This is a genomic window from Streptomyces sp. NPDC085460 (assembly GCF_044541975.1).
GTDB lineage: Bacteria > Actinomycetota > Actinomycetes > Streptomycetales > Streptomycetaceae > Streptomyces.
In genome coordinates, this window is the sequence record NZ_JBITTO010000010.1 from 1 (window position 1) to 114,657 (window position 114,657).

Below are 114,657 nucleotides of genomic sequence, written 5' to 3' on the forward strand. Positions count from 1 at the left end.
ACAGGGGGTTTCGGGGGGGTGGCTCCCGCGGGCGGGGGCGACCCGGGGGGGGCCCTGGGGACTTTCTGCCCCCCCCCGCGGCGGCGCCCCGGGGCCCCCCGGGGGCCCCCCCCCGCCGGGGCGGGGCCCACCCCCGGGCTCTCTCAGGCGTACGGGTCGGAGGACGTGAACTCCCCCTCGCCCTCCGGGCGTTCCCCGATCAGCCGGTCCGCCTGCCGCACCGCCTCGGCCAGCTCGCCGACCACGGCCGAACCGGACCGCCCCCTGATGCCGTCGGCGTACACGGCGAGTTCGCCCAGACGCGGGGCGCCGGGCAGCGAACCACCGCGCAGCCGCTCCGCGAAGTAGGCCGAGATCGCCGAGAGCTGGAGGCTGTCGTGACCGGAGTCCCACAGCCCGGCACGCAGCCCCGCGGCCTCGACGGTGCCCGAACGCTCCCGAGGGGAGCGGGACCCGGGGTCGAGCCAGCGGACCGTGGCGGTGGCGATCCGGCCGCTCGCGCCGGGCCGCGTCTTCACCACGTACAGGGCGGTGACGGTGTGGCCCGCGCCGACCTCGCCACCGTCGACCCGGTCGTTCCGGAAGTCCTCGTCGGCGACCGCGCGGTTCTCGTAGCCGATCAGCCGGAACCGCTCCACGGTCTCCCGGTCGAAGGCGACCTGCGCCTTGGCGTCCCGGGCGCGCAGTTCGACGTGGGCGGGCAGCTGGTCGACGAAGACCTTGCGGGCCTGCTCGCGGGTGGAGACGTAGGTGGTCTGGCCGTCGCCCTTGTCGGCGAGCCGCTCCATCAGCTCGTCGCCGTAGTCGCTCCCGACGCCGACGCCGAAGAGGGTGATGCCGTGCTCCCTGCGCTGCTCGTCGATGTGGCCGAGGAGGGCGTCGGCGCCCGTCTCGCCGGAGTTGGCGAGGGCGTCGGAGAGCAGCACGACCCGGTTGGTGGCGCCGTCGCGGCGGCCCTCGGACGCCACGTCGTAGCCGGTGCGCAGTCCCGCCTCCAGGTTGGTGGAGGAGCGGACGGCGAGCGCGTCGACGGCCTCGCGGACGCGGTGGCGGGCCTCGCCGAGCCGGGTCATCGGCAGCAGGGTCTCGGCCTCGTCGCTGAAGGCGACCAGGGCGACCGAGTCGTCGTCGCGCAGCTGGTCGGCGGCGAGCCGCAGGGAGTGCTGCACGAGGTCGAGCCGGCCGGGCTCGCGCATCGAACCGGAGACGTCGACGACGAAGGTGAGGGCGGCGGGCGGGCGTTCGCCCGCCGGGTCGGCGCCGCGGGTGGCGAGGCCGACCCGGACGAGCGACCAGCCCTCGGCGCCGGTGGCGGCGCCGTCGACGGTGACGCTGAAGCCGTCGTCGGCGGGGCGCGGGTAGTCGGGGCGGAAGCTGTTGACGAACTCCTCGGGCCGGACGGTGGACGGGTCGGGCAGCTCGCCCTCGGCGAGCGAGCGGCGGGCGTAGCCGTACGAGGCGGTGTCGACGTCGAGGGCGAAGGTGGAGAGGTAGTCGGGGGTACGGGTGGGAGCCCGCAGCTCGCCCTCGGGGCCGTCCGTGGCCTGCCCCTCGGCCGCGGAGGGCGGCGCCGCGGACGGCTGGGGCGCCGCGGTACGGCCGCCGTCGGGGACGTACGGGGCGGCCTTGTGGCCGTCGCTCGCCGACTCCTTCCCGGTGCCGGCGCAGCCGCCGAGGAGGAGCCCGGCGACGAGCGCCGCGGCGAGGACGCCGCTTCTCCTGTGAGCACGGTTCATGGACAACTCCCCGTTTCTGTACGGACCTTGTTCCGGGCACGGGTCACCGCCGGGTGCGACGGGAGCCGCGCCCGGCTCCTGCGAACTGTGACGAACGGGAGGCGTGCGCGGACCCCGCGAAGGTGTTGCGGATGGATCTCGATGTGGCAACGGGAGGCGGAACGGGGTCGGATGGCATGGAGACGCCAGGTTTGTCCACAGGGGTTGTCACCGTAAGCAGTCACATGAGTACATAGAGTGGACATCGATCCGGCGGGGGTGGTCAGCGGTGGCAGAGAGCGCGGGCTCCGTGGTGCTCGCCCGTTCGGCGATGAACCGGGCCGTGACCGAGGGACAGCGGCCGGCGGGGCGCCCGGTCCGGGGGGCGCGGCGCATCAGCGCGGCGCTCGCCGGGCTGGCCGCCTCGACCCGGCACGAGCTGCTGACCTTCGACGATCCGGTGGCCTCGGCGGAGCGCGCCATCCCCGGGCCGTTCCTGGAGCTGGCGGCCGCGTGCATGCGCGCGGCGGCGGAGCGGGCCGGGGAGGTGCGGCGGGTCGTGCCCCGGCACGCGCTGCCCCGGGTCGAGGACGGCCCGCGGATACCCGGGCGGGCGCGGTTCGCCGACGCGATCCCGTTCAAGCTGATCGTGGTGGACCGGACGGTGGCGGCGGTCCCGCTCGATCTGGAGCTGCTGTACAACGGGCTGTTGCTGATCCGGGACCCGGTGGTGGTGCAGGCCCTGGTGCGGACCCACCACGCCTGCTGGACGGCGGCCGAGGAGCTGGGGCACATCCCGCCGCCGCGGTCCCCGAGCGAGCCGCCGGAGCAGCTGCGGCCGGTCCTGGAGGCGCTGCTCTCGGGGCTGACGGACGAGGCGGCGGCGGCCCGGCTGGGGATGTCGGCGCGGACGTACAGCCGGCGGGTGGGCGAGCTGATGGCGGCCCTGGGAACGACGAGCCGCTTCCGCGCGGGCGCGGAAGCGGCTCGGAGGGGGTGGCTGTGACACCCGGGGCGCCGGGTCCCAGGACACGGCGCCCGGGGCACGGCGCTCAGGACACGATGTCCTTGCGGGCGAAGCCACGGAAGGCGAGGGCGAAGAGGACCAGGGCGTAGGTGACGGAGATCGCCGCCCCCTGGGCCATGCCGCCCCACTCCAGCCGGGGCTGAAGGGCGTCGATCCAGGCGAACTGCCAGTGCGCGGGCAGGAAGTCGCGCCAGTCGCCCAGGGCCGTGACCGCGTCCAGGACGTTGCCGACGATGGTCAGTCCGACGGCGCCGCCGACCGCGCCGAGCGGGGCGTCGGTGCGGGTGGAGAGCCAGAAGGCGAGGCCCGCGGTGACCAGTTGGGAGACGAGGACGAAGGAGGTGGCGATGAGCAGCCGGAGAACGGACTCCCCCGCCGGGAGCGAGCCGCCGGTGGGCAGCTGGAGCGGGCCCCAGCCGTAGGCGACCGTGCCGGCGGCCAGGGCGAGCAGCGGCAGCAGGAAGAGCGCCGCGGTGCTGTAGCCGAGCGCGACCGCCAGCTTGGCGGCGAGCAGCCGGGAGCGCGGTACGGGCGCCGCGAGCAGATAGCGGAGCGAGGACCAGCCGGCCTCCGAGGCGACGGTGTCGCCGCAGAAGAGCGCCACGGGGATGACCAGGAGGAAACCGGCCGAGACGAAGAGGCAGGTCGCCGCGAAGTTGGCGCCCGAGGCGGTCGCCGTGTCGATGAGGGTGATCCGGCCGCCGCGGTCGTCGCCGTCGGGGCCGCCGATGGCGAAGGCGACGATCAGGACGAAGGGCAGGGCGGCGAGCACCCCGGCCATCACCAGGGTGCGCCGGCGCTTCCACTGGCGCAGGGCCTCGACGCGCAGCGGAAGGGTGCGCCCGGGGCGGTAGCCGGGGGCGAGGGCTTCGGGCGCGGGGCTCTCGGGGCGGGAGCCGGGGCCGGGGCCGGTGGCCGTCGCGGTCATGCGGATCCTCCGATCAGGGTCAGGAAGGCGTCCTCCAGGCGTCGGTGCGGGCCGACCCCGGTCAGCGGGACGTCCAGACGGACGAGCTCGCCGATCAGCGCGGTCACGTCGGCCGTCGCGTCGGCCGTCACGTCGGCGGGGGTGCCGGCGGGCGTGCCGGTGGCCGCGGTGCCGGTGGTCGCGGTGCTGGTGGTCGCGGTGTCGGCGGGAGCGTCGACGGGGGCGCCGAGGCGGACCAGGAGCCCGTCCTCGGCGCGGACCGCGGAGCCGACACCGGGCAGGGCGGCGATCTTCTCGACGAGCGCGTCGCCGACGGGCGCGCCCAGGGTGACGAGGAGGGTGTCACCGGCGCCGGTGATCTCGGCGACCGGGCCGGCCTGGACGAGCTGTCCCCGGTCCATGACGACGAGGTGGGTGCAGGACTGCTCGACCTCCGCGAGGAGGTGGCTGGAAACGATGACGGTACGGCCGGCGGCGGCGTACCGGATCATCACCTCCCGCATCTCGCGGATCTGCGGCGGGTCGAGGCCGTTGGTGGGTTCGTCGAGGATGAGGAGGTCGGGCAGGCCGAGCATGGCCTGGGCGATGGCGAGCCGCTGCCGCATGCCCTGGGAGTAGGTGCGGACGGCCCGCTGGAGGGCGCCGCCCAGGTTGGCGATGCGCAGTGCCTCGTCGAGGTGCGCGTCCTCGGCCGGGCGGCCGGTGGCCTTCCAGTACAGCTCCAGGTTCTCCCGGCCGGTGAGGTGCGGCAGGAAGCCCGCGCCCTCGACGAAGGAGCCGACCCGGGAGAGCACCGGGGCTCCGGGCCGGATGGCCTGGCCGAAGACCCGGATCTCGCCCTCGTCCGGGGTGATCAGGCCCATCAGCATCCGCAGGGTGGTGGTCTTCCCGGCCCCGTTGGGGCCGAGGAGACCGAGGACCTGGCCCTGCTCGACCCGGAAGGAGAGGTCGCGGACGGAGTACCGCTCGCCGCCCTTGTACTTCTTCGACAGGCCGGTGATCTGGAGCGGTACGGAGGCGAGCGCGGGGTCCGGCGCCGGGCCCGCCGTGCGGCGGCGGGCGGTCAGCAGGAGCGCCGCGGCGACGGCGAGACCGGCGAGCGGCAGGCCCCAGACCCACCAGGGCAGCCCCGCCGCCTGGGTGGTCACGCCGGGCGCCGTGGGCACGGTGAGGGGGCCCTCGACGGCGACGGTGTAGCCGGCGGTGGTGACCGGGGAGGCGTAGCCGAGGTCGGTGGCCGAGACGACCAGACGGAGCCGGTGACCCGCCTCCACCTCGTGGTCGATCGCGGGCAGGGTGAGCGTGACGGACCGGCCCTTGCCGGCGTCCTCGACGCGGACCGGGCTGACGAGCTGGGAGGGCAGCACCTGCTGCCGCCCGTCGGGCCCGACGTCGTACACCTTGGCGAAGAGGACGGCGGAGCCGTCGGCGGCCGTGGAGGTGACCTTGACGCGGACGGTCGGGGTGCCGGTGACGCGGAGCGGCGCGCTCTGCGGGGCCGCGTCGAAACGGGCGTGCTGGCCCGGGAAGTCGAGGGCGAGTCCGACGCCGAGGGAGGAGGACAGGCCGCCGAGGCCGCCTCCGAGACCGGGCACGGCGGACACGGCGGGCGGTGCCCCTCCGGCCGGGTTGGTGAAGCTCTGCGGCGGCCCGCCGAGGGCGAGGGAGCGGGTGTCCGCGCGCAGGCCCGGGTAGCGGTCGGCGGTGGCGGCGCGAAGGGTGGCCCGGCCGTCGGTGGAGTCGACGCCGCCGGTGCGGCTGACCCGGAAGGCGGGGCCGGTGTCGACGGAGGCGTCCCGCTTCAGCCAGCGGTCGAACCAGGCGCCGACCCGGTCCTCGACCCGCTCGGTCTCACGGTCGCCGCCGTCGTGGCCGCCGGCCGCCCAGTCCACGGCGACGGGGGCGCCGTTGGCGGCGAGGGCGCGGGCCATCGCGTCGGACTGGTCGAGGGTGAACAGGGAGTCGGTCTGGCCCTGCACGATGAGGGTGGGGACCTTGATGCGGTCGCCGACGGCGGAGGGGCTGCGGGACTCCAGGAGCGCGCGGGCGGCGGCGTCGGGCCGGCCGGAGACGGCGACACGTTCCTTCAGGGCGCAGATCTCGGGAGCGAAGCGCCCACAGGCGCCGGCCCGGGCGTCGGCGCCCACGGCGTCGGCTCCCCGGGCGGTGTTCCCGGGCGCGCCCTCGGAGGGGCGCCGCCCGGCGTCGGACCCGGGGCCGGACCCGGTGTCGGACCCAGTGTCGGACCCGGTGTCGGGCCCGGTCCCCGAGTCGGCCTCGGGGGTGGTCCCGGGGAGGGAGGCCCCCGGGGTGCCCATGGAGAAGAGGATGCCGGCCCACAGCTTCTTGTAGACGTCGCCGGGGAGGAGGGCGTCGGCGAGGTTCCAGTAGGTGATCTGCGGGGCGATGGCGTCGACCCGGGGGTCGTGACCGGCCGCGAGCAGGGAGATCGCGCCGCCGTAGGAAGCGCCCGTGACGCCGACGCGCGGGTCTCCGGCCTTGTCGAGGAGGACCTCGGGCCGGGCCGCGAGCCAGTCGACGAGCTTCCTCACGTCCCGGACCTCGTGGTCGGGGTCGTTGAGGCCGATCTGTCCGCCGGAGGCGCCGAAGCCGCGGGCGGACCAGGTCAGGACCGCGTAGCCGTCGCGGGCGAGCCGCTCGGCCTGCGGGCGGACGTCGTCCTTGGAGCCGCCGAAGCCGTGCGCGAGCAGGACGGCGGGGCGGCGGCCTGAGCCCTCGCCGGTGAAGTACGAGGTGTCGATCCGCACCCCGTCGAGGTCGAGGGCCCGGTCCTCGCGCTGGACGGGCGGGGGTTCGTCCTGGGCGACGGCGGTCAGGGCGCCGGCGCCCGCGAGGACGGTGAGAGCGGCGGTGACCGCGGCCCACCGGGGAAGTCGGAGTCGCATGGTCCCGAGCCTAGGCGGACCGCCTGTGTCGGCACGGCTGCCCCGGGGCGGAAATCCACGGCCTCCTGGAGTCGTACCCAGTACGGTCCGCGTACAGCGGTCGCGGTACGCGCGCGGCCGGCGGCGGCGGTGAGGGAGACGCGGTGGCGGACGGGTTCGTGATCCGGCGGGCGAAGACGGTGGGCGAACTGCTCGCGGCTTCGCACCTGTACGACGGTCCGGCGCGCGCCGAGTGGGCGGAGCGTTTCCTCGCCTCCCCCGGGCACCTGATGCTGATCGGGTACGCGCCGGACGGGACGCCCGCAGGGTTCGTGACCGGGATCGAGATGCTCCATCCGGACAAGGGCGCCGAGCTGTGCCTGTACGAACTGGGCGTCGACGAGCCGTACCGGCGGCGCGGTCTCGGCCGGGCGCTGACGGAGGCGCTGGTGGCGGTCGCCCGGGAGCGGGGGTGCGCGGGCGCGTGGGTGCCGGTGGACACGGACAACGGCCCGGCGCTCGCCACGTACCGCTCGGCGGGCGCCTCGGACGACGGGGTGTGCGCGGTCCTCGCCTGGTCCTTCGGCGCCGAGGGCGCCTGAGGCGACACCGGCCCGCCCCGTACACCCGCCCCGCGGACGGCCGACGGCCCCCGGGGTGCGGCGGTGCGCACTCCGGGGGCCGTCGTACGACCCTGCGGGTCAGTGGTTGCGCGGGAAGCCCAGGTCCACGCCGGCGGGGGCGTCGGCCGGGTCGGGCCAGCGGGTGGTGACGACCTTGCCGCGGGTGTAGAAGTGCACGCCGTCGTTGCCGTAGATGTGGTGGTCGCCGAAGAGCGAGTCCTTCCAGCCGCCGAAGGAGTGGTAGCCGACCGGCACCGGGATCGGCACGTTGACGCCGACCATGCCGGCCTCGACCTCCAGCTGGAAGCGGCGGGCGGCGCCGCCGTCGCGGGTGAAGATCGCGGTGCCGTTGCCGAACGGCGAGGCGTTGATGAGGGCCAGGCCCTCCTCGTACGTCTCGGCGCGCAGCACGCACAGCACCGGGCCGAAGATCTCGTCCTGGTACGCCTTGGCGGTGGTCGGCACGTGGTCCAGGAGGGAGAGGCCGATCCAGTGGCCGTCCTCGTACCCCTCGACGGTGTAGCCGGTGCCGTCGAGGACGACCTGGCAGCCCTCGGCCTCGGCGCCGTGGACGTAGGAGGCGACCTTGTCGCGGTGGACGGCCGTGATGAGCGGGCCCATCTCGGAGCTCGGGTCGGTGCCGGGGCCGATCTTGATCTTTTCGGCGCGCTCGCGGATCTTCTCGACCAGCTCGTCGCCGATGGCGCCGACGGCCACGACGGCGGAGATGGCCATGCAGCGCTCGCCGGCGGAGCCGTACGCGGCGGAGACGGCGGCGTCGGCGGCGGCGTCGAGGTCGGCGTCCGGGAGGACCAGCATGTGGTTCTTGGCGCCGCCGAGCGCCTGGACGCGCTTGCCGTTGGCGGAGGCGGTGATGTGGATGTGCCGGGCGATCGGGGTCGAGCCGACGAAGGAGATCGCGGAGACGTCCGGGTGCTCCAGGAGGCGGTCGACGGCGACCTTGTCGCCGTGCAGGACGTTGAAGACGCCGTCCGGCAGGCCGGCCTCGGCGAGCAGCTCGGCGATCTTGAGGGAGGCGGACGGGTCCTTCTCGCTCGGCTTGAGGATGAAGGTGTTGCCGGTCGCGATGGCGATCGGGAACATCCACATCGGCACCATGGCCGGGAAGTTGAAGGGCGTGATGCCGGCGACGACGCCGACCGGCTGGCGGATGGAGGCCACGTCCACGCGGTTGGAGACCTGGGTGGAGAGCTCGCCCTTGAGCTGGGTGGTGATGCCGCAGGCCAGGTCGACGATCTCCAGGCCGCGGGCGACCTCGCCGAGGGCGTCGGAGTGGACCTTGCCGTGCTCGGCGACGATCAGCTCGGCGATGGCGTCGCGGTTGGCGTCGAGCAGCGCGCGGAACGCGAAGAGGATCGTGGTGCGCTGGGCCAGCGAGGAGGTGCCCCAGGTGGCGAAGGCGTCCTTCGCGGCGGCGACGGCCGCGTCGACCTCCTCCACCGAGGCGAGGGCGACCCGGGTGGTGACCGCGCCGGTGGCCGGGTCGGTGACCGGGCCCCAGTTGCCCGACGTGCCCTCGACGGTCTTGCCACCGATCCAGTGGTGGACGCTCTTCGTCATGACGAGTTACTCCTTCAGAGCCTTCGGTGCCTTCAGAGACGGCGGCGCCGGGCGGTGACGTGCCGGTCGTACTCCTCGCGGGCCTTGACCGCCGACGGGCGGGTCGAGATCTCGGCCACGGGCACATCCCACCACGCCTGGGCCGGAGGCGGGCCCGACACACTGTCGCCCGTTTCGGTCTCGATGTAGACACATGTGGGATCCGTGGCGGCGCGGGCGTCCGCGAGGGCTTCCCGCAGGTCACGCACGGTTCGGGGGCGCAGCACCCGCAGGCCGAGGGAGGCCGCGTTGGCGCCGAGGTCGACGGGGAGCGGGGGGCCGGTGAATCCCCCCTCGCCGTCCCGGAGGCGGTAGTCGGTGCCGTACCGCTCGGCGCCGACCGCCTCGGACAGGCCGCCGATGGAGGCGTAGCCGTGGTTCTGGAGGATCACCAGTCTGAGGGGCAGCCGTTCCTGCACGGCGGTGACGATCTCGGTGGGATTCATCAGGTACGTCCCGTCGCCGACGAGCGCCCAGACGGGCCGGCCGGGGGCGGCGAGGAGGACGCCGACGGCGGCGGGGATCTCGTAGCCCATGCAGGAGTAGCCGTACTCGACGTGGTACTGGTCGCGGGAGCGGGTCCGCCAGAGCTTGTGGAGGTCGCCGGGGAGCGAGCCGGCGGCGTTGATCAGGATGTCGGTGGCGTCGACCAGGGTGTCGAGCACGCCGAGGACCTGGGCCTGGGTGGGGCGGGCGGTCTCGTCCGGGGCCGCGTAGGCGGCGGTGACGCGGGCCTCCCACGCGGCTTTCGCGGCGGTCCAGGTCAGCGGGCGCGCCGGGTGGTCGCCGAGGGCGTCGGCGAGGGCGGTGAGTCCTTCGCGGGCGTCCGCGACGAGCGGCAGCCGCGCGCCCTGCTTGTGGGCGTCGAAGCCGGTGATGTTGAGGTTGAGGAAGCGGGCGTCCGAGGCGAAGAGGGTGCCGGAGGCGGTGGTGAAGTCGGTGTAGCGGGTGCCGACACCGATGACCAGGTCGGCGGTGCGGGCCAGGTCGTTCGCCGTGGCGGTGCCGGTGTGGCCGAGGCCGCCGACCTCGCAGGGGTGGTCGTACGGGAGCGCGCCCTTGCCGGCCTGCGTGGTGGCGACGGGGAGCCCCGCGCTTTCGGCGAGCTGCCGCAGGGCGTCCTCCGCGGCGCTGTGCCGGACCCCGCCGCCGGCGACGAGGAGGGGGCGGTCGGCTTCCCGCAGCGCCCGCGCGGCGGCGTCGAGTTCGGCCCGGTCGGGGCGGGGGCGGCGGACCGTCCAGGTCCGGTCGGCGAAGAACTCCTCCGGCCAGTCGTACGCCTCCGCCTGTACGTCCTGCGGGAGGGCGAGGGTGACGGCGCCGGTCGCGGCCGGGTCGGCGAGGGTCCGCATGGCCTCCAGGGCGGCCGGGATCAGGGCCTCGGGGCGGCCGATCCGGTCGAAGTACCGGGAGACGGGGCGCAGGCAGTCGTTGACGGAGACGTCGCCGGCGTGGGGCTGCTGGAGCTGCTGGAGGACCGGGTCGGCGGGGCGGGTCGCGAAGGTGTCGCCGGGGAGCAGCAGCACCGGGAGGTGGTTGACGGTGGCGAGGGCGGCGCCGGTGACGAGGTTGGTGGCGCCGGGGCCGATGGAGGTGGTGACGGCGTGGGCGGAGAGCCGGCCGGTCTGGCGGGCGTGGCCGACGGCGGCGTGGACCATGGCCTGTTCGTTGCGGCCCTGGAGGAAGGGCATGCCGTCCTCCTCGATCAGGGCCTGGCCGATCCCGGCGACGTTGCCGTGGCCGAAGATGCCCCAGGTGGCGGCGATCAGCCGGTGCCGTTCGCCGTCGCGTTCGGTGTACTGCGCGGCCAGGAAGCGGACGAGGGCCTGGGCCACGGTGAGGCGCCTCACCGGTATCCCTCCGTGTGGTCGGGGTGGAAGCTGATCCGCCACTCCCGCGCGGGGCCGGGTCCGGCCATGACGTTGAGGTAGTAGAGGTCGTGGTCCGGCTGGGCGATCGAGGGGCCGTGCCAGCCGTCGGGGACGAGGACGGCGTCGCCCTGCCGGACCTCGGCGAGGAGGTCGGCGCCGCCGGGCCGGGAGGGCGAGATCCGCTGGTAGGCGTAGCCGCGCGGGTCCTCGATCTCGTAGTAGTAGATCTCCTCCAGGACGGACTCGGTCCCGGGGTGGTGCTCGTCGTGCTTGTGGGGCGGGTAGGAGGACCAGTGGCCGCCGGGGGTGATCACCTCGACGGCGATCAGCCGGTCGCAGGGGAAGGCGTCGGCCGCGGCGAAGTTCCGTACGCGGCGGGCGCGGTCGCCGCTGCCTCGGTCCTCGACGGGAACCTCCGGCGCGGGGCCGTAGCGGGCGGGGAGTCGTCGCTCGCACTTCGCTCCTGCCAAAGCGAAGCGGCCTCCCGCGCCGGAGGCGATCTGGGCGTGGGCGTCGCGCGGTACGTAGACGAAGTCGGTCACGGAGGCGAACACGCTCGCGCGGCCCCCGAGTTCGAAAAACTCCCCGTCGACGCGCACGGTACAGCCCCCGGCGAGGGGAAGCACGACCCATTCGAGATCCGCGCTGTCGAAGGCGTGTTCCCCGCCGGGCGGCAGGTCGAGGACGCGGAGCGCGGACCGGCTCCATCCGGCCGTGCCGGGGTCGACGTCCAGGGCGTAGGGGCCCCGGGCGGCGCTGCCGGCGGGGAGGTGGAGGCGGCGGGTGGTCACCAGGGGTCGTCCTCGGTCGGGAGGGTGCCCGAGCCGGCGGCGAGGGCGCGGTCGATCTCGGCGGCGGTGGGCATGGCGGGGGCGCAGGCCAGCCGGCCGGCGACGATGGAGCCGGCGGCGCCGGCGCGGCGCAGGGTGTCCGCGAGGGGGAGGCCGGCGAGGAGGCCGTCGACGAGGGCGCCGCCGAAGGCGTCGCCTGCGCCGAGGCCGTTGACGACCTCGACGGGGAGCGGGGGGACCTCGGCGCGACGGCCGTCGGCGGCGAGCGCGAGGACGCCCTCGGGTCCGCGTTTGACGACGGCGAGCGGGACGGTGCCGGCGTCGCCGGGGGCGAGGAGGCCGAGGAGGGCGCGGGCGGCGGCCTCCGGTGCGCGTTCGCCGGTGGCGACCTCGCACTCCTCGGCGTTGCCGACGGCGACGGTGGCGTGCCGCAGGGCCTCGGTGTAGTGGGGGCGGGCGGTGGCCGGGTCGGGCCAGAAGGCGGGCCGCCAGTCGAGGTCGAGGACGGTGTGGGGGCGGCCGGCGCGGGCGCGCAGGGCGGTGAGGGTGGCGGTCCGGCTGGGCTCCTCGCTGAGGCCGGTGCCGGTGGTCCACAGGACGCGGGCGGCGCGGATCGCGTCGAGGTCCAGTTCGCGCGGGTGGATCTCCAGGTCGGGGGCCTTGGGGCGGCGGTAGAAGGTGAGGGGGAAGTCGTCGGGCGGGAAGAGGGCGCAGAAGGTGACGGGGGTGGGGTGGGCGGGGACCTCGGTGACCCAGCGGGCGTCCACCCCGAACTCCTTGAGCTCGCGCCGGAGGTAGGCGCCGAAGGGGTCGGCGCCGGTGCGGCTGATCAGGGCGGTGCGGCGGCCGAGGCGGGCGGCGGCGACGGCCACGTTGGCCGGGGAGCCGCCGAGGAACCGCCGGAAGGTCTCGACCCGGTCGAGTCCGACGCCGCTCTGGAGGGGGTAGAGGTCGACGCCGAGCCGCCCCATGGTGATCAGGTCGTACGGCTCCGACTCCACCCGTGCCACCTCTCGACTCCGGCGTCCGTCTCCAGGTCTAGCCCTCCGCCGGGAGGAGTGTCAACGATATGTCAGGACATTCGGACGGATGCCCCGCACGTCCGGCTGGTGTCTTGACGCTGGTCCGGGGCGCGGTCAAGGTGGCTGGCATGACGAAGCCGCCGCCGCCGTCGCCGTCGCCCGCCCGTATCCGCATCGGTTCCGCCCCGGACTCCTGGGGGGTGTGGTTCCCGGACGATCCGCGGCAGGTGCCGTGGCAGCGGTTCCTCGACGAGGTGGCGGGGGCCGGTTACGAGTGGATCGAGCTGGGTCCGTACGGCTATCTGCCGACCGATCCGGCGCTGCTGGCCGAGGAGACCTCCCGGCGCGGGCTTCGGGTGTCGGCCGGCACGGTCTTCACCGGGCTGCATCACGGGCCCGCGGTGTGGGAGCGGACCTGGGCGCACGTCGCGGAGAACGCGGCCCTGGCGCAGGCCATGGGCGCCGGGCATCTGGTGGTGATCCCGTCCTTCTGGCGGGACGACAGGACCGGTGAGGTGCTGGAGGACCGGGTGCTGACGGCGGAGCAGTGGCGGGATCTGACCGCGCTGACCGAGCGCCTGGGCCGTGAGGTGCGGGAGCGGTACGGGCTGCGGATCGTGGTCCATCCGCACGCCGACACGCACCTGGACGACGAGGAGAGCGTGACCCGGTTCCTGGACGCGACCGATCCGGAGGCGGTGGCGCTCTGTCTGGACACCGGGCACTACGCGTACGCGGGCGGGGACAGCGTGAAGCTGATCGAGACCTACGGGGAGCGCATCGGCTACCTCCATCTGAAGCAGGTGGATCCGGCGGTGCTGGCGGCGGTGCGGGCCGAGGGCCTGCCCTTCGGCCCGGCGGTGGCGCGGGGCGTGATGTGCGAGCCGCCGACGGGTGTGCCGGCCCTGGAGCCGGTGCTCGCCGCGGCGGCGGCGCTGGACGTGGAGCTCTTCGCGATCGTGGAGCAGGACATGTACCCGTGCGAGCCGGACGCCCCCTATCCGATCGCCCTGCGCACCCGCGGCTACCTCCGCTCGTGCGGGGTGTGACGGGGGGCTCCGCGCACGGGGGCGCGCCGCCGTGACCGTTCGTCACTTCCGTCACGAAGGTTCCTCACCCGTCACAAGTGTCGCGGTTTCGCGGGCTCCGCGTCACAGCCGGTCGACAGCCGCCCCCGGGGCGTCGGAGCGGGCCCTCCGGCGGGCACAGGACCGGTGATTTCACCGACACCACCGCCCGCAGCGCCCCCGAACGGCACCCCCCGCCACCGCTGCGCGCACGGGGCGTGAGGGAGGCACAGGCAATGACGGACAGGAACCTCTGGTCGTACAAGGACATCGCCGCGCACATCCGGGTCCAGCCGGACACGGTCCGCTCCTACCGGAAGCACGGGCTGCTGCCGCCGCCCGACCGGGTCGAGGCGGGCAAGCCCTTCTGGTACGCGGACACCGTCCGCGCCTGGGTCGCGAGCCGTCCCGGCAATCGGGCGCGCCGCGACTGATCCGCCCGCCCGGCCCGCGCGGCGCCGTCCTCCGGTGGAGTCCCGGGGGGCGGCGCCGCGGCACGTCCGGCGCCGCCGCGAGCCGGGCGGGGTAGCCGCGAGCCGTGCGGGGTAGCCGCGAGCCGTGCGGGGCCCCGGAGGGCCGGGCGGGGTCGCGGAGGGCCGGCCTAGCCCCGGGTGGCGACGGGCTCGCGTATCTCCTCCGTCTCGCCGGGCGGGGCGGCGGGGGTGGCGGGGGGCGCGGGCGGCTCGGACTCGCTGATGCCGAAGCGGTCGTGGAAGCGGCGGAGCGGTCCGGGGGCCCACCAGGTGAGGCGGCCGGTCAGCTTCATGACCGAGGGGACGAGGAGGCTGCGGACGACCATGGCGTCCATGACGACGGCGAGGGCGACGCCGAGGCCGAGCATCTTGGTGTTGGTGACCCGGGAGGTGCCGATGGCGACCATGACGACGGCGAGGATGACGGCGGCGGCGGTGATGAGTCCGCCGGTGCGGGCGAGGCCGAAGCGGACGGCGCCCTCGTGGTCGCCGGTGGCGTCGTACTCCTCCTTGATCCGGGAGAGCAGGAAGACGCCGTAGTCCATGGAGAGGCCGAAGGCCACGCAGAACATAAGCACCGGCAGGGTGGTCTCGATGTCGCCGGTGGCGGTGAAGCCGAGGAGTCCGGAGAGGTTCCCGTCCTGGAAGACCCAGACGACGGCGCCGAACATGGCGGTGAGGCTGAGGGCGTTGAGGAGGACGGCCTGGACGGGGACGATCACGCTGCCGGTGAGCAGGAAGACGAGGAGCAGGGTGACGAGGACGATGATGCCGGCGGCCCAGGGCAGCCGCTCGGCGATGGCGTCCTTGGAGTCGACGAGGACGGCGGCCTGGCCGGTGACCGAGGTGGTGAAGGGGGCGTCGGCGGCGCGCAGTTCGCCGACCGCGCGCTGCGCCCCGTCGCCGACGGCGGGGCCTTCGGGGACGACGCTGTAGTAGGCCCTGGTGTCGGCGCCGGTGCCGGTGACGACGGGGCCGTCGACCCGGACGACGCCGTCGAGGGCGGCGACGCGCTCGCGGTAGGCGGCGAGTTCGGCGGGGGTGGCGGGGCCCTCGGCGAGGACCGCGATGCTGCCGCCGGGGTCGCCGGGGAAGCCGGCGCGGAGCTCCTCCTGGACGATCCGGGAGGTGGCGGAGGGGGGCAGCTGCCGGTCGTCGGCGGTGCCGAACTTCACGCCGAGGAAGGGCAGTCCGAGCAGGACGAGGCCGGCGGTGGTGAGGACGGCGAAGACGGGCGCCCGGCGCATCACCAGGCCGGCCGTCCGGGACCAGCCGGTGCCCGCGGGCGCGTCCTTCGCGGGGGCGCGGCGGCGCCGGAGCAGGCGGCGCAGGTCGAGGGCGTCGACCCGGTGGCCGAGGAGGACGAGGGCGGCGGGGAGCAGGGTGAGGGCGGCGGTCGCGGCGAGCAGGACGACGGCGATGCCCGCGTAGGCGAAGGAGCGCAGGAAGTACTGCGGGAAGACGAGCATCGCGGCGAGCGAGACGGCGACGGTGAGGGCGGAGAAGAGCACGGTCCGCCCGGCGGTGCGCAGGGTGGTGCGGACGGCGGTGGCGGGGTCGGCGCCGGAGGCCAGCTCCTCGCGGTAGCGGCGGACGACGAAGAGCGCGTAGTCGATGGCGAGGCCGAGGCCGAGCGCGGTGGTGAGGTTCTGCGCGAAGACGGAGACGTCGGTGAACTCGGTGATCCCGCGCAGCACGGCGTTGGTGCCGAGGATGGCGACGATGCCGACGCCGAGCGGCAGGAGGGCGGCGACGGCGCTGCCGAAGACCATGACGAGCAGGACCAGGGTGAGCGGCAGGGCGATCAGCTCGGCCCGCAGCAGGTCCTCCTGGATGATCTGCTGCATCTCGTGGCGGACGGCGAGGCCGCCGCCGAGGGTGACCTCGACGGGTCCGTGGGTGCCGCGGTACTCCGGCGCGATGCGGTCGAGGAGTTCACCGGCCGCCTTCTCCTCGCCGGCGATCCGGGCGGCGACGACGGCCTGGGTGCCGTCCTCGGAGCGGAGGGCGGGCGAGCCGCCGACCCAGTAGGAGCCGACGCCCTCGACGCCGGGCTCGGCGGCGAGCCGCTCGGTGAGCCGGCGGGCCTCCGCGACCACGGCGGGGTCGTCGACGCCGGCCTCACCGGCGTCGACGAGGAGCAGCAGATTGGGCTGGGAGCCGGGGAACTCCCGCTCCAGCGCCTTCGTGGCGTAGCTGGACTCGGCGGCCGGGTCCTCCCAGCCGCCGCTGCCCATCCGGTCGGCGACGCCGCCGCCGGCGAGGACCGCGAGGGCGGTGAGGACGAGGGCGACGAGCAGGGTGAGCCGCGGCCGCGCGGTCACGAACCGCGTCCATCCCCCGCCCCGGACCGGGCCGTCACCCCGCACGGGGGGTGCTTTCTTGACTTCGGACATGACGCGGTGTCCCCTTCACCGTGGCCCTCGCGCTCGCTTCCCGGCAGGTCACGAGGGCCGCCCATTGCCATAGACTGGCAAACACGAGTGACCACTCGCGTATTTCTAGAATGCGAGCGACCTCTCGTGTTTGTCAACGCGTATCGAGGAGGGCTGGGGACAGCCATGCCCGAGGACCCGAAGCCGCGCCGCCGACAGGCCCGCGGCGAACGCCGCATCTCCCAGCTGCTCCAGGCGGCCGCCGCCGTGTTCTGCGCCAACGGCTACACGGCGAGCAGCACCAACGCCATCGCCCGCGAGGCCAAGGTCTCGCCCGGCACGCTCTACCAGTACTTCCCGAACAAAGAGGCGATCGCCGTCGAGCTGGGCGGCCGGCTCATCCACGAGATGCGCGAGCGCCACGGCCGGGTCTTCACCCCGGAGAACATGGCGCTGCCACTGCCGGAGCTGATCGACGCGGTGCTCGACCCGATGATCGAGTTCAACTGCCTCAACCCGGCCTTCCTCGCCCTGATGCACGGCTCCGACGTGCCCGGCCGGATCGCCGAGGAGCACGACGAGCTGCACGCCTCGCTGCTCCGCCAGGTCCGCGAGCTCATCGGCGCGCGGGCCGCCCCCGGCCCGTCCGCCGAGGAGCTGGACCGGATCGCCGACATGGCCTTCGCCGTCTTCAAGGGCGGTCTCGCGCTGATCGTCGCCGCGCCCGAGGGGCCGGTCAGGGACGCCGCCGCCGCCGAGCTGAAGAAGGTCCTGCTCCGCTACCTGGCCCCGCTCTTCACCGGGGAGGAGGCCGCGGTCACCACGCCTCCGACCCGCTGACCTCCTCCGCCGCCCCCTGGTCCCGCCCCGCCCGCGCCCGCATCGCGAGCAGCGGGAGGACCAGGACGGAGACCATCCCCGCGCCCACGAGCGCCGCCGCCTCGCCCGCCGACAGCGCCCCGTCGTCCAGGCCGATGGTGGTGATGGCGACGACGAGCGGCAGCGCGGTGGAGCCGTACAGGACCAGCGCGCCGCGGTCCTTCCGGTCGAGGTCGCGCGGGGCCAGGAACCACATCGGGCCGCCGCGCACCACCAGGAAGAGCACCAGGAAGACCGGCAGGAGCACCAGCGCCCGGCCGCCGGAGAGCAGCGAGTCCAGGTCGAACTCGATGCCCGTGACGACGAAGAAGACCGGCACGAGGAAGCCGAAGCCGACCCCCTCGACCTTGCCGAGGATCTCCGGGCCCGCCTCGGGCGCCGCCCCGGTCAGCACCAGCCGGGTGATGAGCCCGGCGGCGAAGGCGCCGAGCAGGACGTCGAGGCCGAGCGCCGTCGAGGCCCCGAGCATCAGGGCGAGCAGCAGGAAGACGAAGCGGACCGCGAACTGACCGCTGGTGTGCAGGGTCTTGGCGATGACGGTGGCGAACCACGGCGGCCGGGGCCGCAGCGCCCAGTAGACGGCGGCGGCGGTGAGCGCGGCGAAGACCGCGAGCAGCACCGTGGACTCGGCCGCGCTGCGCCCGCTGAGCAGCAGCGCCATGGCGATGATCGGCCCGAACTCGCCGACCGCGCCGAAGGCCATGACGACCGAGCCGAAGCGCCCGCGCAGCCCGCCGGAGTCGCGCAGCACGGGCAGGACCGTCCCGAGGGCCGTGCTGGTGAGGGCCACGCCGATGAAGACGCCCGTGGAATAGCCGCCGCCGAGCAGGATCCCCGCGGTCAGCCCGAGGGCGAGCGCGACGACCCAGGCCCACACCGCGCGCCTGAGGGTGTCGCCGCGGACCTTGCCGAACTCGATCTCGTACCCGGCCAGGAAGATGAGCATGGTGAGGCCGAGCTCCGAGAGGCCGTCGATCAGCGCGTCGGAGTGCGCCCAGCCGAGGACGTCGGGGCCGATGACGATGCCGAGGACGATCTCGAAGACGGCGAGCGGCACGGGGACGCGGCGCCCCACCCCGTACGCCAGCAGGGGCGCGAGGACGGCGATCACCATGATCAGGACGAGCGTGCTCCCCGAATGCGACATATCGGGTATCTACCATAAGCTCCGGTCAGATGCCCCGTCGGCGGAGGGACTTGGAGGCCCGCGGATGTACGAGTACCGGCCCACAGCCCAGACCCCTCCCCCGCCACCGCCACCGGCTCCCCCGGAGCCTCCGGGGCCGCGCCCCGGGCTGTGGAAGCGCTGCCTGTGGGGCGGGCTCGCGCTGTGGGCGCTGACCGTGGTGGTCACGTACGCCACCGCCAACACCACCCTGCTGCCCACCCTGATCCTGCTGGGCAGCTTCCTGGTGCCGGGCGTCTTCGTCCTGTGGGCGTACGAGCGGCACGGCCGCGACCTCGGCCTGCCGGTGATCCTCGGCTGCTTCGTCACCGGCGGCATCCTGGGCGTCCTCGGCGCCTCGGTCATGGAGTACTACCTCCTCCACCCCTCGCTGTGGATGTTCCTCGGCGTCGGGCTGATCGAGGAGGCGGTGAAGCTCGCCGCCCTGATGTTCGTCGTCCGGCACCGCCCGTACCTGCGCGGCCGGCGTGCCGGCCTGGTGCTCGGCGGGACGGTCGGCTTCGGCTTCGCGGCCTTCGAGAGCGCCGGGTACGCCTTCAACGCGGCCGTCACCATGGACGGCATCGACCTGCGGTCGCTCCTGGAGACCGAGATCCTGCGCGGGCTCCTCGCCCCCTTCGGGCACGGCCTGTGGACGGCGATCGCCGGCGCGGTGCTCTTCGCCTTCCGCCGCCCCGACGGGCGGTTCCGGCTCACCGGGGCGGTCGTCGGCACCTACCTGGGCGTGGCGGCGCTGCACGCGCTCTGGGACTCGATGCACGGGATCGCGCTCTGGCTGGTGCTCCGGCTGACCACCACCGACCTCGACCGCTCACTCTTCGCCCAGGGGTACCTCCCGGAGCCCACGTCCCGGCAGGAGCACCTCTTCACCCTCTTCTCGGTGGGGGGTCTGGTACTGGTGACCCTGGTGGGACTGGGGTGGCTGAGATCGCTGACGCGACGCGCACCGGACACGAGTGGAGTCCATACCCCGTAGGGGTATAACATCGGCAGGGTAAGACTCCGAACCGAAGAGGAGAACCCATGGCCGCCGAGACGCAGACCGAACTCACCACCGTGTACCAGGTCAAGGGCATGACCTGCGGCCACTGCGAGGGCGCCGTCTCCGGCGAGATCTCCGCGCTGCCCGGCGTCTCCTCGGTCACGGCCGTCGCCAAGACCGGCGAGGTCACCGTGGTCTCCGGCGCCCCGCTCGACCGCGAGGCCGTCGCCGCCGCCGTCGACGAGGCCGGCTACGAGCTCGTCTGACTCGTCCGACCACACGCCGCACCGCCGTCCGAGCGGGGTCGTACCGTTACGGGTACGGCCCCGCTCCCCTTTTTGGAACCGCCCATGCCCAGCACCACCGTCACCGAGCTGACCATCGGCGGGATGACCTGCGCCTCCTGCGCGGCCCGCGTCGAGAAGAAGCTCAACCGGATGGACGGCGTCACCGCGACCGTCAACTACGCGACCGAGAAGGCACACGTCGAGCACGCCCCCGAGGTCGGCGTCGACGCGCTCATCGCCATCGTGGTGAAGACCGGCTACACCGCCGAGGAGCCCGCCCCGCCGGAGCCCGAGGCGCCGGAGGGGCGGGAGGAGCGGGAGGGCGACCCCGAGCTCGACGCGCTGCGCCGACGGCTGACCGTCTCCGCCGTCCTCGCCGCGCCCGTCGTCCTGCTCGCCATGGTCCCCGCCCTCCAGTTCGACAACTGGCAGTGGCTCTCCCTCACCCTCGCCTCCCCCGTCGTCGTCTGGGGCGGCCTCCCCTTCCACCGCGCCGCCTGGACCAACCTCCGGCACGGCGCCGCCACCATGGACACCCTCGTCTCGGTCGGCACCCTCGCCGCCTACGGCTGGTCCCTGTGGGCGCTCTTCCTCGGCGACGCCGGCATGCCCGGGATGCGCCACGGCTTCGACCTCACCGTCGACCGCGCCGACGCCTCCGGAGCCCTCTACCTGGAGGTCGCCGCCGGCGTCGTCACCTTCATCCTGCTCGGGCGCTACCTGGAGGCCCGCGCCAAGCGGAAGGCGGGCGCCGCCCTGCGGGCCCTGATGGAGCTCGGCGCCAAGGACGTCGCCGTCCTCCGCGAGGGCCACGAGGTACGGGTGCCGGTCGCCGAGCTGCGGACCGGCGAGCTCTTCGTCGTACGCCCCGGGGAGAAGATCGCCACCGACGGCACCGTCGCCGAGGGCGCCTCCGCCGTCGACGCCTCCCTGCTCACCGGCGAGTCCCTGCCCGTCGACGTCACCCCCGGCTCCGCCGTCACCGGCGGCTGCGTCAACGTCTCCGGCCGCCTCGTCGTCCGGGCCGGCCGGGTCGGCGCCGACACCCGGCTGGCCCGGATGGCGAAGCTCGTCGAGGAGGCGCAGAGCGGCAAGGCCGAGGTGCAGCGGCTCGCCGACCGGGTCTCCGCCGTCTTCGTCCCCGTCGTCCTGGTCATCGCCCTGGCCACCCTCGGCTTCTGGCTCGGCACCGGCGCCGGCGCGACCGCCGCCTTCACCGCCGCCGTCGCCGTCCTGATCATCGCCTGCCCCTGCGCCCTCGGGCTCGCCACCCCGACCGCGCTGCTCGTCGGCACCGGGCGCGGCGCCCAGCTCGGCATCCTCATCAAGGGCCCCGAGGTCCTGGAGTCCACCCGCCGCGTCGACACCGTCGTCCTCGACAAGACCGGCACCGTCACCACCGGCCGGATGACCCTCACCGACGTCCGCCTCACCGACGGCACCGACGAGAAGGAGCTGCTGCGGCTCGCCGGGGCCCTGGAGCACGCCTCCGAGCACCCGGTGGCCCGCGCGGTCGCCGCCGGAGCCGCCGAACGCCTCGGCCTCCCCGTCGCCGAACTGCCGGTCCCCGAGACCTTCGAGAACGTCCCCGGGCTCGGCGTCCGCGGCACCGTCGAAGGACGGACCGTCCTCGCCGGCCGGGCCGCGCTGCTCGCCGCCGAGTCCGTCCCTGTCCCGCCCGGGACCGAGCCCGGGGCCGTGCTCGTCGCCTGGGACGGGGCCCTGCGCGGCACCCTCACGGTCGCCGACGCCGTCAAGGAGACCAGCGCCGAGGCCGTCGCCCGGCTCCGCGCCCTCGGGCTGCGGCCGGTCCTGCTCACCGGCGACCACCGGACCGTCGCGGAGGCCGTCGCCGCCGAGACCGGCATCGACGAGGTGATCGCCGAGGTGCTGCCGGAGGAGAAGGCCGGGGTCGTCCGGCGGCTCCAGGAGGAGGGCCGTACGGTCGCCATGGTCGGCGACGGCGTCAACGACGCGGCGGCGCTCGCCACCGCCGACCTCGGGCTCGCCATGGGCACCGGGACGGACGCGGCCATCGAGGCGAGCGACCTCACGCTCGTCCGGGGCGACCTGCGCGTCGCCGCGGACGCGATCCGGCTCTCCCGCCGCACCCTGGCGACGATCAAGGGGAACCTGGCGTGGGCCTTCGGCTACAACGTGGCCGCGCTGCCGCTCGCCGCGGCCGGTCTGCTCAACCCGATGATCGCGGGCCTGGCCATGGCCTTCTCGTCCGTCTTCGTCGTGACGAACAGCCTGCACCTGCGCCGGTTCCGTTGATTTCACCTACACGTGACGCACAAGTCCTTCACAAAGAGACCTAGATCACAGATATTGGGGGGTAACCATCTGGGCTGTTCGCGAGTCTAAGTGGGCGATGCCAGAACGTCTTGGGGGACGTTCGCCGGGAGGTCTTGGGGGACGTCCCGACAGGCAAGCGCGGCCGGGGCACGGCACGGGGAGCTTGAGCGGCCCTCCCGTACGTACCCCGGCAGACCGCGCACCGGACGCCCGGCCCGGATCCCGTGGGGGGAATCCGCACCGGGGATATGGGAAGCGCCCCGCTCGCCGACCCGTGGGGGGATCGGAGAGCGGGGCGCTTCTGTAGGTCCGGGAAGACCCTCAGCCCACCTGTGCGGGGTCGGCTCAGCGCTCCTCGACCGGGACGAAGTCGCGCAGGACCTCGCCGGTGTAGATCTGGCGCGGACGGCCGATGCGGGAGCCGGGCTCCTTGATCATCTCGTGCCACTGGGCGATCCAGCCGGGAAGCCGGCCGAGCGCGAAGAGCACGGTGAACATCTCGGTCGGGAAGCCCATCGCGCGGTAGATGAGACCCGTGTAGAAGTCCACGTTCGGGTAGAGGTTGCGCGAGACGAAGTACTCGTCGGAGAGCGCGTGCTCCTCCAGCTTGAGCGCGATGTCCAGCAGCTCGTCGGACTTGCCGAGCGCCGAGAGGACGTCGTGCGCCGCCGCCTTGATGATCTTGGCGCGCGGGTCGAAGGACTTGTACACCCGGTGGCCGAAGCCCATCAGGCGGACGCCGTCCTCCTTGTTCTTCACCTTGCGGATGAAGGAGTCGACGTCGCCGCCGTTGGCCTGGATGCCCTCCAGCATCTCCAGGACCGACTGGTTGGCGCCGCCGTGCAGCGGACCCCACAGGGCGGAGATGCCGGCCGAGATCGAGGCGAACATGTTCGCCTGCGAGGAGCCGACCAGACGCACCGTCGAGGTCGAACAGTTCTGCTCGTGGTCCGCGTGCAGGATGAGGAGCTTGTCGAGCGCCGAGACGACGACCGGGTCGAGCTCGTACTCCTGGGCCGGGACCGAGAACGTCATCCGCAGGAAGTTCTCGACGTAGCCGAGGTCGTTGCGCGGGTAGACGAACGGGTGGCCGATCGACTTCTTGTACGCGTACGCGGCGATCGTCGGCAGCTTCGCGAGGAGCCGGATCGTCGACAGGTGACGCTGCGTCTCGTCGAACGGGTTGTGGCTGTCCTGGTAGAAGGTGGACAGCGCGGAGACCACCGAGGACAGCATCGCCATCGGGTGGGCGTCCCGCGGGAAGCCGCGGAAGAAGTTCTTGACGTCCTCGTGGACCAGCGTGTGCTGGGTGATCTCGTTCTGGAAGGTGGCGAGCTCCTCGCCCTTCGGCAGCTCACCGTTGATCAGCAGGTAGGCCACCTCCAGGAAGGTGGACTGCTCGGCCAGCTGCTCGATGGGGTAGCCGCGGTACCGCAGGATGCCCTGCTCACCATCGAGGTAGGTGATGGCGGATTTGTAGGCGGCGGTGTTGCCGTATCCGCTGTCCAGGGTGACCAGACCGGTCTGGGCCCGCAGCTTCCCGATGTCGAAGCCCTGGTCACCGACGGTGCTCTCGACCACCGGGTAGGTGTATTCACCGTCCGCGTACCGCAGTACTACAGAGTTGTCGCTCACGTCATCCCTCACCGACGTAGTGCCTCTTCTTCGAGGTGCCCTGACTGTCTCTACCATCCCCCACTTGGCTCAGGAGAGTGCACTCGGGGTCGCCATTGGGCCAATCGGCGGCACTCAGTGCCGCCAACCTGCTCATCCTGCCCCCTTCGCCCCGGTTCCGGTAGTCCTCCGTGATCTTTCACACGGGGGCACCCCCTGTGAGCCGGTAGGCCAGTGCGGTAAAGCGCCGGCCCGCCGACACCGTACGGACGGCCTGGGCGATCGCCCGGCGCGAACCGACCAGCACGACGAGCTTCCGCGCCCGCGTCACGGCCGTGTAGAGCAGGTTCCGCTGGAGCATCATCCACGCACTCATGGTGACCGGGATCACCACGGCCGGATACTCGCTGCCCTGCGAACGGTGGATGGTGACCGCGTACGCGTGGGACAGCTCGTCCAGCTCGTCGAAGGCATACGCCACCTCCTCGTCCTCGTCCGTCCGCACGGTGAGGCACTGCTCCACGGGGTCCAGCGCCGTCACCACCCCGACCGTACCGTTGAAGACCCCGTTCGCCCCCTTCTCGTAGTTGTTCCTGATCTGGGTGACCTTGTCCCCTACCCGGAAGACCCGGCCGCCGAACCGCTTCTCCGGAAGGTCCGGACGGGCCGGGGTGATCGCCTGCTGGAGCAACCCGTTCAGCGCGCCCGCGCCGGCCGGACCGCGGTGCATCGGGGCGAGGACCTGCACGTCCCGGCGCGGGTCGAGGCCGAACCTGGCCGGAATGCGCCGCGCGGCCACCTCGACGGCGACCCGCGCCGCGTCCTCCGTCTCCTCCTCCGCGAAGAGGAAGAAGTCCGGCAGGCCCTGGGTGCGGGGCGGGGTGCCCGCGTTGATCAGATGCGCGTTGGTGACCACGCCCGACTCCTGGGCCTGGCGGAAGATCCGGGTCAGCCGGACCGCCGGAACCGGACTGCCGGGCGCCAGGAGGTCACCCAGGACCTCCCCGGCGCCGACCGAGGGCAGCTGGTCCACATCCCCCACCAGAAGCAGATGTGCGCCCGGGGCGACCGCCTTGACCAGCTTGTTCGCGAGCAGCAGGTCGAGCATCGACGCCTCGTCGACCACGACGAGGTCGGCATCGAGCGGCCGGTCCCGGTCGTACGCCGCGTCCCCGCCCGGCCGCAGCTCCAGGAGCCGGTGGACGGTGGACGCCTCGGCGCCGGTCAGCTCAGCCAGCCGCTTGGCCGCGCGGCCGGTCGGCGCCGCCAGGACCACCTTGGCCTTCTTGGCCCGGGCCAGCTCCACCACGGAGCGGACGGTGAAGGACTTGCCGCAGCCGGGGCCGCCGGTGAGGACCGCCACCTTCTCCGTCAGCGCGAGCCGGACGGCCTGCTCCTGCTCGGGCGCCAGGGTGGCCCCCGTACGGTCCGCGAGCCACGCCAGCGCCTTGTCCCAGGCCACGTCCCGGAAGGCGGGCATGCGGTCGTCCGGGGCACGCAGCAGGCGCCGCAGCTGTCCGGCGAGGGACAGCTCGGCCCGGTGGAAGGGGATCAGATAGACCGCCGTGACCGGCTCGCCCTCCGGTCCCGGGACCGTCTCCCGGACCACTCCCTCGGGGTCCTCCGCCAGCTCGGCGAGGCACTCGATGACGAGCCCGGTGTCCACCTGGAGCAGCTTCACGGAGTCGGCGATCAGCCGCTCCTCGGGGAGGAAGCAGTTCCCCTGGTCGCTCGACTGCGACAGGGCGTACTGGAGGCCGGCCTTCACCCGGTCGGGGCTGTCGTGCGGGATGCCGACCGCCTGCGCGATCCGGTCGGCGGTGAGGAAGCCGATGCCCCACACGTCGGCGGCGAGGCGGTACGGCTCCTCGCGGACGACCGAGAGAGAACCGTCGCCGTACTGCTTGTAGATGCGGACGGCGATCGAGGTCGAGACGCCGACGGTCTGGAGGAAGACCATCACCTCCTTGATCGCCTTCTGCTCCTCCCAGGCCCCCACGATGTTCTTCGTCCGCTTGGGGCCGAGGCCGGGGACCTCGATGAGGCGGCCGGGGTCCTCCTCCAGGACGTCGAGGGTGGCCAGGCCGAAGTGGGTCGTGATGCGGTCGGCGAAGACCGGGCCGATGCCCTTGATCAGCCCGGAGCCGAGATAGCGGCGGATGCCCTGGATCGTGGCGGGCAGCACCGTCGTGTAGTTGTCCACCTGGAACTGCCGGCCGTACTGCGGGTGGGAGCCCCAGCGCCCCTCCATCCGCAGCGACTCCCCCGGCTGGGCGCCGAGCAGCGCGCCGACGACGGTGAGCAGGTCGCCGGCGCCCCGGCCGGTGTCGACCCGGGCGACGGTGTAGCCGCTCTCCTCGCTGGCGTACGTGATCCTCTCCAGCACCCCCTCGACGACGGCGGGACGGTGCGCCTGACCCTCGTTGGACATGGCCCGACCGTAGCGAAGGCCACCGACACGGCGTGCGGACCTGTGGACAACTCCCGTCCCGGGGTGCCGAACGAGGGGATGAACCGTAGCGTTTCGGTCATGAGCGAGAGCAGTCACTCTTTCCAGGACGAGGTCCTGGCCGAGCTCGGCGAGAACCGTCTGGCGGAGATCGCCGCGCTCGCCGGGACCGACACGGCCGGCGCGCGGGCCCTCGTCGACGGTTCGGTCACGGAGCTGTCGGGCGAGCTGCGGCAGGCGGCGGCGGAACCGGCCAGCGCGGACGAGGTCAAGGCCGCCGTCGACGAGGTCACCTCCGAACAACCGCCGCTCCAGGGCGTCGCCTCCTTCGGCGGCCTCGCCGCGGGCGGCCTGCTGGCCGGCGTCCTCGCCAAACTGGCGAAACCCGCCGCCAACGCCGTTGCCAGACGCACCGGCCTCCCCCCTGCCACCGTGAACCGCGCCATCGACCTCCTCGTCCCCGTGGTCCTCGCCGTCCTGACCCGCCGCGCGACGGCCAGGAAGGGCGCCGGGGGCGGCCTCGGCGACCTGCTGGGCGGCGGCAAGAAGTAGCCCGGCCCCGCCGCACACGGGGCCGGGCCGGGAGAGCCCCCGCCGCGCACGCGGGGGCGTGGCCCGTGGGATCCAGGAGCCACGATCCTGGATCCGAAATCCTGGATCCGAAGTGTTGGATCCAACAGGTTGGATCCGGAAGGTTGGATCCACCAGCCCGGATCCCGGAGGTTGGATCCCGGAGGTTGGATCCCGGAGGTTGGATCCGAGAGGTTGGATCCAGGAGGCTGGATCTTGGATCCAAGATCCAGGTGGGCTCAGACCTTCAGGAAGGCGTTCAGGGTCTCCTCCAGGACCTCGACCCCGTCCCTCGCCCACAGCGCGTCGTTGAAGAGCTCGACCTCCACCGGGCCCGTGTAGCCGGCCCGGTCGAGGAGCGACGCCCACCAGGCGAGGTCGATGGCGCCGGTGCCGAGCTGGCCACGGCCGTTGAGGACGCCCTCCGGGAGGGGGGTGGTCCAGTCCGCGAGCTGGAAGGAGTGGACGCGGCCCTGCGCCGCCGCGCGCTCCACCGCCGCGGGGGCCTTCTCGTCCCACCAGAGGTGGTACGTGTCGACGGTGACGCCGACCTGGTCGGCCGGGTGGCGCTCCGCGATGTCCAGGGCCTGGTCCAGGGTGGAGATGGCGCAGCGGTCGGACGCGTACATCGGGTGGAGGGGTTCGATGGCGAGGCGGACCCCGCGCGCGCCCGCGTAGGGGGCGAGCGCGCCGATCGCGTCCGCTATGCGCGCGCGTGCGCCGGGCAGGTCGCGGCTGCCGGCGGGCAGTCCGCCGGAGACCAGGACGAGGGTGTCGGTGCCGAGCGCCGCCGCCTCGTCGATCGCCGCGCGGTTGTCGGCCTCCCAGCCGTCGCTGGTGAAGAATCCGCCGCGGCAGAGGGTGGTGACGGTCAGGCCGGCGTCCCGCACCAGGGCGGCGGCCGCCTCGATCCCGTACTCCTTCACCGGGTCGCGCCACAGGCCGATGCCGGGGATCCCGAGGCGTACGCACTCCTCCACCAGGGCGGGCAGCGGGAGGTGACGCACCGTCATCTGGTTGACGCTGAAGCGGTCGAGGTTCACTGGTGCACTCCGTGGACGGTGAGGAGGGCGCGCATCCGGGCATCGGCGCGGGCCGGGTCCGGGAAGAGGCCGAGGCCGTCGGCGAGTTCGTAGGCGCGGGCCAGGTGTGGCAGGGAGCGGGCCGAGTGCAGCCCGCCGACCATGGTGAAGTGGTCCTGGTGGCCGGCGAGCCAGGCGAGGAGGACGACGCCCGTCTTGTAGTAGCGGGTCGGCGGCTCGAAGAGGTGCCGGGAGAGGGCGACGGTCGGGTCGAGGAGCTTGCGGAAGCCCGCCGTGTCGCCGGTGTCGAGGGTCCTGACCGCTTCGGCGGCCAGCGGGCCGAGCGGGTCGAAGATGCCGAGCAGGGCGTGGCTGAAGCGCCCGCCCGCCGCGGGCTCCTCGCCCGCGATCAGCTCCGGGTAGTGGAAGTCGTCGCCGGTGTAGCAGCGGACGCCCTCGGGGAGGCGGCGGCGGAGCGCGACCTCGCGGCCCGCGTCGAGGAGGGAGATCTTGACGCCGTCGACCTTGTCGGGGTGGGCGGCGATGACCTCCAGGAAGGTCTCGGTGGCCGCGTCGAGGTCGGCGGAGCCCCAGTACCCCTCCAGGGCCGGGTCGAACATCGGGCCCAGCCAGTGCAGGATCACGGGCTCGGCCGCCTGGCGCAGCAGGTGGCCGTAGAGCTCCAGGTAGTCCTCGGGGCCGCGGGCGGCGGCGGCGAGGGCGCGGGAGGCCATCAGGATGGCCTGGGCGCCGGACTCCTCGACGACGGCGAGCTGCTCCTCGTACGCGGCCCGGATCTCCGGCGGGGAGGCGGGGCCGGTGAGCTGGTCGGTGCCGACGCCGCAGGCGATCCGGCCACCGATGGCCCTCGCCTCGGCGGCGCTGCGACGGATCAGTTCGGCGGCGCCGGCCCAGTCGAGGCCCATGCCGCGCTGGGCGGTGTCCATGGCCTCCGCGACGCCGAGGCCGTGGGACCACAGGTGGCGGCGGAAGGCGAGGGTGGCGTCCCAGTCGACGGCGGCGGGGCCGTCGGGGGTGGTGTCGGCGTACGGGTCGGCGACGACGTGGGCGGCGGAGAAGACCGTACGGGAGGTGAGGGGGCCGGTCGCGGCGGGCGCGAGCGGTTCGGCGCGGGGCTCGTACACGCGCGTGCCGCCGCCGGGGATCGGGAGGTGGAGGGTCACAGGGAGACCTCCGGGACGTCGAGGCGGCGGCCCTCGGCGGCGGACCTCAGGCCCAGCTCGGCCAGCTGGACGCCGCGGGCGCCGGCGAGGAGGTCCCAGTGGTAGGGCTCGTCGAGGACGACGTGGCGGAGGAAGAGCTCCCACTGGGCCTTGAAGCCGTTGTCGAACTCGGCGTTGTCGGGGACCTCCTGCCACTGGTCGCGGAAGGAGTAGGTGGCGGGGATGTCGGGGTTCCAGACCGGCTTGGGGGTGAGTCCGCGGTGCTGGACGCGGCAGTTGCGCAGTCCGGCGACGGCGGAGCCCTCGGTGCCGTCGACCTGGAACTCGACGAGTTCGTCGCGGTGGACGCGGACCGCCCAGGAGGAGTTGATCTGGGCGATGGCGCCGCCCTCCAGGTGGAAGGTGCCGTAGGCGGCGTCGTCGGCGGTCGCGTCGTAGGGCTTGCCGTTCTCGTCCCAGCGGCGGGGGACGTGGGTGGCGATCTCGGCGGAGACGGCGGTGACCCGGCCGAAGAGCTCGTGGAGCACGTACTCCCAGTGCGGGAACATGTCGACGACGATGCCGCCGCCGTCCTCGGAGCGGTAGTTCCAGCTGGGGCGCTGGGCGTCCTGCCAGTCGCCCTCGAAGACCCAGTAGCCGAACTCGCCGCGGACGGACAGGATCTCGCCGAAGAAGCCGCCGTCGATGAGCCGCTTGAGCTTCAGCAGGCCGGGGAGGAAGAGCTTGTCCTGGACGACGCCGTGCTTGACGCCCTTCTCCGCGGCGAGCCGGGCGAGGGCGAGGGCGCCCGCGAAGTCGGCGGCGGTGGGCTTTTCGGTGTAGAGGTGCTTGCCGGCCTCGATCGCCTTGGTGAGGGCGTCGGCGCGGGCGGAGGTGACCTGGGCGTCGAAGTAGACGTCGATCGTGTCGTCGGCGAGGACGGCGTCGAGGTCGGTGGACCACTCGGTGAGGCCGTGCTTCTCGGCGAGGGCGCGCAGGGCGTGCTCGCGGCGGCCGACGAGGACCGGTTCGGGCCAGATGACCCGGCCGTCGCCGAGGTCGAGGCCGCCCTGCTCGCGGAGGGCGAGGATCGAGCGGACGAGATGCTGGCGGTAGCCCATGCGGCCGGTGACGCCGTTCATGGCGATGCGGACTGTCCTGCGTGTCATGGAGGGTTCCTCTTCCCGGCGGCCCCGCGCCCTCGGCGGACGGCGACCTCTGCGTGGTGGGACGGCGATGTCTGCGTGGTGCGTGGTGCGTGGTGGAGCGGCGATCTGCGTGGTGCGTGGTGGAACGGCGATCTGTGTGTGGAGCGGCGATCCCCGCGTAGTGCGGCGATCTTTGGGCGAAGCGGTGATCTCCGCGTGAAGCGGCGATCTCTGCGTAGTTCGGCGATCTCCGCGTGAAGCGGCGGTCTCCGTGTAGAGCGGCGATCTCTGTGCACTTCGGCGATCTCCGCGTGAAGCGGCGGTCTCCGTGTAGAGCGGCGATCTCTGCTTAGTTCGGCGATCTCTGCTTAGTTCGGCGATCTCCTCGTAGAGCGGCGATCTCCTCGTGAAGCGGCGATCTCTGCGCCATCTGCGCGCGGTGGGACGACCCTCTCTGCGTGAAGGCATGACAGAAAGCGCTTCCGGCGCGACGATAGAAAGCGCTTTCTGTCGTGGATGACGCTAGCCTGCCGACATCACGCCGGACAAGGCCCTGGAGGTACGCACGCGATGACCGTCACCCTGTCGGACGTGGCCGCCCGCGCGCGGGTCTCCCCCGCGACCGTCTCGCGGGTCCTGAACGGCAACTACCCGGTGGCCGCGTCCACCCGCGAGCGGGTCCTGAAGGCCGTCGAGGAGCTGGACTACGTCCTCAACGGGCCCGCCAGCTCGCTCGCCGCCGCCACCTCCGACCTGGTCGGGGTGCTGGTCAACGACATCGCCGACCCCTTCTTCGGGATCATGGCGAGCGCGGCGCAGAGCGCGATCGGAGAGGGCGGGTCGGGCCGGGCGGGCGGCGAGAAGCTGGCCGTCGTCTGCAACACCGGCGGCTCCCCCGAGCGCGAGCTCACCTACCTCACGCTGCTCCAGCGGCAGCGCGCCGCCGCCGTGATCCTCATGGGCGGCTCCCTGGAGGACCCGGAGCACCTGGCGGCGACCGCCGCCAAGCTGTCCCGGATGGCCGAGGCCGGGACGCGGGTCGTGCTGTGCGGCCGGCCGCCGGTGCCGGGGGACGCGCACACCGCCGCGCTGGTCTTCGACAACCGCGCCGGGGGCCGCCGGCTCACCCGCCATCTGCTCGACCTCGGCCACACGCGGATCGGCTACGTCGCGGGCCCCGCCGACCGCACCACCACCCGGCACCGCCTGGAGGGCCACCGGGAGGCCCTCGCGGAGGCGGGCGTCGCCGAGGGGCCGACCGTCCACGGCCCGTACGACCGGGCCGCGGGACACGCGGCCGTCGCGGAGCTCTTGGCCCGCGACCCGGAGCTCACGGCGGTCGTCGCCGCCAACGACACGGTGGCCCTGGGCGTCTGCGCGGCCCTGCGGGAACGCGGCCTGTCGATCCCCGGCGACGTCTCCGTGGCCGGCTTCGACGACCTCCCCTTCTCGGTCGACGCGGTCCCGGCGCTGACGACCGTCCGCCTCCCGCTCCACGAGTCGGGGATGCGCGCCGGACGCCTCGCGATGGGCACGGAGGAGGCCCCGGCGGACGGCACGGAGACGGTCCCGGGCGAGCTGGTCGTACGGGACTCGACGGCGGCGCCGCGGGGATAGGGGCGGCTACCGTGGTGACGAGCGCCCCACGGAGGATCGCATGACGAGACCGATGGGCCTTTCCGGCGCGTGGGACGTCCTGGCTGACGCCAACCTGCCCGACGGGTTCCCGCGCGCCGAGGGCTGAGCTACCCGGCGGCGGGGGCCAGGCCCGTCGCCGCCAGGACCGCGTCGACCGTCTCGTCGACCGTCCGGTCGGCGTTGTCGATCCAGAGGGCCTGGTCGGAGAGTTCGGCGCGCATGGCCTCGTCCAGGAAGGTCCAGTCGGTGGTGAGCCGCTTGTGGCGGGCGTCGTTGCGCTCCCGGGCGCGGTCCGGGCCCGGGGCGAGGACCACCACGTGGAGCGGGACCGTCGTCAGGTGGCTCCGGTAGAAGTCCAGGTGGGAGCGGCGCACCACCACGTCGTCCAGGACCGGCAGGAAGCCTGCGGCGGCGAAGCTGCCCGCCAGGAGGCAGGCGTTGCGGGCGCGCAGCAGGATCTGGCGGTCGGCCTCCGGGTCGCCGTCCGGGGTCGGCCAGTGGCCGCCGCTGACGATCAGCTCCTGGAGGTGGTCGACCTCGATGTGCGCGGCGCGCGCGAACCGGGCCGCGAGGGCGGCCGACACCGTCGACTTGCCGCTGCCGGGGATGCCGGCGAGGAGCAGCGCGCCGGGCGCGGGGACGGCGGTGTCGACGGTCACGTGCTCGAAGGTCATACGGGCCTTTCCTCGCCGGTCGGACCCCCGGACGATACGGGAACGGGCGCCTGGCGCACCACGGATTTCGGGGCCTTCGCCGTCCGCCTCGGGGTCCATGACGTCAGCGCCACACCGCCGACGAGCAGCGCCGCCGCCACCCAGCGCAGCGGGCTCACCGGCTCGCCGAGGAAGAGCGCGGCGGAGGACATGCCGAAGACGGGGACGAGGAGGGAGAAGGGGGCGACGGAGGAGGCGGGATGGCGGCGGAGCAGCCAGCCCCAGGCGCCGAAGCCGAAGACGGTGGTGATCCAGGCGACGTAGACGATGACGCCGGCGCCGGTCCAGTCGAGGGCGCGGAGCGCGGCGAGGTCCCGCTCGGGGCCCTCCAGGAGGAGCGAGAGGGCGAGCAGCGGGAGGACGGGGACGGTGCTGACCCAGACCATCCAGTTGAGCGGGTCGGGCGGGGCGGCCTTGCGGGTCAGGACGTTGGAGACGCCCCAGCAGACGGCGGCGGCGATGACCAGGACGAAGCCGGTGACCGGCCCCGACGCGCCCTCGTCGACGGCGGCGACGCCGATGCCCGCGAGGGCGATCGCCATGCCGAGGACGGCACGCCGGGAGGGGCGTTCGCCGAGGACGGCGAAGGCGAACAGGGCGGTGAAGACGGCCTGCACCTGGAGCACGAGGGAGGAGAGCCCGGCGGGGGCGCCGAGGTCCATGCCGGTGAAGAGGAGGCCGAACTTGGCGACGCCCAGGGCGAGTCCGACGGCGACGATCCACTTCCAGGCGACCTTGGGGCGGCCGACGAGGAAGACGGCGGGGAGGGCGGCGACGAGGAAGCGGAGGGCGGAGAAGAGCAGCGGCGGGAAGTGGTCGAGGCCGATCTCGATGACGACGAAGTTGACCCCCCAGACCGCGGCGACGAGCGCGGCGAGGGCGATGTGTGCGGGGCGCATGGAGTCGAGCATGACCGCGCGTGACCGTGTAGCACCAGCACAGGTCTCTTCATGGTTGGATGAAGCAGCGCTACATCCAAGGCCCACCGCACCCCTGCGCCCGTCGGAGGTTCCCGTGCTCGATCTCGGCCGGCTGCGCGCCCTGCACGCGGTCTCCGTCCACGGCAGCGTGGGCGCCGCCGCGACCGCCCTCGGCTACACGCCGTCGGCGGTGTCGCAGCAGATCGCGAAGCTGGAGCGGGAGACCCGTACGACCCTGCTCGAACGGAGCGGGCGGGGCGTGCGGCTCACCGACGACGCCCGACAGCTCGCGGCCACCGCCCAGCGCCTGCTCGCGCTCGTGGAGGAGGCGGAGGTGCGCCTGGAGGAGCGGCGCGGGCTGCCGGCGGGGCGGCTCTCGGTCGGCTGCTTCCCGAGCGCGGCGCGCGGGCTCATGCCCCGGGTGCTGGCGGATCTGGCGGTGCGCCATCCGGGGCTGGACGCCCGGCTGACCGAGGTGGACCCGCACCTGTCGGTGGACCTGGTGGCCCGGGGCGTGCTGGACCTGGCGGTCGCCCACGACTGGGACATCGCCCCACTGCCGGCGCCGCCGGGGGTGGAGCAGGCGGTGATCGGCGACGACGGCTGCGACATCCTGGTGCACCGGGACCATCCGCTGGCGGAGCGGCGGTCGGTGCGGCGGGAGGAGCTGGCGGACGAGCGGTGGATCTCGCAGCCGCCGGGGACGGTGTGCCACGACTGGCTGGAGCGGACGCTGCGGGCGACCGGGGTGGAGCCGCTGATCGTCCATCAGGCGGAGGAGAACCACACACAGGTCGCGCTGGTCGCGGCCGGTCTCGGCATCGCGCTCGTGCCCCGACTGGGGCGCGGCGGGCTGCCGCCCGAGGTGGCGCCGCTGCGGCTCGACCCGGCGCCGACACGCCGGCTGCACGCGCTGTGGCGGACGGGCGCGGCGCGCCGCCCGGCGATCCGGGAGACGGTCCGTACGCTCCAGGAGCTGTGGCCGTCGATCGCGTCGGCGGCCTGAACCGGGACGAAACCCGCTTCTCCACCCTCACCTTCTCGGCGATTCGTGCGGGAATCCTTGACCTGGTAGTTACTTTCAGACTATCCGTTCGTCTTGGAAGTTTCCTTCATCCTTCGCTGTCCCCCTGCACGGCCGGAAGGAGCACCAGTGCCCCACCCCGCCCCCGCCCGCCGCACCCCTCTTGCCCCCACCCGCCGCACCCTGCTCGCTGTCACCGCAGCCGCGGCGGCCACCGCCGCCACCGGGGCCGTCACCCCCGCCGCCGCCCGCACCCCCGCCACCGACGCCAGGACCGAACGGCGGCTCCGCCGGATCGTGGACCGGATGTCGCTGGAGGAGAAGGTCGGCCAGGTCTTCGTCTCCCGGGTGTACGGCCATTCGGCCACCGCCCCCGACCCGGCCGACGCCGACGCGAACCTCCGGGAGCTCGGGGTCCGCACCGCCGCCGAACTGATCGAGCGTTACCACGTCGGCGGGGTCATCTACTTCGCCTGGGCCCACAACACCCGCGACCCGCGACAGATCGCGGCGCTCTCCAACGGCATCCAGGCCGCCGCGCTCGCCGGGCCCACCCCCGTCCCCGTACTGATCTCCACCGACCAGGAGCACGGCATCGTCTGCCGGGTCGGCGAGCCCGCCACCCTGCTGCCGGGCGCGATGGCGCTCGGCGCGGGCGGCTCCCCCGCGGACACCCGCGAGGCGGCCCGGATCGCCGGCGCGGAACTCGCCGCGCTCGGCATCCGGCAGAACTACGCCCCCGTCGCCGACGTCAACGTCAACCCGGCCAACCCCGTCATCGGCGTCCGCTCCCTCGGCTCCGAACCGCGCGCGGTCTCCGCCCTGGTCACCGCGCAGATCCGGGGCTACCAGGGCTCCGGCGTCGCCGCCACCGCCAAGCACTTCCCCGGCCACGGCGACACCGCCGTGGACAGCCACTACGGCCTGCCGGTCATCACCCACACCCGCGAGCAGTGGGCCGAGCTCGACGCCCCGCCGTTCCGCGCCGCGATCGCCGCCGGCATCGACGCGATCATGACCGCCCACCTCGTCGTCCCGGCGCTCGACCCGTCCGAGGACCCGGCGACGCTCTCGTACCCGATCCTCACCGGTGTGCTCCGCGAGCAGCTCGGCTACGACGGGGTGGTGGTGACCGACGCCCTCGACATGCAGGGCGTCCGCACCAAGTACGGCGACGACCGGGTGCCGGTGCTCGCCCTCAAGGCCGGGGTGGACCAGCTGCTCAACCCGCCGAAGCTCGACGTGGCCTGGAACGCGGTGCTCGGGGCCGTACGGAGCGGGGAGCTGACCGAGGAGCGCCTCGACGAATCGATCCTGCGGATCCTGCGGCTGAAGGCCCGGCGGGGCCTCTTCACGGACCCGTACACGAGCCGGGCGGAGGTGGACGCGACCGTCGGCACCGCCCGGCACCTCGCCGCGGCCGACCGGATCGCCGAGCGGACCACCACCCTGCTGGTCAACGAGGACGGCTTCCTGCCGCTGCGTCCGGCCTCGCACGGCAAGGTCCTGGTGGTCGGCGCCGACCCGGCCTCCCCGTCCGGTACGACGGGGCCGCCGACCACCACGCTCGCGGGGGCCCTGCGCGAACTGGGCTTCACGGCGACCGCGCTGTCCACCGGGATCACCCCGACGGAGGCCCGGATCGAGGAGGCGGTGGCGGCCGCGGCCGGACAGGACGTGGTCGTGGTGGGCACGTACAACCTCACCGCGACCAGCCCGCAGCGGACGCTGGTGGCCCGGCTGGTGGCGACCGGCGTGCCGGTGGTGACGATCGCGATCCGCAACCCGTACGACGTGGCCCGGATCTCCGGGCAGCGGGCCACCCTGGCCGCCTACGCCTGGACCGACGTGGAACTCCGCGCGGCCGTACGGGTGCTGGCCGGGCGGGCGAAGCCGCGCGGGCGGCTGCCGGTGCCGGTGCGGAGCGCCGGGGACCCGGCGGAGACGCTCTTCCCGGTCGGGTACGGCCTGTCGTACTGACGGGCGGGGGTGCGACTCCGGACGAGGCCGCACCCCACCTCCCGCACTGAGGGGCGGGGCACGGCTCCACGCGGGGCCGCACCCCACCTCTCGTCCTGACGGGCGCGGTGCGGCTCCGCGCGGGGGCCGCACCCCGCCGGCGGGGCTACGGCCGCAGGCCGTGCTCCTTCGTCACGTCCTCGTCCACCGGCTTGTCCAGGCGGGCGTCGAAGCGGGCCAGCGGCTTCGCCGCCTCGACCGCGGGGGCGTCCACGCCGGCCCAGGCCAGGATGCGGGCGGTGGCCTTCTCGCGCTCGGCGTCGACGAGTCCGGCGACGTTGGCGCCGTGGTTGCCGCCGGGCGCGTAGTAGACGTAGCTGTCACGGGCGCCCTTGCCGAGGCGGAACGGTTCCGCGCCCCAGGGGTCGTTCTCGCCGTAGACGAAGAGCATCCGGGTCGCGTTCTTCCGGACCCAGTTGTCGACGTCCCGCATGACCCACGGCTTGAACCGCATGGGGATCTCGCGGGGCACGAAGTTCGAGGCCGGCTGGTAGCCGTAGCGGCTGAGGCCGGCGAGGTGCGGCTGCCTGATGCTGGGCGAGCCGAGCTCGGTGGCCGCCTGGTAGTAGTACGGCGTGTAGTACTCCAGGCCCTGGTCGGTGTAGGCGCCCCAGCCGGCGTAGGCGTCGATCGTCTCGTAGACGGTGTCGTCGCTCGCGGTCTTCGCGTCCGGGACGGTGTCGCAGACGTCCTCGCCGTAGTACTGCCAGAAGCCCCAGACGAAATCGAGGACGGTCGCCTCCCACGCCTTGTCGAGCGAGCCGACCGTGTTGAAGGTGGCGCCCTCGGCCGCGGCCCACGCCTTGTACTTCTCCTGGAGCGGGGCGCGGCGCAGCAGGGCCTCGCGCTGCATGGCGTTCAGGCGGTCGCGGCACTCCTTGGTGCCGACGTTCGCGAAGAACCGGTCGTAGGCCGCGTCCTCCTTGTTTACGACGTCGTTGGGGGCCACGTAGGCGACGACGCCGTCCATGTCACGCGGGTAGAAGCGCTCGTAGTAGGTGGCGGTCATGCCGCCCTTGGAGCCGCCGGTGGAGAGCCAGTTCTCGCCGTAGACCTTCTTCAGGGCGGTGAAGATGCGGTGCTGGTCGGTGGCGGCCTGCCAGATGTCGAGCTTGGACCAGTCGGCGGGCTGCGGGCGGGACGGCGTGAAGAACCGGTACTCCATGGAGATCTGGTTGCCGTCGATGATCCGGGTCGGCTCGGCCCGGCTGGGGGTGGTGCTCAGGCCGTAGCCGCTGGTGCGGAAGACGGTGGGGCGGTCGGTGCCCTTGTGGAGCACGGAGATCCGCTGCTGGAACGTGCCGGCCCAGGGCCGCTTGTGGTCGATCGGCTGCTCGTAGTTCAGGACGAAGTAGCGGTAGCCGGCGTACGGCTTCTCCTCGATCAGGCTCATCCCGGGGATCGCCAGGAGGCGGTCCCCGATGTCCGAGCCCTGCGCGTCCGCGACGGTGCTGACGGACTCCGTGTCCGCGGCGGTGGCGGTGGCCACGCCGGTGGAGCCCACGGTGCCTATGAGCACCGAAAGCGACAGCATCAGTCTCAGCGACTTACGCATGCACCCTCCCATGATTCACAACGGTGCCGTGAACCTAGCGGGGTGAACGTCCGGGCCGCCAGACCTGGTTGAGCCTTACCTCCGCATCAGCACAGGATCCATCCGGTGGCGGTGGAGCGTCCGGAGACGGTCGCGGAGGCGCGGACGCAGCGGTTGAGCGCGTGCACGGTCACCGGGCCGGCCTGCCGGCCCCACCGGCCGGAGACGACCGCGGCCCGGCCGCCGCGCGGCTGGAGGGTGACCTTCATGGGCCGCGGCGCGCCGGGCCGCTTGGCGAGGACGAGCGCGCAGGCGTAGTGGCGGGTGCGGTAGAGGCGCAGCTCGCCGGTGGCGAAGGAGACCGTGCGCGCGGGCCGCCCGTGGCAGACGGAGACCGCGTCGGCGGTGGCCGTGCCGGGTCCGGCGAGCGTGAGCAGCCCGGCGGCGAGCGCGAGGACGAGGGCGTACGTGACGGGGTGCGCGCGCGGGCGTGCCGCGCTGCGCGCGAGGCCCCGCCGGAGCAGGGCGAGAGGTCTGCGCGGGGACGCCTGTGCGTGCGCCGCCCGCCCTCGGTCCGCCGCGCCTCCGGGCATGCCCGCTCCTCCCCCGCCGTCCGCTTTCCCGTACGGGCTTACGACGTGCTGGACGTCCGTACGGTTGCCCCCGGCGCTCGCGGTCACGGCAGGAAGTAGCCCATGACCAGGCAGATGAAGATCATCTCGGCGCCGATCAGCGTCCAGAGGGCGGCCCACCGGGCCCGGGTGGGCGGGGCGCCGTCCGGGACGGTGAGCGCCCGCAGCCAGGCGCCTCCCGCGACGGCCAGGGTCGTGGCGTACAGCCAGCCGGGGATCTCCCGGCAGGTCCCGCGCATCACGCACACCCCGCCCGCCTCGGAGGAGAGCGCGAGCACCAGACCGAGGAGCGTCGCGGGCAGGAACAGCAGCCCCGCCCAGAGCGCGGCACGGCGCAGCGTCCGGGCATCCAGGTACGGGATCGGAGCGGGGGCGGTGTCCGGGCCGGCGGAGGCGGGGGCGGGGGCGGCGGGCGCGGGGGCGGTGTCCGGGCCGGCGGAGGCGGAGGCGGCGTGCCGGCCAGCGGAGGCGAGGGCGTGGGGCCCGGCGGCGGGGGTGTCGGGCGTGGGGGCCGGGGCGGGGGCGTGCGGGCCGCCGGTGTCGTTCATGACGCCGATCCAACCCGTGCCGCCCCGGCCCCGTCATGAGCCCGCGTACTCAGATCGCGGCCGGTTCCTCCTCCGGCTCCGCCTCGCCGATGAAGGTGCGCCACAGCGACGCGTACCGGCCGTCCCGGGCGAGGAGCTCGTCGTGGCTTCCGTCCTCCGCGACCCGGCCGTGGTCCATGACGACCACCCGGTCGGCGCGGGCCGCCGTCGTGAGGCGGTGGGCGACGATCAGCGTCGTGCGGCGGCCGGAGAGGCGCTCGGTGGCGGCGTTCACCTGGGCCTCGGTGGCCAGGTCCAGGGCGGCGGTGGCCTCGTCGAGGAGGAGGACGTCCGGGTCGACCAGCTCGGCCCGGGCGAGGGCGATGAGCTGACGCTGGCCGGCCGAGAGGTTCCGGCCGCGCTCGGCGACCTCGTGGAGGTAGCCGCCGTCGAGGGTGGCGATCATGTCGTGCGCGCCGGCCGCGCGGGCCGCCGCCTCCACCTCGGCGTCGGTGGCGCCGGGCCGACCGTAGGCGATGGCGTCGCGGACCGTCCCGGCGAAGAGGTACGCCTCCTGGGGGACGACGCCGAGCCGGTGCCGGTACGAGGTGAGGTCCAGGTCGCGCAGGTCGGCGCCGTCCGCCGTGACCCGGCCCGAGGTCGGGTCGTAGAACCGGGCGACCAGCTTCACCAGGGTGGACTTGCCCGCGCCGGTCTCGCCGACGAACGCGACCGTCTGCCCGGCGGGGATCCGCAGGTCGATCCCGGTCAGCGCGGTCTCCTCGGCGCCGTAGGCGAAGGAGACGGACTCGAAGGCGATCTCGCCGCGCAGCGACAGCACCTCGCGGGGCTCGTCGGCCGGGGCCGTGGAGGTCGGCTCCTGGAGCAGTTCCCGCATGCGGCCGAGGGAGACGGCGGCCTGCTGGTAGCCGTCGAAGACCTGGGAGAGCTGCTGGACGGGGGCGAAGAAGAGGTCGATGTAGAGGAGGTAGGCGACGAGGGCGCCGGTGGAGAGGGTGCCGGCCTCGATCCGGTTGGCGCCGACGATCATGACGGCCGCGGCGGCGGCCGAGGAGAGCAGGGTGACGAAGGGGAAGTAGATCGAGATCAGCCACTGGCCGCGCACGCGCGCGTCCCGGTAGGCGTCGCCGCGCTCGGCGAACCGGGCGGCGCCCTCCCGCTCCCGGCCGAACGCCTGGACGATCCGCAGGCCGGCGACGGACTCCTGGAGGTCGGCGTTGACGACGCTGATCCGCTCCCGGGCCAGCTCGTACGCCTTCACGCTGGAGCGGCGGAAGTAGTACGTGGCGACGGCGAGGACCGGCAGGGTCGCGAAGACGACCAGGGCCAGCTGGAGGTCGAGGACCAGCAGCGCCACCATGATCCCGAAGAAGGTGACGACCGAGACGAAGGCGGTGACCAGGCCGGTCTGGAGGAACGTGGACATCGCGTCGACGTCCGTCGTCATCCGGGTCATGATCCGGCCGGTGAGCTCGCGCTCGTAGTAGTCCAGGCCGAGCCGCTGAAGCTGGGCGAAGATCTTCAGGCGGAGCGCGTACAGGACCCGCTCGCCGGTCCGGCCGGTCATCCGGGTCTCGGCGGTCTGCGCGACCCACTGGACGAGGACGGTGACCAGGGCGAGCGCGGAGGCGGCCCAGACGGCGCCGATCGCCAGCCGGTTCACGCCCTCGTCGATGCCGTGCCGGATCAGGACCGGCAGGAGCAGCCCGGCGCCCGCGTCGAGGCCGACCAGGCCGAGGCTGATGAGGAGCGGCGCGCCGAAGCCGCGCAGCAGCCGGCGGAGCCCGTAGCCGGTCTCCGGCTCCACGGCCCGGGTCTCGTCCACGTCGGGGGTGTCGGCGGCGGGCGGCAGGGCGGCGACGGCGGCGAGCAGCTCGGGGGTGGCGCCGGCCGCCTCGGCCGCGCGGTCGGCGGTCTCGTCCCGTACCCACAGGGCGGGGGTGATGCCCCGCTCGGCGTCGAACTCGGCGTCCAGCTCGGCCCGCAGCGAGCCGTCCTCCTCGGGGGCCGGGCCCGCCGTGAGGACGTGGCCGGGCGAGACGCCGCCGAGCTCGTCGGGGTCGGTGAGGAGGCGGCGGTAGAGCGCGGAGCGCTCCTCCAGCTCCTCGTGGGTGCCGAGGTCGGCGAGCCGGCCGCCGTCGAGGACGGCGATCCGGTCGGCGAGGCCGAGGGTGGAGCGGCGGTGGGCGATGAGCAGGGTCGTGCGGCCCGCCATGACGGCCTTCAGGGCCTCGTGGATCTCGTGCTCGACCTTGGCGTCCACGGCGGAGGTGGCGTCGTCGAGGACGAGCAGGCGCGGGTCGGTGAGGATCGCGCGGGCGAGCGCGACGCGCTGGCGCTGGCCTCCGGAGAGGGTGAGGCCGTGCTCGCCGACCTTGGTGGCGTAGCCCTCGGGCAGCTCGGCGATGAAGCCGTCGGCGCGGGCGGCGCGGGCGGCGGCCTCGATCTGCTCGTCGGTGGCGTCGGGGACGCCGTACGCGATGTTGGCGCGGACGGTGTCGGAGAAGAGGAAGGAGTCCTCCGGGACGAGACCGATGGCGGCCCGCAGCGACTCCAGGGTCAGCTCGCGGACGTCGTGGCCGCCGACGAGGACGGCGCCGCGGTCCACGTCGTAGAAGCGCGGCAGGAGCAGCGAGACGGTGGACTTGCCGGAGCCGGAGGAGCCGACGAGGGCGACGGTCTCGCCGGCCCGCAGCTCCAGCGAGAAGCCGTCGAGGACGGGCTTGCCGTCGCCGTACCCGAAGGTGACGCCGTCGAACTCGACGGTGGCGGGGGCGTCGGCCGGCAGCGCCTTGGTGCCGTCCTCGATGGCCGGCTCGGTGTCGATCAGCTCGACGACCCGGTCCACGCCCGCGCGTGCCTGCTGGCCGACGGTGAGGACCATGGCGAGCATCCGGACCGGGCCGACCAGGGAGGCCAGGTAGGCGGAGAAGGCGACGAAGGTGCCGAGGGTGATCTGGCCCCGGTAGGCGAGCCAGCCGCCGAGCGCGAGGACGGCGACCTGGCCGAGGGCGGGGACGGCCTGGAGGGCGGGGGTGTAGCGGGAGTTCAGCCGGATGGTCCGCAGCCGGGCCGCGAACAGCTTCCGTCCCGCGTCCCGGATCTTCCCGGTCTCCTGGTCCTCCTGCCCGAAGCCCTTCACGACCCGGACGCCGGTGACGGCCCCGTCGACGACGCCGGCGACGCCGGCGGCCTCCTGCTGGGCGGCCCAGGTGGCCGGGTGGAGCCGGGTGCGGCTCCGCTTGGCGATCCACCACAGGGCGGGGGCGACGGCGAGGGCGACGAGCGTCAGCGGGATCGACAGCCAGGCCATGACGGCCAGCGAGATCAGGAAGAGCAGGATGTTCCCGATCGTCATCGGGAGCATGAAGAGCAGGCCCTGGATGAGCTGGAGGTCGCTGGTGGCGCGCCCGACGACCTGCCCGGTGGACAGCTCGTCCTGCCGCCGCCCGTCGAGCCGCAGGATCGTCCCGTACATGTCGTCGCGGAGGTCCCGCTGCACGTCGAGCGCGAGCCGGCCGCCGTAGTAGCGGCGGATGTAGGTCAGGACGTAGACGAGCACGGCGGCGCCGAGCAGCAGCCCGGTCCACACGCCCAGGGACCGCGTCCCGGTCCCGATGACGTCGTCGATGATCACCTTGGTGATGAGCGGCACCAGGGCGAGCAGTGCCATGCCCGCCAGCGAGGAGCCGAGCGCGAGCACCACGTCCGCCTTGTACCGCCAGGCGTACGACCACAGCCGCCGCGCCCACCCCTGTTCCCGTCGCTGCCCCACCACCGCCACGTGGCGCCTCCCGTCCGTCCTGGTCTACCGGAAGGCCACAACGTGCCCGACGTGCGATTTCATCCCGCCGTGACAAAGACGGGACGGAAGTCCTAGGACCACCGCCTCCTGGGTAGGAAGCGGTGGGACGTGGCCGCGCGACAGGAAGGGGACGCCCGTGGGGCGGATCGAGGACGGGATGCCGTACCGCTGGGGGCAGCTGTACGGGGCGCTGGTCGCGATGCGGTCGCTCGCGGGGACGGGGCGGATCGCACCGGCGCCGCCGAGAGAGGTCGCGGCGACGACGAGCAACCCCTACAACGACTGCAAGGGGCTGCTGCGGGAGGTTGGACTCCACCTGCTCGCCGCGCGGGAGCGGGGCGGGACCTCCGCCGACGCCGCCGTCGTGATCATGGACGACATAGCCCGCCTGACACCGCCGCGCCGCGAGTCCAGGGGCACCCTGGACCAGCGGGAGGCGAAGGAGTTCGTCCAGGGTCACGAGGACCGGTTCGCCGCGTACCGCAAGGCGTGGGAGTCCCTGACCGGCTGAGGCCCGGCCGGCGGCCTGCCCGCTCAGAGGTGGGTCGGCTCGAACATCCTCAGGAGGGCCGGGAGGACGACCACCGAGGGGCCGGGGGTCGCGAGGGCCTTAGCGAGGTCGGCGGTCAGGGTCTCGGGGGCGGTGCGGACGGCGGGGACGCCGAAGGACTCGGCGAGGGCGACGAAGTCGGGGCGGGCCAGCTCCGTGCCGGTGGCCTCGCCGAAGGCGTCCGTCATGTACTCGCGCAGGATGCCGTAGCCGCCGTCGTCGACGATCAGCCAGGTGACGTCGAAGCCGTACTGCTTCGCCGTCGCCAGCTCCGCGATCGAGTACATCGCGCCGCCGTCGCCGGAGACCGCGAGGACCGGGGTCGTCGGGTCGGCGGCGGCCGCGCCGAGGGCGGCCGGGAAGCCGTAGCCGAGGCCGCCGGCGCCCTGCGCGGAGTGCATCGTGTTGGGGTGCCGGGCGTCGAAGGCGGACCACGCCCAGTAGGCGAGGATCGTCATGTCCCAGAAGCTGGGGGCGCGGGACGGCAGGGCCTCGCGGACCGACGCCACGATCTGCCGCTCCAGGGCCAGGTCCTGGGCGGCCAGGCGGTCCGCGACCTTGTCCAGGACCGTACGGACCCGGGCGGGGGCGGTGGCGTCGACACGGTCCTCGGCCGTCTCCAGGAGCGCCTGGAGGGCGAGGCGGGCGTCGGCGTGGATGCCGAGCGCCGGGTGGTTGGACTCCAGCTTGCCCGCGTCCGCCTCGATCTGGATCACCCGGCCGCGCGGGGCGAAGGTGTGGTAGTTCGAGGACAGCTCGCCGAGGCCCGAGCCGACCACGAGGAGGACGTCGGCGTCCTCAAGGAAGTCGGTGGTGTGCCGGTCCTCCAGCCAGGACTGGAGGGAGAGCGGGTGCTCCCACGGGAAGGCGCCCTTGCCGCCGAAGGTGGTGACCACCGGCGCGTCCAGCTTCTCGGCGAGCGCGAGGAGCTTGCCGGAGGCGTCGGAGCGGACGACCCCGCCGCCGGCGATGATCGCCGGGCGCTCGGCCGTCGAGAGCAGGTGCGCGGCGACGGCGGTCAGCTCGGGGCGCGGGACGACGTCCTCGGGGGTGGCGTCCATGGCCGTGACGACCGGGAGGACGGTCTCCGCGAGGAGCACGTCCTGCGGGATCTCGACCCAGACCGGGCCGTGCGGGGCGGTGAGCGCCGACTCCCAGGCCGCGGCGATCGCGGACGGGATCTGGGAGTGCGTACGGACCGTGTGGACGGACTTCACGACGTCGCGGAAGCTGGCCTGCTGGTCGCGGAGCTCGTGGAGGTAGCCGTGCCGGCCGCCGCCGAGCCCGGCGGCGGGGATCTGGCTGCCGATGGCGAGGACCGGCGCCGAGGCCGCGGCGGCTTCCTGGAGCGCGGCGAGCGACATCAGGGCGCCGGGGCCGGTGGAGAGCAGCAGCGGGGCGGCCTCGCCGGTGACCCGGCCGTAGGCGTCGGCGGCGAAGCCGGCGTTGTTCTCGACGCGGAGGCCGACGTACCGGAGGGACGAGCGGCGCAGGGCGTCGAACATGCCCAGGGCGTGCTGGCCGGGGAGGCCGAAGACCGTCGTGGCGCCGAGGCCGGTGAGGGTCTCGATGACGAGGTCACCGCCGTTTCGCCCGGGGGGCGGGTTGAGGGCGGCGGTCGTCTGTGCGGCGGTCGGGCGCAGGACCAGGTCGTGGTCGTGGGTCATGTTCGGGGTCCCTGGGCGTCGTGGTCGGGCGTACGCGAGGGGTGCCCGGCCCGGACCGGGCCGGGCACCCCCGGGCATTATCGGCTCGCCGCGATCTGGCGGCTCATGATCGTGGTCAGCTCGTAGGCCGTGTGGGAGGCGGCGACCGCGGTGATCTCGGCGTGGTCGTAGGCCGGGGCGACCTCGACGACGTCGGCGGAGACCAGGTTGCAGGAGGACAGGCCGCGGAGGATCTCCAGGAGCTCGCGGGAGGTCATGCCGCCCGCCTCGGGGGTGCCGGTGCCGGGGGCGTGGGCCGGGTCGAGGCAGTCGATGTCGATGGAGATGTACAGCGGGCGGTCGCCGATGCGCTGGCGGAGCTGGTCGGCGACCTCGTCGGCGCCGCGGCGGTAGATGTCCGCCGAGGTGACGATGCCGAAGCCCATCTTCTCGTCGTCGGTGAGGTCCTGCTTGCCGTAGAGCGGGCCGCGGGTGCCGACGTGGGAGAGCGCCTCGGTGTCGAGGATGCCCTCCTCGACGGCGCGGCGGAACGGGGTGCCGTGGGTGTACTCGGCGCCGAAGTAGGTGTCCCAGGTGTCCAGGTGGGCGTCGAAGTGGAGCAGGGCGACGGGGCCGTGCTTCTTGGCGACCGAGCGGAGCAGCGGGAGGGCGATGGTGTGGTCGCCGCCGAGGGTCATCATGCGGGCGCCGGTGCCGAGGAGCTCGTCGGCGGCGGCCTCGATGGTCTCGACGGCCTCGTTGATGTTGAACGGGTTGACGGCGATGTCGCCGCCGTCGGCGACCTGCGCGAGGGCGAACGGGGAGGCGTCCTGCGCCGGGTTGTACGGGCGCAGGAGGCGGGACGCCTCGCGGATCGCGTTGCCGCCGAAGCGGGCGCCGGGGCGGTAGGAGACGCCGGAGTCGAAGGGGACGCCGACCACGGCGATGTCGGCGGTGCCGACCTCGTCGAGCCGCGGCAGCCGGGCGAACGTCGCGGGACCGGCGTACCGCGGGACGCGGGACGAGTCGATCGGGCCGCGCGGGGTGTTCTGGTCGCTGCTCATGGTCGGTGTCCTCCTGGTGGGACGGTGGGGTGGGGTGTGCCGGGCGGCCCGGTCATGGCCGCCCGGAAGCGTCAGGCGCCGGTGGTCACCGGCTCGGTGGTGCCGGCGGGGTGTCCGGCGGAGGTGTCGCCGGGGTTCTCGCCGGTCTCCCCGGCGAGGCGGGCCCGCCAGGTGGCGAGGATCGCCGCGTCGGTGGGCCGGGTGGCCAGGGAGACGATCACGTAGGCGGCGAGGGAGGCGAGCAGGCCGTAGTAGATGGGCTGGTTCGCGAGGATCCCGTACGCCGCCATCAGGGCGACGACGGTGAGGCCGCCGGCGGCGATGGCCGCGAGGGCGCCCTGGACGGTGCCGCGCTTCCACAGCAGGCCGCCGAGGATGGGCACGAGGAGGCCGCCGACGAGGAGGTTGTAGGCGACGGTGAGGGCCTGGACGACGTCGTTGAGGGCGATGGCGATGAGGATGACGCCGATGCCCATGATCAGGATGAAGACGCGGTTGCCCTTGACCTCGTCGTGGTCGTCCTGCTGCCCGGACGCCTTGGTGAGGCCGCGCAGCCGGGACCAGATGTCGTTGTTGGCGACGGTGGCGCAGGCGATGAGCGCGCCGGAGGAGGTGGACATGACGGCGGCGAGCGCGGCGGCGAGGACCAGGCCGCGGACGCCCATGGGCAGCTCGTCCTTGACGATGGTGGCGAAGGCGTCGTCGGCGGAGGCCAGGTTCGGGTACATGACCTTGGCGGCGGTGCCGATGACGGCGCCGGCGATGGCGTACACGAGGCAGTAGGTGCCGGCGACGGTGCCGCCCCACTTGGCGGTCTTGTCGGTGCGGGCGGTGAAGACCCGCTGCCAGATGTCCTGCCCGATGAGCATGCCGAAGGTGTAGATCAGCACGTAGGTGAAGATCGTCTCGCCGCCGATGCCGAGGGGCTCGAAGTACGCGGTGGGCAGCTGGGCCTTCATCTCGGCGAAGCCGCCGGCCTTGACGACGGCGATCGGCAGCAGCAGGAGCAGCACGCCGATGGTCTTGACGACGAACTGCACCATGTCGGTGATGGTGATCGACCACATGCCGCCGAGCGTCGAATAGGCGACGACGATGGTGCCGCCGAGGACGATGGCGACCGTGCGGGGCAGGTCGAAGAGGACGTCGAAGATGGTGGCGTAGGCGATCGTCGAGGTCACGGCGAGCATGAGGGTGTACGCCCACATGACGAGGCCGGAGATCATGCCGGCGCGGCCGCCGTAGCGGAGGTCCAGCATCTCGGAGACGGTGTAGACCTTCAGCCGGGCGATGCGGGCGGAGAAGAAGACGCTCAGGGCGAGCAGGCCGAGGCCGATGGTGACGACCATCCAGGCGCCGGAGAGCCCGTACTTGTAGCCGAGGCCGACGCCGCCGATGGTGGACGCGCCGCCGAGGACGATCGCGGCCATGGTGCCGGAGTACATCCAGGGCCCGAGGCGCCGTCCCGCGACCAGGAACTCGCTCTTGGACTTGGCGCGGCGCATGCCCCACCAGCCCATCGCGAGCATGCCGGCCAAGTACAGGACGATCACTGTGTAGTCGACGGCCATGGGGCCCTCCTTCGCGCACCTCGGTGGCGTGTCGTGCGGGGAATGGTGACCGGGAGCTGGTCGCGGGGACATCCGCCCGTACCCGCGGCTCCTGGATCCCTCGACAGTAGGTGGCCGGAAAGCGACGATGAAGTGTACGTTTCCTCCACTGTAGGGGCGGGGGATGTACGAAGGATCCATGGACATGAGCGCGACACGCGAACCCGCCACCACCCCGCCGGTCCCCCGGGTCACCCTGGCCGCGCTGCTCGGGCGCCGGGAGCTGGGGCTGCGGCTGCTCGCCGGTCCCGAGGACGTGGCGCTGCACTGGGTGCACACCTCCGAGATGGCCGACCCGTACCCGTATCTGCTCGGCGGCGAGCTGCTGATGACGGCGGGCGTGCAGCTGACGGATCCGGCGCGGTACGTGGAGCGGGTGGTGGAGGCGGGGGCCGCCGCGCTCGGCTTCGGTGTGACGCCGGTGTACGACACGGTGCCGGCGGAGCTGGTCGAGGCGTGCGTCCGGCACGGGCTGCCGCTGATCGAGGTGCCGCCCCGGACGCCGTTCACGGCGGTGGCGCGGGCGCTGTGGCGGCTGATGGCGGAGGCCCGGCTGCACGAGCTGCGCCGGGTGACGGAGGCCCAGCAGTCGCTCGCCACGGCCGCGGCCCGGCCGGCGCCGGTCCCGGCGGTGCTCGGCGCCCTGGCGTCCCGGCTGGGCGGCCGTGCGGTGCTGTTCGGCGCGGACGGCACGGTGTCGGCGGCGGCGGGACGGGAGCCCGGTCCCGAGGCGGCGCGCGCCCTGGCGGAGCTCGCCGGGGTGGTCGGGCCCCGGCCGGGCGGCCCGGCGTCGGCGAGCGGCGAGGGCGGCGGGCTAAAACTCGCGGCGTACGCGCTCGGCGGCGAGGGCGGGCTCACCCTGGGGGTCGCGACGGAGCGCCGCGACCCCGGCGACCACACGGTCGCCGGGGTGGCGGTGGTGCTGCTGTCGCTGCTCACGGCCCCGCACCGGGCCGGCGACGCGTCGGTGCGGGACGCGGCCCTGACGGGCCTGCTGCTCGGCGCCCCGGCGGCGGAGACGGCCGCCGCGCTCTCCCCCGGCCCGTGGACGGTCGTCCACGCGCGCGGCGGCGACGGCACCCCCTTCGCGGCGGCCGGCCTGGCGGCGGCGCTCGGCACGGACCTGGTGGAGGCGGGCCCGACGGTCCGGCTCCTGCTGCCGCCGGGCGCGGCGGCGACCGTCCAGCCCGGCTGGACGCTCGGGGTGAGCGCCCCCGCCGCCGCCGACGGCCTCCCGGCGGCGGACGCCCAGGCCGCGCGGGCGCTGCGCCGCGCGGAGGCGACCCGGACCCCCCTGGCCCGCCACCGGGCGAACGGCCTCGCCGGTCTGGTGGACCCGGACGAGGCCGCCGCCCACGCGCGCGTGCTGCTCGCCCCCCTCAGCGAGCCGCAGGCGGAGACGCTGCGCGCCTGGCTGTCCCTGCACGGCAGCTGGGACCGTACGGCCGCCGCCCTCGGCGTCCACCGCAACACGGTCCGGCAGCGGATCGCCCGCTGCGCGGTCCTCCTCGGCCGCGACCTGGACGACGCGGACGTGCGGATGGAGCTGTGGTTCGCCCTCAGGTGAGGGCGGGCCGTCAGTACAGCTTGTTGACGGCGGTCTTCGTCGTGGTGCGGAAGGCGGTCAGCGGGGCGTCCTTGAAGTCGCCCATCTGGCCCCAGCGGACGAGGGTGACGGTCTTGCCGTCGCGGCCGACGGAGAAGAGGTGGATGTCGGTGTTGCCGATCTGCGGGTCGGCGGTGTCCAGGCTGTAGACCCAGGCGCCCTCCTCGACGGCGAGCTTGCCGTGGAAGGCGCTGACGGCCTTCAGGCCCGGGTTCTGCTGCTCCAGGCGGGTGCCGCAGCCGGCGATCGACTTGCGGAGGGTGTCGACCAGCTTCACCGCGTCGGCCTCGGTGCGGGCGACGTTGGTGATCTGGACGCCGTTGGTGTCGAGCTCGGTGGAGAACTCGCGGTAGCGGCTGTTCTGCGCCGGGATCTTGTACTCGGCGCAGAGGGCGCCGCCGTTCTCCGGCACGCCCTGGAAGATCGGCGTGGCCGTCCACGGCGTCGACGACTTCGGCATCTGGGAGGCGGCGAGGAAGGCGGGCTGGGCGGCGGCCTGCGCCGGTCCGGCGGCGAGGGCGGCGAGGGCGGCGAGGCCCAGGGCGGCGGTGGCGGCGGCGGCGAGTGCGGCACGCGGCTTGTTCATGGTGGTGGATCCCCCGTCGGTTCGTTCGGTCAGTGCTCCACCAGCCTCGGGCCGGCGGCCGCCGCCCGCAACGGTGACGCGCCCTCCACCCGTCCCGGAACCATTCCACCCCCGCTGACGTGCAGGGATGTGAAGGGTGGAACGCAGGTCGAGGGGGACGCAATGCCGAAGGACGCCGCCGTCGAGGAGTTCGCGCGGCTCGTGCGCACGCTGAAGGCGCGGGACGGGCGGAGTTACGAGGCGCTGGGCCGGCGCCTGAACGTCAGCGGGTCCACCCTCCACCGCTACTGCTCCGGCGCGACCGTCCCGGAGGAGTTCGCCGTCGTCGACCGCCTCGCCGTGCTGTGCGGCGCGGACGAGGAGCAGCGGGGGGAGCTGGAGGCCGCGTGGGCCCGCGCGGACCGCACCCGCCGCCCTCCGGTGCCGGAATGGAGCACGGAGCCGAAGGAAGGCGCACAGCGGCGGCCCGCCGGGCCCGCACCCGCGCCGGCCGCCCCGGAGCCCGTCCCGGAGCCGGAGCCCGTCCCGGAGCCGGAGCCCCGGCCGGCCCCGGAGCCGGACCACGCCGGCGGGCCCGAGCCCGAGCTCGTGCACGCGCGCGTGCCGGGCCTCCCGTCCGGGCGGCGGTGGCGCCGGTGGGGGTGGGTCGCCGTGGTCGGCGGGGCGCTGGCGGTCGTCGGGGCGATGACGCTCGGAGCCGTACTCCTGCCCGGGAAGGCCCGGGAGCGGGCCGCCGCGCCACCGCCGCCGCCCCCGCCGCTGACGTGGACCGTCGCCTCGCACCTCTGGACGAACGGGTGCGATCACACCTACCTCGTGGAGCGGACGCCCCCTCCCCCGCCGGAGGCGGCCGACGCGCGGCGGTGGGCGGAGGCGCAGGGCGCCGTGCACGGCGGGGAGACGCTGGTGCGGGTGTCGGTGCAGGGGAAGGGCGCGGCGGCCGTGGTGCTCCAGGCGCTGCACGTGCGGGTGGTGGAGCGGGGCGCGCCGCTGCCGTGGGCGGGGTACCGGATGGACGAGGGGTGCGGCGGGGCGGTGACCCCGCGCCGGTTCGCGGTGGACCTGGACCGGCCGCGGCCGGTGGCCCGGGCGCTGGACGGGTACGACGCCTCCGGGGCGGAGGGCCGGACGCTGCCGGCGGTCTCCTTCCCGTACGCGGTCAGCCTCACCGAGCCGGAGGAACTGCTGGTCTCGGCGGCGACGGCGGGGTGCGACTGCCGCTGGTACCTGGAGCTGGAGTGGAGCTCGGAGGGGCGCCGGGGCACGGTCCGGATCGGCGACGAGGAGGGCGAACCCTTCCGGACGAGCGGGGCGAAGGGGCGGCCCGTCCACGGGTACGACTCCGAGGGGCGGGCCTGGATCACAGGCGAGGAGTCTGGACAGGGCGGGTGACCGCTGGGTAACTTCGAACCTGACAGACTGAGCAAGCGCTTAGACAACTGGGCTCGCACACCGGAGGAGTCGCACCGTGCGCCGTACCGTATTCAACGAGGACCACGAGGCGTTCCGGGAGACCATCCGGGCCTTCATCGAGGCCGAGGTCGTCCCCGTCTACGACGAGTGGTTCGCGGCCGGCCAGGCGCCGCGCGACTTCTACTACAAGCTCGGCGAGCTGGGCGTCTTTGGCATCAACGTGCCGGAGGAGTTCGGCGGCGCCGGTCTCGACACCCACAAGTTCGAGGCCGTCCTCTACGAGGAGACCTCCCGCGCGGGCGTGCAGTTCGGCGGCTCCGGCGTGCACGTGCTGCTCGCCCTGCCGTACATCAAGATGCTCGCCACCGGCGACCAGAAGAAGCGCTACCTGCCGAAGTTCGTCTCCGGCGAGGAGATGTGGGCCCTCGCGATGACCGAGCCGGGCACCGGCTCCGACGTCGCGGGCATGAAGACCACCGCCAAGCTCTCCGAGGACGGCACCCACTACGTCCTCAACGGCGCCAAGACCTTCATCACCGGCGGCGTCCACGCCGACCGCGTCATCGTCTGCGCCCGCACCTCCGCCCCGTCCGAGGACGACCGCCGCTTCGGCATCTCCCTCTTCGCCGTCGACACCAAGTCCGAGGGCTACTCCATCGGCCGCAAGCTCGACAAGCTCGGCCTGAAGACCTCCGACACCGCCGAGCTCGCCTTCGTCGACGTCAAGGTCCCCGTCGAGGACCTGCTCGGCGAGGAGGGCAAGGGCTTCTCCTACCTCGGCCACAACCTCGCCTCCGAGCGCTGGGGCATCGCCTTCGGCGCCTACGCCCAGGCCAAGGCCGCGGTCCGCTTCGCCAAGCAGTACGTGCAGGAGCGCACCGTCTTCGGCAAGCCGGTCGCCCACTTCCAGAACACCAAGTTCGAGCTGGCCGCCTGCCAGGCCGAGGTGGACGCCGCCGAGGCCGTCGCCGACCGCGCCCTGGAGGCCCTCGACGCGGGCGAGCTGACCCCGGCCGAGGCCGCGAGCGCCAAGCTCTTCTGCACCGAGGTCGCCCACCGCGTCATCGACCGCTGCCTCCAGCTGCACGGCGGCTACGGCTACATGAACGAGTACCCGATCGCCCGCCTGTACGCCGACAACCGCGTCAACCGCATCTACGGCGGCACCAGCGAGATCATGAAGTCGATCATCGCGAAGAGCATGGGCCTGTAAGTGCCCGAGGCTCCTTCCGCACTGGATGACCTGCTCGCCCTGCTCGACCTGGAGCGGATCGAGCAGGACATCTTCCGGGGACAGTCCCGGTCCGCGATCGTCCCCCGCGTCTTCGGCGGCCAGGTGGCCGCCCAGGCGCTCGTGGCGGCGGGCCGGACCGTCCCCCCGGACCGTCTCGCCCACTCCCTGCACGCCTACTTCCTGGTGCCGGGAGACCCGGGCGCGCCGATCGTCTACGAGGTCGACCGGATCCGGGACGGCCGCTCCTTCACCACCCGCCGGGTGGTCGCGATCCAGCACGGGCAGCCGATCTTCCACCTCTCCGCCTCCTTCCAGGCGTACGAGGAGGGGCTCGACCACCAGGACGCGATGCCGGCCGCGCCCGACCCGGAGTCGCTGCCGACCGCCGAGGAGATGCTCCCCCGGCACCTGCCGGCGGACGTGGCCCGGCGGCTCGTCGAGGCCCGCGCCGCCGTCGACCTGCGCTACGCCGAGACCCCGCCCTGGGGCTCCGTCGGCGAGCCGCGCGAACCGCGCTCGCAGGTCTGGTTCCGCACCAACGGCAAGCTCTCCGACGACCCCCTGCTGCACGTCGTGCTCGCCACCTACGTCTCCGACATGACGCTGCTCGACTCGGTGCTGCTCGCCCACGGGCGGGGCGGCTGGGCCGTCGGCGACGTGGTCGGCGCCTCCCTCGACCACGCCATGTGGTTCCACCGGCCCTTCCGGGCCGACGAATGGCTCCTCTACGACCAGGAGTCGCCGTCCTCCTCCGCCGGGCGCGGGCTCGGCCAGGCCCGGATCTGGACCCGGGACGGACGCCTCGCGATCTCCGTCATCCAGGAGGGTGTCGTTCGCGTCCCGCGCCACTGACCGGACATACCGTCCGATGTCATGACGGATGCGGATGTCAGGGCCGGCAACGGTGAGAGCACCTTCACAGTGCTCGTGGCGGCCGGCGCGAACCTCGGGATCGCGGTCGCCAAGGCCGTCGCGGGCGTCATCAGCGGATCGAGCGCCATGCTGTCGGAGGCCGCCCACTCGGTCGCCGACACGGTCACCGAGGTCATGCTGCTCACCGCGCTCAAGCGGAGCGGGAAACCCGCCGACGAGGACCATCCGGTCGGGCACGCGGGCGAGCGGTACGTGTGGGCGATGCTCGCCGCCGTCGCCACCTTCGTCGGCGGCGCCGTCTTCTCCGTCTACGACGGCATCCACACCCTCACCCACGGCGAGGAGCTGGGCGACCCGCTCGTCTCCTACATCGTCCTCGCCGTCTCCTTCGTCCTGGAGGCGTTCTCCCTGCGGACCGGCGTCAAGCAGGTCAAGGCCGAGGCGGAACGGATGCGGGCGCCGTTCGCCCAGTACCTCAGACTGACGCCGGACACCACCGTGAAGGCGGTCGTCCTGGAGGACGCGGCCGCCCTCGCCGGCCTGATGCTCGCCGCGGGCGGCCTCCTCGGCGGCCAGATCACCGGCTCCGGCGTCTGGGACGGCGTCGCCTCGATCCTCATCGGCTGCCTCCTCGTGTACGTGGCCTGGACCCTGGGCCACGCCAACGCCCAGCTCCTCATCGGCCGCCCCCTGCCGCGCCCCATGCGGGCCGAGGTGCGCCAGGAGCTGCTCGGCGTGGAGCACGTGGTGGACGTCCTGGACCTGATCACCCTGATCCAGGGGCCGGGCGAGGTGCTGATCGCCGCGAAGGTCGACTTCCGGGACGTGGTCACGGCGGCCGAGGTCGAGCGGGCCTGCGAGCGGGCGGAGGCCCGGCTGCGGGAGCGCTTCCCCTCGGTGCGCCGGGTCTATCTGGACCCGACGCCGGGCCCGGCCGGGTCAGCCCAGTAGCCCGGCGGCGTTCAGCAGGTACGCGGTCAGCGGCTCGTAGAAACGGGGGTCCACGACGTGGTCGTCGAGCGGAACGGTCACCTTCATCGTGCCCTCGGCCTCGGCGAGGAAGAGCGCCGGGTCGTTGCAGTCCGCGTAGCCGACGGAGTCGATCCCGCGCTGGGCCGCCCGGCCCGCCCAGCCGTGGTCGGCGACGACGAGGTCCGGCGCGGCCTCGCCGAGCAGGGCGAGGCCGTCGAGGATCGCGTTCATCGGCTCGGGCGAGTGGGTGTGCCAGAGGCTGGCGCCCCGCTCGAAGACGGCGACGTCGGCGAACTGCACGACGTACCCCTCGTCGGCGATCAGCCCGCCGGGGATCCGCACGATGTCGCAGCCCTGCGCCCGGAGCGCGGCCGCGACCCGGCTGTGCGCGTCGATCAGCGAGCCCGGGTGCCCGGTCGCGAAGAGCACCCGCTGCCGGCCCGCGGCGGCCTCCTTGAGCCGGACGGCCGCCCGGTCCAGGGCGTCCACGGTCAGCTCGGGGTCGATGGTGTCCTGGCCGGCGCGGTGGGCGGGGTCGTCCACGACGCCGCAGCGCTCGGCCATCACGGCGAGGACGTCCTGCTCGTCCGTCCACCGGTCGCCGAGCTCCAGACCCAGCCAGTAGTGCCGGTCGCCGTTGGCGAGCTTCCGGTAGTGGTCCAGGTTGTTCTCGCGGGGCGTGGCCACGTCCCCCGCGATCCGGCTGCGGAGGAGGTGCTCGACGAGGGCGTCACGGCTGAGTATCGGCATGCGCCTCATTCTGCCGCGCGCCCGCCGCGGCCGGGGCGCTGTCTCGGGAGCTGCCGCCCGCGCGGGGGCGGGTGCCGTCGCCGTCCCCGGCTCGGGAGCTGCCGCCCGCGCCGGGGCGGGTGCCGTCGCCGTCCCCGGTACGGCGTCTCAGGCGGCCGGGGCGTCCAGGGCGCGCAGCGCGCCGTGCGCCAGGTTCCTCAGGAGCCGCTCCAGGGCCTCGCGGGGCAGCGGGGTGCGCAGGTGGGGGGTGGAGTTGAGCAGGCCGAAGACGGCGTGGACCGCCGCCCGGACCTCCGGCTCGCCCGCCGCCGGGTGGAGGGCGCGGACGACGTCCACCCACAGTTCGACGTACTGCCGCTGGAGCTGCCGGACCCGCTTGCGGTCCTCGTCCTTGAGCCGGTCGAGCTCCCGGTCGTGGAGGGTGATCAGCGGCCGGTCGTCGAGGGCGAAGTCGATGTGGCCGTCGATGAGGGAGTCGAGCAGCGTCGCCGGGTCGCCGTCCGAGTCGGCCGCCCGCAGCCGGCCGCCGTCGAGCAGCCGCTCGCTGATCCCGACCAGCAGCTCCGCGAGCATCGCGTCCTTGCCGGGGAAGTGCCGGTAGAGCCCGGGGCCGCTGATGCCGACGGCGGCTCCTATCTCGTCGACGCCCACGCCGTGGAAGCCGCGCTCGGCGAAGAGGCGGGCGGCCTCCTTGAGGATCTGCTCGCGGCGGGTCGGCGCGTCCATCCGGGTCGGGCTCGTGGTCATGGATCCGATTCTAGACAACCCGGTTAGCGGTCGTTAACCTGGTTCCCGTACGTTAACGCTCATTAACCGAACAAGGGAGATCGGTCGATGCAGCAGGCACCTGTGCTGTCGAGTGCGGCGGACCCCGCCTCGCCGGCCTGGCGGGCCAACGAGGCGGCGCACCACGAGCTGGCCGCGACCCTGCGCGCCAAGCTCGCCGAGGCCGCGCTCGGGGGCGGTGAGAAGTCCCGGGCCCGGCACACCGCGCGCGGGAAGCTGCTGCCGCGCGACCGGGTGGACACCCTCCTCGACCCGGGCTCGCCGTTCCTGGAGCTGGCGCCGCTCGCGGCGAACGACATGTACGGCGGCCAGGCCCCGGCCGCCGGCGTCATCGCGGGCATCGGCCGGGTCTCCGGCCGCGAGTGCGTGATCGTCGCCAACGACGCCACGGTCAAGGGCGGCACCTACTACCCGATGACGGTGAAGAAGCACCTGCGGGCCCAGGAGGTGGCGCTCGACAACCGCCTCCCCTGCCTCTACCTCGTCGACTCCGGCGGCGCCTTCCTGCCGATGCAGGACGAGGTCTTCCCGGACCGCGAGCACTTCGGCCGGATCTTCTACAACCAGGCCCGGATGTCCGGCGCCGGGATCCCGCAGATCGCGGCCGTCATGGGCTCCTGCACGGCCGGCGGCGCGTACGTCCCGGCGATGAGCGACGAGGCCGTGATCGTCCGGAACCAGGGCACGATCTTCCTCGGCGGCCCGCCGCTGGTGAAGGCGGCGACCGGCGAGGTCGTCACGGCGGAGGAGCTGGGCGGCGGCGAGGTCCACTCGCGGATCTCCGGCGTCACCGACCACCTCGCGGAGGACGACGCCCACGCGCTCAGGATCGTGCGGAACATCGTCGCCACGCTCCCCGAGCGGGGCCCGCTGCCCTGGTCGGTCGAGCCGGCCGAGGAGCCCAAGGTCGACCCGTACGGGCTGTACGGCGCGGTGCCGGTGGACTCCCGCACCCCGTACGACGTGCGCGAGGTGATCGCCCGGGTGGTGGACGGCTCCCGCTTCCAGGAGTTCAAGTCCGAGTACGGGCAGACGCTGGTCACCGGCTTCGCCCGGATCCACGGCCACCCGGTCGGGATCGTCGCCAACAACGGCATCCTGTTCGCCGAGTCGGCCCAGAAGGGCGCGCACTTCATCGAGCTGTGCGACCAGCGCGGGATCCCGCTGGTCTTCCTCCAGAACATCACCGGCTTCATGGTCGGCAAGGCGTACGAGCACGGCGGCATCGCCAAGCACGGCGCCAAGATGGTCACCGCCGTCGCCACCACCCGCGTGCCGAAGCTGACGGTCGTCGTCGGCGGCTCCTTCGGCGCGGGCAACTACTCGATGTGCGGCCGGGCCTACTCCCCCCGCTTCCTGTGGATGTGGCCGAACGCCAAGATCTCCGTCATGGGCGGCGAGCAGGCCGCCTCGGTCCTCGCCACGGTCAAGCGCGACCAGCTCGGCGACGCCTGGAGCGCCGACGAGGAAGAGGCGTTCAAGGCGCCGATCCGCGAGCAGTACGAGACCCAGGGCAGCGCCTACTACGCGACCGCCCGCCTCTGGGACGACGGCGTGATCGACCCCCTGGAGACCCGCCAGGTGCTGGGTCTCGCGCTGACCGCCTGTGCCAACGCGCCCCTGGGTGACCCCCAGTTCGGCGTCTTCCGGATGTGAGGACCCTGACGATGCAGCAGATGTTCGACACCGTCCTCGTCGCCAACCGGGGCGAGATCGCGGTCCGCGTCATCCGCACCCTGCGGGCGCTCGGCGTCCGCTCGGTCGCGGTGTACAGCGACGCGGACGCCGACGCCCGGCACGTGCGGGAGGCGGACACGGCGGTACGGATCGGGCCCGCGCCCGCCTCGGAGTCGTACCTCTCCGTCCCGGCGCTCCTCGACGCGGCCCGCCGCACCGGCGCGCAGGCCGTCCACCCCGGCTACGGCTTCCTCGCCGAGAACGCGGCCTTCGCCCGCGCCTGCGCGGAGGCGGGGCTCGTCTTCATCGGCCCGTCCGCCGAGGCGATCTCCCTGATGGGCGACAAGATCCGGGCGAAGGAGACCGTCAAGGCGGCCGGCGTACCGGTCGTCCCGGGCGACGCCGACCCCCGGGTGGCCGAGGCCGCGCGGGAGATGGGCGCCCCCGTGCTGCTCAAGCCCAGCGCGGGCGGCGGCGGCAAGGGCATGCGCCTGGTGCGGGACCTGGCGGTCCTGGACGAGGAGATCGCGGCGGCCCGCCGGGAGGCCCGCGCCTCCTTCGGGGACGACACGCTGCTCGTGGAGCGGTGGATCGACCGGCCCCGGCACATCGAGATCCAGGTCCTGGCCGACACCCACGGAAACGTGGTGCACCTGGGCGAGCGCGAGTGCTCGCTCCAGCGCCGCCACCAGAAGATCATCGAGGAGGCGCCCAGCGTCCTCCTGGACGAGGCGACCCGGGCGGCGATGGGCGCGGCGGCCGTGGAGGCGGCCCGGTCCTGCGGCTATGTCGGCGCGGGCACGGTCGAGTTCATCGTGCCGGGCGGCGACCCGGCCTCGTACTACTTCATGGAGATGAACACCCGGCTCCAGGTCGAGCACCCGGTCACCGAGCTCATCACGGGCCTGGACCTGGTGGAGTGGCAGCTGCGGGTCGCGGCCGGCGAGCCGCTGGGCTTCGCCCAGGAGGACGTCCGGCTCGACGGCTGGGCGGTCGAGGCGCGGATCTGCGCCGAGGACCCCGCCCGCGGCTTCCTGCCCTCGGGCGGCACGGTCCTCGCGCTGAACGAGCCGTCGGGCTCGGGGGTACGGACCGACTCCGGCCTCCTCGAAGGCACCGAGGTCTCCTCGCTCTACGACCCCATGCTGTCGAAGGTCATCGTCCACGCGGCCGACCGCCCCACCGCACTCCGCAAGCTCCGCGCCGCCCTCGCCGACCTCGTCACCCTCGGCGTCCCCACCAACGCCGGCTTCCTCCGCCGGCTGCTCGCCCACCCGGACGTGGTGGCGGGCGCCCTGGACACCGGTCTGGTGGAGCGGGACGCGGAGACGCTGGTCGACGGGTCGGTGCCCGAGGAGGTGTACGCGGCCGCCGCGGCCGTACGGCGGGCCGGGCTCGCGCCCGCGCCGGGGACCGGCTGGACGGACCCGTTCGACGTGCCGAGCGGCTGGCGCCTCGGCGGCACGCCGAAGCCGCTCGCCTTCCCGCTCCGGGCGGCGGGGCACGAGGCCGTCACCGTCGAGGCGCCCGCCGGCGCGCGCGTGACGGATCGTTCCGTCACCGTCACCGTCGACGGCGTCGCCCACACCTTCCACCGGGCCGGCGCCTGGCTCGGCAGGGACGGCGACTCCTGGCACGTCATGGACCACGACCCGGTCGCCGCCGCGCTCTCCGGCGCCCGGCACGGCGGCGCGGACACCCTCGCCGCGCCGATGCCCGGCACCGTCACCGTCGTGAAGGTGGCGGTCGGGGACGAGGTGGAGGCCGGCCAGAGCCTGCTGGTGGTCGAGGCGATGAAGATGGAGCACGTCATCTCCGCCCCGCACGCCGGCACCGTCACCGAACTCGACGTCACGCCCGGCACGACCGTCGCCATGGACCAGGTCCTGGCCGTGGTCGCACCCCGCGAGGAGGACGCGTGAGCACCGGACTGCCGATGGTCGTCCCCGACCCGTCCCTGCCCGCCCGGGTCCGGATCCACGAGGTCGGCCCCCGGGACGGACTCCAGAACGAGAAGACGGCCGTCCCGACCGAGGTGAAGGCGGAGTTCATCCGGCGGCTCGCCGCCGCCGGACTCTCCACCGTCGAGGCGACCAGCTTCGTCCACCCGAAGTGGGTCCCCCAACTGGCGGACGCGGAGACCCTGTTCCCGCTCGTCAACGGGCTGCCGGTCCGCCTCCCGGTCCTCGTGCCGAACGAGCGGGGGCTCGACCGGGCGCTCGCCCTCGGCGCCCGCGAGGTCGCCGTCTTCGCCTCCGCCACCGAGTCCTTCGCCAAGGCCAACCTCAACCGGACCGTCGACGAGGCGCTCGCCATGTTCGAGCCGGTCGTCGTCCGGGCCATAGAGGCGGGCCTGAAGGTGCGCGGCTACCTCTCGATGTGCTTCGGCGACCCCTGGGAGGGCGCCGTCCCCGTCGAGCGGACCGTCCGCGTCACCAAGGCGCTCGCCGACATGGGCTGCGACGAGCTGAGCCTCGGCGACACCATCGGCGTCGCCACCCCGGGGCACGTGCAGCGGCTCCTCGCCGAGCTGGCCGCGGCCGGGGTGCCGGCCTCCCGGATCGCCGTGCACTTCCACGACACCTACGGGCAGGCGCTGTCGAACACGCTCGCCGCGCTGCGCCACGGCGTGACCACCGTGGACGCCTCCGCGGGCGGCCTCGGCGGCTGCCCGTACGCCAAGTCCGCCACCGGCAACCTCGCCACCGAGGACCTGGTGTGGATGCTCGACGGCCTCGGCATCGAGACCGGGGTCGACCTGGCCGCCCTCACCGCCACAAGCGTGTGGATGGCCGAACAGCTGGGCCGCCCGAGCCCGTCCCGTACCGTCCGCGCCCTCTCCCACAAGGAGTGACGAACACCATGTCCCTCGACCACCGGCTCTCCGACGAGCACGAGGAACTGCGCCGCACCGTCGAGGCGTTCGCCCACGACGTCGTCGCCCCGAAGATCGGCGACTACTACGAGCGCCACGAGTTCCCGTACGAGATCGTCGCCGAGATGGGCCGCATGGGCCTGTTCGGCCTGCCGTTCCCGGAGGAGTACGGCGGCATGGGCGGCGACTACCTCGCCCTCGGCATCGCCCTGGAGGAGCTGGCGCGCGTCGACTCCTCCGTCGCCATCACCCTGGAGGCCGGCGTCTCCCTCGGTGCCATGCCGCTGCACCTCTTCGGCACCGAGGAGCAGAAGCGGCAGTGGCTGCCGAAGCTCTGCGCCGGCGAGATGCTCGGCGCCTTCGGCCTCACCGAGCCGGGCGCGGGCTCGGACGCGGGCGGCACCCGCACCACCGCCGTCCGGGACGGCGACCAGTGGGTCATCAACGGCTCGAAGTGCTTCATCACCAACTCCGGTACGGACATCACCGGTCTGGTGACGGTCACGGCGGTCACCGGCCGCAAGGCGGACGGGAAACCGCTGATCTCCTCGATCATCGTCCCGTCCGGCACCCCCGGCTTCACCGTCGCCGCGCCCTACTCGAAGGTCGGCTGGAACGCCTCGGACACCCGCGAGCTCTCCTTCGACGACGTCCGGGTGCCGGCGGAGAACCTCCTGGGCGAGGAGGGCCGCGGCTACGCGCAGTTCCTCCGCATCCTCGACGAGGGCCGGGTCGCCATCGCGGCGCTCGCCACGGGTCTCGCGCAGGGCTGTGTCGACGAGTCCGTGAAGTACGCGCAGGAACGTCACGCCTTCGGCCGGCCGATCGCCGCCAACCAGGCCATCCAGTTCAAGATCGCCGACATGGAGACCCGGGCCCACATGGCCCGCATCGGCTGGCGCGACGCCGCCTCCCGCCTGGTCCTGGGCGAGCCCTTCAAGAAGGAGGCGGCGATCGCCAAGCTGTACTCCTCCACGGTCGCCGTCGACAACGCCCGCGAGGCCACCCAGATCCACGGCGGCTACGGCTTCATGAACGAGTACCCGGTCGCCCGCATGTGGCGCGACTCGAAGATCCTGGAGATCGGCGAGGGCACCAGCGAGGTCCAGCGCATGCTGATCGCCCGCGAACTGGGCATCGGCGGCTGACCGGCCCCACCCCGCGACCGGCCGCGCCCGTCGCCCCTCAGGGGGCGGCGGGCGCCGTCGTCCCCGGCGAGACATAGGCGTCGAAGCGCCGCCAGCCGGGGGCGGAGGGGAGCCGGGTCCTGGGCCAGCCGCGGGCGTAGCCGGGCGGGGTCCTGCCGGCGTGGACGACGACCGCGAGCGGCGTGGTGCGGGCCGCGGCGGCGAGCCCGGCCTCGGTGATGCTGCCGTCGTGGCCGCGCGGCTGCCGGGAGGAGCAGCCGGTGAAGTAGCCGATCGGCACGTACTCGCGGCCGGTGACCAGGCAGGGCGGACGGACGCCGAGACCGTGCAGGGCGGCCGCGATGCCGGTGAACTGGGCCCGCACCGACCGGCTGTAGCCGACGGTCCGGTCCAGGACGGCGTACTGCACGCCGAGATGGGCGACCAGCAGGACGGCGAGCAGCCCGGCCGCGAGGCGGGGGCGGCGGGCGGTCCTCGCGGCGGACCACACGAGGAGCGCGCACTCGGCGGCGGGCAGGGCCAGCAGGGCGTAGGCGGGCAGCAGGAAGCGGGGGGCGGCGTAGCCGAGGGTGAAGAGGTACGGAGCCGCCAGCGAGGCCGCCGTCGCCGTGGCGAGCAGGACGGGCGCGGCGCGGCCCGCCCGGCGGGCGGCGGCGAGACCGCCGAGGACGGCGAACGGCAGCAGGAACCACCAGAAGCCGGTCCACGGATGCGCCCACGCGATGTCGCACGGTCGGCACAGGGTGCGTCCGGCGAGCGCCCGCACATGGTCGTCGACCGAGAAGTACCAGCCCATGGTGCCCTGGATCTCGCCGGCCCGGTGCAGCCGGGCGACGAGCCCGCCGTAGGAGGTGTACGCCTCCACCACCCAGGGGACGGCGCCGAGGAACAGTCCGGCGGCGGTCACGGCCGGGACCCGGGGGCGGCGCCAGGCGGGCACAAGCAGCGTGGCGGCGAGGAGCGGCAGCGCGAGCCAGAGGCCGTCGGACGGCCGGAGCAGGGTGACGGCGGCGACGGCCGCGCCGAGTCCGGCGAGGGCCCGACGGTCGCGGGCCGCGCGCGGCAGCAGTCCGACGGCGGCCAGGGCACCGAAGGCGCACCACAGGTTGGGCATCACGCGCGGGCCGTAGAAGAGGGTGACCCAGAGGCCGGCGAAGAGGGCGCCCGCGACGACGAGCACCCGGTCGGGCAGCAGCGGGCGCCACACCCGCAGCGCGCCGAGGAGCGCGGCGCCGGAGAGCAGGGCCAGGTAGACGCGGATCGCGGTGGTGGAGGCGGTGAACGCGGCGACGGGGGCGACGAGATAGGTGACGCCCCGGGCGCGGGGGGCGCTGAAGTACGCGGGCGGGGCGTTGCCGCCGACCTGGCTGACGTACACGGCCTCGTCCCAGCCGAGGCCCGTCCCCGGGACGGCGAGGGCGAGTTGGGCGAAGGTGAAGACGGCGGCGACGGCGGCCAGGGGCCACCCGGCGCTCCGTACCCGCGCGGGGGCCAGGGGGCGGGGACCGGCGCTCGCCTCGGAGGTGGTCACCCCGTCCACCCTGGGGTGGGCGGCGGCCGGGCGGGTGGCGGCGCGCCGCGCCGGGGGGCGCGTCACCTCGACAGGAGTAGCGCGGCTCACACCGTACGGCCAGGTCCCGGCGCTATTGATCGGAACAAGGTTAGGCTAACCTACCTTTCACTTGCCCCGGCCGATCACGGCACGTACCGAAAGCGATCTCGCCATGCCCAGCAACGCCCGAGCCACCTCCCTCACCCGCCGCGGCATCCTCGCCGCGGGCGGCGCCCTCGGGCTCGGCGCCGTGCTCGCCGCCTGCGGCGACGGTGACAAGAAGAAGGACTCGGGTGCCTCTTCGTCCGCCTCCGCCAAGTCCGGCTCCTGGGAGTTCAAGGACGACCGCGGCCAGACGGTGAAGACCAAGACGGTCCCGAAGAACATCGTCGCCTTCACCGGCATGGCCGCCGCCCTCAAGGACTTCGGCGTCGAGGTCACCGGCGTCTTCGGCCCGACCTACGTCGAGGACCCGAAGACCAAGGCGAAGAAGCCCGACGTCCAGGCCGGCGACCTCGACATCACCAAGGTGAAGGTCCTCGGCAACGTCTGGGGCGAGTTCAACATCGAGGAGTACCTCAAGCTCCAGCCCGAGGTCCTCATCACCGACATGTGGGAGAAGGACGCCCTCTGGTACGTGCCGGAGGAGCAGAAGGCCAAGATCCTCAAGATCGCCCCGAGCGTCGCCCTGTGGGCCTCCGGCACGTCGATGCCGTCCGTCCTCCAGCGCCACGCCGACCTCGCCGCCTCGCTCGGCGCCGACGTGAACAGCGAGCAGGTCAAGAAGGACAAGGCCCGCTTCGAGGCCGCCGCCGAGCGGCTGCGCAAGGTCGCGCAGAGCAAGAAGGACATCAAGGTCCTCATCGGCTCCGGCGCCCCGGACACCTTCTACGTCTCCACCCCGGCCCGCCCCACCGACACGCTCTTCTTCCAGGAGCTGGGCCTCAACATCGTGGTCCCGGGCAAGCTCGACCCGTCCGGCTGGTTCGAGCTCCTCAGCTGGGAGAACGTCGACAAGTACAAGGCCGACGTGATCCTGATGGACAACCGCACCGGCACCCTCCAGCCGGAGCAGCTGAAGGCCAAGCCGACCTGGGCAGCGCTGCCCGCCGTCAAGGCCGGCCAGGTCTTCCCGCGCGTGACGGAGCCCGTCTACTCCTACGCCAAGTGCGCCCCGCTCCTGGAGGACCTGGCGACCGCCCTGGAGAACGCGAAGAAGGTGGCCTGACCCGATGACGAACGCCGAGACCGCCCCGTTCCAGTTCTTCTCCCTCACGGTCGACCGGACGCGGCGGCTCGGCCCGTCGCTGGTCCGCGTCACCTTCGTGGGGGACGCCCTCAAGGGCTTCGCCGCCGGCGGGCGCGACCAGTCGCTCTCGCTCTTCCTGCCGCACCCCGGCCAGGAGGCGCCCGTCCTGCCGCCGCTGGACGACCCGGACATGTACGCGGTCCTCGGCGCCTGGCGCGCCATGCCGGACGACGTACGGGCCGTGATGCGCTCGTACACGGTCCGCGAGCAGCGCACCGCGCCGGACGAGGTGGACATCGACTTCGCCGTCCACGAGGACGGCGGACCGGCCTGCCGCTGGGCGCAGCAGGCGAAGCCCGGTGACCGGGTGGTCGTGCTCGGCCCGGCGGTCGCCGACAACACCGCCGTCCGCTTCCGGCTGCCGGAGGGCGCCGACTCGGTGCTGATCTGGGCGGACGAGACCGCGCTGCCCGCCGCCTCCGCGATCCTGGAGTGGCTGCCGGCCGAGACCCGTGCCCGGGTCTTCCTCGAAGTGCCGTACTCAGGCGACCGGGTGGAGCTCGCGACGGAGGCGGACGCCTCCGTCACCTGGCTGGTCCGGGAGGAGGGCGCGCCGTCCGGCCTGGAGGCGATCGCGGGCGCGGAGCTGCCCGGGGAGTCGCCGTACGTGTGGATCGCGGGCGAGTCCGGTGCGGTGAAGGCGCTGCGGCGGCACTTCGTGCGCGAGCGCGGGCTCGACCGTCGCCGGGTGACCTTCGTGGGCTACTGGCGCAAGGGGCTGTCGGAGGACGCCCTGCGCGAGGTGCCGGACGAGACGACGCAGGACGCGGAGCGGGACGCGGCTCAGGATGAGGCGAACGCCCCCGCGTAGTAGTCCTTTTCAGCCAACGGCCCCCCGACCTGCACAGGTCGGGGGGCCGTTGGCGTGAAACATTAGGTTAGGCTAACCTCACTTCCGCATCATCGGTTGCGCATCCCCGCGTCCTCATCCCCGAAAGGGCCCCCACATGCGTTCGCACCTGCTCAACGACACGACGGCGGAGAGCTACCGGCGCTCCGTCACCGAAGGAGTCGAGCGGGTGGCGAGGAAACTCGCCACGACGCGCGGCCCGTTCACCGGCGTCACCCCCGCCGAACTGGCCCCCGTGATCGACGCCGTGGACCTCGACCGCCCCCTCGGCGACGCCTCCGCCGCCCTCGACGAGCTGGAGGACGTCTACCTCCGCGACGCGGTGTACTTCCACCACCCGCGCTACCTCGGCCACCTCAACTGCCCGGTCGTCATCCCCGCCGTCCTCGGCGAGGCCGTCCTCTCGGCGGTCAACTCCTCCCTCGACACCTGGGACCAGTCCGCAGGCGCCACCCTCATCGAGCGCAAGATCGTCGACTGGACCACCGCCCGCATCGGCCTCGGCCCCCTCGCCGACGGCGTCTTCACCAGCGGCGGCACCCAGTCCAACCTCCAGGCGCTGCTGCTCGCCCGCGAGGAGGCCGGCACCACCGACCTGTCGAGGCTCCGGATCTTCTCCTCCGAGTGCAGCCACTTCTCCGTCCAGAAGTCGGCCACCCTCCTCGGCCTCGGCCGCGACGCGGTCGTCTCGATCCCGGTCGACAAGAACAAGCGGATGCAGTCCGTCGTCCTCGCCGCCGAGCTGGAGGCGTGCCGCGCCGAGGGCCTCGTCCCGATGGCGATCGTCGCCACCGCCGGCACCACCGACTTCGGCTCGATCGACCCGCTGCCCGAGATCGCCGCCCTCGCCGAGGAGTACGGCGCCTGGATGCACGTCGACGCGGCCTACGGCTGCGGCCTGCTCGCCTCCCTCAAGCGCCGCCGGCTCCTCGACGGCATCGAGCGCGCCGACTCGGTCACCGTCGACTACCACAAGTCCTTCTTCCAGCCGGTGAGTTCCTCCGCCGTGCTGGTCCGCGACCGGGCCACCCTGCGCCACGCCACCTACCACGCGGACTACCTCAACCCACTCCGTACGGTCGCCGAGCAGATCCCCAACCAGGTCGACAAGTCGCTCCAGACCACCCGCCGCTTCGACGCCCTCAAGCTCTGGATGACCCTGCGGGTGATGGGCGCGGACGGCGTCGGCGAACTCTTCGACGAGGTCTGCGACCTGGCCTCCGCCGGATTCGACCTGCTCGCCGCCGACCCGCGCTACGACGTGGTCGTGGAACCGCAGCTGTCCACCCTGGTCTACCGCTACGTCCCCGAGGCCGTCACCGACCCCGCCGAGATCGACCGGGCCAACCTCCACGCCCGCAAGGCCCTCTTCGCCTCGGGCGAGGCCGTCGTCGCCGGCACCAAGGTCGACGGCCGCCAGTACCTCAAGTTCACCTTGCTCAACCCCGAGACCACGGTGTCCGACATCGCCGCCGTCCTCGATCTGATAGCCGGCCACGCCGAGCAGTACCTGGGAGAGAACCTTGTCCACGCCTGAGATCGCTGAGATCCACGACTTCATCGGGATCGGGCTCGGTCCCTTCAACCTCGGCCTCGCCTGCCTGACCGAACCCATCGGGGAGCTGAACGGCCTCTTCCTGGAGTCCAAGCCGGACTTCGAGTGGCACTCGGGCATGTTCCTCGAAGGCGCCCACCTCCAGACGCCGTTCATGTCGGACCTGGTCACCCTCGCCGACCCGACCTCGCCGTACTCCTTCCTGAACTACCTGAAGGAGAAGGGCCGGCTGTACTCGTTCTACATCCGCGAGAACTTCTACCCGCTGCGCGCCGAGTACAACGACTACTGCCGCTGGGCCGCGGACAAGCTCACCTCGATCCGCTTCTCCACCACCGTCGCCTCCGTCGCCCACGACGAGGCCGAGGGCGTGTACACGGTCACCACCACGGCCGGAGAGACGTTCCGGTCCCGCCGGATCGTCCTCGGCACCGGCACCCCGGCGTACGTCCCCGACTCCTGCCGGGACCTGGGCGGCGACCTCATCCACAACTCGCGCTACGTGCCGAACAAGGAAGCCCTCCAGCGCAAGAAGTCGATCACGATCGTCGGCAGCGGCCAGTCCGCCGCCGAGATCTACTACGACCTCCTGTCCGAGATCGACGTCCACGGCTACAAGCTCAACTGGGTGACCCGCTCCCCGCGCTTCTTCCCGCTGGAGTACACCAAGCTCACCCTGGAGATGACCTCCCCCGAGTACGTGGACTACTTCCACGCGCTCCCCGAGGAGACCCGCTACCGCCTGGAGACCCAGCAGAAGGGCCTCTTCAAGGGCATCAACGGCGAGCTCATCGACGGCATATTCGACCTGCTCTACCAGAAGAACTTCGCCGGCCCGGTCCCCACCCGCCTGCTCACCAACTCCGCGCTGCGCACCGCCTCGTACGACGAGACGAGCGGCACGTACACCCTCGGCTTCCGCCAGGAGGAGCAGGAGAAGGAGTACGAGATCGAGACCGAGGGCCTGATCCTCGCGACCGGCTACAAGTACGCCGTCCCCGCCTTCCTGGAGCCGCTCCGCGACCGCCTGCGCTTCGACGGGCAGGGCCGCTTCGACGTCGCCCGCAACTACGCGGTCGACACCACGGGCCGCGAGGTCTTCCTCCAGAACGCCGGTGTCCACACCCACTCGATCACCTCGCCGGACCTGGGCATGGGGGCGTACCGCAACGCCTACATCATCGGGGCGATGCTGGGGTCCGAGTACTACCCCGTCGAGAAGACCATCGCGTTCCAGGAGTTCTCCGTATGACCGTCCACTTCCGCCCGCTCGACCCCGTCCAGGACGCGGAGCTGCTCCACGCCTGGGTCACCCACCCCAAGGCCGCGTTCTGGATGATGCAGGACGCGACCGTCGAGGACGTCGAGCGCGAGTACACGGCCTTCGCCGCGAACCCGCACCACCAGGCGTTCATCGGCCTGGTCGACGGGATACCCGCGATCCTCATGGAGCGGTACGACCCGGCCCACCTGGAGCTCGTCGGCCTGTACGACCCGCTCCCCGGCGACGTCGGCATGCACTTCCTCGTCGCCCCCACCGACACGCCGGTGCACGGCTTCACCCGCACGGTGATCACCGAGGTCATGCGCGAGCTGTTCGCCGACCCGGCGACCGCCCGCGTGGTCGTCGAGCCCGACGTCGCCAACAAGGCCGTCCACGCCCTCAACGAGGCCGTCGGCTTCGTGCCCGAGCGCGAGATCCAGAAGCCCGAGAAGAGGGCGCTGCTCAGCTTCTGCACCCGGGAGCAGTTCGAGACCGCCGTGGGAGCCTCCGTATGAACCGCCAGGACCTCACCGACCCGGTCGCCCACCTCACCCCCGACCTCTGGGCCGGGGCCAACCGCGCGCTGATCCGCAAGGGCCTCGCCGAGTTCGCCCACGAGCGGCTGCTGAACCCGCAGGAGCTGGGCGAGTCCCGCTACCGGGTGCTCAGCGACGACGGCGCCACCGAGTACCGCTTCACCGCGGACCGCTTCGCCCTCGACCACTGGCAGGTCTACCCCGAGTCGATCAGCCGCCACCGCGGCGACGAGCAGCTGCCGCTCGACGCGCTCCAGTTCGTCACCGAGCTGCGCGGCGCGCTGGGGCTCAGCGACGAGATCCTGCCGGTCTACCTGGAGGAGATCTCCTCCACGCTGGCCGGCACCGCCTACAAGGCGACCAAGCCCCGGGTGACCGCCGCCGAGCTGGCCCGCGCGGACTTCCAGGCGATCGAGACCGGGATGACCGAGGGGCACCCCTGCTTCGTCGCCAACAACGGCCGCCTCGGCTTCGGCGTCGACGAGTTCCGCGCCTACGCGCCCGAGACGGCCAGCCCGATCCACCTGGTGTGGCTGGCCGCCCGCCGCGACCGGGCCGCCTTCACCGCCGGCGCGGGCATCGAGTACGACGCCTTCATCCGCGCCGAGCTCGGTGACGCGGCCGTCGACCGCTTCGCCGGGATCCTCGCCGGCCGCGGCCTGGACCTCGCCGACTACCTCCTCATGCCGGCCCACCCCTGGCAGTGGTGGAACAAGCTGTCGGTGACCTTCGCCGCCGAGGTGGCGCAGCAGCGCCTGGTGTACCTGGGCGAGGGCGAGGACGCCTACCTGGCGCAGCAGTCGATCCGTACCTTCTTCAACACGGCCGACCCGGCCAAGCACTATGTGAAGACCGCCCTGTCGGTCCTCAACATGGGCTTCATGCGCGGCCTCTCGGCGGCCTACATGGAGGCCACGCCGGCGATCAACGACTGGCTGGCGCAGCTGATCGACGCGGACGACGTCCTGCGGGCGGCGCGCTTCTCGATCATCCGCGAGCGGGCGGCCGTCGGCTACCGGCACCTGGAGTACGAGGCCGCGACCGACCGCTACTCGCCGTACCGCAAGATGCTGGCGGCGCTGTGGCGGGAGTCCCCGGTGGAGCGCCTCGCCGAGGGCGAGCGCCTGGCGACGATGGCCTCGCTGGTCCACGTCGACCACGCGGGCGCGTCCTTCGCGGGCGCGCTGATCAAGGACTCGGGTCTGACGCCCGAGGCGTGGCTGCGCGGCTACCTGGACGCGTACCTCCTCCCGGTCCTGCACTGCTTCTACGCCTACGACCTGGTCTACATGCCGCACGGCGAGAACGTGATCCTGGTCCTGGACGAGCGGGGCGCGGTCGACCGGGCGATCTTCAAGGACATCGCCGAGGAGATCTGCGTGATGGACCCGGACGCGGTCCTCCCGCCGGCGGTGGAGCGGATCCGCGCCGAGGTCCCGGAGGACATGAAGCTCCTCTCGGTCTTCACGGACGTCTTCGACTGCTTCCTGCGCTTCATGGGGGCGACCCTGGCGGCGGAGGGCACGGTCGCCGAGGACGTCTTCTGGCGGACGGTCGCGGAGTGCGTGAAGGGCTACCAGGACTCCAAGCCGGAGCTGGCGGACCGCTTCGCGCAGTACGACATGTTCGCGGAGACTTTCGCCCTCTCCGCGCTCAACCGCCTCCAGCTGCGCAACAACAAGCAGATGGTCGACCTGGCGGACCCGTCGGCGGCGCTCCAGCTCGTCGGCGACCTGGTGAACCCGATCGCGCGGTTCGCCTGATCCCGTGACCGGTGCGAGCCCCGGCGGAGTACGGTCCTCCGCCGGGGCTCGCATCTATGCCGGGGGCTCCGCCGCCGCCGGCCACGGCACCTCCGGCGAGCGGTACCAGGACAGGCCCAGCGCGTCCCAGCGGTGGGCCTGTTCGCCGAGGCGGACCTTGTACGTGGACCAGTCGCGGCCGGCCGCCGGGGACCAGCCGAGTTCGGCGAGGCCCGGGAGGCGGGGGAAGGCCATCGTGTCGAGGTGCTCCGGCGTGGACAGGGTCTCGGTCCACAGCGGGGCCTCGACGCCCCGGACCGCGCTCCGCGGGACGCCGGGGAGGTACGTGGCCGGGTCCCAGTCGTAGGACCGCTCGACGGAGACGGTGCCGGCCCACCGGAGGCCGAGCGGGGTGTCCTCGTCGTACTTCATGTCGAGGTAGGCGCGGTCGGCGGGCGAGACGACGATCCCGGCGCCGGCCCTCGCCGCCTCCGCGACCTTCTCCTTCTCCTCCGCCGTGGTGCGGTCGAGTCCCCAGTACTGGATCAGGGCGCCGGGCGCGGGGGTGGCGTCGCCGGTGAGCTGGTGCCAGGCCATGACCTGCTTGCCGTGCCGGGTGACGAGGGGCTGGATGCGGTCCGTCATCGTGCGGTAGTCGGCGGGGCTGGTGGACTTCGCCTCGTCGCCGCCGATGTGGACGTACCGGCCGGGGGTGAGGGCGGCGATCTCGCGCAGGACGTCGTCGGCGAACGCGTACGTCTCCTCCTTCCCCGCGCAGAGGGTGGAGAAGCCGACCTCGATGCCGGTGTAGGGCTTGAGGGCCTTCCCGTCGCAGGTCAGCTCGGGGTAGGAGACGAGGGCCGCGTGGGTGTGGCCGGGCAGGTCGATCTCGGGGATCACCTCGATGTGCGCCGCGGCGGCGTACCGCACGAGCTCCTTGTACTGCTCCTGGGTGTAGAAGCCGCCGGGCCCGCCGCCGACCTCGGTCGCGGCGCCGACCTCGGTGAGCTTCGGCCGGGAGCCGATCGCGATGCGCCACCCCTGGTCGTCGGTGAGGTGGAGGTGGAGGGCGTTGTACTTGTAGAGGGCGATGCGGTCGATGTACGCCTTCACCTCCTCGACCGTGAAGAAGTGGCGGGCGACGTCGAGCATGGCGCCCCGGTACGGGAAGCGCGGGACGTCGGTGACGGTGCCGCCCGCGATCTTCCAGGCGCGGCGCTGCGCGGTGTCGCGCTCGACGGCGGCCGGGAGCTGCTGGCGGACGGTCTGGACGCCGCGGAAGAGGCCGGCGGGGGTGCGGGCGGTGAGGGTGAGCCTGCCGGGGGCGGAGCGGAGCTCGTACCCCTCGTCGCCCAGGGCGCCGGCCGCCGGGTCGAGGCGCAGGACGAGGTCCGCGGCCGGGTCGGTGACGACCGGGAGGCGGAAGCCGGTGGCGGGGCGGAGCCTGGCTGCGAGCCGCTCGGCGACGGCCCGGACGCCCGGGTGGTCGGGCACGCCGATCCGGGTGGCGGCGGTGAGGGTGTACGGGGCGCCGCCGGGCCGGACGGAGGCGGGGAGCGGAATGATCCGGCCGAGCGGGCGGACCTCGGGCTCGGTGGCGGGGAGGGCGGCGGGCCCCGGCGCGGGGGCGGCCGTGCCCGCCTCCGTACAGCCGAGCGCGGTGGCGAGCAGCAGGAGCGCGGGGGCGAGCAGGCGCCGTCTCACGGCGGTCCCCTTCCGGTGGACGGGTGGGTGACCATGCGTACCGGCGCCCGCACCCCGGGTCAAGGTCTGGACCAATAGTCGCCCCACGTCCGATGATCATGCGGTCCCTGCCCGATTTCGGGCAGGATTCTTGCGAGAACCCCGGGGTACCCCTCAATATTCATGGGTGCTCGAACGCCGCCCGTCCCATGACGACCTCATCGACCATCTCGTCCGGAGCACCGCGCTCCAGCGCGGTGAGGCCGCCCGGGTGGTGCTCGACGTGCTGGCGTACTTCGACGAGACGACCGAGGAGTTCGTCCGCCGCCGCCACCGGGAGCTGCAGTCCGGCGGAGCGGTGAACGCGGAGATCTTCGAGCGGATCGCCGGCGAACTGCCGCACCGGGCCGTCGCACCGCCGGAGCTCTCGCTCCGGCAGCTGCGCCGGATCGTCTACGGCTGAGCACCACAGCACTTCACCAACCGGAGGGGTTTCCTTTATGTGCGGAATTGTCGGTTACATCGGTAAGCGCGACGTGGCGCCGCTGCTCCTGGAGGGCCTGGCCCGCCTGGAGTACCGCGGCTACGACTCCGCCGGCCTCGTCATCAACAGCCCGAAGAGCGCGGCGCTGAAGATGGTCAAGGCCAAGGGCCGGGTCCGTGACCTGGAAGCCCGCGTCCCCAAGCGCTTCTCCGGCACCACCGGCATCGCGCACACCCGCTGGGCCACCCACGGCGCCCCGAGCGACCACAACTCGCACCCGCACCTGGACCCCGAGAACAAGGTCGCGGTCGTCCACAACGGCATCGTCGACAACGCCCAGGAGCTCCGCGCCAAGCTGGAGGCCGACGGCGTCGTCTTCGCCTCCGAGACGGACACCGAGGTCATCACCCACCTCATCGCCCGCTCCCAGGCCGAGACCCTCGAGGACAAGGTCCGCGACGCGCTCAAGGTCATCGAGGGCACCTACGGCATCGCCGTGATGCACGCCGACTTCAACGACCGCATCGTCGTCGCCCGCAACGGCTCGCCGGTCATCCTCGGCATCGGCGAGAAGGAGATGCTGGTCGCCTCCGACGTGGCCGCGCTCATCGCCCACACCCGCCAGGTCGTCACCCTCGACGACGGCGAGATGGCCACCCTCAAGGCCGACGACTTCCGCACCTACACGGTCGCGGGCGCCTCCACCACGGCGACCCCGGAGACCGTCGAGTGGGAGGCCGCCTCCTACGACATGGGCGGCCACGACACGTACATGCACAAGGAGATCTCCGAGCAGCCCGACGCGGTCGACCGCGTGCTGCGCGGCCGGATCGACGACCGCTTCTCCACCGTGCACCTCGGCGGCCTCAACCTCGACCCGCGCGAGGCCCGCACCATCCGCCGCATCAAGATCCTCGGCTGCGGCACCTCGTACCACGCCGGTCTGATCGGCGCCTCCCTCATCGAGGGCATGGCCCGCATCCCGGCCGACGCCGAGCCGGCCTCCGAGTTCCGCTACCGCAACCCGGTCGTGGACCCCGACACGCTGTACATCGCCGTCTCCCAGTCCGGCGAGACCTACGACGTGCTCGCCGCCGTCCAGGAGCTCAAGCGCAAGGGCGCGCGCGTCCTCGGCGTGGTCAACGTGGTCGGCTCCGCCATCGCCCGCGAGGCCGACGGCGGCGTCTACGTCCACGCCGGTCCCGAGGTCTGCGTCGTCTCCACCAAGTGCTTCACCAACACGGTGGTCGCCTTCGCGCTCCTCGCCCTGCACCTCGGCCGCATCCGCGACCTGTCCGTCACCGACGGCAAGCGGATCATCGAGGGCCTGCGCAAGCTGCCCGCGCAGATCGAGGAGATCCTCAAGGACGAGGACGAGATCAAGCGCCTCGCCGCCGAGTACGCCGGCGCCGCCTCGATGATGTTCATCGGCCGCGTCCGGGGCTACCCGGTGGCCCTGGAGGCCAGCCTCAAGCTCAAGGAGATCTCCTACATCCACGCCGAGGCGTACCCGGCCTCCGAGCTGAAGCACGGCCCGCTCGCCCTCATCGAGCCGGCCCTGCCGACGGTCGCGATCGTCCCCGACGACGACCTGCTGGAGAAGAACCGCGCCGCCCTGGAGGAGATCAAGGCCCGCTCCGGCCGCATCCTCGCGGTCGCGCACCAGCCGCAGGAGAAGGCCGACCACACCATCGTGGTCCCGAAGAACGAGGACGAGCTCGACCCGATCCTCATGGGCATCCCGCTCCAGCTCTTCGCTTACCACACCGCCCTCGCCATGGGCCGCGACATCGACAAGCCGCGCAACCTGGCCAAGTCCGTCACGGTCGAGTAGTCGCCCGGCGGGACCTGTCACCCGCCGAGCGACGCCACGGCCCCGGGCCTGTCCCCCGGAGCCGTACGCCGGGCCTGTCCCCCGGCGGATCCGACCGGACACGAGGAACGGCCCCCGCGCTTCCCAGGAGCGCGGGGGCCGTTCCGCCTTTCCGTTCCGCCTTCCGTCAGGCCGCGGCCGTGCTTCCGCGGCTCGCGCGGCCCAGGGCGGTGGGCCAGCCGGCCACGGCCGCCGTCGCGCCGTACCAGGCCGCGAGGCCGGCCAGCGCGGCCACCCAGCCGCCCGCCTTGCCGAGGCCCTCGTTGCCCGCCAGCGCGCCGATGCCCGAGAGCAGCAGCGCGAGGAACAGCAGGCCGTACACACCCTGCCCGAAGGCGCCCCCGCCCTTGGCGGCCAGCGTCAGCGTGAGCGCCAGGAGCGCCCACAGGAGCAGGAACATGCCGACGGCGTCCGCCGAGGCCCCGCCGCCCACTCCGGTCCCCCAGGTGAACCAGAAGGCGCCGAGCGCCGTGAAGGCCGTGCCGTCGCCGGTGCTGCCCGCGCGCAGGGCGAGCAGGCCGACCAGGAAGAGCGCCACGCCACCGACCCAGGTGGCGAGGCCCGCGGCATCGGCTGCCGCGACGTTGTCGATCACACCGGTGCCGCCCAGGCCGAAGGCCAGGAGGGTCAGTCCGAGTGCGAGGTTTCCGAGCGTGCTGGTGCCGTTCCCCGACGCGACGTCCTTGTTCACGACGGGCTCCCTTCGAACGAGCGGTGATGCCGCGTGAGCTGCTGTTTCCGGTGCTCTTTAGCTACCCTTCACAAGCGCACAAATCACCTGAGGCAGGCAGAAATTATCGCCACGGAACGGTAACGCAAAGGGAGTTGACGGAGAGTCGGCTGTGACGGAAGGGGTGCGGACGCCGTCGCGGGACGGCGCCGGGCACGGTGTCGGGACGGTCCGGGCGCCGTTACGGGATGACGATCACGGGGCGCTGCGCGCGCCGCGCGAGCCGGCCGGCGACCGAGCCGAAGATCCGCCCGACGATGCCGTGCGTCGACCCGACCACGATCGCGTCGGCCGAGTACTCGCGGCCGACCTCCTCCAGCTCGTGGCAGATGTCCCCGCCGCGCTCCACCAGGATCCACGGCACCTCGGAGAGGTGGTCCGCGCAGGCCAGCTCAAGGCCCAGGACCTCGGTGCGGTGGTCCGGGACGTCCACGAAGACCGGCGGCTCGCACCCGGCCCAGACGGTGGTGGGCAGCCGGTTCGCGACGTGCACGATGATCAGGCCGGAGCCGGAGCGCCGGGCCATGCCGATCGCGTACGCCAGGGCGCGCTCACTGGACATGGAGCCGTCGAAGCCCACGACGACACCGTGCCGGAAGGCCGGGTCGCAGGCGTGGCGTGGCTGTTCGACCGCGAGGGGGTCGACCGTGGAGTCGGCGACGCGCTTGCGGTCCGCGGGTTCGGGGAATTCGTGACCGGCCATCGGTGTCTCGGCTGGGGCAGTCCTCGTGGGAAGGGGCGGTGGAGGGGAGCGGAACAACGGGTGGCGGCGGAGCTGTGTCCGGGAATCATCTTCCCAAGCCCATACCCCCAAGGGTACGGCGACACTCCTCTCCTGCCCAGGGCCCGCCGTGCCACACCCGGCGTGCTGACCGCTCGTGCGCGGCTCGGCGCGCGCGGTGTCCTCCGGAGGATGCACGAAGGATTCACCATCTGGCAATGCCGGATGTGCCCTACAGGCGTCCTCCGGCCGCCGCCGCGAGGGCCGAACGGGCGTCGCTCAGAGTGACCGGAGCGTTCCGTTCCTCGTTCCCCACAGGTCCGGATCACCGCCGCAGGGAGACCGCCCGTGCCCGCACCGACCACCCCCGCCCCCACCGCGTCCGTGCCCGCCGTCCCGTCCGTCCGCTCCCGCCGGCGGGCCCGGCCGGCGGGCCCCGAGGCGCCCGCCGCCCCGGGGACGGACGGACCGGCCGGGCCCCGGACGGACACCGCGGCGGAGCCGGGGACGGCCGGCGGAGGGCTCGGGGACCCGGCGGGCGACGTGGTGCGCTGGGCGGTCTTCTGCTGCGCCCTGGTCCCCCTGGTCCTCGTCGCCTTCGGGACCTCGCTGGGCGGCGCCGGCGGGGCCGCGCTCGGGCTCGCCTCCGTGACGGCCGCGTGCCGGCTGCTGCTGCGCCGGGCCGAGCGGGGCCTCCGCACCGAGACCACAGACGGCACGGCGGGCACGGCGGGCGGGGGCGGCGGCGGCCCCCAGGGGCGCCGCCGGGGCTGAGCGGGCGGTCGCGAACCCCCGTCGAGTTGACAGGTTCGCACAGCCGATCCCATATGTTTTCAGCCAACTTGAAGTTCCTGGCGCGTCCTTGCCGAAACGGTACGCCAACCCCTCGCCGCTCAGCCGGGAAAGCCCTGCCCCGAAGGGCCGCACCCTACGCATGCGGCCACTTCTCCGCCCCGGGCCCTCCCCGGGGCCCCTCCGGCCGATCACCCCCGCGATCGATCGCTTCACGCCAAGTGGCCTTGTCGACAATGTGCCGGATGGAGAAGTTGTCACGCCGGCGCCACGGGACGCAGTAGATTCGATCATGGGTACCGAAGACTGGGGTCTCGTGCAAAACCGAGGGGAAACGTGGCACAGCGACACGACCAGGGAGACGCCAACACCGAGGGGGGCTTAGCGCCATGAGCCAGGACTCCGCCGCACCGGAGGTCGCACGGAAGCTGTCCGGGCGACGCCGTCGCGAAGTCGTCGCGGTGCTGCTGTTCAGCGGCGGCCCCATCTTCGAGAGTTCCATCCCGCTCTCCGTGTTCGGCATCGACCGGCAGGACGCCGGCGTGCCCCGCTACCGGCTGCTCGTCTGCGCCGGCGAGGAGGGTCCGCTGCGGACCACGGGCGGGCTCGAACTCACCGCGCCGTACGGCCTGGAGGCGATCGGCCGCGCCGGGACGGTCGTCGTCCCCGCCTGGCGTTCGATCACCTCGCCGCCGCCGCCGGAGGCCCTGGAGGCCCTCCGCAGGGCGCACGAGGAAGGGGCCAGGATCGTCGGCCTGTGCACCGGGGCGTTCGTCCTCGCCGCGGCCGGCCTGCTCGACGGCCGCCCGGCGACCACGCACTGGATGTACGCGCCGACGCTCGCCAAGCGCTACCCGTCGGTCCACGTGGACCCCCGGGAGCTCTTCGTCGACGACGGGGACGTGCTCACCTCCGCCGGCACCGCGGCCGGAATCGATCTGTGTCTGCACATCGTGCGGACCGACCACGGCACCGAGGCCGCGGGCGCGCTGGCGCGCCGGCTGGTCGTCCCGCCGCGGCGCAGCGGCGGTCAGGAGCGCTACCTCGACAGGTCTTTACCCGAGGAGATCGGCTCCGACCCGCTCGCCGAGGTCGTGGCCTGGGCGCTGGAGCACCTCCACGAGCAGTTCGACGTGGAGACCCTGGCGGCCCGTGCGTACATGTCACGGCGGACCTTCGACCGCCGCTTCCGCTCGCTGACCGGCTCCGCGCCGCTCCAGTGGCTGATCACCCAGCGGGTGCTCCAGGCGCAGCGGCTCCTGGAGACCTCGGACTACTCGGTGGACGAGGTCGCGGGGCGCTGCGGCTTCCGCTCGCCGGTGGCGCTGCGCGGCCACTTCCGGCGGCAGCTCGGCTCCTCGCCCGCCGCCTACCGGGCGGCGTACCGGGCCCGGCGGCCGCAGAGCGAGCCGGCGACGGCGGTGCTGGAGCCGGCGGTCCCCGCGCAGGTGGGGGCGGGAATCCGCCGCCCCGGTGGCGGGCTGGAGCCGGGCAAGCCGCAGGGCGACGCCTACTCGCCGGGCCGGGCGGCGCTGCCGGGCCAGCGGAGCGCGCCGTAGCGGCGACGAGGACCGCGCCGCCACGAGCGGCGTGACGCGGTACCGGCGGGCGTCCGGGGGCACCTCCCCCGGGCGCCCGCCGGCATGTCCCGCGGGTGGCCGGAGGGCGGCCGGTGAGCCCCGTGCGGGCCCGCTCGGGCGCCGCTCCCCCGCGCTCGCCGCCTAAGGTAGGACGCATGAACGATCGCATGGTGTGGATCGACTGCGAGATGACCGGGCTCTCGCTGACGGACGACGCACTCATCGAGGTGGCCGCGCTGGTCACCGACTCGGAACTGAACGTGCTCGGCGAAGGCGTGGACATCGTGATCCGCCCTCCGGACCGTGCCCTGGAGACCATGCCGGAGATCGTGCGCCAGATGCACACGGCCTCCGGTCTGCTCGACGCGCTGCCCGGCGGCACCACGCTGGCCGACGCGGAGGCGCAGGTCCTGGCGTACATCCGGGAGCATGTGAAGGAGCCCGGCAAGGCTCCCCTGTGCGGGAACTCGGTCTCCACCGACCGCGGCTTCCTCGCCCGGGACATGCCCGCCCTGGAGAACCACCTGCACTACCGGATCGTCGATGTGTCCTCGGTCAAGGAGCTGGCGCGCCGCTGGTACCCGAGGGCGTACTTCAACAGTCCGGAGAAGAACGGCAACCACCGGGCGCTCGCCGACATCCGCGAGTCCATCGCCGAGCTGCGCTACTACCGGGAGGCGGTCTTCGTCCCGCAGCCCGGTCCCGACTCGGAGACCGCGAAGGAGATCGCGGCCCGGCACGTCGTCCCGGCGGAGTAGACCCGCCGGAGTGGTGCCCGCCCGAGGGGCCGCTCGCGCACCCGGGGAAAACGTGTGCGCGAGCACCCCTCGGAACCCTGTAGACTTCTTCTCGGCCGGTCGGGGAAACCTTCGGGAAAACCGCCGGTCGTGGTGGGTATAGCTCAGCTGGTAGAGCACCTGGTTGTGGTCCAGGATGTCGCGGGTTCGAGTCCCGTTACTCACCCTGATGGTCGAGGCCCCGGTTCGGAAGAACCGGGGCCTCGGTCGTTTCCGTGTGCCGGCTAGGAGCAGGTGAGGGCGGCCGGGGGCGGGTTGGCGCCGGTCCAGGAGGCGTTGAAGCCGAAGGTGGCCGAGCCGCCGGCCGGGACCGTGCCGTTGTACGGGAGGTGGGTCGCGGTCACGGCGGTGCCGGTCTGCGTGACGGCGGCGTTCCACGCCTGGGTGATCCGCTGTCCCGCCGGGTACTCCCAGCCGACCTTCCAGCCCGCCAGCGGCGCCGTCCCCGTGTTGCGGACCGTGACCTGGCCGGTGAAGCCGCCGCCCCACTGGCTCTGCGCGGTGTACGTGGCCGTGCAGCCCGCCGGGCCGGGCGGCGTCACCGGGGCGAGGGCCCCGGCGATCCCGGCGTACGCGGGCTTGGGGTTCAGGTGCTCGTCGTACGGGGTGGCCGCGCCCTGGCCCGGGAAGAAGTCCGGGATCCAGGAGTCGGAGTCGGTGAAGCCCCAGACGGTGAGCCCGGCGCACCGGGTGACGGCCAGGCAGGCGCGGGTCACGGCCGCGTAGTCGGCCTTCTGCCGGTCGAGCTTCTCCGCCGTCGCCGGCAGGGTCGTCCGGATGTCGAGCTCGGTGATCGCCACGTCGACGCCGAGGTCGGCGAAGCGGCGGAGGTTGGCCTCCAGGGAGGCGGGGACCTGGCCGAGGATCAGGTGGGCCTGGAAGCCGACCCCGTCGACCGGCACGCCCTCCGCGAGGAGCCGCCGGACCAGGGCGTACATGCCGTCGCTCTTCGCGCCGACGCCGTCGGTCGAGTAGTCGTTGAGGTAGAGCTTCGCGGCCGGGTCGGCGGCGCGGGCCGCCCGGAAGGCGTCGGCGATATAGGACTCGCCGAGGGTGGCGCCGAAGACGGACTGCCGGAGGGTGCCGTCCTCGTTCAGCGGTTCGTTGACGACGTCCCAGTGGTCGACGCGGCCCTTGTAGCGGGTGACCTGGGTGGTGACGTGGTCGGTCATGACCGCGCGGAGGGCGTCCGGGGTCCAGGTGCCGCCGCTCACCCAGGACGGCAGCTGGCTGTGCCAGACCAGGGTGTGGCCGCGGACCTGCTGGCCGTGGGCCTCGGCGAAGTCGACGATCCGGTCGGCGCCCGTCCAGGAGTACTGGCCGCGGACGGGTTCGACGGAGCCCCACTTCATCTCGTTGCCGGGGGTGAGCGAACCGAACTGGGCGGCGGCGGTGTCCGCGTAGGCGCCGGTGAGCTTCCCTCCGGTGACGGCGGTGCCGAGGTAGATCCCGCGGGCCTCGGCGAGGTCCCGGAGCGGGGCGTCGGCGGCCGTCGCGGTCCCGCCGGCGGCGCCGGTCAGGGCGGCGGCCAGGAGGGCCGTCGTGGTGATCAGCCGGCGGAGCACGGGGCACCTCCGAGGGTGAAGGCCGCGGGGGCGGGGTTGGTGCCGGTCCAGCCGCCGGTGAAGCCGAAGGAGGCGGAGCCGCCGGCGGCGACGGTGCCGTTCCAGCCGGCGTTCCGCACGGTGACGGCGGTGCCGGTCTGGCCTGCGGTGGCGTTCCACGCCTGGCCGACGGTCTGCCCGGCGGCGAAGGTCCAGCCGAGGCTCCAGCCGTTCCAGGCGGTGGTGGAGGTGTTGGTCACGGTGACGTCGGCCTGGAAGCCGCCCTGCCACTGGTGGACGACCTTGTACGTGACCTCGCAGGCGCCGCCGGGCGGGGTGGGCGGGTCCGTGGGGCCGGGGCCGCCGCCGGTCTCGCCCGTGTCGCCGTAGACGATGCCGCGCCCGTTGGTGGCGACGTACACCCGGCCGTAGACGCGCGGGTCGCCGGTGATGGTGGCGCCGGTCCAGCCCCACTGGTGGGCGTCGTCGTTGACCCGGACCCAGGTGGCGCCGGCGTCGGTGGAGCGGAAGATGCCGCGGACGCCGCCGATCTTCGCGCTGGAGTAGAGCGCCGGGTAGGAGGCGCCGGGGGCGGCCTTGCCGAAGCCGATGGCGTCGGCCTGCTCGACGCCGGAGACCTTGGTGAAGGTGGCGCCGCCGTCGGTGGAGTGCCACAGGCCGTAGGCGGCGTCGGGGGCGCCGCCGGCGAGCCAGATGTCGCCCTTCTTCCCGGGGACGGCCTTGAAGCGGACGTTGCCCTTGGCGGGCAGGCCGGTGGCCCTGGCGGTGAAGGTCAGGCCGCCGTCGGTGGAGGCGTAGAAGGTGCCGCCCCGGAAGCCGTAGAAGGTCTTCGGGTCGACCCGGTCGGACTCGACGGTCGCGCCGGCCGGGATGCCGGTGGCGGCGGTCCAGGAGGTGCCGAAGCCGGTGGCGGCGTGGACGCCGGCGGTGCCCTCGGGGCTCCAGACGAAGCGGCCGCCGTCGGCGGAGGCGGCGACCGTGCCGCCGCCGGTGACTCCGGCGGGCTCCTGTCCGGCGAACCAGTTCGCGCCGTTGTCGGTGGAGAAGGCGACCCGGGGTCCGCCGTCGAGGTGGCCGGAGCGGACGAGCGTGTCCGGGTTCGTCTCGGCGTAGTCGAGGCTGGTCGTCGAGGTGAAGTTCGGGGAGGTGAACATCATCGGCGGGACGGCCGACAGGTCGGTGTGGCGGAAGCCGCCGACGTCGCCGAGGGCGCTGATCAGCGGGGCGCCGGAGGGCGGCGAGACCAGGTCGAGGACGGCGGTCTCCTCCAGGCCCTTCACCATCGGCCGGATCGTGAAGTTCGTGCCCGTGTCCCAGTCGGTGAGCTCGGTCGTGCCGTAGACCGTGGCGCCGGTGCCGTACAGCATGCGGTCCGAGTCGAAGGGGTCGATCTCCAGCGCCTCGGTCATCCAGCCGAGCTTGGGGCTCTGCTCGGGCGGGGTGGGGTTGCCGCCCCAGGTCAGCCACGGGACGGAGGAGACGTCCATGGTGTAGCGGTCGGCGCGGGCGGGGTACGCGGAGTAGTCCCACGCCCGGGTCCAGGTGGAGCCGGAGTCGGTGGAGCGGAAGATCTGGGTGTCGGGCCACCAGGAGCTGTAGGCGGAGACCATGACCGTGCCGGGGCGCTGCCGGTCGAGGGTGAGGCCGCTGAAGCCGTGGTAGGTGTCGGCCTCGGCGACGGGGCTGATGTCCTTCCACTCGCCGGTGGCCGTCGCGTACCGCCAGACCTGGCCCTTGCCGCCGTCGTACGGACCGGCCGTGTCGCTGTACGCGAGGTAGAGGTAGCCGTTCCCGGCGTCGAGGACGCCCTTGTGGGCGAGGTAGCCGGTGGGCTGGCCGGCCAGGCGGGTCCAGGTGGCGCCCGCGTCGGTGGAGCGGTAGACGGCGTTCTCCTTGTCGCCGACGCCGACGTAGATCGTCCGGGTGGCGCTGCCCGCCGTGCCGGTGGACTCGTCGAAGGTGACCCAGACGATGCCCTGCTCGTCGGAGTTGTAGCCGCTGGTGTCGGCGGGGTCCTGCCGGTAGTCGCCGGGGTTGGTGAAGGAGGTGACCTTCGCCCAGGTGGCGCCGGAGTCGGTGGAGCGCCACAGGCCGTTGCCGCTGGGGGCGCCGAGGTAGAGGATCCGGTTGTCGTGCGGGTCGACGGCGAGGCGTTCGCCCATGCCCCGGCCGGGCATGTTGCCGCCGAGCTTGAAGGGGAGGTCGGCGCGCTGCCAGGTGGCGCCCCGGTCGGCGGAGCGCAGGACGGCGCCCATGCCGGGGTCCCAGTCGTTGGTGTAGGTGCCGACGGCGGCGTACACCCTGTCCGGGTCGGCGGAGTCGGAGGCGAGGGAGACGACGCCGGTGTGGCCCCAGTCGTCCCAGCCGATGTGGTCGAGGAGCGGGATCCAGGCGGAGCCGGCCTGGTCCCAGCGGTAGGCGCCGCCGATGTCGGTGCGGGCGTAGAGGAGGTTCTTCTCGGACCGGTTGAAGACAAGGCCGGGGACGAAGCCGCCGCCGTCGATCCGGACGTTCTTCCAGGTGTACGCGGGGACGGCGGCGGCCGGCGCCGGGGCGGGCTCGGCGGCGCCGGCCGGCAGGGCGCCCGCGAGGAGCCCGGCCGCGAGGGCGAGCCCCGCGAGCCCGGCGAGGAGTCGTGGTCTGCGCATGGGTATCCCGTCGGAAAGTGACGTATGGGAGCGCTCCCACTATCTGATCGCTGTCAGAACACGGTCAAGACACGGAACCCGTCGAAGACGTTCGACGATCCCGTCCGTCCGGTCCGCCGAACGGGTGAGGGCGGCCCCGCCCCCGGCGGCGCCCCGCCGACCGCCCCGTCCGCGCCGCCTACGGTCGGGGTGCATGGGGTGCATGGGGTGGAGGACCGCGACACGACCACGGGGCCGGCGCCCGCGGGTCCTCGCTCTGCTGCTCGCCGCCGCGCTGCTCGGCGGCTGCGCCACCGACCCGCCGGTGCCGCCCGCCGCCGGCTCCGGCGAGACCGTGGACGGCTCGGGGCGCCCGGTGACGCTCACCGTCGGCGTCTACGGCACCTTCGGGCTCAAGGAGGCCGGGCTCTACGACACGTACATGCGGACGCACCCGGACATCGCGATCCGGCAGACCTCCCTCGCCCGCGCCGACGTCTACTACCCGCAGCTGCTCACCCACCTCACGGCCGGCGCCGGTCTCGCCGACATCCAGGCCGTCGAGGTCGGCAACATCGCGGAGGTGGTCGACACCCAGGCGGGCCGGCTGGCCGACCTGGCGCACGCGCCCGGCGTGGAGGAGTCCGCCTTCCTGCCGTGGAAGTGGGCACAGGCGCGGACGGAGGACGGGCGGGTGCTGGGGCTCGGCACCGACATCGGGCCGCTCGCCGTCTGCTACCGCAAGGACCACTTCGCCGCCGCCGGGCTGCCCACCGACCGGGAGGAGGTGGGCCGACTGTGGGCCGGGGACTGGCGGAGGTACCTGGAGACGGGCCGCCGGTTCGCCGGGCGGGCACCGGAGGGGGTGGCGTTCACCGACTCCGCGTCCGGGGTGATGGCGGCCGTGATCTCGGGCGCGCGGCTGCGCTACTACGACGCCGGGGGACGCCTCGTGGTGGCGGAGAACCCGGCCGTACGGGCGGCGTGGGACCTCGGCGCGGAGTTCGCCGAGCACGGGCTGACCGCCCGGCTCCAGCAGTTCACGCCCGACTGGGACCAGGGCTTCGCGCACGGGCGGTTCGCCTCGATCGCCTGCCCGGCGTGGATGCTCGGCTACATCCAGGACAAGGGCGGCCCGGACGGCGAGGGGAAGTGGGACATCGCGAAGGCGCCCCGGCCGGGGAACTGGGGCGGCTCCTTCCTGGTCGTGCCGGAGGCCGGGAAGCACGTCGCGGAGGCGGCCGCGCTCGCGGCCTGGCTGACCGCGCCGGAGCAGCAGGCGGTGCTCTTCGAGCGGCGCGGCAGCTTCCCGAGCGCCGAGGCGGCCTTCGGCCTGCCGCAGGTGCGGGACGCCCGGCATCCGTACTTCGGCGACGCGCCGGTGGGCCGGATCTACTCGGCGGCGGCCATGGGCGTGCCGGTGGCGCCGGTCGGGCCGAAGGACGGCCTGGTGAACCAGATCCTGTCCGACACCGGGATGCTCCAGGTCGACCAGACGGGCCGGTCGCCGGAGTCGGCGTGGCGGGCGGCGATGAAGGCCATCGACAACGCGCTGGACCGGTGAGGGCGATGGCCGAGGAGGTGGTGGAGCGGGCGCTCGCGCCGGTGGTGCCTGCGGGGCGGGACCGGCGGGAGCGGCGGGAGCGGCTCGGCAGGCTGCGGTCGCGGGCGGCGCCGTACGTGCTGATCGCGCCGTTCTTCGTGCTGTTCGGGGCCTTCGGGCTGTTCCCGCTGGCGGCGACGGCGTGGACCTCGCTCTTCCGGGTGGAGCTGACGGCGCCGGAGGCCCGGGAGTGGGTGGGCCTGCACAATTACGCCCGGCTGCTCTCCGACGACTTCTTCTGGAACTCGCTGGCGAACACGGTGCTGATCGGGGTGCTGGCGACCGTGCCGCAGCTGCTGCTCGCCCTGGGCGCGGCGCACCTGCTGGACGCGCGGCTGCGCGGGCGGCTCTTCTTCCGGGTGGCGGCGCTGGCCCCGTACGCGACGTCGGTGGCGGCGGCGACGCTGGTCTTCGCGCTGTTCTACGGGCGGGACCAGGGGATGGTGAACTGGGCGGCCGGGCTCGTCGGGCTCGACCCGGTGGACTGGCAGAACGGGCCGTGGGCGTCGAAGTTCGCGGTGGCGTCGATCGTGATCTGGCGGTGGACCGGCTACAACGCGCTGATCTATCTGGCGGCGATGCAGACGATCCCGCCCGAGCTGTACGAGGCGGCGGCGCTCGACGGGGCCTCGCGGTGGCGGCGGTTCTGGCACGTGACGCTGCCGGGGCTGCGGCCGGCGCTGGCGTTCACGGGCCTCGTGTCGACGATCGGGGCGGTGCAGCTCTTCGGCGAGCCGCTGCTCTTCAGCAGCGGGGCGGGCGCCTCGGGCGGGGCGGACCACCAGTACCAGACGCTGGGGCTGTACCTGTACGAGCAGGGCTGGGTGAACCTGCATCTGGGGCGGGCGGCGGCGATCGCCTGGGCGATGCTGCTGCTCCTGGTGGTGGTCCTCGGGCTGGTGCGGCTGGTCCGCGGGAAGGGCGTGCGGCGGTGACGGGGCGTGCGGGTCCGGGGTCGTACGAGCGGGGCGGGTGGGGTACGTATCTGCTCCTCGTCCTGTTCACGGTGGTGTCCGTCTTCCCGCTGCTCTGGACGGCGGTGGCGGCCTCGCGGACGAGCGGGCGGCTGGCGGAGAGCCCGCCGCCGTTCTGGTTCGGGCGGAACCTGGGGCGGAACCTGTCGGTGGCCTGGGACGAGGGCGGGATGGGCGAGGCGCTGGCCAACACCGCGATCGTGGCGGGGGCGGTGGCGACCGGGACGGTGCTCTTCTCGACGCTGGCCGGTTTCGCCTTCGCCCGGCTGCGGTTCCGCTTCCGGGGGCCGCTGCTGCTCCTGGTGGGGGCGACGCTGCTGGTGCCGCCGCAGCTCGGGGTCGTCCCGCTCTATCTGATGATCGCCCGGCTGGGCTGGACGGATCAGCTCCAGGCGGTGGTGCTGCCCTCGCTGGTCTCCGCGTTCGGCGTCTTCTACATGCGCCAGCACCTGCTGCGGGCGCTGCCGCCGGAGCTTCTGGAGGCGGCGCGGATGGACGGGGCGGGGACGCTGCGGGTGGTGTGGCACCTGGTGCTGCCGGCGGCGCGGCCGGCGATGGCGGTGCTGGGGATGCTGTCGTTCGTGGCGGCGTGGAACGACTTCTTCTGGCCGGTCCTCGCCCTGACCCAGACGGGCAACCCGACGGTGCAGGTGGCGCTGACCGGGCTCGGGCGGGGCTATGTGCCGGACACCTCGGTGGTGATGGCGGGGGCGCTGCTCGGGACGCTGCCGCTGCTCGTGGTGCTCGCGGTCTTCGGGCGGCAGATCGTGGGCGGGGTGATGCGGGGCGCGGTGAAGGGGTGAGCGGGGCGCGGTGAAGGGGTGAGCGGGGACGCGGGCGGGGGTGTTCACCCGGACGGGTGTGGCGGTCCCCCTCCGTCGATCTTCCGCTGTTAGCGTCCCCTTATGTCCGCAATAAGCGATTTTCTCCCCATGTGGGCGGGGTGAGGCTTGATGGGAGTCCTGCGCGACCATCCCGAACTCGCCCTCTTCGTCTGCCTCTCCGCGGGATACCTCGTCGGCAAGCTCCGGGTCGGCCCCATCACGCTCGGCGGCATCTGCGGGACGCTGATCGTCTCGCTGCTCATGGGCGCCTGGGCGAAGGTCACCGTCTCCGACGACGTCAAGACGATCTTCTTCGCGCTCTTCATCTTCTCGCTCGGCTATCTGGCCGGCCCCCAGTTCTTCGCCAACCTCAACAAGAAGAGCCTGCGCTTCTTCACCCTCTGCCTGATCGAGGTCGTCTGCGTCGTCGGCATCGCCCTCGGCCTCGCCGAGGCGTTCGACCTGGACGTCGGCACCGCCGCCGGCATCCTGGCCGGCGCCGCCACCGAGTCCGCGGTCGTCGGCACCGCCACCGAGGCCATCGGCAACCTCTCCGACCTGACGCAGGAGCAGATCACCCAGTACCAGGGCCATGTGGCCACCGCGTACACGGTCTGCTACCTCTTCGGCCTCATCACCATCGTGATCTACACCAGCCAGATCATGCCGATGATGCTGCGGATCAACCTCCGCGACGCCTCCCGCGAGCTGTGGGAGAAGATGCGGGGCTCCGGCGGCGGCCTGGAGTCCGACGAGCGCGAGGCGCTGCCCGGCATGGTCGGCCGCACCTTCCTCGTCACCCTCGCCGACGGCGCCAAGGTGTCCGACCTGGAACAGCGGTTCGGCAACCGGGTCACCGTCGAGGCGGTGAAACGGGGCAGCCAGATCCTCACCCCGCCGCCGCCCGGCTTCGTCCTGACCCTCTCCGACCTCGTCCTCGCCGTCGGCCGCCGGGCCAACATCATCGAGGCGGGCCGGCAGATCGGCCCCGAGACCCCGGCCGTCCCCGGCCTCGACACCCCGCTCGCCACCCAGCAGGTCTCCGTCACCGACAAGACGGTGGTCGGCAAGTCCCTGGACCGGCTGACCACCGAACACCCGGAGATCGCCTCCGGCGGCGTGTACGTCACCGACGTGCTGCGCAACGAGTCGCACCTGCCCGCCACCCCGGAGACCGTCGTCCACCGCGGCGACGTGCTCACCCTGGTGGGCGCCCGCTCCTCGCTCGGCAGGCTGGCGTCCAAGGTCGGCGCGATCGTCAGGAACGACGCCACCGACTTCATCTACCTGGGCCTCGGCATCGCCTGCGGTTCGCTGCTCGGCCAGGTCGTGGTCGAGTTCGGCGACGTCCCGATGTCGCTGGGCACCGGCGGCGGCTGCCTCATCTCCGGCCTGCTCTTCGGCTGGTTCCGCTCCCGCACCCAGACCTTCGGCGCCTTCCCGCCGCAGGCCGCCACCACCCTCAAGGACATGGGCCTGGCCATCTTCATCGCCTGCACCGGCCTGGTCTCCGGTCCGCAGGCGTGGCCGCTCCTCAAGGAGTACGGGGCGCTGCTGCCCTTCGCCGGCATCGCCATGGTCCTCGTCCCGGCGACGATCTCGCTGATCGTCGGCCGCAAACTGCTGAAGATCGAGAAACCGCTGCTGATCGGCGCCATCGCGGGCCAGCAGTGCTCGACGCCGGCGATCACCTCGATCACCCAGGTCGCCCAGAGCTCCGTCCCGATGCTCGGCTACACCGTCACGTACACCCTCTCCAACTTCCTGCTCCCGCTGACCGGCCCCCTCCTGGTCGGCATCCTCGGAGCCTGAGAGGCGGCGCCCCACCCATGATCGACTTCCTCGACAGGAACATCTTCCAGCCCCACCCCGAACTGCTCGTCTTCATCACCGTCGCCCTCGGCTTCCTCTTCGGCAAGCTCCGCTACAAGGCGATCGCGCTCGGCGCCGTCACCGGCTGTCTCGTCGCGGGCCTGCTGCTCGGCGCCCAGTTCGAGATCACCATCGACGCGACGGTGAAGAACCTCTTCTTCACGCTCTTCCTCTTCGCCCTCGGCTACAAGGTCGGGCCCCAGTTCTTCCGGGGCCTCAAGAAGGACGGACTCCCGCAGGTCCTCAACGCGCTCATCGTGTGCGTCACCGGCCTGCTGGTCTCCTGGGGCTTCGCCGTGATGCTCGGGTACGGCCCCGGCCTCTCCGCCGGTCTGCTCGGCGGCGCCCTCACCCAGTCCGCCGTCATCGGCGTCGCCCAGGACGCCATCGGCAACCTCCCGGGGCTGTCCGCCGACCAGATGAAGACCGAGGAGAACCTGGTCGCCATCGGGTACGCCGTCACCTACCCGCTCGGCACCATCCTCTGCGCCATCCTCCTCGCCAACGTCCTCCCCCGCCTCTACAAGCGGGACCTCGCCGCCGAGTCCGCGCGGCTCGCCAAGGAGTTGGACGCCCCCGACGACAACCCCGACCTCGCCGAGGGCTACTACGAGGTCGTGCTCCGCGCGTACACGATCGCGCGGCCCGACCTCGTCGGCCGCACGATCGACGACTTCGAGAACCAGCAGAAGGCACTCGGCCACCGCGTCTACCTCACCCGCGTGCGGCGCGACGGCACGGTCCTCCCCCACGACCAGGCCACCGTGCTCCGCGAGGGCGACACCGTCGCCGTCTCCGCCCTGCGCGGCTCCCTCGTCGACTTCGACGCCCGCACCCACATCGGCCCCGAGACCGACGACGTCGAACTCCTCGGCTACGAGACCGAGACCCTGCACGTCGTCGCCTCCGACAAGGCCCAGCTCGGCAAGACCGTCGCCGAGCTGCGCCGCGAGCCCTTCATGGTCGGCGTCTACATCGACAAGATCTACCGCTCGGGCGCCGACTTCCCCTACCGCCTCTCCACGACGCTGGAGCGCGGCGACACGGTGGTCCTGACCGGCCCGAAGCGGCTCGTGGACCCGGCGGGCCGGGCGATCGGCAAGCCGGTGCCGACCTCCTTCGCCACCGACATGCTCTGGGTCGGCCTCGGCGTCTTCCTCGGCGGCTGCGTCGGCATCCCCGCGCTCACCGTCTCCGGCGTGCCGATCTCGCTCTCGACCTCCGGCGGCGCGCTGATCATGGGCCTGGTCTTCGGCTGGATCCGCGGCAAGTACCCCACGTACGGCAACGTGCCGCCGGGCGCCCAGTGGTTCATGGACACCTTCGGGCTGTGCGCCTTCGTCGCCGTGGTCGGCATCAACGCCGGCCCGAGCTTCACCAGCGGCCTGTCCACGGCCGGCTGGGGACTGCTCCTGTGGGGCGCGGTCGCCACCCTGATCCCGCTGCTCGTCGGCTTCGGCGTCGGCCACTACGTCCAGAAGATCCGCTTCCCGATCCTGATGGGCGTCCTGGCCGGCGGACAGACCACGACCGCCGCCATCGGCGCGATCAACGAACAGTCCAAGTCGCAGATCCCCACGCTCGGCTACACGATCCCCTACGCGGTGGGCAACGTCCTGCTGACCATCTGGGGCGCCGTGATCGTCATCCTCAACCACTGACCCGCCGCACCTAAGGACACGCCATGCCCAGGACCACGTTCACCCGCGAGGAGATCAAGTCCTTCGCGCAGCTCTCGCCCTTCGAGCTGAAGGACAAGTTCATCACCCTCGCCCGGCACGCGCAGGCCGACGAGCCGGGCCAGAAGGGCAAGTCCTCCGTCCAGATGCTCAACGCGGGCCGCGGAAACCCGAACTGGACCGCCACCAGCCCCCGCGAGGCGTTCCACGCCCTCGGCTACTTCGCCCTCTCCGAGTCCCGCCGAGTGTGGACCGCCGACGACCTCGGCGGCATGCCCGAACTCATGGGCTCCGGCGCCCGCTTCGACACCTTCGTACGGCAGCACCCCGACCTGCCCGGCATCGAACTGCTCCAGAAGTCGGTCGCGTACGCCGTCGAACGCTTCGGCTTCGACGAGGACGCCTTCGTCCACGAGCTCACCGACAGCTCCATCGGCGACAACTACCCCGTCCCCGACCGGATCCTCACCCACACCGAACAGGTCGTCCGCGGCTACGTCGACGACGAGATGTTCGGCGGCCGGCCGCCCGCCGGCAACGTCTCCTACTTCGCCACCGAGGGCGGCACCGCCGCCATGTGCTACATCTTCGACTCCCTCATGAAGAACGGGATCCTGAAAAAGGGCGACCGGATCGCGCTGATGGTGCCGGTCTTCACCCCGTACATCGAGATCCCCGAGCTCGACACGTACGAGTTCGACGTCGTCCACGTCAACGCCTCCCTCTTCGCCGAGACCGGCGTCCGCGAATGGCGCTACCCGGAGGAGGAGGTCGCCAAGCTGGAGGACCCGTCGATCAAGCTGCTCTGCCTGGTCAACCCCTCCAACCCGCCCTCGCTCGCGCTGAGCCGGCGGGTGGCGAACCAGCTCAAGGAGATCGTCGCCGAGAAGAACCCGAACCTGGTGATCGTCACCGACGACGTCTACGGCACCTTCGTCCCCGGCTTCCGCTCGATCGCCGCCGACCTGCCGCAGAACACCCTGCTCGTGTACTCGTACTCGAAGCACTACGGCGCCACCGGCTGGCGGCTCGGCGTCATCGGGCTCAACGACGACAACGTCGTCGACCGGATGATCGCCGACCTGCCGGCCGCCGAGAAGGAACGCCTGGACAAGCGGTACGGGACGCTGTCCCTGGAGCCGGGGAAGATCCGGTTCATCGACCGGCTGGTCGCGGACTCCCGGCAGGTCGCCCTCAACCACACCGCCGGCCTGTCGCTGCCGCAGCAGGTCATGATGACGCTCTTCTCCCTCTTCGACATGCTCCCCGAGGGCCAGGCGTACAAGGAGCGGCTGCGGTCGATCGTGCGCCAGCGGCTCGACCTGCTCCTCGAAGGCGCCCAGATGAGGATCGCCGAGGACGACATGCGGGCCGCGTACTACATCGAGCTCGACCTCCTCGCGGAGGCCGAGCGCGTCCACGGCCAGGACTTCGCCGACTTCCTGGAGAAGAACTACGAGCCTGTCGACCCGCTGTTCCGGCTCGCCGAACAGACCGGCGTCGTCCTCCTCAACGGCGGCGGCTTCGACGGCCCCGAGTGGTCCGTCCGGGTCTCCCTCGCCAACCTGGACGACCTCGACTACCTGAAGATCGGCCACCACCTGCGCGCGATCTTCGACGACTACGCGGAGGAGTGGCGGACCTCCCGGGGCGTCTGACCGCACGCGGAAGCGTGCCCCGGCCGGGGGTGGGGTGTCTCCGGCCGGGGCACGCGGTGGGGGGGAGGAGTGGCTCTACCGGTAGGCGGCGAACGCCTTCGTGAAGGCCAGCGGCTGCTGGAGGATCGAGGAGCAGGTGGCGTCCGCGTGGTTCACCGCGCCGGCCGCGCACTGCTTGTCCCGGGTCGAGGACCACATCGAGAGCCAGCCGATGCCCTTGGACCTCGCGAAGTCGACCAGCTGGGTGGCGTCGTCGACCTTGAACACCTCGCTGACGACGTCGTTCACGCCGATCATGGGGGTGACCGCGACCGTCTTCCAGGCGTCCGCGTCGGAGAGCCCGAGGACGCCCTCGAGCTGCGCCTGGGTCGCGGTCGCGGCCTGGATCGCGTACGTGCCCATGTCGGCGCTGTAGGCCGGGCCGTAGTCCATCGCCATGATGTTGACCGCGTCGATCCGGACGCCGTTCCGCTTCGCGTCGGCGAGCAGGCTCACCCCGGGCTGGGTCAGGCCCTCGGGCATGACCGGCAGGGTGAAGGAGACGTTCAGACCGGGATGCGTCTTCTGGAGCCGGGCGATGGCCTGGGAGCGGCGGGTGTTGGCGGCCGTGTCGGGCAGGGCGGCGCCCTCGACGTCGAAGTCGACCTTGGTGAGCTTGTAGTGGTCGACGACCTTGCCGTACGCCTGCGCCAGGTCGGCGGCGCTCGCGCAGTTCAGCGCCAGCTCGTGGCCGGCGGCGCCGCCGAAGGAGACGCGCACGTCACCGCCCTTGGCGCGGAGGGCGCCGATCTGGGCGGCCACCCTGTCGTTCGCGAGCTCGGTGACCCCGCCCCAGAGGGGGGCGCAGGCGCCGCCGGAGGTGATGAAGGCGAGGTTGAACTCCTTCACTCCGGTGGCGTCGGCGGTGGCGAGGAGGTCGTACGCGGGGTAGAGGGAGGTGTCGACGTAGGGGGCGAACCTGGCGGCGGTGACGGGGGCGCCGGTGGGGGTCGGCGTGGGGGTGGGGGTGGGGGTGAGCGTCCGGGTCGGAGTCGGGGTGGGCTTCGGGGGCGCGCCGGTGGCCGTCGCCGTGGCCGTGGGGGTCGGCTTCGTGGTGGCGGTCGCCGTGGGCTTCGGACTCGCGGTGGCGGTCGGCGTGGGGCGGGTGGGCTGGTCGGTGGGGCGGCCGCTGGGGGTGGGGGCGGGGCCGCCGGCCGAGCAGGCGGCCTCGTTGATGAGACAGCCGGCGGGGTCCCCGGCCTGTCCGGCCGCCGAGGTCACGAAACCGACGGTGACGGACTGGCCGGGGGCGAGCCGGCGGTTCCAGCTCGCGGGCCTCACGGTGACGTGCCGGCCCGAGACGGTGTGGTCGCCGTTCCACAGGGAGCCGAGGGTGGTCCCGGCGGGCAGGTCGAACTCCAGCGTCCAGTCGGACTGGGCGGTGGAGGTCTCGTTGGTGATCACGTACTGGCCGGTGTAGCCGCCGGTCCAGGAGGAGGTCCTGGTGTAGGCGGCGCCGACGGCTGCCGCCTGGGCGGTGCCGGTGAGGGCGAAGACCGTGCCCCCGGCGATCGCGGCGGCGACGACCGCGCCGACGGCCTTCGTACGGCCGCTCGTCCTGCGCCGGTGTGCGTTGCTGCCCATGCGTGCTGCCTCCGTGGGGCGGGAGTGGGGGGTGCGGCAGCACGCTAGCGCCCGGGACCCGGACAAACGCCTTACAGGGAGGCGTGGTCGGGTTTCTTAGGATCCGCTTAAGGGAGGCATCGGGGCCAGGAAAGGTTCAGCGCCTCGACGCCTTGCGGCGGCGGGCCGGGCGGTGCGAGCGGCGGCCCCCGGAGCCGTCGGCGCGGTGTCCGCCGAGACCGATCCAGATGCGCACCTCGGTGCCGCCGAGGACCGAGTGCCCGATCCGGACGTCGCCGCCGGTGGACTCGGCCATGCGGCGCACGATGTCGAGGCCGAGGCCCGTGGAACCGGCCCGGGTGCCGCTGTTGCCGCGGGCGAGCGCCGCGTCCGGGTCGGCGATGCCGGGACCGGCGTCCGAGACGAGGACGATGACCGCGTCCTCGCCGTTGTGGACGTCGACGGAGAAGGCGGTGCCCTCCGGGGTGTGCCGGAAGACGTTGCCGAGCAGGGCGTCGAGGGCGGCGGCCAGTTCGGGGCGCGCCACCGGGATCCGTACCGGCCGCTCCACCCCGGCGAGACGGACGCGCCGCCCCTCGTCCTCCGCCAGCGCGGACCAGAACTCCATCCGCTCGCACACCACTTCGGCGGCGTCGCAGCCCGCGCCGGGGCCGGTCGGCGGGGTGGTCTGCGGCTTTGCCTCGCGGGCGGTGCGGATGATGGTGTCCACCTCGCGCTCCAGCTGCTCGACGGCCGCCCGGGTCTGGTCGGCCGCGGGACCGGAGCCGAGCGAGGCGGTGTTGAGGCGGAGCACGGTGAGCGGGGTGCGGAGCCGGTGGGAGAGGTCGGCGGCGAGTTCGCGCTCGTTGGCGAGGAGCTGGACGACCTGGTCGGCCATGGAGTTGAAGGCGACGGCGGCGGACTTGAGTTCCGGCGGGCCCTCCTCGGCGACCCGGACGCCGAGCCGTCCCTCGCCGAGCTCGTGGGCGGCGCCGGCGAGGCGCTGGGCGGGGCGGACCATGCGGACGCCGAGCCGGTCGGCGACGGCGAGGGAACCGACGATCAGGGCGACCCCGACACCGGCGAGGACGAGCCAGGCGGTGGCGACGCCGTTGGTCACCTCGCCCTCGGGGACGAAGAGTTCGACGACCGCGACCTGGCCGGAGCTGAGCGCGGTGGGCTGGAGCAGGGCGTAGCCGCCGGGGACCTCGGCGATGGAGGCACGGCCGAGGGTGCGGGTCGCGGCCAGTTCCTCCACGCCGGCCCGGCGGGTGCCGATCTCCAGCGCCTGGCCGTCCGCCGCGGCGGGCGGGACGTGCACGGCGAGCCGGCCGGCGGCGCCGTCCTCGGTCGTCGCGACGGCCTTCTCCAGCTCCGTCCGGTCGGTGGTGATCGCGAGGACCGGGGCGAGCCCGGCACCGCGCCGCTCGGCGTTGGAGAAGGCGCGGTCGCGGGCCATCTCCTTGACGACGAGACCGAGGGGTACGGCGAAGGCGATGACGACCATGGCGGTGACGGCCAGCGACACCTTGACGAGGGCCCATCTCACGGCCGGTGCTCCCGTCCCACGGCTGATGCTCCCGGGCTCGCGGCCGATGCTCCGGGTCTCACGGCTGGTGCTCCCGGGGCGGCTCCAGCTTCACGCCGACGCCGCGCAGGGTGTGGAGGTAGCGGGGCCGGGCGGCCGTCTCCCCCAGTTTCCGCCGCAGCCAGGACAGGTGGACGTCGATGGTCTGGTCGTCCCCGTACGCCTGCTGCCACACCTCGGCGAGGAGTTCCTTGCGCGGGACGACCACGCCGGGCCGGCCCGCGAGGAAGGCGAGCAGGTCGAACTCGCGCCGGGTCAGGTCGAGCGGGACCCCGTCGAGTTCGGCCTGGCGGCGCAGCGGGTCGATGGCGAGCCCGCCGACCCGTATCTCGGTCGTCGGGGCGGGCTCCCCCGAGGTGGCCCGGGCGCGGCGGAGCACGGCGGCCATCCGGGCGGTGAGGTGCTCGACGGAGAACGGCTTGACGAGGTAGTCGTCGGCTCCGGCGTGCAGCAGCCGGACGATCTCCGCCTCGTCGTCCCGGGCGGTCGCGATGATCACCGGTACGTCGGTGATGCCGCGCAGCATCTTCAGCGCCTCGGACCCGTCCAGGTCGGGCAGACCGAGGTCGAGGACGACCACGTCGAAGCGGAAATGGGCGACCTCGCGCAGCGCCTCCAGGGCCGTGCCGACGCTCCGTACCGTGTAGGAGGCTTCCGTCAGCTGCCGGATGAGGGCGGAGCGCACGAACTGGTCGTCCTCGACCACGAGCACACTTGCCATGGGCCGCACCGTACGCCATTCGGGCGACAGCTCGGTCACCCCGTACCTTCCGGTCCGCGCTGCCCGGGCGTGGTGCAGTATGGCCCCGATGCGAAGAGGACTCGTTCACGCCCTGGCCTGGTCGCTCGCCACCGGCGCGGCGGTCACGCTGTCCTGGTGGGGAGTGCACACGGTGCTGTCCGGCACCGTCTACGACCCGCCGCGCGCCCTGCCGCTGCCCGTCGGCACGCCGGCCGGCCCGGTCCCGGCCGAGACCGCGATCGGCGACCCGGTGACGGCCTCGACCCGCCGCCCCGCGACGACTCCCCCGGCCACCACGGCCACGCCCTCCGCGCCCGCTTCCTCGGGTCCGGCCCAGGCCGGCGGCACGCCGTCGGCGAGCCCGCCGCGCACCGCGCCGCGGACCACCCCGCCGCCGGCGACGACCGCCCCGCCGGCCCCGGCCGGGGGCTCCTCGACGGTGAAGAGCTATCCGGTGGACGGCGGCCGGGTCACCTTCGACCTGGGCGAGACCTCCGCCGAGCTGGTCTCGGCGATCCCGGCCTCGGGCTGGCGGATGCAGGTGTGGAAGCAGCCGACCTGGATCCGGGTGACCTTCACCCAGGGCGACCGGGAGCTGTCGGTCTTCTGCCTCTGGCACGACTCGGCGCCCCGCGTGCAGATCGAGGAGCGGGCGGTCTGACGGGCCCCTCCGGGTCAGCGGAAGACGGACGGCGGGGGCGCGGGTGAGCTCTTCGCGGTCGCGTCGGCGACCGGGGTCGCGCCGCCGGTGAAGTCGGCGAGGGGGCGGCCGTGTTCGACGCGGCCGGGGTGCGGGTCGGTGGCGACCCTGCGGGTCAGCTCGGCGACGGGGAGCGCCCGGTCGGAGGCGACCAGGACCGCGTTGCCGAAGCGGCGGCCCCGGAGCACGGTCGGGTCGGCGATCAGGGCCAGTTCGGGGAAGACGGCGGCGGCGGTGGCGACCTGGCCGCGGAGGTGGGCGAGCGGGGGCCCGTCGGCGAGGTTGGCGGCGTACGTCCCTCCGGGCCGCAGCGCGCGCCGCACCTCGTGCAGGAACTCGGTGCTGGTGAGGTGGGCGGGGGTGCGGGCGCCGCGGAAGACGTCGGCGATGATCAGGTCGGCCCAGCCGTCCGGGACCTTGGCGAGGCCGGCGCGGGCGTCGGTCGCGCGGACCCTGATCCGGGCGCCGGGGTCGAGCGGCAGCGCGCGGCGGACGAGGCGGACGAGGGGTTCGTCGATCTCGACGACCTGCTGGGTGGAGCGGGGCCGGGTCGCGGCGACGTACCGGGCGAGGGTGAACGCGCCGCCGCCGAGGTGCACGGCCTGGAGGGGGCGGCCGGGCGGGGCGGCGAGGTCGGCGACGTGGCCGAGGCGCCGCTGGTACTCGAAGGTGAGCGCGGCGGGGTCGTCGAGGTCCACGTGGGACTGCGGGGCGCCGTCGACGAGCAGCGTCCAGGCGCGGGGGCGGTCGCGGTCGGGTATCAGTTCGGCGAGCCCGCCGTCGACGGTCTCGGAGACGGCGTCGGCCGCCGCCCGCTCACGCTGCTTGTTCCTGGCCATCCGCCCATTATCGGCGGGACCGGACGGTGCCGTTCAGTGACAGCCGTCGGCCGCCTCGATGAGGCGGGCCGCCTCGCCGAGGGCGCGGCGCAGGACGGCGGGGTCGGTGACCGGGTCGGTGTCGCCGGGGGGCAGCAGCCAGCCGGCCGGGCGGGGGGCGTCACCGGCGGGCTCGGGCAGTTCGGGGAGCTCGGGGAGGCGCAGCCCGCGGCCGGAGGTGCGGGTGCAGGCGCTGCCGGGGAGGTCCCAGGCGGCGGCGGTGCCGGGCGGGACGAGGAAGCCGAGGGTGTCGCAGGCGCCGTCGTGGAGGACGGGGCCGACGGCGGGGACGCCCCGGCGGCGGAGGATGTCGACGGCCTCCAGGCCCTGCCGCGCGGGCACGGTCACCAGGTCGCAGGGCTCACCGGCCGGCGCGGTCGGCAGGGGAGGGGCGGTCGGCAGGGGCGGCGTGGCCGGCGTGGTCGGCAGGGGCGGCGCGGTCGGCGTGGTCCGTACGGCCGTCTTGGGCGTCGCGGGCGTCTCGAAAGGCACGGCGTTCTCGGACATGGACCCCTCCTCGCTTCCCAGAGGAGACACGTTCCGTCTCTCCCATACGGTTCAACGCCCGTGCGCGTCAACGGCTACGGCGGCACGCCGCCGCAAAGGATGGCAGTTCATGGCAGATCACAGGCGAGATATCCGATTTGTAGCCAAACTCAGCGTAGGCATCCGGTCACAGCAGGTACGTTCTTGCCGCCGGAACACCCGGCAGCACCAGGAGAGGGCTCGGCCATGGCCATGTCACGGGCAGTTCCCAATCTCGCCTTCCGACGGCTCCGCGGACCGCACTCCCCGGCGGAGTTCGCCGCCATGGTCCGCCGGGCGGCACGGGAGATCGGCGAACAGGTCGCGTGCGACGCCCGCTACATCGGGCGCGTGGAGGCGGGCGAGATCCGTTGCCCGAACTACGCGTACGAGCGGGTCTTCCTGCACATGTTCCCCGGCCTCACCCTCGCCGACCTGGGTTTCTCTGCGCGGGAGGCGGTACGCGGCCGACGGCAGGCCGCCCCGGCCGGGGCCTCGGGGCCCCCCGCCCTCCCGACCCGGAACGATGAGGAGAGCGACGTGCTGCGTCGCGCATTCATGACGAGCGGCACCGCCACCCTGGCGGCCGCCTCCTGGGGACTCGGCTCCACCGCCGCCGCGATCCCCAGCCCCCGCGGCTCCCACCGCGTCGGCGAGGCCGAGGTCCTCGCCGTCGAGGACGCCGTACGGCGCATCCGCCTGCTCGACGACCGGCACGGCGCCGACGGGCTCTACAAGGTCGCCGCCCAGCCGCTCCGCACCGCCTACGCCCTGCTCGACCAGGGCACCTCGACCCGCCGCTCCACCGAGGACCGGCTGCTCGCCGGAGCCGGAGAGCTGTCGCTCTCCGTCGGCTGGCTCGCCCACGACTCGGGCCGCCACGAGGACGCCCGCTCCCACTACGCCGAGGCCCTCGCCACCGCCCGGGTCTCCGGGAACGCGGCCCTGGAGGCGCACGCCTTCTGCAACACCTCCTTCCTCGCCCGCGACACCGGCCGCTACCGCGAGGCCGTCCGCGCCGCCCAGGCCGGACTGCGGGCCGCACGCCCGCTCGACTCCCCCCGGCTGCTCGCCCTGCTCTCGCTGCGCGAGGCCGCCGCCTGGGCCGGGCTCGGCGACCGCTCCTCCGCCGAGGAGTGCCTCGGCCGTGCCCACGAGCACTTCGGCCACGGCCACGCCGACCAGGACCCCGAGTGGATGTCCTTCTTCGGCGAGCCCGAACTGGAGGCCCTGGAGGCGCACTGCTGGGCCGCGCTCGGCGACTGGAGCCGCGCCGCCCGCCACTCCTACCGGGCCACCGTCCTCCAGCACCCCCGCTTCGCCCGCAACCTCGCGCTCTACCGCGCCCAGCTCGCCGGCAACCTCGCCCGCGCCGGGCGCCGCGACGAGGCCGAGGCGGAGGCGCGGCGGGTGGCGGAGTCGATGGACGGGATCGCGTCGGCGCGGATCAGGGGGTTGCTGGCGGAGACGCGGCTCATCCTCACGGGGGCGTGAGGGTGCGGATGTTGGATCCAATATTCGGATCCAACATCCGGTATCCAGCAGGCTGGACAGTGGATCCAATGTCCAGGATCCGAAGTCCGGGATCCGAAGTCCGGGATCCAACGTCCGGGATCCAATGTCCCGGATCCAATGTCCCGGATTCGACATCCAGGATCCGACATCCAGGATCCAATGTCCGGGATCCGATGTCCGGGATCCGGGCTCAGCCCTCCAGGTGGCCCGTGTCGTTCCAGCGCTCGATCGCCGGTGCGCCGTACGCCCAGCCGAGGACTGACAGGCTCGTCGGGTCGAGGCGGATGCGGGAGGCGAAGGAGACGTCCTCGCCGAGCCAGCGGGCGCCGATGGAGCGGAGGATGTGGCCGTGGGCGAAGACCAGGACGTCCCGGTCGGCCGAGCGGGCCCATTCCACGACCTCGTCGGCGCGGGCGGACAGCCGGGCCAGCGACTCGCCGTCCGGGACGGCGTCGCGCCAGATCAGCCAGCCCGGGCGCAGCTCCTGGATCTGGGCCGGGGTCAGGCCCTCGTACGCGCCGTAGTCCCACTCCATCAGGGCGTCCCAGGGTTCGGCGCGGTCGCCGAAGCCGGCGAGGTCGCAGGTCTCGCTCGCGCGGAGCAGCGGGCTGGTGCGCACCTCGACGCCGGGCAGGCCCTGCCAGGGGCCCCGGTGCAGGCGCTCGCCGAGCAGCTTGGCGCCGCGCCGGCCCTCGTCGAGCAGCGGGATGTCGGTCCTGCCGGTGTGGCGTCCGAGGAGCGACCACTCGGTCTGGCCGTGTCGGGCGAGCAGGATGCGCGGTGCCATGGGCGGAGCTCTCCAGAGATTGCGCGGGAACGGACGAGGGTGCCTTCCGACGGGGGCCGCAGGGGCTGTCGGGCCGCTGGAGGCCGTCGGGCCGTGGGGACCGTCGGGAGGGTGTCTCCATCATCGCGCAGGTGGCCCCGGCGCGAACTCCCGGTGTCCCCGGGCCGGAACCCGCCCGCGTTGTCAGTGGCGGATGCGACACTTCCGCGGGTGAGCGCATCCCTGGACGACGGCGGGTCACGACCGCCGCAGACGACGGCCCCCGTGCCGACCCCGGCGAGCCGGCGCAGGACGCGGGAGAGACTCGCCGAGCTGCGCGGGCCGGCGGTTCCGCCGCGCCCGCTGGACGCGCGGGCGCTGGCCGCGCTGGCCGCGAACCCGGGATGCAGGCGCCGCGCGCTGCTCGACGGCGCCGGGGTGGACAAGGGGGCGCTCGCGACGGCGCTGGGGTCCCCCGCGCCGTTCGGCCAGTCGCAGTTCGCGATCGTGCGGGGCAACAGCTTCGAGGCGAGGGTGAAGGCCGACGGCGGGCGGGAGCTGCTGCGCCTCTTCGGCGTGGAGGACCCGGGCACCGTCTCCGTACCGGATCTGTCGGCGTCCGGGCCCGAGGGGCGGACCGCGCGGACGGCGCTCGCGCTGCGCGAGGCGACCGCGGCCGGCGGGTGGACGCTGCTCGACCATCCGCTGCTCACCCTGGAGGTCGCGGGCTCGCCGGTGCACCTGGAGCCGGACGCCGTCGTGGTGGACCCGGCCGGGCGGTGGACGGTCGTGGAGATCAAGTCCTTCCCGATGGTGGACGGCGCGGCGGACGCGGCGAAGGTGGGGGCGGCGGCCCGGCAGGCGGCGGTGTACGTGCTCGCGCTCGAACGGGTGGCGGCGCTCACCGAGGGCGCCGAGGTCGTCCACACCGTGCTGCTGGTCTGCCCCAAGGACTTCTCGAACCTGCCGACGGGCTCCGTGGTGGACGTGCGCAAGCAGCGGGCGGTCACCCGGCGGCAGCTGGAGCGGCTGACCCGGATCGAGGAGATCGCCGAAGCCCTGCCGGAGGGGCTGAGCTTCGACGTCCAGGGCTGTTCTACGGAGGAGCTGGCGGCGGCCGTGGAGGCGGTCCCGCACGCGTACGCGCCGGAGTGCCTGGCCGCCTGCGAGATGGGCTTCCACTGCCGGTCGCGGGCGCGGGCGGCGGACGCGGTGCAGACCCTGGGCCGTTCGGTGCGGGGCGAGCTGGGCGGGCTGACCACCGTCGGCGCGGTCCTCGCCGCCGCGCGGGGCGAGGCCGGGGACCCGGAGGACCCGGCCGTGGTGGCGCTGCGCCGGGCACGCGCGCTGCGGCAGGAGGCCCTGGACGAGGCGGAGGCCGCCGCATGTCGCTGATCGCGCACCTGGCCCGGATGGAGGCCGTGGCGGCGGGCCGCGCGCAGCCGCTGGCGACGGTCCGGCACCGGCACCTGTCCGGGCGGCCGCTCGTCCTGGTGCCGCTGACCACCGCCGGCGAGGCGGGCGCCCCGCTCGGCGCCCTGGTCGGCACCGACCCGGAGGAGCCCCGGCTCCTCGTGGTGCCGCAGCCCCGGGACCGGGAGCTGCGGTTCGCGTTCCTCGCCGAGCTGGCCGAGGAGGTGCTGCCGTACGTCGACGGGTACGCGGACGCCGTGGAGCCGGTGGAGCGGAAGGACTCCGCCACCGGTGAGAAGGTCCAGGTCGAGCTCTGCCTGGACGCGCCGCAGCTGATCGTGCCGAGCCGGGCGGGGATCGAGTACGTACGGCTCCTGGGGCGGTCGACGCGGTTCCGGCGGACCGCCGAGCAGGACCCCGACACGCCGTATCCGGCACCCGCGCGCGTGCCGCTGCTCGGGCGCTGGCTGACCCACTACGGCGAGCGGGCCCGGGTGCCCGGCTCGTCGCTGCTGCTCGCGGCGACCGACCTGCTCAACCGGCACTGGGCGACCGGCCAGTCCTCCCTGGAGGACCAGCACCTGGGGGCGCTGCTGGCCTGGATCGACCCGTACGACGGGGAGCCGGGCGCCGAGGCGGCGTACCGGGCGGAGCTGGGGCGGGACGCGCGGGGGCAGCTGCTGTGCCCGCCGGCCGGGCCCGCGACCGACCCGGCCTTCGACAACCAGCTGCTCGCGCCCGCGATCGAGGCGTACGACCGGGCCCGGCAGGCGGTCGGCGCCGCCGAGGACGGCGAGACGGCGGACGTGGCCCTCGCCGCCCTGCACCGGGCCGAGCGGGAGGTCCGCCGGCTGGTGGCCTCGCAGCTGAAGCCGACCTGGGAGGCGACCTGGCGGGCGCTCGGCCTGCTGCGGGAGCTGCCCGAGGGGGCGCGGGTCGCGGACCGGTGGACCCGGGACCGCTGGTCCTTCACCGCGCACCGGGACCGGATCGCGGCCGGGGAGCCGCCGCAGCCGCGCCGCGACGACGCCGTGACCGCCGCCGCGAAGCTCGCCGCGCGCGAGCAGGCGCAGGGGCAGCTGGACGCCCAGGAGGCCCTGGACGATCCGCTGGTGCTGGCCGGGCGGCGGCTGGCTGGCGAGGCGTTCACCGGGGAGGTCACCGAGGTCGTCATGGCGTGGACGGAGTCGAAGCGGCCCGCGCCGCGCCCGCTGCTGACGGTCCGCACGGAGGACCGGCCGCACCTGGACGAGGGCGTGAAGGTGTACCGCTCGCTCGGCGGCAAGCCGCAGTCGGCCCAGTTCGTCGCCCGTGAGGAGGACGGATCGCTGGTGCTGCGGCTGCTGGACAAGATGGGCCGGTCGAAGGAGCCGGCGGAGGGCACGGTGCCGGAGAAGGGCGAGCGGATCGCCTGGACGCTCTTCGAGCACGACACGCGGGTGGGGCCGAAGCTGCCCGACCCCGAGGACACGCCGTGGACCCACGGCGGCCCGCCGCGCCACGCCGACACCGCCGAGCTGCCCGACGCCGTGACCCCCGAGGACCTGCTGTGACCCTGTACGACCCCACCGTGCCCGACCCCGCCGCGGCGGCGGCCCAGGCGACGGCGGAGATCCTGGAGAGCACCCTGCGCGGCACCGCCCGGGGCGTCGTCGTCGACTCCCCGCCGGGCGCGGGCAAGTCGACGCTCGTGGTGCGGGCCGCGCTCGAACTGGCCGCCGCCGGGCGCCCCCTGATGGTGGTGGCGCAGACCAACGCGCAGGTGGACGACCTGGTGCTGCGGCTCGCCGAGAAGGAGCCCGAGCTGGAGGTGGGCCGGCTGCACTCCAGCGACGGGGACCCGTACGACAAGGCGCTCGACGCGCTGGAGAACGTACGGAAGTCGGCGAAGGCGGGGGACCTCGCCGGGCTTCCGGTGGTGATCTCGACGGCCGCCAAGTGGGCGCACGTGAAGAACGTGGAGCCGTGGGCGCACGCGATCGTGGACGAGGCGTACCAGATGCGCTCGGACGCGCTGCTCGCCGTGGCCGGGCTCTTCGAGCGGGCCCTGTTCGTGGGCGATCCGGGGCAGCTGGACCCCTTCTCGGTGGTGGGCGCCGACCAGTGGGCGGGGCTGTCGTACGACCCGTCGGCTTCGGCGGTGTCGACGCTGCTCGCGCACAACCCGGAGCTGCCGCAGCACCGGCTGCCGGTCTCCTGGCGGCTGCCCGCGTCGGCGGCGCCGCTGGTGTCGGACGCCTTCTACCCGTACACGCCGTTCCGCTCGGGCACCGGTCCCGGCGACCGGCGGCTCGCGTTCGGGGTGCCCTCGGACGGCTCCGCCCCGGACCGGGTCCTGGACGAGGCCGCCGAGTCCGGCTGGGGGCTGCTCGAACTGCCCGCCCGGCACACCCCACGCACCGACCCGGAGGCCGTGCACGCGGTCGCCCTGGTGGTCCGCAGGCTCCTGGACCGGGGCGGCGCGGCGGTCAGCGAGCGCTCCGACACGCCCGTGCCGCTGACCGCCGAGCGGATCGCGGTGGGCACCGCCCACCGCGACCAGGCGGCGGCCGTCCGGGCGGCCCTGGCGGCGCTGGGCGTGTCGGGGGTGACGGTCGACACGGCCAACCGGCTCCAGGGCCGCGAGTACGACGTCACCGTCGTCCTCCATCCGCTCTCGGGCCGGCCGGACGCGACCGCCTTCCACCTGGAGACCGGCCGCCTCTGCGTCCTGGCCTCCCGCCACCGCCACGCCTGCGTCGTCGTCTGCCGCGCCGGCGTCACCGGCCTCCTCGACGAGCATCCGTCGACGGAGCCGGTCCAGCTCGGCGTCACCGTGAAGTTCCCGGACGGCTGGGAGGCGAACCACGCGGTCCTCTCCCACCTCGCCGAACACCGGGTCGCCTGGACGCCCTGAGGTCAGGGGCGGGGCCCGGCGGCGCGCAGGACGGAGGCGCCGACGGGGGTGAGGGTGTGCAGGACCGTCGCGGCGTGCCGGCTGCTGGTGATGAGGCCGGCGTCGCGCAGCGCGGTGGCGTGCCGGCTCGCGGAGGCCGCGGAGACGCCGGCCGCGCGGGCGATCTCCCCGGTCGTCGCCCCGCCGGCGGCCGCGCACAGGGCCGCCGCGCGGGTCCGGCCGAGGAGGGCCGCGAGGGGGACGGACGGTTCGGCGGCCCACCGGTGGTCCGGGGGCAGCGCGGCGGCGGGCGGGCGCACCGGGTGGCACAGGACCGGTGGGAGGGCCGGATCGGCGAGGCTGGTCGGGGTGCGCCAGCAGAAGTACGTGGGGAGCAGGGTCAGTCCGCGTCCGTCGAGGCGGAGTTCCCGGTCGACGGCCCGGACGTCGACGTCCAGCGTCGGGGGCCGCCAGCGGATCGCCGGCCCCGCGCCGCCGAGCAGCCCGTCGACGCCGCCGTCGAGGAAGGCCCGGCCGAGCGCGGCCCGCTCGGCGTCGAAGCGGGAGCGAATGGACTCGGCGTACGGGGCGATGCCGACGTCGTGGTAGGCGCGCAGCAGCCGGACGAGTTCCCCGCGCTCCTCGGGGGCGCCGAGGCGGGCCGCCCACCGGGGGGCGCCGACGACGCGGTCGAGCCGGGCCACCTCCTCCGTCACCCGCCGCGGCGGGGTCGCCAGGATCGCGTCGAGCCCGGCGGCGAGTCCGTCGACGCCCCGCGCGGGGGTGAGGAAGTCCGGGAAGTAGGCGGCGCGGGGGAAGAGCGGCAGGAGGACGGTGCGGAAGGCCCGTTCGAGCCCCTTCTCCCGCAGCCCGGCCCGTACGGCCCGGAGCCAGCCGGCGTAGGCCCAGCGGCCGTCGCGGGTCTGGAAGCGGTGCAGGCTGGTGGCGATCTCCCAGAACGGGTTCGGCGCGGCGGCGACCCGTACGGCCCCCTGATCGGCGTCCCCGAAGTGGATGCGGAGCATCTCGTTCCCCCCGATGAGCTCGGCTTTTCCGGTCAGCCGCAACAGCATCGCGGGGTCCGGCCGGAATCCGTCATGGTTGCCCGACGGCGCAGGACCGTGGGCGTGTCCGCGCCGCCGGAACCATCGAAACGGGAGGAAGAGAAGACATGCGAACTCTCACGAAGCGCGCCTCGGTCGCTCTCGCCACGGGGGCGCTGGCACTCGCCGGCGTCCTGGGCACGGCCGGCTCCGCCGCGGCCGCTCCGGCCGCGGCGGAGCCGACGGCGCGGGCCGCCGCGGCGGACCCCGTCCTGCCGCCGGTCTACGGCTACCGCAACGTCTGGAAGGACGTGAACCACCGGCTCTACGCGGACGGGGACTCCCGGAAGCTCGGCAAGCTCTACGCGAACACCTCCTACGCGGTGAGCTGCTGGAAGTACGGCGAGTCGGTGACCGCGGAGGGCACCACCAACAACGTGTGGATCCTGGTCCGCAACGGCGGCGGCGTCTGGGGCTACTCCAGCGCGATCTACTTCTCCGGCAACAAGTACGCGAACCTGCCGGCGTCCGCGAGGTGCTAGCCCCCCGCGCCTGACCGCCCGGGAGCCGCCCCCGGACCCCGCCCCCGGAGCCGCGCGCGGACCACGCGTGGCTCCGGATCAGGGGCAGGCGTCACGGGGAAAGCGCCACGGGGCCGGCGTCACGGGGAAAGCCGGGCGGGCACCCCGCGTCCGGCCGCGTGGGCGAGGAGTTCGTCGACCGACCACTGGTCGTCGATGTGCTCGCCGTACTTCACGGCGAGGATCCGGCCGTCCGGGGCGATGAGGAAGTCCGCGGGGAGGCCGATCCGGCCGCCGGGCTGGGAGGAGGCCGGAAGCCGGCCCCGGCCCCGGAGCAGTTCCACGGTGCCCGCCAGGACGCCGCGGACGATGCCCGGCCAGCCCCGCGGGTCGAGCAGGGCCCGGCGGTGCGCCTCGACGCCGAACTCCGCGTACAGCTCCTTGCCGGGGTCCGCGACGACGGGGAAGGGCAGGTGGGCGACGTGTTCGCGCAGTTCCTCCGCGGGCGAGTGGAAGAGGACCACCTCCCGGACCCCGGCCCGTTCGATCTCCGCGTGGCGCCGGGCGACCGAGCGGAGGTGGAGGTTGCAGACCGGGCAGCCCGCGAAACGCCGGAACTGCACGTGGACGGCGCCTCCGGGATCCGGCACGGCCAGCGGCGGACCCGTGACCGGCGTGAGCGTACGGACGGGGACGGCGTCGCCCGGCCGGAGCCGGACGCGGGAACGGAGCCGGGAGCGGGTGGGGTCCGAGGGCGTGCGCATGGATCACCTTCCGTGGGAGAACCCGTAGGTGTACGGCGTACACCTACGAGCGTAGGCGTAGGGCGTACGCTGTCAAGCGCCATGCCACGACCCCGCTCCCTCACCCCCGACCGGCTCGCCGCCGCCGCCCTCCGTGTCGTCGACCGCGACGGGCTGTCCGCGCTCTCGATGCGCACCGCCGCGAAGGAGCTCGGGATGAGCCCGATGGCGCTCTACCGGTACGTCACCGACCGCGACGAGCTGGAGCGGCTGGTGGTCGACCGGATCCTCGACGCCGTGGACACCACCCCTCCGCCCGGCGGCGCGCCCTGGCCCGAACGGATCGAGGTCATGGCCGTCCGGCTGCGCGACGCCGTCGCCCGCCACCCGGAGGCCGTGCCGCTCGCCCTCGCCCACCGCCACCGCGCCGCCGGCGGGCTGCGCTGGTCGGAGACCGTGCTCGCGCTCCTCACCGAGGGCGGGATCGAGGGTCCCCGCCGCGTGGTCGCCCTGCGGGCCCTGCACGCGTACGTGAGCGGGGCGATCCAGCTGGAACACCGGGGGCCGCTCGACGGCCCGGGCACGGAGGCGATCGCGGCGCTGCCCGGCGACCGGTACCCGCTCCTGACGGCGACCGCCCGGGACGCCGGCGGGGTGACCGCGGACGAGGAGTTCCTCGGCGGGCTCCGCGTACTGCTGCGCGGCCTCGACCACTGAGCCCTCGACCCTCGGCCCTCGCGGCGACCGGTCACGGGCGGTCCTCGCCGCGACCGGTCACGGGCGGTCTTGCGGGAACCGGGACAATGGGGGTGGTCCGGGTTTCCGGGGCGCGTGGGTGCGGGAGAAGGAGCAGAGCATGGCGGAATCCGCGGAGCGGAGCGGACAGCGGCGGGTGCGACCGGCGCCGCTGGTCTTCGAGCCTGCCGAGGCGACCGCCGACCCGGAGCACTTCTTCGATCTGGAGTCGATCGAGGACCCGAAGGAGCTGCTGTCCCGTGCGACGGAGCTGACGCTGGCGTTCCGGGCGGCGACGGACCGGGCGATCGAGTTCCAGGCCGTGGCGGCGGCGCAGCTCGCCGATCCGAAGCGGTTCGACCGGCTGACCGCGGCGGACGTGGCCGAGCGGGCGGCGTGGACCGAGGACTACGCGCGGAAGATGATCGAGTTCGGCCAGGACCTGATCCGCACGAACGGGCGGCGCGCGGAGGACTGACGGCCCGGAGCGGAACAGGCGTTCGGCATATGCGGGGCGCACGATACTCCCCCCGTGGGCGCCCTGTCCGCGTTTCCCGGAACTCTCGGCGTTCGCTCCGTCACCGGCGGTAGACCTGTCCGCATGACGACGACGACCTGGCTGCGCGACGAGACCCCGCACACCTCGCACCCCCCGTATGGCGTCTACCGCTTCCTGCGGGCGGGGGACGAGGACCGGCACCAGACCGCCCGGGTGACCTCGGACGGCGCCGCCTGGCTGGCCTCGGCGGCGGGCGGGGAGCCCGGGACGGCGCTCGCGCGCTGGGAGGCGCGACCGGACGCGCCGGCCGTGCTGCCGTGCGGGACGGCCTTCGACGTGGTCGGCGTGGACCCCGTCTTCGGGCGGCGGATGCTCGACCGGCTGTGGGAGGAGGGCCCGGGGTCGGGTCCGGTGGCCGCGCACCGGGGCCGGATGCTGCTCTTCGCCGCGCCCGGCACGGCCCAGCGGCTGCCCGCGCTCCTCGACTGGGAGGAGTGGGGCGAGGCGGTGCCCCGGCCGCTCTGCCACGGCACGGGCGACGCGGTGACCGTGCCACCGCTGGTGCCGTCCGGGAAGCAGGGCGAGCCGCGCTGGCTGGTCGCCCCGGACACCCGGAGCCCGTGGCTGCCGGGGCCCGAGGTGATGCTGTGGGCCTGTGTGCGGGCGGCCCGGATGGTTTCCGCGCCCGACGTGCGGGTATCGATTTTCGCTCCCGCCGCTCAGGGTGCTAATGTCTACGACGTCAGCAGGCGCCGCTAGCTCAGTTGGTTAGAGCAGCTGACTCTTAATCAGCGGGTCCGGGGTTCGAGTCCCTGGCGGCGCACCGACACGGAAAGGCCCCTTGCGAGAGCGAGGGGCCTTTCCGCATGTCCGGAGTCTTTCCGCCCGTCCGGAGTCTTTCCGCATGTAGCCGGAGGACGCCAGGACGGGCGGTCACGCCGGGGCGGGCGGGGTGATCTTCACCGTCCAGATGCCGGACGCGCTGCGGTCGGCGACCTCGACGCGGACGCCCGTACCGGGCACGGTCAGCGTCTCCCCCACCTCCATCGGCGCGTCGGCGAGCGGCGGGTACACCGACCTCTCCCAGCACGCCTCGGTGGCCGGATGGGCGTCGACGACCTCGACCGGGCCGTCGCCGGACGCCGCGCCGGCCCGCACCCGGTAGACGAGGACGCCCTCGGTGCAGGTGTCGGCGTCGTTGCCGGTGGCTTCCCGCGCCTCGACCACGAGGACGCTGTCCGGCGCGGTGCGGACGACCGCGAGCCGGGTGCCGCGCGCGCCGGGGACCACCGGCGCGGCGGACACCGCCTCCAGGCCGACCAGGCGCGGCTCGGCACCCTGGACACAGGCCACCTGGGAGGCGTCGAGCCAGCCCAGCTTCCACTTGTGCCAGCCGAAGGGGTCGGGGGCGAGCCCGAACTGGCTGCCCATGACGTCCCAGTCGCCCACGTGCGTGTCCCAGTCGCCCTTGCCGTCGGCGGGCCGGCGGTAGAGGTCGGGCAGGTCGAAGACGTGGCCGGTCTCGTGGGCGAGGACGTTCCGGTCCGGCGGGTGCCGCTCGAAGACCGTGACGACCCGCCGGATCTTCGTGCCGTCCGCCTCCAGCGGACGCTCCAGGTTGACGACCTTGGTGGCGTCCGAGTCCACACCGGGCGCGTCCGGGTCGGCGACCAGGTAGACGATGTCGTACCGGGAGAAGTCGACCGAGTCGTCGGCGGCGGCGAGCGCGTCCCGCAGATACGCGGCCCGGTCCCCGGACTCCCAGTCACGCCGTATGTCGTAGGCGGTGGACGAGCGGGGCATCGGCGTCCAGTCGGTGCGGGGGTACGGGCGCAGGTCGAACCGCCCGTAGGAGGCCCGCCGGAAGAACTCGGTGGTCGCCGGGAAGTGGTCGGCGGTCAGCTCCTCCGGGGTGGTCAGCGGGGCGGAGTCCGGGAACGACAGGAAGATCATCACCGCGTCGAGCGAGCGCTCGGGGCGCGGATAGGAGCCGTTCCAGCTGGAGAGGCCGAGCGAGTGATGGGCTGCCGTACGGGGCAGGGCGCAGGGTCCGGCCGAGGGCGCGGCCACGGCGGGCCCGGCCACCAGGCCGGTGGCGGCGAGCGCGACGAGCGCGGTGAACGAGGCGGCTCCGGCGCGCAGCCGGGAGCGCTCCACTCCCTCGGGTGGCTGCTGACCCTCCACGTGGACCTCCGGTTCGCGAGTGCGGGACACCTCCACCACCTTGTGATGGTTCGCGGCGTTTCGCATGTTTCCGCTGCCCCGGTCGGGTGAGGGCGCGGCGCGGGGTGGACGCGAGACGGACACAGATCAGCTCACGGAAAGTCACATTCGGTCATCCCTGTGCCGCCTCGGGTCGGACCCGGGCGGAAACGGTCGAGAGCGTGGCGTCCGACGGCCGGGTTCCCACCGCGCGGGGCCCCCGCGACCCGCCCCGGAGCTGGAACGGCCCCCCGGGCTGGCTCTATGATCGGCAGACTTGTCCCAGGCCGACCATCCCGACCACATGTGAACGGCCCCCCTGCACCACGGGAGCGAGCGGTGAGCGGAACCCCCGAAGGACCGGTACACCCAGAGCCACCCGGCATCCCGCCGGCCCGCCCGGCACTCACGGAGCGTGAACTCCGCGACTACCGGGCCGCCTTCCGCACCTCCCAGCTCGCCATGGCCCTCGTCGACCGGGACGGCCTGGTCGTCGCCGCCAACGACTCCCTCGGCACGCTCCTCGGCACCGACAGCGCCGCCCTGCGCGAGCAGGCCGCCGCCGACCTCGTGGACCTCGCCGCCGACGGACGCACCTGGCACGCCTACCGCGAGGTGCTGCGCGGCCGGCGCTCCCGCTTCCGCTGCACCCGCCGCCTCAAGCACCCCGACGGGCGCAAGCTGTGGGCCGAGGTCACCGTCGCCCCGGTCCCCGACACCGGCCGGGTGCTGCTCTCGATCGCGGACATCAGCGACCGGCGCGACCTCCAGGCCCGGCTGCGCCACCTCCAGATGCACGATCCGGTGACCCGGCTGCCCAACCGGACGCTCTTCTTCGAGCGCCTGTCGGCCGCCCTGGAGACGGCGGCGGCGGAGAGCGCCGAGGCGGGCGCGGAGCCGGGCGGGCCGCTCGAACCGGCCGGCGCGCCGGAGCCGTACCGGTCACATCATCCGTATCTGTCGTATCTGTCGCACGGGCATGGCAGAACAGGGCGGATCGGTCTCTGCTACCTGGATCTCGACGGCTTCAAGGCGGTCAACGACACGCTGGGGCACCGGGTCGGCGACCGGCTGCTCGCCGCCGTCGCCGGGCGGCTCACCGAGTGCGCGGACAGCGCTGGTTACACCCGCAGCGGGGGGCATCTCGTGGCGCGGCTCGGCGGCGACGAGTTCGCCGTCCTGGTGGAGGACTCCACCGGGACGGAACAACTCGCCGATCTGGCCCGCGCGGTGCTGAACGCGCTGGAGCGGCCCTTCGACCTCGGCGGGCAGCGGCTCTCGGTCTCCGCCTCGATCGGCGTCGTGGAGCGCACCGCCGTCGGCACCACCGCCACCGGGCTGATGCAGGCCGCCGACACCACGCTGTACTGGGCGAAGGCCGACGGCAAGGCGCGGTGGACGCTCTTCGACCCGGAGCGCAACGCGCACCGGATGACGCGGCAGGCGCTCTCCTCCACGCTGCGGCCGGCGGTGGAGCGCGGGGAGTTCGCGCTGGAGTACCAGCCTCTGGTCGATCTCGCCGGCGGGGCGGTGCGCGGGGTGGAGGCGCTGGTGCGGTGGAACCACCCGCAGTTCGGGGTGCTTCCGCCGAATCGGTTCGTCGCGATCGCCGAGGAGGACGGCTCGATCGTGGAGCTCGGGCGGTGGGTGCTGCGGACCGCGTGCGAGCAGGCCCGGCAGTGGCAGAAGGACCATCCGCGCGAGCGTCCGCTCTTCGTCAGCGTGAACGTGGCGGTCCGTCAGGTCTGGGACTCCGACCTGGTGGCGGACGTGGCGGGGATCCTCGCCGACACGGGACTGGCCCCGCACCTGCTCCAGCTGGAGCTCACCGAGTCCGCGGTGATGGGCTCGGCGGGCCGGCCGCTCCAGGCCCTCCAGGCGCTGAGCGACATGGGGGTGCGGATCGCCATCGACGACTTCGGCACCGGCTACTCGAACCTGGCCTATCTGAGCCGGCTGCCGGTCTCCGTCCTCAAGCTGGACGGCTCCTTCGTGCGCGGCTTCCAGGACGAGGAGCACGCCAACCCGGCGGACGAGCTGATCGTGGAGGCGCTGGTGCAGCTCGCCCACCGGCTGGGCCTCACCGTCACCGCCGAGTGCGTGGAGACGTCCGGGCAGGCGGCGCGGCTGCGGCGGATCGGCTGCGACACCGGGCAGGGCTGGCTGTACTCGCGGGCGGTGGCCCCGGACCGCATCGCCGCGATGCTGGAGGGCACGACGGCGCTCCGGGTCTGAGCACCGGAGGGCGTACGCGGGCATGGGACTGCCCCCGGCCGGAGGGACATTCCGGGCGGGGGCAGTGGTTCATGAGGGGTGGTGCGGGGCCGGGATCAGCAGGCGCCGAGGTCCTGCCAGACGCCCCACTCGCCGGTCGAGCCGGGGGTCTCGTTCTGGGTCCACCACTTGGCCTTGTACTTGCGGCCGTTGTGGGAGACCTCGTTGCCCGTGTTGTACACCGTGCCGGCGACGTAGGCCGGGAGCGAGCCGCAGCCGGCCGGCGGGGTGGTCGGCGGCGTGGTCGGCGGGGTCGTGGGCGGGGTGGTCGGAGGCGTGGTCGGCGGGGTGGTGGGCGGGGTGGTGGTGCCGCCGAGCGCCGCGTTGATCTGGGTCAGCAGGGTGGCGTTGTTGTCCAGGCCGAGGAGCGAGTACATCATCGCGCCGCCGAGGCCGCGCTGCTTGCCGTAGTTCACGCGCTCCTGGATGGCCTTCTGGTTCAGGCCGGTGAAGAACTCGCCGTCCTTGTAGAAGTACGCGGACTTGGCCTGGTCGTCCCAGAAGGTGGTCGCCGCGTTGTCGACGATGCCGCCGAGCTCCTTGTAGTGGGCGATGCCGGCCTGCTGCGAGAGCGGGCGGGCGCCGGAGCCGCCGGTGGCGGACTGCGCGAGGCCGTTGGCGGTGCCGGCGGGCACGCCCTTCCAGCCGCGGTAGTAGAACTCGTAGCCCAGCGTCAGCTTCTCGGCGGGGAAGCCGCCGGCGATGCCGTAGGCGGGCTTGCCGTCGATCCAGGAGTCGATCGCGTTGTCGATCGAGTACTTCTCGGTGCCCGGGGCGATCGGGTCGGTCGGGTCGTTCGCGCCGGAGTACAGCGGCGACTGGTGGTACGTCGGCCCGTCGCCGTCCCAGGCGCCGTGCATGTCGTACGTCATGATGTTGGCGTAGTCCAAGTACTGGCCGATCTTGTCGGTCTCGATGTACTTGATCTTGTCCTGGCCGGCCGGCATGGCCGCGGTCAGCATGTACTTCTTGCCGCCGTTGGCCGCGCCGTACTCGTCGAGCTGCTTGCGGAACTCGGCGAGGAGCAGGGTGAAGTTCTGCTTGTCCTCGGGGCCGTAGTGGTTGCCCAGGTGGCCGCCGGAGGAGCCCGGGTACTCCCAGTCGATGTCGATGCCGTCGAAGATGCCGGCCGCCGTGCCGGGGCCGCCGAAGCCGCCCTCGACGGGCAGGTTGCCCTTGAGGTACTGGTCGATGCAGGAGGAGACGAGCTTCTTGCGGCTCGCGTCCGTCTTCGCCGCGTCGTGGAAGTACTTCGAGTAGGTCCAGCCGCCGAGCGAGATGTTGATCTTCAGGTGGGGGTACTTCGCCTTCAGCTCCTTGAACTGGTTGAAGACGCCCACGATCGGCTGGTCCCACTTGTCGGCGACGCCGTCGACGGAGTCGGCCGCGGAGAAGGACTTCTGGTAGTCGGCGTAGGAGTCGCCCGCGCCGTCGCCCGCGTTCGGGTTGTTGTCGTCACCCGCGGCCTTGTTGGCCATGAAACACGTGAGGTTCGTCGGGTGGATGTTGCCGAACGAGTAGTTGATGATGTCCAGCTGGCTCGCGATGCCCCGCGTGTCGAGGTGCTTCGGGTAGAACGCGTTGCCGTACACGCTCCACTGGTCGTAGTACGCGATGCGCACGCCGCCGGCGGAGGCGGTGGTCGAGGCGTCGGCGGCCTGGGCGGAGCCGAGACCCGCGGTGGCGGCGAGGGCGCCGGCCGCGAGGGCCGAGCTGAGCAGCGCGGCGATCAATGACTTACGGGGGTGCACGAGCGTCCTCCGATGGGGGGTACTGGTGGTGCCGTACAAGGAGTTGGAGAAGTGATAGCCCCCGTGTGAACGGCACGTCAATGGTCTGAACCAGATTGAGGACTAGACCAATTCGAGGGTGAAAGCCCTTGTCAGAGGGGTGCAGCACAAAACAAAACCGCCCGCCACCCTCGGTGACAAGCGGTTTAAGGTTCACTTAGGGAAGCCGGCGGGGTGGTTCGGCGGTGAACCAGTCCCCCACCGGAATCCTGGATTCAGCCGAGCTCGGGCAAGCCGTAGGCGTCCGCGATCAGTTCGTGGCTCCGCAGCCGCGCCTCCGCCCCGTGCACGTTCGCCGTCAGCATCAGCTCGTCGGCGCCGGTCCGCTTCTGGAGCTCGTCCAGGCCCGACCGGACCG

General features: G+C 73.4%; 92 protein-coding genes and 2 tRNA genes (1 of these 94 only partly in view). 51 read left to right on the forward strand and 43 right to left on the reverse strand.

Going from position 1 to position 114,657, the window contains the following annotated elements:
- Positions 1–143: 143 nt before the first annotated feature.
- Positions 144–1,736 carry a von Willebrand factor type A domain-containing protein gene (locus ACIGHB_RS25590; RefSeq protein WP_399916151.1) on the reverse strand — a complete coding sequence of 531 codons (1,593 nt, stop codon included), beginning with the start codon at positions 1,734–1,736 and terminating at the stop codon, positions 144–146.
- Positions 1,737–2,004: 268 nt separating this feature from the next.
- Between ACIGHB_RS25590 and ACIGHB_RS25595 the strand changes: the two genes are divergently transcribed.
- Positions 2,005–2,721, forward strand: a complete 717-nt coding sequence (locus ACIGHB_RS25595; RefSeq protein WP_399916153.1) for a DNA-binding response regulator — start codon at positions 2,005–2,007, stop codon at positions 2,719–2,721.
- Positions 2,722–2,767: 46 nt separating this feature from the next.
- Here the strand turns inward: ACIGHB_RS25595 and ACIGHB_RS25600 are convergent, their stop codons facing one another.
- Positions 2,768–3,670, reverse strand: coding sequence for an ABC transporter permease (locus tag ACIGHB_RS25600; RefSeq protein WP_399916155.1), 903 nt, complete (start codon positions 3,668–3,670; stop codon positions 2,768–2,770).
- Positions 3,667–6,576 carry an alpha/beta fold hydrolase gene (locus tag ACIGHB_RS25605; RefSeq protein ID WP_399916157.1) on the reverse strand — a complete coding sequence of 970 codons (2,910 nt, stop codon included), beginning with the start codon at positions 6,574–6,576 and terminating at the stop codon, positions 3,667–3,669. The genes ACIGHB_RS25600 and ACIGHB_RS25605 overlap by 4 nt, the downstream gene beginning before the upstream one ends.
- Before the next feature lie 143 nt (positions 6,577–6,719).
- Here ACIGHB_RS25605 and ACIGHB_RS25610 point away from each other — a divergent pair, with 143 nt between their 5' ends.
- Positions 6,720–7,157, forward strand: a complete 438-nt coding sequence (locus ACIGHB_RS25610; RefSeq protein WP_399916159.1) for a GNAT family N-acetyltransferase — start codon at positions 6,720–6,722, stop codon at positions 7,155–7,157.
- Positions 7,158–7,256: 99 nt separating this feature from the next.
- Here the strand turns inward: ACIGHB_RS25610 and mmsA are convergent, their stop codons facing one another.
- The 4 genes from mmsA to iolC are packed head-to-tail and all read right to left on the reverse strand — an operon-like array spanning position 7,257 to position 12,431.
- On the reverse strand, positions 7,257–8,759 hold the full coding sequence (gene mmsA, locus ACIGHB_RS25615; protein WP_399916160.1) for a CoA-acylating methylmalonate-semialdehyde dehydrogenase: 1,503 nt from the start codon (positions 8,757–8,759) through the stop codon (positions 7,257–7,259).
- Between the two features lie 32 nt (positions 8,760–8,791).
- Positions 8,792–10,654: a 3D-(3,5/4)-trihydroxycyclohexane-1,2-dione acylhydrolase (decyclizing) gene (gene iolD / locus ACIGHB_RS25620; RefSeq protein WP_399916443.1), complete on the reverse strand. Its 1,863-nt coding sequence runs from the start codon at positions 10,652–10,654 to the stop codon at positions 8,792–8,794.
- Entirely contained in the window at positions 10,645–11,460 is an 816-nt protein-coding gene (gene iolB, locus ACIGHB_RS25625) for a 5-deoxy-glucuronate isomerase (protein WP_360317698.1), read from the reverse strand. Before iolB ends, iolD begins: the two co-directional genes overlap by 10 nt.
- Positions 11,457–12,431: a 5-dehydro-2-deoxygluconokinase gene (gene iolC, locus ACIGHB_RS25630; protein WP_399916445.1), complete on the reverse strand. Its 975-nt coding sequence runs from the start codon at positions 12,429–12,431 to the stop codon at positions 11,457–11,459. The genes iolB and iolC overlap by 4 nt, the downstream gene beginning before the upstream one ends.
- Before the next feature lie 179 nt (positions 12,432–12,610).
- Here iolC and ACIGHB_RS25635 point away from each other — a divergent pair, with 179 nt between their 5' ends.
- Positions 12,611–13,531 (forward strand): sugar phosphate isomerase/epimerase, encoded by a 921-nt coding sequence (locus tag ACIGHB_RS25635; protein ID WP_360317701.1) that lies wholly within the window; start codon positions 12,611–12,613, stop codon positions 13,529–13,531.
- 254 nt (positions 13,532–13,785) lie between these two features.
- A complete protein-coding gene (locus ACIGHB_RS25640) occupies positions 13,786–13,983 on the forward strand; it encodes a MerR family transcriptional regulator (protein WP_360317704.1) in 198 nt (65 codons plus the stop codon).
- A gap of 167 nt (positions 13,984–14,150) precedes the next feature.
- Here the strand turns inward: ACIGHB_RS25640 and ACIGHB_RS25645 are convergent, their stop codons facing one another.
- Positions 14,151–16,418 (reverse strand): MMPL family transporter, encoded by a 2,268-nt coding sequence (locus ACIGHB_RS25645; RefSeq protein ID WP_399916163.1) that lies wholly within the window; start codon positions 16,416–16,418, stop codon positions 14,151–14,153.
- 165 nt (positions 16,419–16,583) lie between these two features.
- Between ACIGHB_RS25645 and ACIGHB_RS25650 the strand changes: the two genes are divergently transcribed.
- Positions 16,584–17,237: a TetR/AcrR family transcriptional regulator gene (locus tag ACIGHB_RS25650; protein WP_399916165.1), complete on the forward strand. Its 654-nt coding sequence runs from the start codon at positions 16,584–16,586 to the stop codon at positions 17,235–17,237.
- Here the strand turns inward: ACIGHB_RS25650 and ACIGHB_RS25655 are convergent.
- Positions 17,215–18,423 (reverse strand): cation:proton antiporter, encoded by a 1,209-nt coding sequence (locus ACIGHB_RS25655; RefSeq protein ID WP_360317710.1) that lies wholly within the window; start codon positions 18,421–18,423, stop codon positions 17,215–17,217. The two genes, ACIGHB_RS25650 and ACIGHB_RS25655, sit on opposite strands and share 23 nt — an antisense overlap.
- A gap of 64 nt (positions 18,424–18,487) precedes the next feature.
- On the opposite strand from ACIGHB_RS25655, the gene ACIGHB_RS25660 reads away from it, so the two are divergent.
- The 3 genes from ACIGHB_RS25660 to ACIGHB_RS25670 all read left to right on the forward strand — a co-directional run bounded on the left by ACIGHB_RS25660 (position 18,488) and on the right by ACIGHB_RS25670 (position 22,008).
- Entirely contained in the window at positions 18,488–19,438 is a 951-nt protein-coding gene (locus tag ACIGHB_RS25660) for a PrsW family intramembrane metalloprotease (protein ID WP_399916167.1), read from the forward strand.
- A gap of 47 nt (positions 19,439–19,485) precedes the next feature.
- Entirely contained in the window at positions 19,486–19,710 is a 225-nt protein-coding gene (locus ACIGHB_RS25665) for a cation transporter (protein WP_360317714.1), read from the forward strand.
- A gap of 84 nt (positions 19,711–19,794) precedes the next feature.
- Positions 19,795–22,008, forward strand: coding sequence for a heavy metal translocating P-type ATPase (locus tag ACIGHB_RS25670; protein WP_399916169.1), 2,214 nt, complete (start codon positions 19,795–19,797; stop codon positions 22,006–22,008).
- 366 nt (positions 22,009–22,374) lie between these two features.
- Here ACIGHB_RS25670 and ACIGHB_RS25675 read toward each other — a convergent pair whose 3' ends face one another.
- Positions 22,375–23,664, reverse strand: a complete 1,290-nt coding sequence (locus ACIGHB_RS25675; protein WP_360317718.1) for a citrate synthase — start codon at positions 23,662–23,664, stop codon at positions 22,375–22,377.
- 178 nt (positions 23,665–23,842) lie between these two features.
- Positions 23,843–26,074, reverse strand: coding sequence for an ATP-dependent RecD-like DNA helicase (locus tag ACIGHB_RS25680; RefSeq protein WP_399916172.1), 2,232 nt, complete (start codon positions 26,072–26,074; stop codon positions 23,843–23,845).
- A gap of 99 nt (positions 26,075–26,173) precedes the next feature.
- Here ACIGHB_RS25680 and ACIGHB_RS25685 point away from each other — a divergent pair, with 99 nt between their 5' ends.
- Complete coding sequence (locus ACIGHB_RS25685) at positions 26,174–26,644, forward strand: DUF937 domain-containing protein (RefSeq protein WP_399916174.1); 471 nt, start codon at positions 26,174–26,176, stop codon at positions 26,642–26,644.
- Positions 26,645–26,901: 257 nt separating this feature from the next.
- On the opposite strand, the gene ACIGHB_RS25690 is transcribed toward ACIGHB_RS25685, so the two are convergent.
- The 3 genes from ACIGHB_RS25690 to ACIGHB_RS25700 are packed head-to-tail and all read right to left on the reverse strand — an operon-like array spanning position 26,902 to position 30,016.
- Complete coding sequence (locus ACIGHB_RS25690; RefSeq protein WP_399916447.1) at positions 26,902–27,675, reverse strand: sugar phosphate isomerase/epimerase family protein; 774 nt, start codon at positions 27,673–27,675, stop codon at positions 26,902–26,904.
- A 26-nt stretch (positions 27,676–27,701) separates the two neighbouring features.
- Positions 27,702–28,868 (reverse strand): dihydrodipicolinate synthase family protein, encoded by a 1,167-nt coding sequence (locus ACIGHB_RS25695; protein WP_399916176.1) that lies wholly within the window; start codon positions 28,866–28,868, stop codon positions 27,702–27,704.
- Positions 28,865–30,016: a Gfo/Idh/MocA family oxidoreductase gene (locus tag ACIGHB_RS25700; RefSeq protein ID WP_360317728.1), complete on the reverse strand. Its 1,152-nt coding sequence runs from the start codon at positions 30,014–30,016 to the stop codon at positions 28,865–28,867. Before ACIGHB_RS25700 ends, ACIGHB_RS25695 begins: the two co-directional genes overlap by 4 nt.
- Positions 30,017–30,565: 549 nt before the next feature.
- On the opposite strand from ACIGHB_RS25700, the gene ACIGHB_RS25705 reads away from it, so the two are divergent.
- Positions 30,566–31,612 carry a LacI family DNA-binding transcriptional regulator gene (locus tag ACIGHB_RS25705; RefSeq protein ID WP_399916178.1) on the forward strand — a complete coding sequence of 349 codons (1,047 nt, stop codon included), beginning with the start codon at positions 30,566–30,568 and terminating at the stop codon, positions 31,610–31,612.
- A 128-nt stretch (positions 31,613–31,740) separates the two neighbouring features.
- Here the strand turns inward: ACIGHB_RS25705 and ACIGHB_RS25710 are convergent, their stop codons facing one another.
- Together ACIGHB_RS25710 and ACIGHB_RS25715 are read right to left on the reverse strand one after the other, a co-directional pair.
- A complete protein-coding gene (locus tag ACIGHB_RS25710) occupies positions 31,741–32,307 on the reverse strand; it encodes an AAA family ATPase (protein WP_399916180.1) in 567 nt (188 codons plus the stop codon).
- On the reverse strand, positions 32,304–33,245 hold the full coding sequence (locus tag ACIGHB_RS25715; protein ID WP_399916182.1) for an EamA family transporter: 942 nt from the start codon (positions 33,243–33,245) through the stop codon (positions 32,304–32,306). The genes ACIGHB_RS25710 and ACIGHB_RS25715 overlap by 4 nt, the downstream gene beginning before the upstream one ends.
- A gap of 115 nt (positions 33,246–33,360) precedes the next feature.
- Between ACIGHB_RS25715 and ACIGHB_RS25720 the strand changes: the two genes are divergently transcribed.
- Both ACIGHB_RS25720 and ACIGHB_RS25725 read left to right on the forward strand, forming a co-directional pair.
- On the forward strand, positions 33,361–34,272 hold the full coding sequence (locus ACIGHB_RS25720) for a LysR family transcriptional regulator (protein ID WP_360317738.1): 912 nt from the start codon (positions 33,361–33,363) through the stop codon (positions 34,270–34,272).
- Between the two features lie 147 nt (positions 34,273–34,419).
- Complete coding sequence (locus ACIGHB_RS25725; RefSeq protein ID WP_399916184.1) at positions 34,420–36,270, forward strand: glycoside hydrolase family 3 protein; 1,851 nt, start codon at positions 34,420–34,422, stop codon at positions 36,268–36,270.
- Between the two features lie 145 nt (positions 36,271–36,415).
- Here the strand turns inward: ACIGHB_RS25725 and ACIGHB_RS25730 are convergent, their stop codons facing one another.
- The 4 genes from ACIGHB_RS25730 to ACIGHB_RS25745 form a co-directional block, all read right to left on the reverse strand.
- The gene (locus tag ACIGHB_RS25730) at positions 36,416–37,864 is read right to left on the reverse strand and encodes an aminopeptidase (protein ID WP_399916186.1); all 1,449 of its coding nucleotides are present in this window, start codon (positions 37,862–37,864) and stop codon (positions 36,416–36,418) included.
- Between the two features lie 86 nt (positions 37,865–37,950).
- Positions 37,951–38,436 (reverse strand): hypothetical protein, encoded by a 486-nt coding sequence (locus ACIGHB_RS25735; protein ID WP_399916188.1) that lies wholly within the window; start codon positions 38,434–38,436, stop codon positions 37,951–37,953.
- Positions 38,437–38,519: 83 nt separating this feature from the next.
- Positions 38,520–39,023: a hypothetical protein gene (locus ACIGHB_RS25740; RefSeq protein WP_399916190.1), complete on the reverse strand. Its 504-nt coding sequence runs from the start codon at positions 39,021–39,023 to the stop codon at positions 38,520–38,522.
- Between the two features lie 49 nt (positions 39,024–39,072).
- Entirely contained in the window at positions 39,073–42,807 is a 3,735-nt protein-coding gene (locus ACIGHB_RS25745; RefSeq protein ID WP_399916192.1) for an ABC transporter ATP-binding protein, read from the reverse strand.
- Positions 42,808–42,964: 157 nt separating this feature from the next.
- Here ACIGHB_RS25745 and ACIGHB_RS25750 point away from each other — a divergent pair, with 157 nt between their 5' ends.
- On the forward strand, positions 42,965–43,339 hold the full coding sequence (locus ACIGHB_RS25750) for a hypothetical protein (protein WP_399916194.1): 375 nt from the start codon (positions 42,965–42,967) through the stop codon (positions 43,337–43,339).
- A gap of 23 nt (positions 43,340–43,362) precedes the next feature.
- Here ACIGHB_RS25750 and ACIGHB_RS25755 read toward each other — a convergent pair whose 3' ends face one another.
- The 3 genes from ACIGHB_RS25755 to ACIGHB_RS25765 form a co-directional block, all read right to left on the reverse strand.
- The gene (locus tag ACIGHB_RS25755; protein WP_360317756.1) at positions 43,363–45,045 is read right to left on the reverse strand and encodes a thiamine pyrophosphate-binding protein; all 1,683 of its coding nucleotides are present in this window, start codon (positions 45,043–45,045) and stop codon (positions 43,363–43,365) included.
- Positions 45,046–45,122: 77 nt separating this feature from the next.
- Positions 45,123–46,088 carry an agmatinase gene (speB, locus tag ACIGHB_RS25760; RefSeq protein WP_189847489.1) on the reverse strand — a complete coding sequence of 322 codons (966 nt, stop codon included), beginning with the start codon at positions 46,086–46,088 and terminating at the stop codon, positions 45,123–45,125.
- Between the two features lie 71 nt (positions 46,089–46,159).
- On the reverse strand, positions 46,160–47,659 hold the full coding sequence (locus tag ACIGHB_RS25765; RefSeq protein ID WP_399916197.1) for a sodium:solute symporter: 1,500 nt from the start codon (positions 47,657–47,659) through the stop codon (positions 46,160–46,162).
- A gap of 178 nt (positions 47,660–47,837) precedes the next feature.
- Here ACIGHB_RS25765 and ACIGHB_RS25770 point away from each other — a divergent pair, with 178 nt between their 5' ends.
- Entirely contained in the window at positions 47,838–49,265 is a 1,428-nt protein-coding gene (locus ACIGHB_RS25770) for a PucR family transcriptional regulator (protein ID WP_399916199.1), read from the forward strand.
- A 10-nt stretch (positions 49,266–49,275) separates the two neighbouring features.
- Here the strand turns inward: ACIGHB_RS25770 and ACIGHB_RS25775 are convergent, their stop codons facing one another.
- Positions 49,276–49,890, reverse strand: coding sequence for a hypothetical protein (locus ACIGHB_RS25775; RefSeq protein WP_399916200.1), 615 nt, complete (start codon positions 49,888–49,890; stop codon positions 49,276–49,278).
- 162 nt (positions 49,891–50,052) lie between these two features.
- Between ACIGHB_RS25775 and ACIGHB_RS25780 the strand changes: the two genes are divergently transcribed.
- The 4 genes from ACIGHB_RS25780 (at position 50,053) to ACIGHB_RS25795 (ending at position 54,361) form a co-directional block, all read left to right on the forward strand.
- On the forward strand, positions 50,053–51,282 hold the full coding sequence (locus ACIGHB_RS25780) for a helix-turn-helix domain-containing protein (protein ID WP_399916202.1): 1,230 nt from the start codon (positions 50,053–50,055) through the stop codon (positions 51,280–51,282).
- Between the two features lie 76 nt (positions 51,283–51,358).
- On the forward strand, positions 51,359–52,516 hold the full coding sequence (locus ACIGHB_RS25785; RefSeq protein WP_360317605.1) for an acyl-CoA dehydrogenase family protein: 1,158 nt from the start codon (positions 51,359–51,361) through the stop codon (positions 52,514–52,516).
- The gene (locus tag ACIGHB_RS25790; RefSeq protein ID WP_360317607.1) at positions 52,517–53,389 is read left to right on the forward strand and encodes an acyl-CoA thioesterase II; all 873 of its coding nucleotides are present in this window, start codon (positions 52,517–52,519) and stop codon (positions 53,387–53,389) included. It abuts the gene before it with no gap.
- Positions 53,390–53,410: 21 nt separating this feature from the next.
- On the forward strand, positions 53,411–54,361 hold the full coding sequence (locus ACIGHB_RS25795) for a cation diffusion facilitator family transporter (protein ID WP_399916205.1): 951 nt from the start codon (positions 53,411–53,413) through the stop codon (positions 54,359–54,361).
- Here ACIGHB_RS25795 and ACIGHB_RS25800 read toward each other — a convergent pair.
- Together ACIGHB_RS25800 and ACIGHB_RS25805 are read right to left on the reverse strand one after the other, a co-directional pair.
- Positions 54,350–55,132: a phosphatase gene (locus ACIGHB_RS25800; RefSeq protein ID WP_360317613.1), complete on the reverse strand. Its 783-nt coding sequence runs from the start codon at positions 55,130–55,132 to the stop codon at positions 54,350–54,352. The two genes, ACIGHB_RS25795 and ACIGHB_RS25800, sit on opposite strands and share 12 nt — an antisense overlap.
- Positions 55,133–55,279: 147 nt before the next feature.
- Positions 55,280–55,879, reverse strand: coding sequence for a TetR/AcrR family transcriptional regulator (locus ACIGHB_RS25805; RefSeq protein WP_399916208.1), 600 nt, complete (start codon positions 55,877–55,879; stop codon positions 55,280–55,282).
- Positions 55,880–55,966: 87 nt separating this feature from the next.
- Between ACIGHB_RS25805 and ACIGHB_RS25810 the strand changes: the two genes are divergently transcribed.
- From ACIGHB_RS25810 to ACIGHB_RS25825, 4 genes are read left to right on the forward strand one after another with little or no spacing between them, the layout of a single operon-like run.
- Positions 55,967–57,574, forward strand: a complete 1,608-nt coding sequence (locus tag ACIGHB_RS25810) for a carboxyl transferase domain-containing protein (RefSeq protein ID WP_399916210.1) — start codon at positions 55,967–55,969, stop codon at positions 57,572–57,574.
- A gap of 20 nt (positions 57,575–57,594) precedes the next feature.
- Positions 57,595–59,517, forward strand: a complete 1,923-nt coding sequence (locus tag ACIGHB_RS25815) for a biotin carboxylase N-terminal domain-containing protein (RefSeq protein ID WP_360317678.1) — start codon at positions 57,595–57,597, stop codon at positions 59,515–59,517.
- Between the two features lie 14 nt (positions 59,518–59,531).
- Positions 59,532–60,449 (forward strand): hydroxymethylglutaryl-CoA lyase, encoded by a 918-nt coding sequence (locus tag ACIGHB_RS25820; protein WP_399916449.1) that lies wholly within the window; start codon positions 59,532–59,534, stop codon positions 60,447–60,449.
- Between the two features lie 8 nt (positions 60,450–60,457).
- Positions 60,458–61,618, forward strand: coding sequence for an acyl-CoA dehydrogenase family protein (locus ACIGHB_RS25825; RefSeq protein ID WP_360317624.1), 1,161 nt, complete (start codon positions 60,458–60,460; stop codon positions 61,616–61,618).
- A gap of 37 nt (positions 61,619–61,655) precedes the next feature.
- Here the strand turns inward: ACIGHB_RS25825 and ACIGHB_RS25830 are convergent, their stop codons facing one another.
- Complete coding sequence (locus tag ACIGHB_RS25830; RefSeq protein ID WP_399916212.1) at positions 61,656–63,215, reverse strand: hypothetical protein; 1,560 nt, start codon at positions 63,213–63,215, stop codon at positions 61,656–61,658.
- 127 nt (positions 63,216–63,342) lie between these two features.
- Between ACIGHB_RS25830 and ACIGHB_RS25835 the strand changes: the two genes are divergently transcribed.
- The 6 genes from ACIGHB_RS25835 (at position 63,343) to ACIGHB_RS25860 (ending at position 70,447) form a co-directional block, all read left to right on the forward strand.
- Entirely contained in the window at positions 63,343–64,398 is a 1,056-nt protein-coding gene (locus tag ACIGHB_RS25835) for an ABC transporter substrate-binding protein (RefSeq protein WP_399916214.1), read from the forward strand.
- Positions 64,399–64,402: 4 nt separating this feature from the next.
- Positions 64,403–65,290, forward strand: coding sequence for a siderophore-interacting protein (locus tag ACIGHB_RS25840; protein WP_399916216.1), 888 nt, complete (start codon positions 64,403–64,405; stop codon positions 65,288–65,290).
- Between the two features lie 136 nt (positions 65,291–65,426).
- Entirely contained in the window at positions 65,427–66,866 is a 1,440-nt protein-coding gene (locus ACIGHB_RS25845; RefSeq protein ID WP_399916218.1) for a pyridoxal phosphate-dependent decarboxylase family protein, read from the forward strand.
- Positions 66,853–68,136 (forward strand): lysine N(6)-hydroxylase/L-ornithine N(5)-oxygenase family protein, encoded by a 1,284-nt coding sequence (locus ACIGHB_RS25850; RefSeq protein ID WP_399916220.1) that lies wholly within the window; start codon positions 66,853–66,855, stop codon positions 68,134–68,136. The genes ACIGHB_RS25845 and ACIGHB_RS25850 overlap by 14 nt, the downstream gene beginning before the upstream one ends.
- Entirely contained in the window at positions 68,133–68,663 is a 531-nt protein-coding gene (locus ACIGHB_RS25855; protein ID WP_360317640.1) for a GNAT family N-acetyltransferase, read from the forward strand. The genes ACIGHB_RS25850 and ACIGHB_RS25855 overlap by 4 nt, the downstream gene beginning before the upstream one ends.
- Entirely contained in the window at positions 68,660–70,447 is a 1,788-nt protein-coding gene (locus ACIGHB_RS25860; protein ID WP_360317642.1) for an IucA/IucC family siderophore biosynthesis protein, read from the forward strand. Before ACIGHB_RS25855 ends, ACIGHB_RS25860 begins: the two co-directional genes overlap by 4 nt.
- 54 nt (positions 70,448–70,501) lie before the next feature.
- Here the strand turns inward: ACIGHB_RS25860 and ACIGHB_RS25865 are convergent, their stop codons facing one another.
- Positions 70,502–72,130, reverse strand: coding sequence for a beta-N-acetylhexosaminidase (locus tag ACIGHB_RS25865; RefSeq protein WP_399916223.1), 1,629 nt, complete (start codon positions 72,128–72,130; stop codon positions 70,502–70,504).
- A 166-nt stretch (positions 72,131–72,296) separates the two neighbouring features.
- On the opposite strand from ACIGHB_RS25865, the gene ACIGHB_RS25870 reads away from it, so the two are divergent.
- Both ACIGHB_RS25870 and glmS read left to right on the forward strand, forming a co-directional pair.
- On the forward strand, positions 72,297–72,572 hold the full coding sequence (locus ACIGHB_RS25870) for a hypothetical protein (RefSeq protein WP_030493927.1): 276 nt from the start codon (positions 72,297–72,299) through the stop codon (positions 72,570–72,572).
- 37 nt (positions 72,573–72,609) lie between these two features.
- Positions 72,610–74,427, forward strand: coding sequence for a glutamine--fructose-6-phosphate transaminase (isomerizing) (gene glmS, locus ACIGHB_RS25875; protein ID WP_360317646.1), 1,818 nt, complete (start codon positions 72,610–72,612; stop codon positions 74,425–74,427).
- 166 nt (positions 74,428–74,593) lie between these two features.
- On the opposite strand, the gene ACIGHB_RS25880 is transcribed toward glmS, so the two are convergent.
- Both ACIGHB_RS25880 and ACIGHB_RS25885 read right to left on the reverse strand, forming a co-directional pair.
- A complete protein-coding gene (locus ACIGHB_RS25880; RefSeq protein WP_360317648.1) occupies positions 74,594–75,157 on the reverse strand; it encodes a GPR1/FUN34/YaaH family transporter in 564 nt (187 codons plus the stop codon).
- A 220-nt stretch (positions 75,158–75,377) separates the two neighbouring features.
- Complete coding sequence (locus ACIGHB_RS25885; protein WP_030493924.1) at positions 75,378–75,899, reverse strand: universal stress protein; 522 nt, start codon at positions 75,897–75,899, stop codon at positions 75,378–75,380.
- A gap of 366 nt (positions 75,900–76,265) precedes the next feature.
- Between ACIGHB_RS25885 and ACIGHB_RS25890 the strand changes: the two genes are divergently transcribed.
- The 4 genes from ACIGHB_RS25890 to ACIGHB_RS25905 all read left to right on the forward strand — a co-directional run bounded on the left by ACIGHB_RS25890 (position 76,266) and on the right by ACIGHB_RS25905 (position 79,252).
- Entirely contained in the window at positions 76,266–76,691 is a 426-nt protein-coding gene (locus tag ACIGHB_RS25890; protein ID WP_360317650.1) for a hypothetical protein, read from the forward strand.
- A 407-nt stretch (positions 76,692–77,098) separates the two neighbouring features.
- Entirely contained in the window at positions 77,099–78,268 is a 1,170-nt protein-coding gene (locus ACIGHB_RS25895) for a helix-turn-helix domain-containing protein (RefSeq protein WP_360317652.1), read from the forward strand.
- A 176-nt stretch (positions 78,269–78,444) separates the two neighbouring features.
- Complete coding sequence (gene orn / locus ACIGHB_RS25900) at positions 78,445–79,047, forward strand: oligoribonuclease (RefSeq protein WP_360317654.1); 603 nt, start codon at positions 78,445–78,447, stop codon at positions 79,045–79,047.
- 132 nt (positions 79,048–79,179) lie between these two features.
- A tRNA-His gene (locus ACIGHB_RS25905) sits at positions 79,180–79,252 on the forward strand.
- A gap of 58 nt (positions 79,253–79,310) precedes the next feature.
- On the opposite strand, the gene ACIGHB_RS25910 is transcribed toward ACIGHB_RS25905, so the two are convergent.
- A complete protein-coding gene (locus ACIGHB_RS25910) occupies positions 79,311–80,651 on the reverse strand; it encodes an endo-1,4-beta-xylanase (RefSeq protein ID WP_399916227.1) in 1,341 nt (446 codons plus the stop codon).
- The gene (locus ACIGHB_RS25915; protein ID WP_399916229.1) at positions 80,636–83,299 is read right to left on the reverse strand and encodes a cellulose binding domain-containing protein; all 2,664 of its coding nucleotides are present in this window, start codon (positions 83,297–83,299) and stop codon (positions 80,636–80,638) included. Before ACIGHB_RS25915 ends, ACIGHB_RS25910 begins: the two co-directional genes overlap by 16 nt.
- A gap of 202 nt (positions 83,300–83,501) precedes the next feature.
- Here ACIGHB_RS25915 and ACIGHB_RS25920 point away from each other — a divergent pair, with 202 nt between their 5' ends.
- The 6 genes from ACIGHB_RS25920 to ACIGHB_RS25945 all read left to right on the forward strand — a co-directional run bounded on the left by ACIGHB_RS25920 (position 83,502) and on the right by ACIGHB_RS25945 (position 91,888).
- Entirely contained in the window at positions 83,502–84,842 is a 1,341-nt protein-coding gene (locus ACIGHB_RS25920) for an ABC transporter substrate-binding protein (protein WP_399916231.1), read from the forward strand.
- A gap of 5 nt (positions 84,843–84,847) precedes the next feature.
- Entirely contained in the window at positions 84,848–85,816 is a 969-nt protein-coding gene (locus tag ACIGHB_RS25925) for a carbohydrate ABC transporter permease (RefSeq protein WP_399916234.1), read from the forward strand.
- The gene (locus ACIGHB_RS25930; protein ID WP_360317664.1) at positions 85,813–86,658 is read left to right on the forward strand and encodes a carbohydrate ABC transporter permease; all 846 of its coding nucleotides are present in this window, start codon (positions 85,813–85,815) and stop codon (positions 86,656–86,658) included. Before ACIGHB_RS25925 ends, ACIGHB_RS25930 begins: the two co-directional genes overlap by 4 nt.
- A gap of 150 nt (positions 86,659–86,808) precedes the next feature.
- Complete coding sequence (gene aspT / locus ACIGHB_RS25935; protein ID WP_360317666.1) at positions 86,809–88,491, forward strand: aspartate-alanine antiporter; 1,683 nt, start codon at positions 86,809–86,811, stop codon at positions 88,489–88,491.
- 17 nt (positions 88,492–88,508) lie between these two features.
- On the forward strand, positions 88,509–90,212 hold the full coding sequence (gene aspT, locus ACIGHB_RS25940; RefSeq protein WP_399916236.1) for an aspartate-alanine antiporter: 1,704 nt from the start codon (positions 88,509–88,511) through the stop codon (positions 90,210–90,212).
- 23 nt (positions 90,213–90,235) lie between these two features.
- A complete protein-coding gene (locus ACIGHB_RS25945) occupies positions 90,236–91,888 on the forward strand; it encodes a bifunctional aspartate transaminase/aspartate 4-decarboxylase (RefSeq protein WP_399916238.1) in 1,653 nt (550 codons plus the stop codon).
- Positions 91,889–91,963: 75 nt separating this feature from the next.
- On the opposite strand, the gene ACIGHB_RS25950 is transcribed toward ACIGHB_RS25945, so the two are convergent.
- The 3 genes from ACIGHB_RS25950 to ACIGHB_RS25960 form a co-directional block, all read right to left on the reverse strand.
- Positions 91,964–93,511: a cellulose binding domain-containing protein gene (locus ACIGHB_RS25950; RefSeq protein WP_399916240.1), complete on the reverse strand. Its 1,548-nt coding sequence runs from the start codon at positions 93,509–93,511 to the stop codon at positions 91,964–91,966.
- A 136-nt stretch (positions 93,512–93,647) separates the two neighbouring features.
- Positions 93,648–95,039: a HAMP domain-containing sensor histidine kinase gene (locus ACIGHB_RS25955; protein WP_360317674.1), complete on the reverse strand. Its 1,392-nt coding sequence runs from the start codon at positions 95,037–95,039 to the stop codon at positions 93,648–93,650.
- A gap of 58 nt (positions 95,040–95,097) precedes the next feature.
- Positions 95,098–95,799: a response regulator gene (locus ACIGHB_RS25960; RefSeq protein WP_391072509.1), complete on the reverse strand. Its 702-nt coding sequence runs from the start codon at positions 95,797–95,799 to the stop codon at positions 95,098–95,100.
- A gap of 79 nt (positions 95,800–95,878) precedes the next feature.
- On the opposite strand from ACIGHB_RS25960, the gene ACIGHB_RS25965 reads away from it, so the two are divergent.
- Positions 95,879–96,481 (forward strand): hypothetical protein, encoded by a 603-nt coding sequence (locus ACIGHB_RS25965; protein WP_399916243.1) that lies wholly within the window; start codon positions 95,879–95,881, stop codon positions 96,479–96,481.
- Positions 96,482–96,495: 14 nt separating this feature from the next.
- Here the strand turns inward: ACIGHB_RS25965 and ACIGHB_RS25970 are convergent, their stop codons facing one another.
- Together ACIGHB_RS25970 and ACIGHB_RS25975 are read right to left on the reverse strand one after the other, a co-directional pair.
- Entirely contained in the window at positions 96,496–97,359 is an 864-nt protein-coding gene (locus tag ACIGHB_RS25970; protein ID WP_399916245.1) for a spermidine synthase, read from the reverse strand.
- A gap of 33 nt (positions 97,360–97,392) precedes the next feature.
- Positions 97,393–97,905: a hypothetical protein gene (locus ACIGHB_RS25975; RefSeq protein WP_399916247.1), complete on the reverse strand. Its 513-nt coding sequence runs from the start codon at positions 97,903–97,905 to the stop codon at positions 97,393–97,395.
- A 225-nt stretch (positions 97,906–98,130) separates the two neighbouring features.
- Here ACIGHB_RS25975 and ACIGHB_RS25980 point away from each other — a divergent pair, with 225 nt between their 5' ends.
- Entirely contained in the window at positions 98,131–99,417 is a 1,287-nt protein-coding gene (locus ACIGHB_RS25980; RefSeq protein WP_360319760.1) for a tetratricopeptide repeat protein, read from the forward strand.
- Positions 99,418–99,628: 211 nt separating this feature from the next.
- Here the strand turns inward: ACIGHB_RS25980 and ACIGHB_RS25985 are convergent, their stop codons facing one another.
- The gene (locus ACIGHB_RS25985; RefSeq protein ID WP_399916249.1) at positions 99,629–100,225 is read right to left on the reverse strand and encodes a histidine phosphatase family protein; all 597 of its coding nucleotides are present in this window, start codon (positions 100,223–100,225) and stop codon (positions 99,629–99,631) included.
- A gap of 210 nt (positions 100,226–100,435) precedes the next feature.
- On the opposite strand from ACIGHB_RS25985, the gene ACIGHB_RS25990 reads away from it, so the two are divergent.
- From ACIGHB_RS25990 to ACIGHB_RS26000, 3 genes are read left to right on the forward strand one after another with little or no spacing between them, the layout of a single operon-like run.
- Complete coding sequence (locus ACIGHB_RS25990) at positions 100,436–101,599, forward strand: hypothetical protein (protein WP_399916251.1); 1,164 nt, start codon at positions 100,436–100,438, stop codon at positions 101,597–101,599.
- A complete protein-coding gene (locus tag ACIGHB_RS25995; RefSeq protein WP_360319756.1) occupies positions 101,590–103,170 on the forward strand; it encodes a hypothetical protein in 1,581 nt (526 codons plus the stop codon). Before ACIGHB_RS25990 ends, ACIGHB_RS25995 begins: the two co-directional genes overlap by 10 nt.
- Positions 103,167–104,513 carry an AAA domain-containing protein gene (locus tag ACIGHB_RS26000; RefSeq protein WP_360319754.1) on the forward strand — a complete coding sequence of 449 codons (1,347 nt, stop codon included), beginning with the start codon at positions 103,167–103,169 and terminating at the stop codon, positions 104,511–104,513. The genes ACIGHB_RS25995 and ACIGHB_RS26000 overlap by 4 nt, the downstream gene beginning before the upstream one ends.
- Positions 104,514–104,515: 2 nt before the next feature.
- Here the strand turns inward: ACIGHB_RS26000 and ACIGHB_RS26005 are convergent, their stop codons facing one another.
- Positions 104,516–105,565, reverse strand: coding sequence for an ArsR family transcriptional regulator (locus ACIGHB_RS26005; RefSeq protein ID WP_399916254.1), 1,050 nt, complete (start codon positions 105,563–105,565; stop codon positions 104,516–104,518).
- 98 nt (positions 105,566–105,663) lie between these two features.
- Between ACIGHB_RS26005 and ACIGHB_RS26010 the strand changes: the two genes are divergently transcribed.
- Entirely contained in the window at positions 105,664–106,077 is a 414-nt protein-coding gene (locus ACIGHB_RS26010) for an SH3 domain-containing protein (RefSeq protein WP_360319750.1), read from the forward strand.
- Between the two features lie 119 nt (positions 106,078–106,196).
- Here the strand turns inward: ACIGHB_RS26010 and ACIGHB_RS26015 are convergent, their stop codons facing one another.
- The gene (locus tag ACIGHB_RS26015; RefSeq protein WP_399916256.1) at positions 106,197–106,820 is read right to left on the reverse strand and encodes a peroxiredoxin-like family protein; all 624 of its coding nucleotides are present in this window, start codon (positions 106,818–106,820) and stop codon (positions 106,197–106,199) included.
- 81 nt (positions 106,821–106,901) lie between these two features.
- Between ACIGHB_RS26015 and ACIGHB_RS26020 the strand changes: the two genes are divergently transcribed.
- From ACIGHB_RS26020 to ACIGHB_RS26035, 4 genes are all read left to right on the forward strand, one after another.
- Positions 106,902–107,516, forward strand: a complete 615-nt coding sequence (locus tag ACIGHB_RS26020; protein ID WP_399916258.1) for a TetR/AcrR family transcriptional regulator — start codon at positions 106,902–106,904, stop codon at positions 107,514–107,516.
- A gap of 139 nt (positions 107,517–107,655) precedes the next feature.
- The gene (locus ACIGHB_RS26025; protein WP_360319744.1) at positions 107,656–108,012 is read left to right on the forward strand and encodes a hypothetical protein; all 357 of its coding nucleotides are present in this window, start codon (positions 107,656–107,658) and stop codon (positions 108,010–108,012) included.
- Positions 108,013–108,135: 123 nt separating this feature from the next.
- Complete coding sequence (locus ACIGHB_RS26030; RefSeq protein WP_399916260.1) at positions 108,136–108,792, forward strand: hypothetical protein; 657 nt, start codon at positions 108,136–108,138, stop codon at positions 108,790–108,792.
- Positions 108,783–108,856: transfer RNA gene (locus ACIGHB_RS26035), tRNA-Lys, on the forward strand. Before ACIGHB_RS26030 ends, ACIGHB_RS26035 begins: the two co-directional genes overlap by 10 nt.
- Positions 108,857–108,966: 110 nt before the next feature.
- Here ACIGHB_RS26035 and ACIGHB_RS26040 read toward each other — a convergent pair.
- Positions 108,967–110,217 carry a M6 family metalloprotease domain-containing protein gene (locus ACIGHB_RS26040; RefSeq protein WP_399916451.1) on the reverse strand — a complete coding sequence of 417 codons (1,251 nt, stop codon included), beginning with the start codon at positions 110,215–110,217 and terminating at the stop codon, positions 108,967–108,969.
- 357 nt (positions 110,218–110,574) lie between these two features.
- Between ACIGHB_RS26040 and ACIGHB_RS26045 the strand changes: the two genes are divergently transcribed.
- Complete coding sequence (locus tag ACIGHB_RS26045; RefSeq protein WP_399916262.1) at positions 110,575–112,470, forward strand: putative bifunctional diguanylate cyclase/phosphodiesterase; 1,896 nt, start codon at positions 110,575–110,577, stop codon at positions 112,468–112,470.
- A gap of 95 nt (positions 112,471–112,565) precedes the next feature.
- Here ACIGHB_RS26045 and ACIGHB_RS26050 read toward each other — a convergent pair whose 3' ends face one another.
- Entirely contained in the window at positions 112,566–114,260 is a 1,695-nt protein-coding gene (locus tag ACIGHB_RS26050; protein ID WP_399916264.1) for a glycosyl hydrolase family 18 protein, read from the reverse strand.
- Between the two features lie 254 nt (positions 114,261–114,514).
- Positions 114,515–114,657: the final stretch of an LLM class flavin-dependent oxidoreductase gene (locus ACIGHB_RS26055; RefSeq protein ID WP_399916266.1), read on the reverse strand. Its footprint extends 973 nt past the window's final position; only the last 143 of its 1,116 coding nucleotides appear in the window; its start codon lies off the right edge, out of view — the gene reads right to left on this strand; the stop codon is at positions 114,515–114,517.

Coding starts and splice junctions, on each gene's coding strand:
- ACIGHB_RS25950 (WP_399916240.1), bottom strand. CDS start 93,511: ATGGGCAGCAACGCACACCGGCGCAGGACGAGCGGCCGTACGAAGGCC.
- ACIGHB_RS25810 (WP_399916210.1), top strand. CDS start 55,967: ATGCAGCAGGCACCTGTGCTGTCGAGTGCGGCGGACCCCGCCTCGCCG.
- ACIGHB_RS25740 (WP_399916190.1), bottom strand. CDS start 39,023: ATGAACGACACCGGCGGCCCGCACGCCCCCGCCCCGGCCCCCACGCCC.
- ACIGHB_RS25780 (WP_399916202.1), top strand. CDS start 50,053: ATGCCGAAGGACGCCGCCGTCGAGGAGTTCGCGCGGCTCGTGCGCACG.
- ACIGHB_RS25920 (WP_399916231.1), top strand. CDS start 83,502: ATGGGGTGGAGGACCGCGACACGACCACGGGGCCGGCGCCCGCGGGTC.
- ACIGHB_RS25840 (WP_399916216.1), top strand. CDS start 64,403: ATGACGAACGCCGAGACCGCCCCGTTCCAGTTCTTCTCCCTCACGGTC.
- ACIGHB_RS25605 (WP_399916157.1), bottom strand. CDS start 6,576: ATGCGACTCCGACTTCCCCGGTGGGCCGCGGTCACCGCCGCTCTCACC.
- ACIGHB_RS25805 (WP_399916208.1), bottom strand. CDS start 55,879: ATGACCACGAGCCCGACCCGGATGGACGCGCCGACCCGCCGCGAGCAG.
- ACIGHB_RS26015 (WP_399916256.1), bottom strand. CDS start 106,820: ATGCGCACGCCCTCGGACCCCACCCGCTCCCGGCTCCGTTCCCGCGTC.
- ACIGHB_RS25730 (WP_399916186.1), bottom strand. CDS start 37,864: ATGCGTAAGTCGCTGAGACTGATGCTGTCGCTTTCGGTGCTCATAGGC.
- orn (WP_360317654.1), top strand. CDS start 78,445: ATGAACGATCGCATGGTGTGGATCGACTGCGAGATGACCGGGCTCTCG.
- ACIGHB_RS25985 (WP_399916249.1), bottom strand. CDS start 100,225: ATGGCACCGCGCATCCTGCTCGCCCGACACGGCCAGACCGAGTGGTCG.
- ACIGHB_RS25975 (WP_399916247.1), bottom strand. CDS start 97,905: ATGTCCGAGAACGCCGTGCCTTTCGAGACGCCCGCGACGCCCAAGACG.
- ACIGHB_RS25820 (WP_399916449.1), top strand. CDS start 59,532: ATGGTCGTCCCCGACCCGTCCCTGCCCGCCCGGGTCCGGATCCACGAG.
- ACIGHB_RS25860 (WP_360317642.1), top strand. CDS start 68,660: ATGAACCGCCAGGACCTCACCGACCCGGTCGCCCACCTCACCCCCGAC.
- ACIGHB_RS25925 (WP_399916234.1), top strand. CDS start 84,848: ATGGCCGAGGAGGTGGTGGAGCGGGCGCTCGCGCCGGTGGTGCCTGCG.
- iolC (WP_399916445.1), bottom strand. CDS start 12,431: ATGGGGCGGCTCGGCGTCGACCTCTACCCCCTCCAGAGCGGCGTCGGA.
- ACIGHB_RS25645 (WP_399916163.1), bottom strand. CDS start 16,418: ATGTCCGAAGTCAAGAAAGCACCCCCCGTGCGGGGTGACGGCCCGGTC.
- ACIGHB_RS26020 (WP_399916258.1), top strand. CDS start 106,902: ATGCCACGACCCCGCTCCCTCACCCCCGACCGGCTCGCCGCCGCCGCC.
- aspT (WP_360317666.1), top strand. CDS start 86,809: ATGGGAGTCCTGCGCGACCATCCCGAACTCGCCCTCTTCGTCTGCCTC.
- ACIGHB_RS25895 (WP_360317652.1), top strand. CDS start 77,099: ATGAGCCAGGACTCCGCCGCACCGGAGGTCGCACGGAAGCTGTCCGGG.
- ACIGHB_RS25685 (WP_399916174.1), top strand. CDS start 26,174: ATGAGCGAGAGCAGTCACTCTTTCCAGGACGAGGTCCTGGCCGAGCTC.
- ACIGHB_RS25650 (WP_399916165.1), top strand. CDS start 16,584: ATGCCCGAGGACCCGAAGCCGCGCCGCCGACAGGCCCGCGGCGAACGC.
- ACIGHB_RS25915 (WP_399916229.1), bottom strand. CDS start 83,299: ATGCGCAGACCACGACTCCTCGCCGGGCTCGCGGGGCTCGCCCTCGCG.
- ACIGHB_RS25835 (WP_399916214.1), top strand. CDS start 63,343: ATGCCCAGCAACGCCCGAGCCACCTCCCTCACCCGCCGCGGCATCCTC.
- ACIGHB_RS25825 (WP_360317624.1), top strand. CDS start 60,458: ATGTCCCTCGACCACCGGCTCTCCGACGAGCACGAGGAACTGCGCCGC.
- ACIGHB_RS25970 (WP_399916245.1), bottom strand. CDS start 97,359: ATGGCCAGGAACAAGCAGCGTGAGCGGGCGGCGGCCGACGCCGTCTCC.
- ACIGHB_RS25755 (WP_360317756.1), bottom strand. CDS start 45,045: ATGACCCACGACCACGACCTGGTCCTGCGCCCGACCGCCGCACAGACG.
- ACIGHB_RS26005 (WP_399916254.1), bottom strand. CDS start 105,565: ATGCTGTTGCGGCTGACCGGAAAAGCCGAGCTCATCGGGGGGAACGAG.
- ACIGHB_RS25965 (WP_399916243.1), top strand. CDS start 95,879: ATGGCCCCGATGCGAAGAGGACTCGTTCACGCCCTGGCCTGGTCGCTC.
- ACIGHB_RS25845 (WP_399916218.1), top strand. CDS start 65,427: ATGCGTTCGCACCTGCTCAACGACACGACGGCGGAGAGCTACCGGCGC.
- ACIGHB_RS25660 (WP_399916167.1), top strand. CDS start 18,488: ATGTACGAGTACCGGCCCACAGCCCAGACCCCTCCCCCGCCACCGCCA.
- ACIGHB_RS25690 (WP_399916447.1), bottom strand. CDS start 27,675: ATGACGGTGCGTCACCTCCCGCTGCCCGCCCTGGTGGAGGAGTGCGTA.
- ACIGHB_RS25960 (WP_391072509.1), bottom strand. CDS start 95,799: ATGGCAAGTGTGCTCGTGGTCGAGGACGACCAGTTCGTGCGCTCCGCC.
- ACIGHB_RS25815 (WP_360317678.1), top strand. CDS start 57,595: ATGTTCGACACCGTCCTCGTCGCCAACCGGGGCGAGATCGCGGTCCGC.
- ACIGHB_RS25640 (WP_360317704.1), top strand. CDS start 13,786: ATGACGGACAGGAACCTCTGGTCGTACAAGGACATCGCCGCGCACATC.
- ACIGHB_RS25735 (WP_399916188.1), bottom strand. CDS start 38,436: ATGCCCGGAGGCGCGGCGGACCGAGGGCGGGCGGCGCACGCACAGGCG.
- ACIGHB_RS26025 (WP_360319744.1), top strand. CDS start 107,656: ATGGCGGAATCCGCGGAGCGGAGCGGACAGCGGCGGGTGCGACCGGCG.
- ACIGHB_RS25590 (WP_399916151.1), bottom strand. CDS start 1,736: ATGAACCGTGCTCACAGGAGAAGCGGCGTCCTCGCCGCGGCGCTCGTC.
- ACIGHB_RS25705 (WP_399916178.1), top strand. CDS start 30,566: ATGACCGTCACCCTGTCGGACGTGGCCGCCCGCGCGCGGGTCTCCCCC.
- ACIGHB_RS26030 (WP_399916260.1), top strand. CDS start 108,136: ATGACGACGACGACCTGGCTGCGCGACGAGACCCCGCACACCTCGCAC.
- ACIGHB_RS25670 (WP_399916169.1), top strand. CDS start 19,795: ATGCCCAGCACCACCGTCACCGAGCTGACCATCGGCGGGATGACCTGC.
- ACIGHB_RS25995 (WP_360319756.1), top strand. CDS start 101,590: ATGTCGCTGATCGCGCACCTGGCCCGGATGGAGGCCGTGGCGGCGGGC.
- ACIGHB_RS25855 (WP_360317640.1), top strand. CDS start 68,133: ATGACCGTCCACTTCCGCCCGCTCGACCCCGTCCAGGACGCGGAGCTG.
- ACIGHB_RS25655 (WP_360317710.1), bottom strand. CDS start 18,423: ATGTCGCATTCGGGGAGCACGCTCGTCCTGATCATGGTGATCGCCGTC.
- ACIGHB_RS25680 (WP_399916172.1), bottom strand. CDS start 26,074: ATGTCCAACGAGGGTCAGGCGCACCGTCCCGCCGTCGTCGAGGGGGTG.
- aspT (WP_399916236.1), top strand. CDS start 88,509: ATGATCGACTTCCTCGACAGGAACATCTTCCAGCCCCACCCCGAACTG.
- glmS (WP_360317646.1), top strand. CDS start 72,610: ATGTGCGGAATTGTCGGTTACATCGGTAAGCGCGACGTGGCGCCGCTG.
- ACIGHB_RS25665 (WP_360317714.1), top strand. CDS start 19,486: ATGGCCGCCGAGACGCAGACCGAACTCACCACCGTGTACCAGGTCAAG.
- ACIGHB_RS25710 (WP_399916180.1), bottom strand. CDS start 32,307: ATGACCTTCGAGCACGTGACCGTCGACACCGCCGTCCCCGCGCCCGGC.
- ACIGHB_RS26010 (WP_360319750.1), top strand. CDS start 105,664: ATGCGAACTCTCACGAAGCGCGCCTCGGTCGCTCTCGCCACGGGGGCG.
- ACIGHB_RS25700 (WP_360317728.1), bottom strand. CDS start 30,016: ATGACACGCAGGACAGTCCGCATCGCCATGAACGGCGTCACCGGCCGC.
- ACIGHB_RS25795 (WP_399916205.1), top strand. CDS start 53,411: ATGACGGATGCGGATGTCAGGGCCGGCAACGGTGAGAGCACCTTCACA.
- ACIGHB_RS25775 (WP_399916200.1), bottom strand. CDS start 49,890: ATGAACAAGCCGCGTGCCGCACTCGCCGCCGCCGCCACCGCCGCCCTG.
- mmsA (WP_399916160.1), bottom strand. CDS start 8,759: ATGACGAAGAGCGTCCACCACTGGATCGGTGGCAAGACCGTCGAGGGC.
- speB (WP_189847489.1), bottom strand. CDS start 46,088: ATGAGCAGCGACCAGAACACCCCGCGCGGCCCGATCGACTCGTCCCGC.
- ACIGHB_RS25885 (WP_030493924.1), bottom strand. CDS start 75,899: ATGGCCGGTCACGAATTCCCCGAACCCGCGGACCGCAAGCGCGTCGCC.
- ACIGHB_RS25715 (WP_399916182.1), bottom strand. CDS start 33,245: ATGCGCCCCGCACACATCGCCCTCGCCGCGCTCGTCGCCGCGGTCTGG.
- ACIGHB_RS25600 (WP_399916155.1), bottom strand. CDS start 3,670: ATGACCGCGACGGCCACCGGCCCCGGCCCCGGCTCCCGCCCCGAGAGC.
- ACIGHB_RS25765 (WP_399916197.1), bottom strand. CDS start 47,659: ATGGCCGTCGACTACACAGTGATCGTCCTGTACTTGGCCGGCATGCTC.
- ACIGHB_RS25770 (WP_399916199.1), top strand. CDS start 47,838: ATGGACATGAGCGCGACACGCGAACCCGCCACCACCCCGCCGGTCCCC.
- ACIGHB_RS25800 (WP_360317613.1), bottom strand. CDS start 55,132: ATGCCGATACTCAGCCGTGACGCCCTCGTCGAGCACCTCCTCCGCAGC.
- ACIGHB_RS25635 (WP_360317701.1), top strand. CDS start 12,611: ATGACGAAGCCGCCGCCGCCGTCGCCGTCGCCCGCCCGTATCCGCATC.
- ACIGHB_RS25945 (WP_399916238.1), top strand. CDS start 90,236: ATGCCCAGGACCACGTTCACCCGCGAGGAGATCAAGTCCTTCGCGCAG.
- ACIGHB_RS25980 (WP_360319760.1), top strand. CDS start 98,131: ATGGCCATGTCACGGGCAGTTCCCAATCTCGCCTTCCGACGGCTCCGC.